Genomic DNA, 113,809 nt, shown 5'->3' with positions numbered 1-113,809 from the left:
GCGTACAGGCCCGGCAGCAGGCGGCCATCATCGTTGCCGAACACCGCGCGCACGCGGATGGTGCCGCTGCGCGTATCGAGCCGGTTGTCGACCGACTGGATCTTGCCCTGGTGCGGATGGCCGTCTTCGTTGGCCAGGCCAAGGTAGACCGGCAGGTCGGCCTGCCCGCCGCCGGCGCCCGGAGCGGTGTAGCGCAGGTAGCTCTGCTCGTCGATCTCGAAGCTCGCGTAGATCGGCGACACCGACACCACCGTAGTCAGCGGCGGCGTCGCCGCGCCCGGCGCCACCAGGTTGCCGACCGTGATCTCGGCGCGCGATACGCGGCCAGACACCGGCGCGGTAATGCGGGTGTAGGCCAGGTTCAGGCGGGCGGTTTCCAGCTGCGCCTGGGCGGCACGCACGTTGGCACTGGTTTCGCGCGCGGCATGGATGCGCTCGTCGAACTCGCGCCGCGAGATCGCGTTGTCGTCCAGCAGCCGCTGGGCGCGTTCGCCCTCGCTCTTGGCGTGGGCCGCGCGCACCTGCGCGGCGGCCAGCGCGGCTTCGGCGCGGGCCACCTCCGCGGCATACGGCCGCGGGTCGATGGTGAAGAGCGGATCGCCCTTCTTCACCAGCGCGCCTTCGCGGAAGTGCACCGCGTCGATGGTGCCGCCGACGCGCGGGCGGATTTCCACCCGGTCCACCGCTTCCAGGCGGCCGGAGAACTCATCCCACTCGGTGATGGTCTGCCCCACCACCGCGGCCACCTCGATGGCCGGCGCCGGCGGCGGCGTGTTGGCGTGGGCTTCGCCGCTGTGCCAAGGGCGCAGGATCGAACCGGCCACGCCGGCACCGAGCACCACGACGATGGCGAGGGCTATCAGGGTACGTCGCTTCTGCTGCTGCATTTCTCAAACTCCTGGATCGGGTTTTCTTCAACCGGAAAAGCAAATGGCCGAACGCCGCCTGCCGGTCCGCGCGGGCGGATCGGAACCATGGTCAAACTGATGGTCGGACTTGGGACCGCGCGTACATCAAAGGCGCGCGTTGCGGTCCGGGCTCTGGCCGAAACAGAGCCGGCTGGCGGTTGTCTGGAGCGGCTCAGCCGGCGGGCTTGGCTCCAGGCCCGCTGGCGTTGTCGCCAGCGTGGCGTTCAGTCAGGGATGAGGTGGCGTCGGCCGCGGCCAGACATCGCCGCAGGAACCGCGCACCTTCGTCGACCCATGCCTGACAGCTGTCATGGGCCTCTTCCACGCCGTCGCCGCAGGCGCCGGGCATGATCATGGCTTGGGCCGGCACACCGGCCTTGCCCAGGCGCCCGGCGAAGGCTTCGCCTTCGGCACGCAGCGCGTCGTGTTCGGCCACCTGCACCAGCGTGGGCGGCAGCCCGGCCAGGCGCGAGGCCAGCGCCGGGGCGGCATACGGGTGCACCGTATCGGCCGGCGTCGGCAGGTAGTCGCGATAGTTGTCGGCCAGCCGGCGCAGGGTTTCCATCGGCACCGTGCCGCCGTCAAAACCCGCGCACGAGGCATGCTGCAGGCACGGGTCGGTCACCGGGCGGATCAGCCACTGCCCGCGCGGCTGCGCGGTGCCGCGGTCGCGCAGCATCTGCGCCAGCGCGATCGCCAGGTTGCCGCCGGCTTCCTCGCCCACCAGCGCGAAGCGGGTCTTGTCCACCTTCAGGCGCCGGGCATTGCGCAACACCCATTGCACCGTGCTGTGCGCGTCCTCGGGCGCCGCCGGGAACGGGTGGTCGGGCGCCAGCGAATACGCCGGCGTGACCACCACCGCGGGCACCGTCGTGGCCAGGTCCTGCACCAGGTGGCAGGCATGCTCCAGGCCGCCATCGACAAAGCCGCCGGCATGCAGGTACACCAGCCACGGCAGCAGCGCAGCGCTGTCGATGCCCGGCGCCGGGTAGCCCGGCGGATAGCACACCCGCACCAGGATCTCGCAGCCGTCGCTGGTCACCGTGTGCTCGGCCACGCGCGCCTGTCCCGGCCCGGCTGCCGCGGGGGCAGTGGCGGCGCTGGCGGCTGCGTAGCGTTGGCCTGGCTTCTGTGACATGGCGTCGGCGCACGGCATGGACAATGCGCTTGAGTGTTGCGATGCAACGGATTATGGTGATTGACGAGGATGGGATAAAGCAAGAGATCGCCAATGCACTGTTCCGGGATTGGAATAATCGCAAAGCGGCCTGTCATGCGTCTGTAAAAGGAAATCCCCACGCGAAATCCCCACGCATGACAAGGTCTTGGATTTTGTGATTCACTCCCGCTCTCGGCACGCGCGGCGGCTGGCCAGGCCGTTGCGCGTCCGGCCCCGCGGGCGGACCCCCGCGGCGCCGGATGCCTGACTGAACCCATGCCGGCATCGCGCCCAGCCAGCGCGCATCCAGTGCCAGCAGCCGGCAGACTCCCCCTCACAACAACAAGACAGGCCGCGTGCGCCACGAGCGCGTGCGGCGCGCCGTTCGGATCAATCGTCGGAACCTCATCATGGACCGTCTCGTATCAATGCAGGCATTCACCCGGGTCGTCGATGTCGGCAGCTTTGCGCGTGCCGCCGAGTCGATGGACCTGCCCAAGGCCACGCTGACCCGCCTGATCCAGAACCTGGAAACCCACCTCGGCGTCAAGCTGCTGCACCGGACCACGCGCCGCATCAGCGTGACCAACGACGGCGCCGCGTACTACGAGCGTTGCGTGCGCATCCTGGCCGATGTCGAGGAGGCCGAGCAATCGCTGACGCGGCAGAACAATTCGCCGCGCGGCACGCTGTCGGTCGACACCACCGCCGGGCTGGCGCAACTGGTGCTGGTGCCGCACCTGCACGAGTTCTTCCAGGCGTATCCGGACCTGAAGCTGGAACTGACCATCAACGGCAAGCCGATCGACCTGCTGCAGGAAGGCGTCGACGTGGTGCTGCGCGTGGGCGTACCGCTGGACGAAGCCATGGTGGCCCGCCGCATCGGCCACGTGCAGCTGGCGTTCTACGCCTCGCCGATCTACCTGAACCGCAGCGGCACCCCGCGCGACCTGGCCGAGCTGGCGCAGCACAAGGCGGTCAATTTCCTGTCCAACCGCACCGGCCGTGAAATGCCCTGGCCGCTGGCGCGCGGCATGGAGCGCAGCGAGGTGCTGCTGCCTTCCGCCATTTCCACCAACGATGCCGATGTCTACCTTGGCTGCGCGCTGGAGGGCCACGGCATCGCCCGCATCTCGCGCGCCATGGCCGAGCCCTATGTGGCCAGCGGCAGGCTGGTGGAAATCCTGACCGACTGGCAGACCGACGAGCTGCCGATCTCGGCGATGTATCCGCAGAACCGGCACCTGTCGGCCAAGGTGCGGGTGTTCGTGAACTGGGCCGCGGAGCTGTTCTCGCGCCATCCGCACTTTGGTGCGGCACGGCAGCCGCTGGCCGTGGCCGCCTGAGCCGTCCGCGCCGTATGTAGGACAAAACCTGAAATCGGTCCAGCGGGCGCCGACCTATACTGTTTCTTCCGAAATCACGACAAGAAGAGGATACCGATGAAACAAGTGCTTACCCCATTGGCGGCGTGCATCGCCGCAACCATTGCACTGGCCGGATGCGCCGGCTCCGGCATGCCTTCGTCGTCGGCGGCCAAGCCGTCCGCTACCGGTGCCGCCAGCGGTGCCCGGGCGTCGGCCACGCTGCAGCCCAAGAGCGGTTCCAACACCGCGGGCACCGTCACCTTCCAGCAGCAGCCCGGCGGCGTGATGATGACCGCCGCAATCACCGGGCTGCCGCCCAATTCGGTCCACGGCTTCCACGTCCACGAGAAAGGCGACTGTTCCGCGCCTGACGCGATGAGCGCGGGCGGCCATTTCAACCCGGCCGGCAAGCCCCACGGGCAGATGACCATGCCGGACCACCATGCCGGCGACATGAACAACGTCACCGCCGATGCCAGCGGCAACGTGCGCGTCAGCATGCTGCTGCCATCGCTGTCGGTGGGCACCGGCGCCAACAGCGTGATCGGCCGCGCGGTGGTGGTGCACAAGGATCCGGACGACTACAAGACGCAGCCCACGGGCAATGCCGGCGGGCGCATTGCGTGCGGGGTGGTGGCGGCTTCGTAAAACGTCGCGCCCGAAGTATTCCTGCGATCCCGCTGGGGTGCTCCCTCTCCCGCAGGCGGGAGAGGGTCGGGGTGAGGGCCAAGCGTGTCAACGAAGTCAGCGCGTCGGCATAGCCACGGCCTGCCCTCACCCCCGGCCCCTCTCCCGCAGGCGGGAGAGGGGAGCAAACAATCGGCATGGGTGTTCTTGCCGGCCTCTCAATACCCCTTGAAATTCGCATTCACCCGCTGCCGCAGGTAATCCCCTGCGCTGATCGGCGGATACTTGCCGCCCGGCCCTTCGATCATCGCGCCGCGGTTGGCCTGGCAGAAGAATGCCAGGCTGTAGCGCGGTCCCATGTATTCGCCCGGCGCGGGATTGCGTACGCGATGGAAGTTCGACGGCAGCCGGTCGTCGCTCCAGCGCATCAGCATGTCGCCGATATTGCAGGTGATGACGTCTTCGTCGGGTTCGATCGGGGTCCACGCCTGCGCCGCCATCTCCCGGCCCGGGCAGACCTGCAGGCCGCCCTGGCCAGCGCGCTGGAACAGCAGCGTCAGGCAGTCAAAATCCGTATGCGCGCCGGCGCGCCACAGGCCCAGCCCGGCGCGCAGCTCGGGCGGGATCGCGTAGTAGTGCAGCAGCCGCAGCGTGCTCTGGTAGTCCGGCGCGCGCGGGTCGTGCGCTTGCGTGAAGAAGTCGCTGGCAAAACCCAGCTTGTCGGCGAAGCATGACAGCACCTTCATCCCGACCTCCCAGCATTGCGCCTCGAACGCAAGCATGGTGTCGCGGAAGCCTTCCAGTTCATCGTCGCCCGGCCACAGGCCGTCCATATGCGGGCGCGTGATCTGGTAGGACTCTTTCTGGTCCGGCGTGCCGGTCGACGGGCGCACCTGCGCGCGGCTTTCCCAGCCGGCGTTGTTGGCCTTCTGCAGCGGGTAGCCCGCCTTGACCGCCTCGGGCAGCGCAAAGAAGCGCTCGGCCATGGCGAACGCGTTGCGCACGCTGGCGAGGTCGATGCCGTGGTTGGAAAGCTGGAAGAAGCCGACGTCGACCGACGCCTGCCACAGTGCTTCGGCAATCTGCGGCTTGCGCCGCGCGTAGTCGGACAGGTCGATGCGGCGGATTTCGCGCTGGCGGGTTTCGGAGCCGAACGCGCCCATGCGCGATTCGCGGTGGAGTTCGGCCAGGCCGCAGGCGTTGTCTGGCTGGGTCATGGTATTCCTCGTGGCAAGCGGGTCAGGGACTTGCCCCGCGCCGGCACAGGCATGGCCGCCAACGACAATATGCGCCGGGACAGCGCGCTGCTTGAGGTCGACGGTGCCAGCCTGCGCGACGGCGCGGGGCACGGACTTCAAGAGCAATTCCCGGCCAGCCCGCATGCGCATCGATCTGGCACGCGGCTGGTGAACGCTTCTACTCTTGCCGCGGCTTATGCAGCTTTCGGGCCAGCGTCGTGACGCCCCCACACGCGGGTTTTGCCCCGCCACGGCCCGCGCGGTGCGCCGCCATGGCGCACGCCGGGCCACAGCCTGGTGCATCGCTTATGCCCGCTGGCCTGCCCGAATCGCGACGACCGCGGCGCGGCATGGCAACATGGCGGCATCGCCGAACACAACAGGGCCCCGCAGCGGGGGCCGCCCGGACCCCCGATGCCATTGCCGACAGACGCCGCATTCGTTCCCCACCGCCGCCTGCGCGCCAGTTCGCTGATGCTGTGCTGCGCCGCCCTGCTGGGCGGCTGCGCGCTGCCGCCGCTGGATCCCCGCCCCGAGTCCTTTGCCCTGACCCCGGCCGAAGCCCGGGCCACGCCGCTGGGCCAGGCGCTGGCCGGCGAACTGGCGCGGCATCCGGGGCTGAGCGGCATCCACCCGCTCGAAAACGCCTACGCCGCCTTTGCCGCGCGCGTGCAGCTGGCCCGCACCGCGCAGCGCACGCTGGACGTGCAGTACTACATCTGGCGCGATGACCTGACCGGCACGCTGCTGCTAGAGGCCCTGCATGAAGCCGCCGACCGCGGCGTGCGCGTGCGCCTGCTGCTCGATGACAACGGCATTGCCGGCATGGACGAACTGCTGGCCGCAATGGACGCGCACCCGCAGGTCGAGGTGCGGATCTTCAACCCGTTCGTGATCCGCCACCCCAAGGCGCTCAATTTCCTGACGGATTTCCGGCGCCTGAACCGGCGCATGCACAACAAGTCTTTCACCGCCGACGGCGTGGCCACCATCATCGGGGGGCGCAACGTTGGCGACGAATACTTCGGCGCCACCGACGGCGTGCTCTTTGCCGACCTCGACGTGATTGCGGTCGGCCCCGCGGCCGGCGACGTGGCGCAGGACTTCGACCGCTACTGGTCCAGCGCCTCGGCCTACCCGGTCGACCGGCTGCTGCCGCCGGTCAGCGTGGAACGGCTGCAGGCGCTGGTGGGCCATGCCCGCGCGGTCGAGCGCAACCCGGCCGCGGCAGCCTACCTGGCCGCGGTGCGCGAACTGCCCGACGTGCAGCGCATGCTCGACGGCACGCTGCAATTCCAGTGGGCCACCACGCGCATGGTCAGCGACAACCCCGGCAAGGCGCTGGGCGAGGCCTCGCGCAGCACGCTGGTGGCGCACCAGCTGCGCGAAATCCTGGGCGAGCCGCAACGCGAGCTCGACCTGGTCTCGCCCTACTTCGTGCCCTCGACCGGCGGCACCGCCTATTTCTCCGACATGGCAAAACGCGGCGTCGCGGTACGCGTGCTGACCAATGCGCTGGAAGCGACCGACGTGGCCGCCGTGCACTCGGGCTATGCCAAGCGGCGCAAGGCCTTGCTCGAGGCCGGCGTGGACCTGTACGAACTGCGCCGCGCGGCCGCGCCGCGCAAGAAGGAAGAGCGCGCCGGCCCGTTCGGCAGTTCGGGCTCCAGCCTGCACGCCAAGACCTTCGCGGTCGACGGCAACCGGGTCTTCGTGGGTTCGTTCAATTTCGATCCGCGTTCGGCCATGCTCAACACCGAACTCGGCTTCATCATCGACAGTCCCGCACTGGCGGGCCGGATCGAGTCCACCTTCGCCAGCGTGGTGCCGCGCGCGGCCTACCAGGTCAAGCTGGACGAGACCGGCCAGCTGTACTGGCTGGAACGCCGCGGCGATGAAATCATCCGCCACGACACCGAGCCCAACACCAGCTGGTGGCGTCGGCTCGGCATCTGGTTCCTGTCGATCCTGCCGATCGAGTCGATGCTGTAACGGCCGCTCGGGTCTGCCGGCTCAGATCTGGTCTAGCAGGCTGCGCACCACGTCGGCCAGCCGGCCGGCGCGCTGGCGTCCCCTGGCGTCGAGCGCCATGCCGCTTCCGCCGGCCAGCGCCTTCAGCCCGAACAGCGCATCGCCGACGTCGCGCCAGGCCGGGAAATCGGCATGGATCTTCTCCAGCGCGGCGGCTCCCGCCGCCACTTGCGCGGCCGCGGGGGCGTTGCCGGCCGCCAGATCTTCCAGCGCCATGGCGGCGTCGACCAGGCCTTTGCGATTCATCTGCTGTCTCCCCTGAATCTCTTTTGTCATGGCCGCCAACCGGGGCGGCCCAGACACTGTAGCAGGCCCGCCGGGGCCTTTGACGCAGGCTGGGGAAAGCCCGGATGCTGCCGCTCAGTTGCGGCCGATATCCTGCAGGATCCGCGTCATCAGGTACAGGCGCGGCACGATCGAATCCAGCTCGATGTACTCGTCGCGCGCGTGATAGCCGAAGCCCGCCAGGCCGAAGCTCTCCACCACCGCCGGCTTGCCCGAGCGGGCGGCATAGCTGGCGTCGGTGGCACCGCCGGTGCCTTCGGCCAGCGCCAGCGTGCGGCCGTCCAGTTCGGCATAGATCTCCTGCGCGCGCCTGGCCAGCGCGCGGCCGCGCGCGTCGGCCACGAACGGCGGGCGGCCCTCTTCCATCGTCACCGTGGTGTGGGTGTCGGGCACCAGCTGGCTGGACTTGACCTTGTCCTGCAGCGCCACCTTCAGCTTCTCGGCGGCGCCGGCTGCGGTGGTGCGCACGTCCCCGTAGGCTACGGCGCTCTCCGGGATCTGGTTGCGCACCGTGCCGGCCTGGGCCTGGGTCCAGTTCAGCTGCGAGCCGGGAACCAGGCTGGCCGCATCGCGCGTCTGCTGCAGCTGGTGGGCCAGTTCGAGCAGCGCATTGCGGCCGCGCTCGGGCGCGGCGCCGGCGTGCGAGGCGCGGCCCTTGACCTGCATGGTGGCGGTGGCGGTGCCGGAGGCGCCCAGCAGCAGCGCCTCGGCCTTGACCACGTCCTTGGCCGCAGTGGGCTCGCACGACAGCACCACGTCATGCTGCGCGGCCAGCGTGGCGATGGTTTCGGCCGAACCCACCGAGCCGACCTCCTCGTCCGGGTTGAACAGCACCGTGATCTGCGCGTAGTCGCGCCAGCCCTGCTGCTTCAGGATCTCCAGCGAATGCAGGATCACGGCGATGCCGCCCTTGTCGTCGGCGATGCCGGGGCCATAGAGCCGGTTCCCTTCCTCGCGGATCGGCTGCGTCGCCAGCGTGTTGTCGGGGTACACCGTGTCCAGGTGGGCAATCAGCATGACGCGGCGCTTGCCGGTGCCGGTGAAGGTGGCCTTGACCAGGCTGCCGGGGCCCTTGGTCACGGGCAGGCGCTCGACCTTGGCGCCCAGCGCCTGCAGCCGCTTCTCGGTATAGCTGGCCATCTGCGCCAGCCCCGTGGCATTGGCGCTGCCGGACTCGATCGACACCATCTCCTTGAGCGACTGCACCACCCTGGGCTGGGCCGCCTGCGCGGCGGACAGCAGCGCGGCATCGGGCTGCGCGGCACTGGCCAGGGTGCCTGCCCCGGCAAGCGTCAGGGCGGCGGCAACGGCAACGTGGCGAACGGACAACGGCATGGAATCTCCTCGGTATGGTCTTGTTGGCGGTGCCGCGGGGCATGGCCATGCGCCGCGGCACAACGGCACGATGCTAGCCCTTGCCATCCACTATGGGGAGGTTCAATATCGCCAATCCGGATGCCGATCCCGCCACGGCGCCCCGCGGCCCCGCCCTCTCCAACGATTCGAACAGCCTCAAGGCATGCCAGCCCCCGCCGCCGCCATCGCGCCCTCGTCGCAAAACGTCCCGCTGCACGTGCGCCTGCTGTGGCTGCCGCAGGCCATGCCCGGCAGCCTGTTCACCACGCTCGACGTGCTGCGCACCGTGGCCGGCGTGGCCAGCCTGCAGCGCCCGGGCGCCGCGCCGACGCTGAGCTGGCAACTGTGCCGCGCCAACGGCCGCACGCTGGCCACCGAGCTGCCAGGGCTGGCGTCGTCGACGCGGCGCGTGCGGGCGCCGGGCAGCCGCACGCTGCTGGTCATCCCCGCGCTGCTGGCCAGCAATGCGCCGCAGCTGGGCGAGCTGGCGCTGCGCGATGCCGCGGCGCTGCGCCTGGTGGAGCGCCATGCGCGCGCCGGCGGCTGGATCGCCGCGTGTGCGTCGGGGATGGTGCTGCCGCTGCAGCTGGGCCTGCTGGATGGCGCCAGCGTGGGAGCGCCGTGGATGTTCCAGAGCTGGATGATGCGCGAGTACCCGCGCTGCGACCTGGGCAGCGACGCGGCCATGAGCGTGCACGGGCAAGTGTTTTCGTGCGTGGCGCCCGCGCTGCAGGTGGAATTCATGCTGCGCGTGCTGGGCCACCTGCACGATCCCGACCTGGCGCAGGCGGCCTCGCAACTGATGCTGTTCCAGCCCGAGCGCCAGCGCAGCGTGCCGGCGCTGGTGTCGCAGCGCTGGCTCGGCCGCACCGCCGACAGCCCGGTCTACCGCGCCATCCAATGGCTGCGCGAGCATGTATCGGAGCCCTACCGGCTGGCCGCGGTGGCGCAGGCGGCGGCGGTCAGCGAACGCACGCTGCTGCGGCATTTCCGCCAGGTCACCGGCATGACGCCGCTGGACTACCTGCACACGCTGCGCGTGGAGCGCGCCCGCATGCTGCTGGAAGTGACGCTGCACGGCACCCATGCCATCGCCGAGGCCTGCGGCTACAGCGACGCCGCCGCGTTCCGCCGGCTGTTCCAGCGCAGCGCGGGCATGTCGATGTCGGACTACCGCGCCCGCTTTGCCTTGCGGGCGCGGCGGCGCTACTGGCGCATGGAAGACACCGTCGCGCAGCGCGGCGCGCACCGGTAGCGCCCGCGTGCCGGCGCTCAGGCGCGCAGCGAGATGTGGTTGACCACGTCCTCCACGCCCTGCACGTACCACGCATCGCGCTCGGCCTGGCGGCGCGTGCGCTCGTTGTTGACGCACCCCTCCAGCGTCACCACGCGGTCCTGGGTCCGCGCGCTGATCTGTCCCGCATCGACGAAGGGGTCGGTCTCCAGCACCAGCATCAGCGCCTCGGTGATTTCATCGTCGCGGTCGATCTCGGCGGGTGCCACGACCAGTTCATTGACCACGCAGCGGCAACCGCCCGACCACCACGCCAGCACCCCGGCCAGGCGCATGTGCGACAGGCTGATCACCTGCCCCCACAGCGTCACCACGCCGTCCTGCACCGCGACTTCGATCCACCCGTTGCGTTCGTTCACCGGCTCGCGCATGGCCTCCGGCTTGCCCTTGACGCGTGCGCAAATCTTGCAATTGCGGAACTCGACGGCATTGAGCAGCCGCTCGCACACCGCGTCGCGCAGTTCGCCGTCGCCCACCGGGGCGCCGCCGTTGGCCACGCGCAGGTGGTCGATCACGCTGGTGACGCCGTCCACGCGCCGCAGCGTCGCCGCGGCCCGGGTCTTGTCGACGATATCGGCCACTTCGCCTTCGAGGATCAGCGCCCCGTCCGAGAGCCGCAACTGGATGGTGGGATGGAGGACATGGCCCTGATAGGGCACATGGGCCAGGGCTGCGCGCGCCTGCGTCAGCACCGCTTCGCTACTCTGCATGTTGTTCGCCTCGCCGGTTGGTCTGGAGATGGAGGAAGCGCGCCCCTGCCTGCAGGCGCGCGGGAGCGGCGCCGCGGCCTCCTTCACCCCCGGGACCCCGGCAACCGCTTCCTCATTATAGGAAGCGGTCCGCCACCGGCCCGGCCGCTACCCGCCGGCACCAGCCGGCGGCAGGGCTCAGGCGCCGGCCGCCTGCCGTGCGCGCGCCACTTCCTGGTTGCGCAGGATAAAGCGCTGGACCTTGCCGCTGGGGGTCTTGGGCAGCTCGGCGACGAACTCGATCTCGCGCGGATAGGCGTGGGCGGCCAGGCGCTGGCGCACGTGCAGGCGCAGCGTCTCGGCCAGCTCGGGCGAGCCCTGGTAGTGCGGGTCCAGCACCACGAAGGCCTTGATCAGTTCGGTGCGCTCGGGATCCGGCTTGCCGATCACCGCGGCCTCGACCACCGCCGGGTGCTCGATCAGCGCGCTTTCCACGTCGAACGGTCCCACCCGGTAGCCGGAAGTCGTGATGACGTCGTCGGCGCGGCCGATAAAGCTGATGCTGCCGTCGTCGTTGAGCTCGGCGGAATCGCCGGTCAGGTAGTAGTCGCCGGCAAAGGCGCTGGTGGGCGTGCCGTGGTAGCCGCCGAACCAGCACATCGGCGAGCGCTTCAGGTCCAGCGCCAGCGTGCCCGGCTGGCCGGGCGGCAGTTCGCGCAGCGCCTCGTCGACCACCACCACGCGGTGCCCCGGGCTGGCAAAGCCCGCCGCGCCCAGGCGCACCGGATGGGCCAGGGCGTGGTGGTTGCACAGCACCATGCCCAGTTCGGTCTGGCCATAGTGGTCGTGGATGGTCACGCCCAGCTCGCTGGCGAACCAGCGGATCACTTCCGGGTTGAGCGGCTCGCCGGCGCTGCTGACCACGCGCAGCTGCCCGCGCAGCGGGCCGGACACGGCTTCGCCCGCCGCGATCAGCAGCCGGTAGGCCGTGGGCGAGCCGGCCAGGTTGGTGATGCCGTACTTGCGGATCACGCGGCAGGTGCTGTCCACATTGAACGGGCCATCGTAGAACGTGGTGGCATGGCCCAGCGACAGCGGGCCGGTGACGGCGTAGTACAGGCCGTAGGCCCAGCCCGGATCGGCCAGGTTCCAGAACGCGTCGTCGTCGCGCAGGTCGATCGCGTCGCGCATATAGCCCGCAAACGCCGCAATGGCCTTCAGCGGCACCAGCAGCGGCTTGGCCGGGCCGGTGGTGCCGGAGGTGAACATCATCAGGAAGGGATCGTCGCCGCGCCGCATCACCGGCGCGAACGATGCCGGCCGGCGTGCCAGCTCGGCCCAGAAGCTGAAGTCGCCCGCGTTCAGCGCGTGCTGCTCCGCGCTGCCCTGGGGGCCGGTCACGGTGACGATGGCGGGACAGCCGGCCACCTCGTCCAGCTTGGGCCGGTTGGCGGTATCGGTCACCACCACCTTCGCGCCCGACGCATTGAGGCGGTGCTCGATAGCCTTGGGCCCAAAGGCGGTGAACAGCGGCTGGTACGCCGCGCCGGCGCGCCACGTGCCGAGGATCGTCACCAGCAGTTCCGCGTTGCGCGGCAGCAGGCCCGCGACACGGTCGCCCGGCTGCACGCCCTGCGCCTGCAGGAAGCCGGCGAACTGCGCCGACAGCGCCTGCAGCTCGGCGAAGGTCCAGCTGCGCGCATCGCCGTTGCGCCCTTCCCAGTTCAGCGCAATCCGGCCGGGCTGCGCGTGCCGGTCGCAGCATTCGACGCAGGCGTTCAGTGCCGCCAGGCTGCCGTGCAGTTGCCGGGCCACGGCGTCGTCATAGGAAAATCCGTCGAAAGCTTGGGCGTAGTCGCGCATGGTGTCTCCTGAATCCGGCTGGTGCCTTGTAGTCGGTGGCCGGTGCGCGGTGCCGCGCCCGGCTGCCGCAAGAGTGTGCGCCACGGCGACGCCATCGGGCAATAACCGAATCCGCCAGCGCGGCTGACGGTTTTTGCCATCCCTGGCCCGCATCGGCCGGGCGCCGGGAGCGGCCTTGACGCGGCGCCGCCCGCCCCACACGATACGGGCATCACCCCAGGGAGACAGCGCATGTGTACCAACTACGCCCCGGTCCAGCGCCGCATCCTGCGTGAAATCTTCGGCGTGGAGCCGCCACCGGGCGTGTACAAGGCCGAGACCTACCCCGACTATGCAGCCCCGATCGTGCGCGCCGATGACGACGGTACCCGCAGCGCCGGCCTGGCCTCGTTCGGCATGGTGCCGCGCGCGCGCATTGCACCGGGCGCACGGCGCTACGACACCACCAATGCCCGCAGCGAAACGGTGGGCGAGCGCCCCGCCTTCGCGCGCTACTGGCGCCAGGGCCAGCTCTGCCTGATACCGGCCACGGCGTTCTACGAGTTTGCGTACCCCGACAATGAGGCGGACCTTGCGGGGCCAGGCGGCGCGCCGGGCAAGCCGGTGCGCTGGCGCGTCTGGCTGCCCGGCGAGCCGGCCTTCGGCATTGCCGGGCTGTGGCGCGGCTGGCCGGACCAGGCGCTGTCCTTCACCATGCTGACCGTCAACTCGGCGCAGCATCCGGTGCTGCAGCGCTTCCACAAGCCTGGCGACGAAAAGCGCGCCGTGGTGGTCGTGCCGCGCACGCAGTGGGACGACTGGCTCACGTGCCGGGATCCCGAGCTTGCGCGCACCTTCCTCAGGCTGCTGCCGCCAGACGCCATGCAGGCGGAGCCGGCACCCAAAGTGCAGGGAGCGCCGATTCCCGACGCGGACTAGCGCGGGGCTACGGCAGCTGCATGGTCCGAACCGTGGCGGCCCTTGCCATGGCGATTTTCCCGACTACACTCATTGCTGGACGCCGACGGGCGTCTCTATTCTTATCGGGCCCCTGACCACCCCGGCCGGGGGCCCGTTTCTGCGCGCGCCGGTCGCGGATCAGAAGCGATAGGTGACACTGCCCACCACTGTGCGGCGCGCGCCGAAGTAGCAGTCGCCGCGCGCGAGGCAGGTGGTCAGGAACTGCTTGTCGAACAGGTTGTTGGCATTCAGCGCGACCCGCAGCGGACCATGGTCATAGGCGATCATCGCGTCGTACAGCGTCACGCCGCCCACCCGGTTCTGGTCGGTGCCGTCATAGCTGGGTCCGACATAGCGCAGCCCGCCGCCCGCGACGAAGCCCGGCATCCCGAACAGCTTGAAGCGATAGTTGGCCCACAGCGATGCCATGTTCGACGGCGTGCTCGCCAGCTTCTTGCCGACCTCGGCCGCGCTGCCGTCGATCACGCGCGCATCCAGGTAGGTGTAGGTCGCGATCAGGTCCAGCCGGTTGGTCAGCGAAGCCAGTGCCTCCACCTCGATGCCGCGCGTGCGCGCCTCGCCCACCTGCACCGAATCCGGAATGCCGTTGACCACGCCCGCGGTCTTGCGGTTCTTCTCGCGCATGTCGAACGCCGCGATGGTCAGCGTGGCGTTCTTGCCCGGCGGCTGGTACTTGATACCGGCCTCCCACTGCGAACCGCGCAGCGGCTTGAAGGCCTGGTTGGCCTTGTTGAACCCGGCCAGCCCCTGGAACGACTCGGAGTAGCTGACGTACGGGTTCAGGCCGATGTCCGAGCGGTACATCAGGCCGGCGCGCTTGGTCAGCTCGCTGTCGTCGCGGCTGGCCGAAGGCGTGTTGTCCTGCGCGGCGCGCGACCAGTCATAGCGCAGCCCCAGCATCAGCAGCCACTTGTTCCAGGCCAGCTGGTCCTGCACGTACAGGCCGGTCTGCGCCTGCGTGGCGGGGCTCAGCGCGCGCGTGCCCGGCGCAGTGAAATTGCCGTAGACCGGGTTGAACACATCGAGCGGCGCGGCGGAACCACCTACCCCGGTGTTTCCGGTGATTTCGGCGTGCTGGTAATCAACGCCCGTCAGCAGCGTGTGCTGGACCGGGCCGGTGCGGAAGTTGGTCTGCGCCTGCGTGTCCACCGCAAAGGAATTCAGCGTCGGCTGGTTCACGTAGACGGTGCGGTTCAGCAGCGTGTTGCTGCCGGGTACCCAGCCACGATTGGCATCGTTGAATCGCGCGTAAATGCTGCGGTAATCCACCGAACTGTGCGAGTAACGCAGGTTCTGCCGCACCGTCACGGTGTCGTTGAACTTGTGCTGGAACTCGTAGCCGACCGACTGCTGCTCCGCGGTATAGCGGTCGAAGCCGGGTTCGCTGATGAACAGGTGGTCGGGAATCTGCCCGCCCGGGTTCGGATACAGCGTGCCACGCCACGGGAAGAAGCCGACCGAGGTCCCGCTGACATCGCGCTGGAAGTTGGCCAGCAGCGTCAGCGAAGTGTCCTGGCTCGGCCGCCATGTCAGCGAGGGCGCCAGCAGGTAGCGGTTGTCCTGCACGTAGTCCACCTGCGTGTCGCTGTCGCGCGCCAGCGCCACCAGGCGGTACAGCCACTTGCCGTCCGCATCGAGCGGCCCGGTCAGGTCGGCCTGCACCTGCTTGCGGTTGTAGTTGCCGAACTGCACGCCGATCTCGCGCGCCGCTTCCGGCTGCGGGCGCTTGCTGACCAGGTTCAGGATGCCGCCGACCGCGCCCTGCCCGAACAGCATCGACGAAGGCCCGCGCAGCACGTCGATGCGCTCCAGCGCGTACACGTCGGGGCGCACGTTGTTGTAGAAGCCGACCTGGTTCAGCAGGCCATCGCGATACTGCGTGAAATCCGTGCCACGGAACTTGCCCCAGTCACCGCGCGCGTCATTGCCGAAGGGACCGGCGTAGACCCCGGCGCTATAGCCGATGGCCTGCTGCACGGTCTGCGCGCCCTGCGCCTCCATGCGGTCGCGCGTGATGACGGTGATCGACTGGGGCGTCTCCATCACCGGCGTGTCGGTCTTGGTGGCGGTGGCGCTGCGTTTCGCCACAAAGCCATGGACCGGGCCGGTTGCGGTTTCATCGTCGCTGGTCGCGCGGACCGTGACCGCAGGCAGCTCTGCCGCGGCCGCGGCCGTCGGCGTGGCAGGCGCCGCGGCCTCGCCGGACTGCGCAAACACGCCGCCGGCTTGCAGGCTCAGCACAAGGGTGGTCAGGGAAAGGCCGCGCGGGGTAACCAGCGCGGAGCGGGCAAAGCGTGGCTTCGCCCGCAAGGTCGGGTGCAGAGGCATCACTCAGGGATCGGAGGTGGCGATGCCGGAAGCGGCATCACAAGTGGAAAATTCTGATTACGAATAGGAATGATTCGTGATTACATCAGAATTGTAGCGTGAATGTGTTAGAAGCGATACATAGCGAGCAGATTTCGGAAGATTGTCGTCCGCGGGCGGATCGATTCCCGCTGCATAGCGGTTCAGCCGTATTTTTATGCTGTAGCATTTAAATAGTGCATCGACATCTCGTGCCGCTATGAACAGGAAACCTGACCTCATCCGCCCCACCCCCGCAGAGGACACCGCTATCGCGCGCGGCATTGCAGAAGACAGCGATGCGGTATCGTTGCCGACCGGGCAGATCAAGGAGATGCGGCCTGCGCGCGAGGTACTCGGCAAGGACAAAGCCGACGCCCTGACCAAACGCCGTGGCAGGCCGGCCAAACCGGTCAGTGAGCGCAAGGTCAATCAGACGCTACGCATTGACCCCGACGTCCTGGCGGCCTACAAGGCAACCGGCAGCGGCTGGCAAACGCTGATGAATGAGGCGCTGCGCGACTATGCGGCTTCGCGCCGGATGCTGCCCAGGCGCTAGGCCGGACATTCCGTCATGGGCCCTGCAGGCGGCCAAGCAACCGCCTGCCCGCGTCGATCACCGCGCGATCTGGCTGCATCTGGTAGCGCACGATCATGCCCTCGATGCACAGCATCGCTTCCGCCGCCACCGCCTGGGGCGCGCTCAGGCCCAGGCGAGCCGCGATCCCGGCAATGAAGGCCTCCAGTTCGACCTTGTGGGCCACGGCCTGCTGTGTCGCCTCGTCGTCGCCGCCCGCCTCGGCCACCACGTTGATGAAGGCGCAGCCGCGGAAGTCGCGGATGAACCAGTCGGCCAGCGTGTCGGCGATCACGTCGAGGTGAGGCCGCTCGGCCAGGCGGGCTTCCACGTCCTGGCGGAACCACGCCATCCACTCGTCATGCCGGCGCGCCAGGAACGCCGCGATCAGCGCGTTCTTGGAGGGGAAATGACGGTAGAGCGACATCTTGGCCACGCCGGATTCGGCAATGATCCGGTCGATGCCGGTGGCGCGATAGCCCTCCTGGTAGAACAGGCGGGCAGCGGTGTCGAGGATGCGGTCGCGGGCGGAAGGCGTGGCCATTGTGTGCAAGCGTGGGTGGCAAGAACGGCCGGGGCGGCGCGGCGCGCTGCCCCGGCCTGTGTCTCGATACTATGACAGACAGACCTGTCTAGCAATCGCCGCGACTTCAGCCTTCGAGCCTGGCGGCCGCATCGCGCAGCGCGGTGCGCAGGCCTTCTTCCACCACCGGGTGGTAGAACGGCATCGTCAGCATCTGCGCGATGGTCAGCCCCTGCTGGTACGACCATGCCAGCAGGTGAGCGATATGCTCGGCCCGCGGGCCGGTCCATTCGGCGCCCAGGAAGCGGCCCGTGGCCTTGTCGGCATAGACATGCATCAGCCCCCGGTTCTTCAGCATGACGCGGCTGCGGCCCTGGTCTTCGAAGCTGACCGCGCCGGTCACGAAGGTGTCTTCCCCGCGCGCCGCCAGGTCTGCGTAGCGCTGGCCGACCATCGCGATCTGCGGGTCGGTGAACACCACCGCGATCGGCGCGCGGCGCGCCAGCGGCCTGACCTGCGGATAGCTGGCGGCGTTCTCGCCGGCGGCCTTGCCTTCGTCGGCGGCCTCGTGCAGCAGCGGCAGGATGTTGTTGGCATCGCCGGCGATAAAGACCGGCGCGTTGCCGCACTGCAGCGTCCGCGCGTCGAACAGCGGCACGCCGCGCGCATCCAGCGCCAGGCCGGTGTTCTCCAGGCCCAGGCCGCGCACATTGGGCGCGCGCCCGGTGGCGGCCAGCGCGTAGTCGAAGCGCTCGGTCACGCTGCGGCCTTCGCGGTCGAGGTAGGTCACCACCACCTGGTCGCCATCGCGGCCCATGTCGGTCACCTTGGCGTCGGGATCGAGATAGAACTCCTGGTTGAAGTTGCGGGCCGCGTCGGCGCGAATCACCGGGTCGGTCAGCGGCCCGAGCGAGCCGCTGACGCCGAACACGCGCACCCGCACGCCCAGCCGCGACAGCGCCTGGCCCAGCTCCAGCCCGATCACGCCGGGCCCGAACACCACCACGCTGCCGGGCAGGTCCTGCCACGCGAACACATCGTCATTGACGATCAGGCGGTCGCCGAACACGCGGAACGGCGCGGGAAGCACCGGCGCAGACCCGGTGGCGATGACCACGCGGCTGGCGCGCACGGTGGTGTGCCCGTCCACGTCCAGCGTGGTGGTGTCGATAAAGCGGGCATGGCCGCGAATGCGGTCGGCCGGCGCGATGTTCTCGACGCCGCGCACCACGAAGCCGACGAAGCGGTCGCGCTCGCTGCGCACGCGCGCCATCACCTCGCGGCCGTCGATGCGGATCTGGCCGTCGACATGGACGCCGAACGGCGCGGTGTGGCGCGCCTCATGCGCGGCCTCGGCGGCGGCGATCAGCAGCTTGGACGGCATGCAGCCCACGCGGGCACAGGTGGTGCCGTAGGGGCCGCCCTCGATGATCACGGCGCGCTTGCCCGCCGCAATCGCGGCGCGGTAGGCGGCAAGGCCGGCGGTGCCCGCGCCGATCACGGCGACGTCGGTCTGGATGGTGGTCATGGCGGTGGTTCCTTTGTGTTCTAAGCGTCAGGCTGGGGCAATCAGCGGGCTGGATGGCGCTGCCCGGCGCGGTTCGGGCAAGGCGGCGCCATCGGGTCCGGCGACTGCCGGCCCCGTGGGTTGGGGCAACAATGGGAAGCGGCTGAACGGAAGCCGCTGAGGGCGGCTTAGCTGGCCAGGTACTGCTGCAGCGCTTCGGCGCCGCCGATCAGCTTGCCGTTGATAAAGACCTGCGGTGCGGTCATCTCGCCCGACACGGCGCCCAGCACCTTGCCGCGGACCTTGTTGTCGAGCGGCACGTCGATGTAGTCGAAGCCGTTGTCGTCCAGCAGCTGCTTGGCCTTGGCGCAGAACGAGCAGCCGACCTTGGAGAACACCACCACCTGGTCAGGCTTGCGCGCGCCGGGGGCGATGTAGGCCAGCATGGTGTCGGCGTCGGACACCTTGAACGGGTCGCCCGGCTCTTCCGGCTCGATGAACATCTTCTGCACCACGCCGTCCCTGACCAGCATCGCATAGCGCCAGCTGCGCTTGCCGAAGCCCAGGTCGGCCTTGTCCACCAGCATGCCCATGCCTTCGGTGAATTCGCCGTTGCCATCGGGGATCATGGTGATGTTTGCGGATTCCTGGTCCTTGGCCCACTCGTTCATCACGAAGGTGTCGTTCACCGACACGCACAGGATGTCGTCAACGCCGTGCCGGGCGAACACCGGCGCCAGCTCGTTGTAGCGCGGCAGGTGGGTCGAGGAACAGGTCGGCGTGAACGCGCCCGGCAGCGAGAACACCACCACGGTCTTGCCGTCGAACAGCTCGCCGGTGGTGACGGTCTTCCACTCGTTGTCTTCACGGACACGGAAAGCGACATTGGGGACGCGTTGGCCTTCGCGGGATTGCAGCATCAGTTCACTCCTGGTTCTGGATCGGGTTGGTTTCGGCTGCGGGTTGCAGCGAAGGCCCCATTCTGTCGACCGGGAAGTGATTTGTACAATTCATCGTCTCAACGACGTTGATTGCCAAAGACTATGATTGCCGCATAGACCACGCTATGGGCCCGGACGTCGTCCCGCCCGCGCGGACGAAAAAGCATTTTTTTTCGGGAAAACCCGGCAGAGTGCCCTATCATGCGGCATCCCCATCGGACTCCCTTCCTCTGCAATGACCCGACCTTGCCGCCTGCCGTACCGCTATCGGTGGGCACCCCTGCTGGCGCTAGCGCTCGCGCTGGCCCTTCCCGGGCACGCCCAGACGCTGAAGAAACCGGCGCTGGAAGCCCTGACCGGCAACAGCCCGGCCGTGGCCAGGGCGGCCCAGTCCGACTTGCCGGCGTTCATGGCGGCGGCGGCCAGGGCCGAGCCGCTGGTCGCGCCGGCGGTGGCGGCGTGGCAGTCCAAAGCGCCGCTGTCAGGCGACAACCTGGTCAATGTCGCCCGGCTGCTCGGGGTTTACAACCGGCTGCGCAACGAGACCGCCGCCATCGACGTGCTCGGCAAGATGGTGGCGTTGCGCACCGTGCGCGACGAAAAGATCGCGCAGCACGAGAACCCCGCCATCATCGAGTTCGGCAAGATGATCGAAGGCATGGCGCGCGAATTCGGGCTGGCCTATCGCAATGTCGACAACCGGGTCTTCGAAGTGACGCTGCCCGGCGGCGGCAAGGACACCTTCGGCATCCTGACCCATGCCGACGTGGTGCCGGCCGTGGCCGAGGAATGGGTGCTGGACGACGGCACCAGGCTCGACCCGTTCCGGATCACGCGCATCGGCGACCTGCTGTACGGGCGCGGCACCATCGACGACAAGGGCTCGATCGCCGCGGTCCTGTACGCGATGAAGACCGTCAAGGAAAGCGGCGTGCCGCTCGAGCGCAGCATCCGGCTGATGATCGAAACCACCGAGGAAACCGGCGGCGACGGCATGAAGTACTACCGCCAGCACACCACGCTGCCCGAGTACAACGTGGTGCTCGACAGCAAGTATCCGGCCGTGGTGGCCGAGAAAGGCTCGGGCACGCTGACGGTCTCGTTCGGCATCAAGGCGGCCGACGACAAGCGCGCACCCAGCCAGGCCAACGGCAAGGGCCCGGCCATTGTCGCGATGCGCGGCGCGGCCTCGGCCAACGCCATCCCCGAGACCGCCACGGCGCGCATCGCCGGCGGCGACCCCGCGGCAGTGGCTGCCGCGCTTGAACAGGCGCGCGCGGAATTCCTGCGCCGCTACGCGCCGCGCGGCAAGTTCTCGATCGACGTGAAGCGCGCCGGCAACGACGTCGAAGTCAAGGTGACCGGTGCCTCGGCGCACGGCTCGCGACCGGAAGAAGGCGTGAACCCGCTGCCGCGGCTGGCGCTGTTCCTGCAGGCCAGCGGCGTGCGCTTTGCCGAGAACCACTACCTGAACGCGGTGCGCTACCTCAACGACCTGTACGGCCTGGACTACCTGGGCAACCGCATGGACGTGGCCTACCGCGACCCGTTCATGGGCCCGCTGACCATGTCCCCCACGCTGGTGCGCGAGCGCGGCGAATACGTCGATGTGGTCACCAACGTGCGCATGCCGCGCGGGCGCACGCCGGACGAACTGGGCGGCAAGATCACCAAGCGCATTTTCGGCTGGGCCGCCACCCATGGGCCGGTCGAGATCAAGTACGACCAGGGCAACTGGATGGCGCGCGATCCGAAAGGCGCGTGGCTGTCGACGCTGCTGAACATCTTCGGCGATACCACCGGGCTGGAAGCCAAGCCGGTCGCCACCGCCGGCAGCACCACCGCCAAGCTGATGCCCAACGCCATCAACTTCGGGCCGGCCATGCCGGGCAAGAAGTACACCGCGCACAACGCGCGCGAGTACAAGGAAGTGGCCGACCTCAACCTCGACATGCAGATGTTCACCGAGATGCTGGTGCGGATCGGGAACCTGGACAAGATGCAGTAAGCAGGATCCTCCAAACCCCGATGGTTTTCTCCCCTCTCTCGCGCGCGGGAGAGGGGCCGGGGGAGAGGGCAGGCCCTGGCACACCGACAAGTTTTACTTCACCGTCCGTCCCCGCATCACAACCCCAACTCACTCAACCCCGGATGCCCGTCCGGACGCCGGCCCAGCGGCCAGTGGAACTTGCGCTCCTCCGCCCGGATCGGCGCATCGTTGATGCAGGCAAAGCGCTTGCGCATCAGCCCCGCGTCATCGAACTCCCAGTTCTCGTTGCCGTACGACCGGTACCAGTTGCCGGAATCGTCGTGCCATTCATAGGCAAAGCGCACCGCGATGCGGTTGGCTTCGTGCACCCATAGCTCCTTGATCAGCCGGTAGTCCAGTTCCTTCTGCCACTTGCGCTGCAGGAACGCGACGATATCGGCGCGGCCGTTGACGAACTCGGCGCGGTTGCGCCATGCGCTGTCGACGGTATAGGCCAGCGCCACGCGCGCCGGGTCGCGGCTGTTCCAGCCGTCCTCGGCGGCGCGGACCTTGGCGATGGCGGTTTCGCGGGTAAACGGGGGCAGCGGCGGACGGGTTTCAACGGTTGCGGACATACGGGCTCCTTTGCGGGACAGGCGTTCAAGCCGGGAAGAGAAATGATACAGGTCTGTCTCATTATTAGTAGACAGATCTGTCTTGTCAAGGCGCGCCTCGCAACGAACGGCGGCAGAATTCAAAAGCAAGACCCGGAGTGTGGCGCGCACGCGCTCGCCCTAAAGTTGGCACCATGCAAGCACAAGACAGGAGATTTGCAGTGGGCACCAGCCAGATTCAGCAGCCGGAGATAGCCGTCGCAGGACCGCGCCGGCCGGTTCCGCGGGCAAGTGTCGCGGCCGTGCAGCGCCGGCATGACGCGGACGTGGCCACCCGGGTCGATGGCATCGACTGGGCTGCCGTCGCGCGCGATCTTGACGACTACGGCTGTGCGGCGATTCCCGGCCTGTTGTCGACCGAAGAATGCGACGCGCTCGCGGCCGGCTATGGCAACGACGCGCTGTACCGCTCTCGCATCGAGATGCGCCGGCACGGCTTCGGCCAGGGCGAATACAAGTACTTCCGCTATCCCCTGCCCGGCCTGGTCGCCGCACTGCGCACGGCGCTCTACCCGCACGTGGTGCCGGTGGCCAACCGCTGGAACGCCGCCATGGGCAGCGACATCCGTTATCCTGCCGCGCACCAGGACTTCATCGCGCGCTGCCACCACGCCGGCCAGTTGCGGCCAACGCCCCTGCTGCTGCGCTACGGCCCGGGCGACTACAACTGCCTGCACCAGGACCTGTACGGCGAGCATGTGTTCCCGCTGCAGGTCGCGATCCTGCTCTGCGAACCCGGCCGCGACTTCACCGGCGGCGAGTTCGTGCTGACCGAGCAGCGCCCGCGCATGCAGTCGCGCGCCGAGGTGGTGGCGCTGCGCCAGGGCGATGCCGTGGTGTTCGCGGTCAGCCAGCGGCCGGTGCAGGGCAGCCGCGGCAGCTATCGCGTCAACCTGCGCCATGGCGTGAGCCGGCTGCATGCCGGACAGCGCTACACGCTCGGCATCATCTTTCACGACGCTACGTGAGGCCCGCCATGACCCGCTCCATCCGCCATTCCCTACAACCGGCCCAGGCCGGCCCCGTCGAACAGGACCCGCGCTGGGCACGCGTGCTGGCGCGCGACCCCGGCGCCGACCGCGACTTCGTCTATGCGGTCAGGACCACCGGCGTCTATTGCCTGCCGAGCAGCCCGTCGCGCCTGCCGCATCCGGCCAATGTCGAGTTCTTCGATAGTGCCGCGGCGGCCGAAGCCGCCGGCTACCGGCCCAGCCGCCGCGCGGCACCGCCCGCGCTGGCGGCACGGCACGCGGCCATGGTGGCCGAGGCCTGCCGCCGCATCGAGGCCGCCGACACCGTGCCCACGCTGCCGGAACTGGCCAGCGCCGCGGGCGTCAGCCCCTACCACTTCCACCGCCTGTTCAAGACCGCCACCGGCCTGACCCCGCGCGCCTACGCCGCCGCGCATCGCGCGCGGAAACTGCGCGAGCAGCTGGGCAGCAGCGAATCCGTGACCGAGGCCATCTACGATGCCGGCTTCGGCTCCAACAGCCGCTTCTACGAGACCTCCGACGCCGTGCTCGGCATGACCCCTTCGCGCTACCGCGCCGGCGGCGCCGACATGGATATCCGCTTTGCCATCGGCCAATGCTCGCTGGGCGCGATCCTGGTGGCGCAGAGCGCGCGCGGCGTCTGCGCGATCCTGCTGGGCGACGATCCGCAAGCGCTGCTGCAAGACCTGCAGGACCGCTTCCCGCGCGCCAACCTGATCGGCGGCGACGCGCAGTTCGAGCAACTGGTCGCGCAGGTGGTGGGGCTGATCGAAGCGCCTGCGATCGGCCTGGCGCTGCCGCTGGACGTGCGTGGCACCGCGTTCCAGCAGCGCGTCTGGCAGGCCTTGCGCGAGATCCCCGCCGGCAGCACCGCCAGCTACGCCGAGATTGCGGCCCGCATCGGCGCGCCGCGCGCGGTGCGCGCGGTGGCGCAGGCCTGCGCGGCCAACCACCTGGCCGTGGCGATTCCCTGCCATCGCGTGGTGCGCAGCGACGGCGACCTGTCGGGCTACCGCTGGGGCGTGGCGCGCAAGCGCGAGCTGCTGGAGCGCGAGGCGCAGGGCTGAGCCGCCCTGCCGCTCAATGACTGGCAGTAGCCTGGACCCGTGCCAGGTAGTCGTGGATCTGCGCCACCACCGCCGCGCCTTCGCCAACCGCGGCCGCCACGCGCTTGGTCGATCCCGCGCGCACGTCGCCGATCGCAAACACGCCCGGCACGCTGGTCTGCAGCGGATACGGCACCGCCGACGCGCAGCCCAGCGCGCCGCCGCCGGTGCGCACGAAGCCCTTGCCATCGACCTCGACATGGCAGGTGCGCAGCCACGCCGCATTGGGATCGGCGCCGATGAACAGGAACAGGTGCCGCACTGCCATGGTGACCGGCACGGGATGCTCCGCGCGGCAATCGTAATGCACCGCGCTGAGCCAACCGTCCCCGTCCAGCGCGCTGATCTGGGCATGGGTATGCAGCGTGATATTCGGCAGCGCGGCGATGCGGTCGATCAGGTAGCGCGACATGGTGGCCGCCAGGCCGGGGCCGCGCACCAGCATATGCACGTGCGCCGCGTGCGAGGCCAGGAACACCGCCGCCTGCCCGGCCGAATTGCCGCCGCCCACCAGCATCGCCGGCTCGTTCCTGCACAGCTTGGCCTCCACCGGCGAGGCCCAGTAATACACGCCGCGGCCTTCAAAATGCTCGAGCTCGGCGATGCCGGGCCGGCGGTACTGCGCGCCGGTGGCGATCACCACGGTGTGGGTCGGCACCAGGCGGCCGTCGGCCAGTTCCAGCCGGATCGGATCGGCGCCGCAATGCAGTGCCTTGACCTCCAGCGGAATGGCGATATGCGCGCCGAACTTGAGCGCCTGCACGAACGCGCGCCCCGCCAGCGCCTGTCCGGAGATGCCGGTCGGAAAGCCTAGGTAGTTCTCGATGCGCGCGCTCGCGCCCGCCTGCCCGCCCGGCGAGCGGCAATCGATCACCGCCACCGACAGGCCCTCGGACGCGGCATAGACCGCCGTCGCCAGCCCGGCCGGCCCGGCCCCGACCACCACCACGTCATAGACGTGGTCCGGATCGAACTCCGGCAGCAGCCCCAGGCACGACGCCAGCTGGCCTTCGTCCGGGGCGCGCAGCACGCGGCCGTCGGCGCAGATCACCAGCGGAAAGTCGCTGGCGGGGGCGTTGGCGTAGTCGAGCAGCAAGGAGCAATCGCGGTCGGCGTCGATATCGATGACGGTATGCGGGTGGCCGTTGCGGCGCAGGAAGGCCTGCAGCGCCAGCAGCTGCGGCTCGGTGCCGTGGCCCACCAGCACCGGGCCGCTGCCGAACTCGATCAGCCCGACGCGGCGCAGGATCAGCGCGCGCATGATGCGCTCGCCCAGTTCGGCCTCGGCCACCAGCAGCGCGCGCAGCCGGTCCGGCAGGATCACGTAGCCGTCGGTGTCGGTGACGGCGATGCCGTCGACCAGCGCGGGCCGCCCGGACAGGGTGCCGACCTCGGCCAGGAAGTGCCCCGGCCCCTGCTCGGTGATCTGGTGTTCGCGTCCCAGGCCGTCGCGCCGCATCACGCGCACGCGGCCGCTGGTGACCAGGTACATGCCGCGCCCGGTCTCGCCGATGGCAAACAGCTTCTCGCCGGCGCGCCAGCTCTGCGGGGTGCCGAAGCGCCGCACGCGCGCCATCTCGTCGGCGCTCAGCTGCGGGAACATCTGGTGCCAGCGTGATTCGAGCGTGGAGTACGGGGCCTCCAGCCCGCCACCGGCGTCCGCATTCGGGTCCACATCGGCTGCCACTGCCTCCGCCTGCAAGTTCGCCATGCTGCCTCCCTGATCCCGTCACTACCCGCCGGACGGACCGCATCCCGGCTGCCGCGGCGCGGCCTATCGATAGTAGACGGCGCGACACGGAATGCGAGGCCGGCGGCGCCGGCAGTTGCGCATTGCGCCGGCTTGGGATTGAATGGTCGCCTCGGCGCTCCGGCAAGCCTTTGCCCACCGCCGCCACAGTCAGAAATCACAAGCCTTGATGCCATCCACCCCTGAATCCGATCCGAACCAGCCCGGCGACCGTCCCGCACGCCCGGCATTGCGCCCGCTCACGCCAGTCGAGGGCCGCGTGCTCGGCGTGCTGGTCGAGAAGCAGCACACCGTACCCGATACCTATCCGCTGTCGCTCAACGCGCTGGCTTCCGGCTGCAACCAGAAGACCGCGCGCGCGCCGGTGATGAACGTCAGCGAGGCCGAGATCCTGGAGGCCATCGACGGCCTCAAGGGCCTGAGCCTGGTCTTTGAAGGCAGCAGCAGCCGCGTGCCGCGCTTCGAGCACAACATGCAGCGGGCGCTGGGCGTGCCCAGCCAGTCGGTCGCCCTGCTGGCGATGCTGCTGCTGCGCGGCCCGCAGACCGCCGCCGAACTGCGCCTGAATACCGCGCGCCTGCATGGTTTTGCCGACATTTCCTCGGTCGAGGCCTTCCTGGACGAACTGGCCAGCCAGACGCCGCCGCGCGTGGTGCGGCTGCCGCGCGCCCCGGGCGCGCGCGAAAACCGCTGGATGCACCTGCTGAGCGGCGAAGCCAGCGCCGCCGTGGCCGCCGCGGCCGCCGAGGACACCGGGCGCGCCGCCGAGGGCGGCAGCGCACCGTCGGCCGAACTGGAACAGCTGCGCGCCGAGCAGCAGGCCCTGACCGATAAGGTGGCCAGGCTGCAAGGGCTGGTCGAACACATGGCCGCGCAGCTCGGCATCTCCGCGGACGAGTTTCTCGGCTGAACCGCCACGCCCCGGCCTTCCCTGCTCAATCCCAACTCCTCTGCTGGCCAGAAGTGGTGGGCGGGGTCAATTCATGGCGGTTAATTGCGCAATTAACCCAAGACCTGGTCGCCGTGGCGCTAGATCGCGAGATACGACGCCACCCGAGCCGCGTGATCAGGATCCGGCACCGCGTCGGCGGACGCCGATCGCAAATGGCCGCAGAACCGCAGCAAGGCGGCTTCCATCGCACGAAGCTCCGCGGTCACCGGGCGATCCGCCGCCTGCTTGCGCGCCAGTGCGGCAGCCAGGTTGCGGCGGATCAGGGCCACCTGGGCATCGGCAAAATCCAGGCAACGCTCGCGGCTACGCGCGCTGGCTCCCGCCAGCACCGCCAGCGCGGGCACCAATGCCATCGTGCGGGTGCCCGTCAACCGCAAGGCCGCGATGCCGCCCGCAGCCGCCAGCAGTTCAGGCAGCAGCCAGCGGAACACCTGGTCGCCCCACACTGACTTTTCCTGCGCCTCGTCGTCGCGGCGGCGCTCCAAGGCGTCGGCATAAGCCGGATCGGCCACGCGCCCGCCCCGTGCCAGTTCGCGAAAGCCGTCGCGCGGACCGGCGGCGATGCAGTCGGCGCCGATATAGCCAGGGCCCGCGCGCCGCTGTGCCAGCAGCACCGGCTGCAGCGCATCGGGGGTCCAGGCGTCTAGCGGAACCATCGCGCAGGTGGACGGACGGCTGGCGTGAATCGCGCAGCCGTTGTCGTCCGCCAATGCAGGGCAGCGCTTCAGCGATGGGTAGTCCAGGCCCTGCACGGCCAGCATCAGGTAGTCGCCGCCGGGCAGCGCATGGCCCAGCCTGCCGGCAAGGCCAGCGGCGTCAGCAGCGTGCGCCGAGTCAGCGGGCCGCATGCGCCGCAGCCCGATGGCCCCGACAAAACGATGCTGGTGCCGAAACAGTTCGGCCAGCGTGAGTTGCGGCGGCGAATTGCAGCACTTGCCGCAGGCGCTGCAGTGGAATGACACCACTGCGCCGGTGTCGTCGCTCACCACGGCCGCCGCACCGAGTCGTTGAAGCGGGCCAGGATAAAGGCCTTGACCGGGCCGGATTGCAGGCTGCGCACGGTGGCCGCCACCCACGCTGCCTCGCGGTCCGGTGCGCGCACCGCCAGCACGCTGGCAAACGGCACGCGTGCGTCTTCCATGCCGATGGCGTCGCGCGCGGGCGCCAGGCCCGCCGCCGCGGCCGCGTCGAACGGCAGTGCCACCAGCGCGTGGTCGGCAAGCGCCGATGCCAGCCGTGGCTGCGCAAGCAGCCGGAACTTCAGCCGGCGCGGATTGGCGCGGATGTCCGGCAGCCCTGGCTGCAGGCCGGCTGCCGTATCCAGGCGGACCAGCCCGTACTGATGCATCAGCAGCAAGGCGCGCCCCAGCTCCTGCGCATCGGCGGGCAACGCCACCGTGGCACCCACGGGCAACGCTGCCAGCCGTGCCGCGGTGCGCGAATAGAGACCGGTGGGATAGGTCACGGTATGGGCGACAGGAACCAGCGCCCCGCCCGGGCCCCGCACCCGGGCCAGCGCCGGCGCGTGCTGCGCGATGCTGGCATCGACGCGCCCCGCTGCCAGCGCGGCGCCGGCCCGCGCGCCATCGGCAAAACGCACCGGCTCGATGCGCACGCCGTTCTGCAGTGCGGTGGCGTGCGCCGCGGCCAGCAGTTCGGCATCGGCATCGCGCGCCACACCGATTCGCACGACCAATTCCGCCCGGGCATGCTCGCTGGTGACCAGGACCAGCAGCGCAAGGCCCGTCGTCAATACTTGCCGCCGGTCAACCATCGCGCAGCACCGTCCGAAAGCCGATATGCGACGTGGGCAGGTCGCTTTCCGCCGGCTCGCGCGCCGACGCGCGGTAGCGCACGCAGAAGTCCGGCGCGCACAGGAACGAGCCGCCCTTGATGACCGCGCTGCGCGCGCCCCGGTGCCGGCCCGCGACCGCCGCGGTATCGCCATTGGCATGCGACTGCCGCGGGCCGGTGTACGGGTCCGCGGTCCATTCCCACGCGTTGGCGATCATGTCGAACAGCGCAAGACCATTGGGCGGATAGCAGCCCACCGGCGCCAGTCCGGCAAAGCCATCGCGCGACGTGTTGAGCACCGGAAACACGCCTTGCCAGTAGTTGGCCGTGGGCGTGCCCGCGGCCGTCTGCGGCGCGGTTTCCAGTGCGGCATCGCTGCGTCCGGCCTTGGCCGCAAACTCCCATTCGTCCTCGGTCGGCAGTTCGCGCCCCAGCCAGCGCGCGTAGGCCAGCGCATCGGCCTGGGTCACCAGCGTGACCGGCTGGCCGGCGCGCGCCTGCCAGCCGTCGCCGCCCGCTTCCGCCCCGGCCGCCGCGCGCCCTTGCGGATGGCGCCAGTCGGCGCCGCGCACCATCGACCACCATGCATACGGACGCGCGCGCAGTTCGGCATCGGTGGGCACGTGGAACACCACGGCGGCGCCCTGGCGCTCGGCATCGGTGACATAGCCGGTGGCCTGGACGAAGGCGGCAAACTGCGCCACGGTGACCTCGGTCTGGTCGATCCAGAACGAGCGCACGCGGACCTTGCCGGCCGGGCGCTCGTCCGGATAGCCATGCAAGGTGCCCGGCACGAATTCGCCGCCCGCGACGCGCACCATGCCAGCCGTGGGCGACTGGCGCCACCCTTGCGGCAGCCCGGCATACGCCGCGCACTGCTGCGGCGTGCCAAGGCGCGCGCCGGCGACCGGGCCATCAGCCAGGCCACCGGCCGGCATGGCCCGCGTCATCGCCAGGCCGCCACCGAAGGCCAGGACAGCGGCCATGGCCAGCGCCGGCATGCGCCAGGAACTTGCCTTGTGCTTCATCACTGCCCCGATCAGTAGATCATGCCCGGCACCTTGGGCAGCACCGCCCCCACTCTGGCCGCATAGTCATTCCACCTGGCCTTCAGGTCCGCCAGCACGTCGGGCCGCTGCGCCGCCAGGTCGTTGGTCTCGCCACGATCGGCGCGGATGTCGTACAGCGTCCATTCGCCATGCGCGGGCCCGAACGGGGGCTCGATCCACACCGCTTTCCAGTTGTCGCTGTAGACATAGGTGCGGCCGTACAGCTCTTCGGCAAAGGTCGTGCGCCCGGTGGCTTCGGTCCTGCCCTGCAGCGTCGGCAGCAACGACACGCCGCTGATCGGATAGACATTGCGGCCGTCGTACACCACCTTGCCCGCGTTCCGGTTCACGCCCTTGCTGTCGTACAGCGGTGCGGCAGGTGTCGATGGCGCGCTGATGCCGGCCAGCTCCAGGAAGGTCGGCGCCAGGTCCACCACGTGCGTGAACGCCGACAGCTTCGCCTGCGGCGCCGCGGATGCCGCGCCCGGCAGCTTGACGATGGTCGGCACCGAATGGCCGCCCTCGGACAGGAACGACTTCCACAGCTTGAACGGCGTGGCGCTGACCTCGGCCCAGCGCTGGCCGTAGTCCAGGTTGGCGCGGCCCTTGTAGTCGGGCGTGCCGAGCGTGGGGAACACCGCGGGGTCGGCATTGCGCAAGTTGTAGGACTGGTCGTAGTTGCCGCCGAACTCGTAGTAGCTGGCCTCCGGCCCGTTGTCGGACTGGAACACGATCAGCGTGTTGTCGTATTCGCCGATGTCCTTCAGGTGCTGCACCACGCGGCCGATGTTGTCGTCCAGGTTCTCGACCATGGCGGCGTAGATTTCCATGAAGCGGGCCTGGGCCTTTTTCTCGTCGGCGCTCAGGCTGTCCCACTTGTTGTTGGCGTTCATCACGCGCGTATCCACCCCACCCTGCGCCGCGCTGCGCGTGGCCGATATATAGCTGGCCTGCGCCGTGCCCCAGTTGGCCGTGGCGGGCGTGACCGCCAGGGTCTCGTCGCGGCCGGGGTTGGGCGTGAAGTCGGCCGGGATCAGGCCCAGTGCCTTCTGTCGCGCCAGCCGTGCGGCGCGGATGGGCTCGTAGCCAGCATCGTAGACGCCCTTGTAGCGGTCGAGGTAGGCCGCCGGCGCCTGCAGCGGCGAGTGCGGGGCCTGATAGGTCAGGTAGGCGAAGAACGGCTTGCCGTCGGCGTTCTTGCCCGTGCTGGAATCGATGTAGCGCAGGATCGTGCTGGTATAGAAGTCGGTCGAATAGAAGTTGGTGGTGTCGGGCGTGACGTAGTGCTCGTCCTCGACGTAGGCGGTCGGTCCGTTGCGGCCGAAGTGGTCGCCGCCGCCGCCCAGCAGCGCATAGCTCTTCTCGAAGCCCCATGAGATAGGGGTCTGGCCGGGTGCCGTGGTACCGACCGCCGTGCCCTGGTTGCCGGCGTTCGGCAGGCCGCTGCCCAGGTGCCACTTGCCGGCCATGTAGGTGTGATAGCCGCCGTCCTTGAGCAGTTGCGCGATCGACAGGGCGCGGTCGTTCAGGTAGCCCTCGTAGCCGGGAATGGGTTTGCCGTTCTCGTCGAGGTAGTTGGCATCGGTATTGGCCATGGTGCCCTGGCCGACCAGATGATGGTCGGTGCCCGAGATGATCATCGCGCGGGTCACCGCGCACACCGCCGCGGTGTGATGGTTGGGCAGCAGCCGGCCATCGCGCACCAGCTGGTCCAGGTTGGGGGTGCGGATCTCGCTGCCGAACGCGCCCAGGTCGGAATAGCCCAGGTCATCGGCCATGATGAACAGGATGTTGGGGCGCCGTGCCGCCTGTGGAGGGGTGTCCGGCTGCGCGGTCGACGTCCCGCCGGCACCGGCCGGCGGGTTGTCGTCGCTGCCGCAGCCGGCGGCCAGCGCCAGCACGCCCAGGCACAGGGCTGCCAGCTGGCGCCGCCGGGGCGCGCGGCGCGGGGTTGGGAGGGACGCTGCTCTGGTTGTTGTCATACGCCGGTCTCGCTTCAATGGCTCGGGAAAAGCGTCATGCTAAGAATGCGTCACGCGTCATAGAACGAATGGTTTTGCATATGCTTGTGCGAGGCGCATCCAAGGGCACCATGCCGCAGCCGCTGCACGCCGGCGCGGACGTCGCCTATGCTTTGCACAGGACCGCCGACAAGACTGGGAGAACGCCGCAGCCATGGACAAGACAGCCTTTGTATTCGCCGGCGGCGGAAGCCTGGGGGCGATCCAGGTGGGCATGCTGCGTGAACTGGCGGCCTGGGGCGTGATGCCGGATATCGTGATCGGCGCGTCGGCCGGGGCCATCAACGGCGCCTACTTTGCCTGCAACCCCGGCGTTGCCGGCGCGCAGCGACTCGAGGGGCTATGGCGCGGCATCCGCCGCACCGACATCCTGCCGTGGAGCTGGCGCAGTGTCTGGAATATGTTCGGCGGCGGCCGCGGACATCTGGTGGAAGCGACCGGCTTGCGCAGCCTGCTCGCGCGGCATTTCGGGCCGCGCAACCTGGAAGCCGCCGAACTGCCGCTGCACGTGGTGGCAACCGATATGCAGAGCGGGGACGAAGTGGTGCTGTCCAGCGGCCTCATCGTCGACGCGGTGCTGGCCAGCGCCGCCATCCCGGGCGTCTTTCCGCCGGTGCAGTTCGCGGGCCGCACGCTGATCGACGGCGGCGTGGCCAACAACACGCCGGTGTCCACCGCGGTCGGACTGGGCGCCACGCGCGTGATCGTGCTGCCGGCGGGCTTTACCTGCGCCGAGCGCCGCCCGCCACGCGGTGCGCTGGAGCATGCGTTCAACGCGCTGTCACTGCTGGTGGCGCGCCAGCTGGTGCATGACCTGCAGCACTTCGCCAGCCAGGCGCAGATCAGCGTGGTGCCGCCGCTGTGCCCGCTCGACATCTCGCCCTACGACTATTCCCGCTGCGGCGAGCTGATCGACCGCGCCGCGGCCACCACGGCCGAATGGCTGCGCGGCAAAGGCCTGGACACGCCAGGCATCCCCGGTGCCCTCGCACCGCATTCGCATGACGAAACGGCGCCGAGCTGCAGTACCGACATACCGGCGGCGGCGCCCCACTGAAGCACCTGCGCGCCGCCGGGGGCACCCCGGCGCGATTGCTACAATCCGGCCCATGCCCAGCCAAGCCGAACGCAGCGCCAGTACCCGCCAGTCCCTGATCGACGCCGCCGCTACCCTGCTCATCGAGCAAGGCTACGCCGCCTTTTCCGAAGCGCGCGTGTGCGAGCTGGCGGGCACCAGCCGCGGCTCGCTGCGCCACCATTTCCCGGAAGGCCGCTACGACCTGCTGCCGGCCATGCTGGACTTCCTGCTGCAGCGCGAAGCGGCGCGCCTGGCCGCGCTGGGGCCGCTGGGCCCGTCACTGCGGCTGCACCTGATGCTGCATGTGCTGGCAAACCGGCCGCAGCGGCATGCCTCGCTGGCGATCCTGGAGGTGTGGATGGCAACGCGCGGCGACATTCGCCTCGCCCGCGCCGTGCATGCATCGCTGGCGGCGGTGCCGCAGGCGTTGTTCGGCCAGCCGCCGGACGCGCCGCCGCAGCCGGAATGGCTGGCGCTGCGTTGCTTCCTGCATGGCGCGACCTTGCACAGCTTCGCGCCGGACTACGACGCGCAGCAGCTGTCCGAGGCCGTGCGCTGGCTGATCGCGCTGCTGCCGCGGCCCGACGGCCTGGACGCGGTGCTGGCCCGCATGCAGGCCTGGCCGCGCTAGTCCACATCATCAAGGCAGCCGCGCCAGCAAGCGCTCGTGCAGGGCAGGCGGCAATGCGAGCCGGCCCTTGCGCCCCGGCGCAGCCGGGTCGAACACCACGGCCTGCCCGTCCCAGCTGAGCCGCACCGGCCCGGCACTGGTGAAGGTGCGATGCGCCAGCACCCGGTCACGTTCGGCGCCGTAGATCCGCAGCAATATCCGCTCGCCGCCCAGGTGACAGTATTCGGCGGCATACCGCGCGGCGGCATCGACCGCGGCAACGCGGCGGCAGTTGTGCGCGCCGGCGCGCTCGGTGACGCCGTGGCCGTAGACGATGGCGGTCCAGATGGCGCCGACCGCCAGCACGCGCCCGCCGCTGACCAGCAGCATGCGCCGGGCGCGCGCGGCGCGCCCCTGCGGGGACGCCATGACATAGGCGACCGCACGGAACGCGGCCACCCCCAGCAGCAACAGCGCCACCGCGGCCAGGTGGAAATAGAACGCCGAATCCGGCATCGACGCCATGATCTGGGCCATCCCTGCCCTCCTTCCCCCATCGATGACCGAAGCCGCTGCCAGGATAGACCTGGCAGCGTCCGGCATTCATCAGTCCCGCATTAAATAAATCGACGCGATTTATTCCTGATAATTCATAATGCGCGCCTTATTTCTGCCATGGCACCAGAATAATCAAGCGCCGCACTGACGCCAATTCGGTGTATTCCCGCTGTGTCTATTTTCCGGCGGATTTGTCGGCGGTATTTGCAGCGGGCAGACTGGCAAGCAGGCTCAGCAGCCGTGCCGCCGTTGGCGCCACGATCTGCGCCAGTGCCGCGGCGGTGGCGGCATCGCCATCGCGGGCGGCATGCTCGAGCCGCTGCGCCATCAGCCGCAGCGCATGGCAACCGACGTAGTGGGCGGAGGCCTTGAGCCGGTGGGCGACGCCGCGCACCGTCTCCAGGCTGGCCCCGGCCTGGCGCAGTTGCGCCAGGTCATCGCGGGTCGAGCTCACCAGGGCCTGCAACAGTTCGCTGGCAAACGCCGGATTGCCGAAGGTCTGCGCGGCGATGGCCCGGGCGATGCCGGCGGCCTCGCGCGCGGACAGCGCCACGTAGTGCCGGGCGGCCAGCATGGCCAGCAGCGCCGCTTCGGTGACCGGTGCGCGCAAGGTGGCCACGGCGGCCTCCGTGCGGGTCAGCGCTGGTGCCGCGCCGGGCGGCAGCACCACGGCGCAGACCGCGCCGCGGGCGCGCCATGCCTGCATCAGGGGGGAAGGTATCGCGGCGGCGGCACTCGCCATCACCAGGTCGGCATCGGCGGCCATCTCAGGCACCGTCGCGCTCACGCCCGTCTGCACTGCAAAGCCGAGGTCGCGCAGGATTCGCGCGGCATCCGTTACCCAATCGGAGTCGCTGGCGGGTGCCAGCAACCAGGCCGTTGGGCGTGTCTGCGCTTCGGCGGCCTTCACGCTATCCGACCGCAATATGATGGCGCCGCGCGAAATCGATGACATCGACAATCGATTTTGCGCCGAGTTTCTCCATTACCCGGGTCTTGTGCGTGCTGACGGTCTTGTTCGAAATAAACAGGACCTGGCCGATTTCCTTGTTCGTCATGCCCCGGGCGAGCATCTGCATCACCACCAGTTCCTTGTCCGACAGCGAGGCGAGGCGTTCGGCTTCATCTGCCAGCCCGGATTTGCCGTGATCGATCTCCGGCATCACCGTGTAGCCCGCCAGCACGGACTCTGTGCACCGCACGATCTCGGACAGTTCCTCGGTCTTGCTGACAAAGCCGTGCGCGCCGGCATGGCGAGCACGGGGCGCGAAGGCGTTCTGGTCCTGGCCCGAGATGACCAGGATGCGCACCGCGGGATGGCTGGCCTTGAGGCGCGGAATCACGTCCAGCCCGTTGATCTTGGGAATATCCAGATCCAGGATGACCACGTCGGGCATGTATTGCCGCACGATCTCGATGGCGGCCTGGCCATTGTCTGCCTCGAGCACATGGGTAACGCCCAGCACCTGGGAAAAATGCGTCTTGAGTACGGCACGCACGGGCGGGTGGTCATCGACGATCAGGATGGTGGTCAAGCTTGTACTCCGTTGCAAACATCGCGTTTCCGCGCGACCGCGGCACATCATTGTGCTAAGCAATTGCGCGTTACGAAACCAGAAATTTCCGAGGGGCGGATGGTTTATTCCGAAACGCCGCGCTTGCCGATGCGGTCGCGCCGTTCATGTGATGCGCGGCAAACCCGCCGGAATTGCCGCGCGAATGGCATGTTTGGAATGGTGCGGCAAGGCGGGACCAGATTGTGTTCGATATGTGACGCCACAGGCGGCGGGTCGCCTGCGATTTCGAAATTTCCCTAGCAATTTCAGATTCGTCCTAATGAGCTGGCGGGTCCGCGCCCCTAGAGTGAAGACACTCTACTGACCTCGCCGACCCGCTTGCCGTTCCGTCCGCCCGCTTCCGCTCCCGCTTCACCATCCGCCACCACGCACCCGCTTCGTGCCGCTGTCGATTCCCCGCGACCCGCCGGGCGCCCGGCACGGGTCAGCCGGGCCGCGCGGGCGCGGCGGCGTGCGTGTGCCATGGCCCTGGCCATCGGCCTGTTGCCCGGCCTGTTGCCCGGCCTGTTGCCCGGCCTTTTGCCCGGCGCGCTGACCGCTGCGCTGGCGGCATCCGCGCCAGCGTCCGCCCGGGTGCCGGCGCCGGATTCGCATGCGCAGCTGCTGGGCTGGTCCACCGCCGTGCTGTGCGCGGTCACGCCTTTCCTGCTGGCCTGGATCATCGCGCTGTACCGCGAGGTACGCCGGCGCCGGGCGGCGGAAACCGCCCTCAAAGACTGCGTCGCCATCCAGACCGCGCTGCTCGACGGCATTCCGCAGCCGGTCTACCTGCGCGATGCCTCGCTGCGGCTGGTCGCCTGCAACCGCGGCTATGAGGAACTGCTGGGTGCCGAACGCGGCGCCCTGCTCGGGCAGCCGCTGGACGCCGTGCTGGCGGCACACCCGCTTGCCACGGACATGGCGGAACTCTTGCGCGACTACCGCCAGGTCATCGAAGGCGGCGCGCCGCTGCGCACCGACCGGTGCCTGCGGCTGGGCGACCGCACCCTGCACGTGCTGAACTGGCTGACCCCGCTGCGCGGTGCCGACGGCACCGTCAAGGGCCTGGCCGGCGGCTGCGTCGACCTGACCGAGCGCCACGAGATGCTGGCCGAACTGGCCCAGGCCAAGACCGAGGCCGAAGCCGCCAACCGCGCCAAGTCTGCCTTCCTGGCATCGGTCAGCCATGAGATCCGCACGCCGATGAATGCCATCACCGGCATGCTCGAACTGACGCTGGCGCACAGCGAGCTGCCGGCCGAGCAACGGCTGCAGCTGGTCACCGCGCACAAATCCGCACTGGGACTGCTGGCGCTGATCGACGACCTCCTCGACCTGTCCAAACTCGAGGCGGGCAAGTTCCGCATCCACCCGGCACCGGCGTCGCTGCCAGGCCTGGTCGACGATACCCTGCTGATCTTCGGCCCCGTCGCGGCGCAAAAGGGCCTGCCCCTGACCAGCGGCGTCAGCGCTGCGCTGGCGCCGCTGCATCAGGTCGACGCGCTGCGCTTCCGGCAGATCCTGGCCAACCTGGTGTCCAATGCGGTGCGCTTTACCGACAGCGGCACGATCCACGTGCGGCTGGACGCGCAGGCGCCCGGCGACGGCGTGCAGCAGGTCATGCTGACCGTCTCCGACACCGGCATCGGCATTCCCCTCGCGGCCCAGGCCCGCTTGTTCCAGCCGTTCGAGCAGGTGCACGGGTGCGCGCGCACCCACGCTGGCGGCACCGGGCTCGGGCTGGCCATCTGCCGGCGCCTGGCCACTGCCATGGGGGGCCGCATCACGCTGACCAGCCAGCCTGGCCAGGGCACGCGGGTGGTGGTGTCGCTGCCGCTGGCGATCGCCAGCACAGCGGCCGGCATGGCGGCCACCATAGCGGCCACCACAGCGCCCGGCACGGCGCAGCCGGCCGAACCGGCGCCACCGTCGCCCATGGCGGGTTGCCCGCGGCGCGAGGCCAGCATCCTGGTGATCGACGACCACGCGCCCAACCGCCTGCTGCTGCATCGCCAGCTGGAACACCTGGGCCACCGCGTCAGCACCGCCTGCGATGGCCGCGAAGCCCTGGCCGCGCTGGACCGTGCCAGCTTCGACGTGATCGTTTGCGACTGCGCCATGCCGGTGATGGACGGCCTCGCCTTCACGCGCGCGGTGCGGGCGCGCCACGATGCGCATCGGTATGTGCCCATCGTCGGCTGCACCGCCAGCGCCGTGGCCGGCGACCACGCCGCGGCGCTGGCCGCAGGCATGGACGCGGTGCTGGTCAAGCCGGTGGGCCTGCAGGCGCTGGATGCCGCGGTGTCGCAGGCCTGCGCCGGCCGCCCGGGCCCGCCGCCGGCGGCGGCCCCGCAACCGCCCGGCCAGGCGGGCTGGCAAGGCATGGCCGGGCCCGTCGGCAACGCCGGCAACGCCGGCAACGACGGTTCCCGCTGCCAGGCCGGCCCCGGCGCGCGGGCATCGTGGTGCGCGGTCTGCCGCGCGATGAATGTGCAGTGCGACCGCATTGACCCGCCCGAGGACTGACCTGTCGGCTTCAGGGCTCCATCGGCACCGCACTGGTGCACTTGATCTCGTCCAGGCACACGCTGGACTTCACGCCGCTGACACCGGGAATGCGCATCAGCGTATCGAGCAGGAAGTCGGACAGCGATTTCAGGTCGCGGGCAACCACCTTCAGCACGTAGTCGATATCGCCGGTCACCGAGAAGCACTCCTGGATCTGTGCCAGTTCCGCCACCAGCCGCTTGAAGTTGGACAGGTCGCGGATATGCCCGCGCTCCATCGTCACATGGATAAACGCGACCACGCCGAAGCCCAGCGCCGCGGCGTCCAGCCGCGCCTCGTAGCGCTTGACCAGCCCGGCCTCTTCCAGCCGGCGGTGGCGCCGCAGGGTCTGCGCCGGCGACAGCGCGATGGCCTCGGCCAGTTCCAGGTTGGATGCCCGCCCGTTTTCCTGCAGCACCCCGAGCAGGCGGCGATCGGTGCGGTCCAGGTCGATTGATTGCACTTCGGTTTCCTCGTTTCAGTGATTCAAGCAATCAAATTTCATAATCTAGGGTTTCCCTGCCTGTTTTACGAAATCCAATTTTGCCGGCCCGAATATACACTGCATCCCAGGCAAGCGCACCGCAAACCCGTTCCATGATGGGTCCGATGCCGAGCCGGCTGGCCCCGGCGCGACTGCGCAAGCAAGTGCTCAAGCCACAATATTATTTCCTGCCCCTACGTTCTTACCGAGAAAGCCATGGCCGACCTGTTTGACAACCCGATGCAGCTGATGGGCTTCGAATTCGTGGAATTCGCCTCGCCCACCCCCAACCTGCTTGAGCCGCTGTTCGAGCAGATGGGCTTCACGCTGGTGGCAAAGCACCGTTCCAAGGACGTGGTGCTGTACCGCCAGGGCGAAGTGAACTTCATCGTCAACCGCGAGCCGCACAGCCACGCCGCCTACTTTGCCGCCGAGCACGGCCCCAGCGCCTGCGGCATGGCTTTCCGCGTCAAGGATTCGCACAAGGCCTATGCCCGTGCGCTGGAACTGGGCGCGCAGCCGGTCGAGATCCCGACCGGCCCGATGGAGCTGCGCCTGCCGGCGATCAAGGGCATCGGCGGCGCGCCGCTGTACCTGATCGACCGCTTCGAGGAAGGCAAGTCGATCTATGACATCGACTTCGAGTTCATCGAAGGCGTCGACCGCCACCCGGTCGGCCACGGCCTCAAGCTGATCGACCACCTGACCCACAACGTCTACCGTGGCCGCATGGCGTATTGGGCCAATTTCTACGAAAAGTTGTTCAACTTCCGCGAAATCCGCTACTTCGACATCCAGGGCGAGTACACCGGCCTGGCCTCGAAGGCCATGACCGCGCCCGATGGTAAAATCCGCATTCCGCTGAACGAGGAATCGTCCAAGGGCGCCGGCCAGATCGAAGAGTTCCTGATGGCCTTCAACGGCGAGGGCATCCAGCACATCGCCTTCCTGACCGACAACCTGATCGAGGTCATCGACCGCCTGCAACTGGCCGGCGTGCCGCTGATGACCGCACCGAACGACTACTACTACGAGGCGCTCGACACCCGCCTGCCCGGCCACGGCCAGCCCGTCGAGCAACTGAAGTCGCGCGGCATCCTGCTGGACGGCACCACCGAAGGCGGCAAGCCCCGCCTGCTGCTGCAGATCTTCTCCAAGACCGCGCTCGGCCCGGTCTTCTTCGAGTTCATCCAGCGCCAGGGCGACGAAGGCTTCGGCGAAGGCAACTTCAAGGCACTGTTCGAGTCGCTGGAACGCGACCAGATCGAACGCGGCACGCTCAAGGTCGAGGCCTGACCGGCTTCGGCCTTCCCTGACCGGCCGCCTTCGACGGCGCGCCGGCTCCGGAAACGCGCACACCGCGGCGCGGCAGTCACCCTGCCGCGCGGGCGGTGGACGACCCCCAGGCCCAAGCGTCCGACTCCGACAAAAGCCAGAGACGCGGGCCCGCATTCCATGAGAATGGGTAGAGGAAACACTGCATGCATTCCAGCAACAACGACGGCACGCTCAAGCGCGGGCTGAAGAACCGGCATATCCAGCTGATCGCCCTCGGTGGCGCCATCGGCACCGGACTTTTCCTGGGCATCGCCCAGACCATCAAGATGGCGGGGCCCTCGGTCCTGCTGGGCTATGCGATCGCCGGCATCGTGGCGTTCTTCATCATGCGCCAGCTCGGCGAGATGGTGGTCGACGAGCCCGTCGCCGGCTCGTTCAGCTATTTTGCCGACAAGTACTGCGGCCACTTCGCCGGCTTCCTGTCGGGGTGGAACTACTGGGTGCTGTATATCCTGGTGAGCATGGCCGAGCTGTCGGCGGTCGGCATCTACGTGCAGTACTGGTGGCCGGAGATTCCCACCTGGGTCTCGGCGCTGGCGTTCTTCGTCATCATCAACGCGATCAACCTGGCCAGCGTGAAGTCCTTCGGCGAGATGGAATTCTGGTTCTCGATCATCAAGGTCGCGGCGATCATCGGCATGATCGGCTTCGGCGGCTACCTGCTGATGTCCGGCAATGCCGGGCCGCAGGCTAGCGTGGCCAACCTGTGGCAGCACGGCGGCTTCTTCCCCAACGGCATGGGCGGCCTGGTGATGGCCATGGCGGTGATCATGTTCTCGTTCGGCGGGCTGGAGCTGGTGGGCATCACCGCGGCCGAGGCGGATTCGCCCGAGAAGACCATCCCCAAGGCGACCAACCAGGTGATCTACCGCATCCTGATCTTCTACGTGGGCGCGCTGGCGGTGCTGCTGTCGCTGTACCCGTGGGAGAACGTGGTCACCGGCGGCAGCCCGTTCGTGCTGATCTTCCACGCGCTGAACAGCAACTGGGTCGCCAACGTGCTGAACGTGGTGGTGCTGACCGCGGCGCTGTCGGTCTACAACAGCGGCGTGTACTGCAACAGCCGCATGCTGTACGGCCTGGCCAAACAAGGCAACGCGCCCAGGGCGCTGCTCAAGGTCAACCAGCGCGGCATCCCGCTGACCGCACTGGCGTTCTCGGCGGTGGCCACCGCGGCGTGCGTGGTGATCAACTACTTCATGCCGGGCAAGGCCTTCGAGCTGCTGATGGGGCTGGTGGTGTCGGCGCTGATCATCAACTGGGCCATGATCAGCCTGATCCACCTGAAATTCCGTGCCGACAAGCGCCGCGCCGGCCAGGCCACGGCGTTCCAGAGCTGGGGCTATCCGCTGACCAACTACCTGTGCCTGGTGTTCCTGGCCGGCATCCTGGTGGTGATGTACCTGACCGAAGGCCTGCGCCTCTCGGTGTACCTGATCCCGGTGTGGCTGGCGGTACTCGGCGTGAGCTACCTGGTGCGCCAGAAGAAGGCCGGCGCCGCGCTGCAGGCCGGCGTGGCCGCGCAGCAGCTGCGCTGACCCGGCCGGGCGGCGCCCGCCAGGCTGCGGGCGCCGCCGGTTAAAATCCACGCTGATTCCACGCTGCCCGGCCCCTGCGCCGCGACAGCTGCCCCCCGACCCAACTCCATCGCATCCCATGTTCGCACACATCGAGGCCTTTCCCGGCGATCCGATCCTCTCGCTCAACGAGGACTTCCAGCGCGACCCGCGCACCGACAAGGTCAACCTCAGCATCGGCATCTACTTTGACGACGAAGGCCGCCTGCCGGTGATGCAGGCCGTGGCGCAGGCCGAGGCCGCGCTGCTGGCCGACATGGGCCCGCGCCCCTACCTGCCGATGTCGGGCCTGGTGGCCTACCGCAACGCGGTGCAGGCACTGGTGTTCGGCGAGGATTCGCCGGCGCGCGCCGCCGGCCGCATCGCCACGCTGCAGACGCTGGGCGGCTCGGGCGCGCTGCGCGTGGGCGCCGATTTCCTCAAGCGCTACTATCCGCAGGCGCAGGTGTGGATCAGCGACCCCAGCTGGGAAAACCACCGCGTGGTGTTCGAGCGCGCCGGCTTCACCGTCAATACCTACCCGTACTATGACGACGCCACCGGCGGCCTGAAATTCGACGCCATGATCGACGCGCTGCGCGCCATCCCGGCCGGCAGCATCGTGCTGCTGCATGCCTGCTGCCACAACCCGACCGGCGTGGACCTGAACCAGGACCAGTGGCGCCAGCTGATCGCGCTGCTCAAGGCCAACCAGCTGCTGCCGTTCGTCGACATGGCCTACCAGGGCTTTGGCGCCGGCCTGGAAGACGACGCCTTCGCCATCCGCGAACTGGTCGCGCAGGAGGTGCCGTGCCTGGTGGCCAACTCGTTCTCGAAGAACTTCTCACTGTACGGCGAGCGCTGCGGCGGCCTGAGCGTGTTCTGCAACACCGCGGCCGAGGCGTCCAACGTGCTGGGCCAGTTGACCGGCGCGGTGCGCGCCAACTACAGCAACCCGCCCACGCACGGCGCGCGCGTGGTGGCGAAAGTGCTGACCACGCCCGAGCTGCGCCAGCTGTGGGAACAGGAACTGGCCCAGATGTGCGGCCGCATCGCGCGCATGCGCGAGGCCATCCACCACCACCTGCGCGACCATGTCAGCGGCGAGGCGCTGTCGCGCTACCTGACCCAGCGCGGCATGTTCACCTACACCGGCCTCAGCGCCGATCAGGCCGAGCGCCTGCGCGAACAGCACGGCGTGTACCTGCTGCGCTCGGGCCGCATGTGCGTGGCCGGGCTGAACGAGCGCAATGTCGGCATCGTGGCCAAGGCCATCGGCAGCGTGCTGAAGAGCTGAACCTGGTCCCACACCGCCTCATCGCGGCGCCTTCGGGCGCCGTTTTTATTGGCTGCGCCACATTGCGGCCAGCGTAATTTCTACACGCACCGCGTGGCGTTTTTGACGCTTGCCGCGCCGCGTTGCCGCGCCACGCGCGGCGCCAGGGCCCGGGGCGCTGCCCGGCACTGAACTTGCAGCCTTCCGGTATTCCCGGCACCGCCCGCTGGCGCGCCGGGACCCAGACCGAAGGCTCGCCCATGTCCGAAGACAACGTTCCGGCCCATTGCAACACCACCGCCCCGCCCGGCGCCGCCGCGCGTGCGGTGACGCTCCACGTCAACGGCAACTCATGCACGCTGCAACTGGAACCGCGCTGCACGCTGCTCGACGCGCTGCGCGAAGTGCTGCAGCTGACCGGCGCCAAGAAAGGCTGCGACCGCGGCCAGTGCGGCGCCTGCACCGTGCTGGTCGACGGCCGCCGCATCAACGCCTGCCTGACGCTCGCGGTGATGCAGGAAGGCCGTGAGATCACCACCATCGAAGGCCTGGCCAGCGGCGACGCGCTGCACCCCATGCAGCAGGCCTTCGTCACCCACGATGCGCTGCAATGCGGCTTCTGCACCCCGGGCCAGATCTGCTCGGCGGTGGGCATGCTGGCCGAGGCGCAGGCCGGCCATGCCAGCGCGGTGCGGCCGCTGGACGCTGCCGCGCTGCCCCTCACCGACGATGAAATCCGCGAGCGCATGAGCGGCAACCTGTGCCGCTGCGGCGCCTATCCCAATATCGTTGCCGCGGTGCGCGAGGCTTGCGGCGCGGGCGGCGGCAGCTAAGGCTGGCCATGAATCCTTTCGCTTATGAACGGCCGGATTCGGTCGACGAGGCCGTGCGCCTGGGGAGCCAGCCGGGCGCGCGCTATGTGGCCGGCGGCACCAACCTGCTGGACCTGGTCAAGGCCGGCGTGGAAACGCCGCGGCTGCTGGTCGACGTCAGCCGGCTGCCGCTGGCGCAGGTCGCGGCGCTGCCCGATGGCGGCCTGCGCCTGGGCGCGATGGTCAGCAACACCGATGCGGCCAACCACGCGCTGGTGCGCGAGCGCTATCCGCTGCTGGCGCAGGCGCTGCTGTCGGGCGCCTCGGGGCAACTGCGCAATATGGCGACGGTGGGCGGCAACCTGCTGCAGCGCACCCGCTGCCATTACTTCTACGACCTGGGCTTCCCGGCCTGCAACAAGCGCAAGCCCGGCTCGGGCTGCGGCGCGCGCGACGGCATCAACCGCATCCACGCCATCCTGGGCGCGAGCGAGCATTGCATCGCCGTGCATCCGTCCGACATGTGCGTGGCGCTGGCCGCGCTCGAGGCCGTGATCGTTGTGCGCGCCGGCACCGGCGAGCGCCGCATCCCGATCGCCGACTTCCACCGCCTGCCCGGCAACACCCCGCAATGCGACACCATGCTCGCGCCCGGCGAGCTGATCGTCGCCATCGACCTGCCGCCTTCGCCTTATGCCGCGCACGCGCACTACCTGAAGGTGCGTGACCGCTCCAGCTTTGCCTTCGCGCTGGTCTCGGTCGCGGCGGCGCTAGACCTCGACGGCAACAACGTGCGCAGCGCCCGGCTGGCACTGGGCGGCGTGGCGCACAAGCCGTGGCGCGTGCCCGCCGCGGAACGGGTCCTGGCGGGCCGCCCGCTGAGCGCGCACAGCGCGGCGGACGCGGCGCGGCTGCTGCTCGACGGCGCGCAGCCGCATGCGCACAACGCGTTCAAGATCGGCCTGGCGCAGCGTGCCGTCGCACTCGCGCTGCAAGTGGCCAGCCGCGCGCAAGGAGCCCAGACATGAGCGTCACCGGCAGCCCGCTCGACCGCGTCGACGGCATCCCCAAGGTCACCGGCCGCGCCCGCTACACCGCCGACCACACGCTGCCGGGGCTGGTCCATGCGGTGATGGTGACCAGCACCATCGCCCGCGGCGAGATCGTCGCCATCGATGCCGACGCGTGCCAGCGCATGCCGGGCGTGCGGCTGGTGCTGACGCCGTTCAACGCCCCGCACCTGCCCAGGGGCGGCAAGGCAGCTGCCGACATCCCCACCGCCGGCCACGCCATGAGCCTGCTGCAGGACGCCGCGGTCCGCTACAACAACCAGCCCATCGCCGTGGTGGTGGCCGATACGCTGGAACAAGCGCGCGACGCCGCCCGCTGCCTGCCGGTGCAATACCGCCCGGCTGATGCCGTGCTGGACTTTGCGCAGGCCCGCGCGCATGCGCGCAAGCCGGACGAAGACGGCTCGGCCGACAGCCGCCGCGGCGACCCCGACGCCGGCCTGCGCGGCGCCGCCGCCGTGATCGACGCGGTCTACACCACGCCGATGGAAAACCACAACCCGATGGAGCCGCATGCCACCATCGCCGCCTGGGACGGCGACCAGCTCACGCTGTACGACTCGACGCAATACGTCACCGGCGTGCGCAAGGCCGCCGCGGCTGCATTCGGCCTGCCCGCGGACAAGGTGCGCGTGATCTGCCCTTACGTGGGCGGCGGCTTTGGCTGCAAGGGCTCGATGTGGTCGCACGTGGTGCTGGCCGCGATGGCGGCGCGGCAGGTCAGCCGGCCCGTCAAGCTGGTGGTGGAACGGACCCAGATGTTCGGCCCGGTGGGCGCGCGGCCGCTGACCGAGCAGCACATGATCGCGGCAGCGGCCACGGATGGGGCGCTGCGCGCCCTGCGCCATGACGTGACCGCAGGCACGGCCGCGATCGAGGAATGGCTGGAATCCGCCGCGCTGATCACGCGCCGGCTTTACGCCTGCGCCAACGTGCAGACCAGCCACCGGCTGGTGGAACTGGACATCGGCACGCCCACGTTCATGCGCGCGCCTGGCGAAGCGCCCGGCAGCTTCGCGCTGGAATGCTCGCTCGACGAACTGGCGCAACGGCTGGGCGTCGACCCGGTGGCGCTGCGCCTGCGCAACCACGCCGACACCGATCCGGACAAGCAGTTGCCGTTCTCGAGCAAGTCGCTGCGCGAATGCTATCGCGACGCCGCCGAGCGCTTCGGCTGGGCGCAGCGCAATCCCGCCCCGCGCTCGATGCACGCCGACGGCAAGCTGGTGGGCCTGGGCATGGCCACCGCCACCTACCCCACCTACCGCTCGCCGGCCAGCGCGATGGTGCGCCTGCTGCCGGACGGCACGGCGCTGGTACGGACCGGCTCGCAAGACCTCGGCACCGGCACCTACACGGTGATGACGCAGGTCGCCGCCGATGCGCTGGGCCTGCCGCCGGCGCGCGTGCGCCTGGAACTGGGCGACACCGCCTTCCCCGAGGCCCCGGTGTCGGGCGGCTCGCAGTCGGTGGCCAGCGTCGCGCCCGCCGTGCAGCAGGCGGCCGAAGCCGCACGATTGCGCCTGATCCGCCAGGCCGTGGCCGACAGCGCCTCGCCGCTCGCCGGCGCGCCGGTGGAAGACGTGGAGATTGTCGATGGCTGGCTGCAACGCCGCTCGGATCCGGCGCAGCGCGAGCCCATGTCCGCGCCGATCACACGCGCAGGCGGCCGCGCGATCGAAGCGCGCGCCAGCACCCGGCCCGGCAAGGAGCGCCAGGCGTACGCCATGCACGCCTTCGGCGCCGTCTTTGCCGAAGTCCGCGTCGACCCCGTGCTGGGCGAGGTCCGCGTCCACCGCGTCGTTGCCAGCTACGGCGCCGGCCGGCTGCTGAACCGCAAGACCGCGCACAGCCAGCTGATGGGCGGCATTGTCTGGGGCATCGGCATGGCGCTGCACGAGAAGACCGAGCTGGACCTGGCCACCGGGCGAGTCGCCAACGCCAACCTGGCCGAGTACCACGTGCCGGTCAATGCCGACATCGGCACCATCGACGTCAACGTGGTGGACGAGGACGATCCGCATATCAACGCGCTCGGCACCAAGGGCATCGGCGAGATCGGCATCGTCGGCGTGGCCGCGGCCATTGCCAATGCCGTGTACCACGCCACCGGCCGGCGCGTGCGCGACCTGCCGATCACGCTGGACAAGCTGCTCGACTGAACGCCGTCCCGGCACCGGGCGAGACCCCACAGGCATCCACGCGGGCCGCGCCAGTTGCGCCGGCCGCGATCCGGTGGAAAGATGTCGCCCACGGGCTCCCGCGCCCGCAACCTGACTGCCCGCCGTGCGGGCATGGAGGCTGCCGTGACCGAGCGAATTCCACCGCGTCCGTACTCGTGCATCGCGCTGCTGCTGGCCGCCGGCGCGGCGCTGGCGCCGGGCCTGACCAGCGCCCAGACGCCGGCACCGCTGGCCGAATGGCAGTTCTCCGCCGGCATTCCGCTGCAGAAGCTGTTCGTCGACGACATCCCCGACTGGCAGGTCCGCCTTGGCGCCGCGGCGATGCTGCGGCCGCGCTACGACGGCTCGTCCGAGTACATCGTGGTCGGCGGCCCCAGCATCGATATCCGCTACCGCGACCTGGCCTTCGCGTCGATCGGCGAAGGGCTCGGCGTGAACGTGCTGCGCGGCAAGAACTGGCGCGCGGGCATCGCGCTGACCTACAACCTGGGCCGGCGCGGGCAAAACGACTCGCCGCACCTGGACGGCATGGGCAATATCAACCCGGCGCCGGAAGGCAAGCTGTTCGCCGAATACGCGGTCTCGAAGGCATTGCCGCTGGTGCTGCGCATCGATGCGCGCCGCAGCCTGGGCGGCAGCGACGGCTGGATCGGCGACATCGGCGCCTACATGCCGCTGCCCGGCAGCTCCGAACGATTCTTCTGGTTCGCCGGCCCCACCGTCACGCTGGCCGACTCGCGCTACATGAACGCCTGGTACGGCGTCAGCGCCGCGCAGGCGCGCGCCGGCCGGCCGCAGTACCACGCGCGCGGCGGGATCAAGTCATACGGCTTCGGCGTGACCTCGGTGTGGTACTTCGCCAAACACTGGTTTGCCAGCTCGGACGTGGCCGTGTCGCAACTGGCGGGCGATGCGGCCGACAGCCCCATCACGCGCAAGCGGACCAACGCGGTGTTCGACCTGTCGGTCAACTACGAATTCTGACGAGCGTCGCGGCCTGGCTGGTTCGGCTATCGCACATTGGATGGCCTGCCCCCGCCATTCAGCCGCCCCTGGCGCGGCTGCGTGTCCACTGCGTCCCGCATAATTGGCCAGCCGGAGTTCCGGCCGCAGCCCCCGCCAGGGGATTGCCAAGCATGCCAAAGAAGGAGACGTAGTTGAAGTCCAGCATCAAGCATCGCGTCGCGCGCAGCGCGCGTTCCATCGCCATCGCCGCCGCCGGCGTGGCCGCCCTCCACACCGCCCCCACTGCCCTCGCCGCCGACTGGCCGGCCAAGCCGATCAAGGTGATCGTGCCCTACACCCCGGGCGGCTCCACCGACACGGTGTCGCGGGTCGTCTTCGAGCAGGTCTCGCAACGGCTGGGCCAGCCCATCATCATCGAGAACAAGCCCGGTGCCAACAGCACGCTGGGCGTCGGCGTCGCCGCGCGCTCGGCGCCGGACGGCTACACCTTTGTCTCGGTGCTGGCCGCCTACAGCGCCAACATGTCGCTGTATTCCAAGCTCAGCTACAAGCCCGCCGACCTGGTGCCGGTGGCCGAAATGGCCGAGCTGCCGCTGTTCCTGTTCGCCAGCAAGAAGCTGCCGGTCAAGACCGTAGCCGAGCTGGTCGACTACGGCAAGAAGCATCCCGACACGCTGACCTTCGGCTCCAGCGGCGTCGGCAGCTCCGCCCACCTGACCGGCGAACGCCTGGCGATGGAGTCGAAGCTCAAGCTGACCCACGTGCCCTACAACGGCAGCGCGCCGATCCTGCCCGCGCTGGTGTCCGGCGAGGTCTCGGTGGCGTTCGACCCGCTGCTGGTGCCAATGCCGCACGTCAAGTCCGGCAAGATCAACGTGCTGGCCGTCGCTTCCGCCAAGCGCTGGCCGGGCGAGCCCAATATCCCGACCATGGAAGAAGCCGGCTTCCCCGGCTTCGTCATGAGTTCATGGACCGGCCTGCTGGCACCGGCAGGCACGCCGCAGCCGATCGTCGCGCGCATGGCGAAGGAAATCGCCGCGGCCACGCGCAGCCCGGAAGTCACGAAGAAGCTGACCGACCTGGGCTTTGTGCCGGTGGGCGGCACGCCTGAAGAATTCCGCAAGCTGATCGAGCGCGATACGAAGCGGTACGCGGAGATCGTGAAGGCCGGGAAGATTACGCTGGACTAAGACAGCGGGCTTGCGGCAAGCGTGGCAGGTGCCTGGCGGCGGCAAGCGCCACCGCGGCAGCCGCCACGCTGCGCCGCGCTTACCAGCGGTGCTGGTACATCGCCGTCAGCGTGATGCCCGGCGCCGGCAGCCGGCTGGTGTTGTTGCTGTTGCGCAGCAGCTGGCTGTACAGCGGGTAGTAGTTGCGGTTGAACAGGTTCTCGATGCCGACCGTGATCGTGTCCTTGCGCGTCAGCTCATAGCGGCTGATCAGGTCCACCGTGGTATAGCTGCTGACGTCGCGCCGCCCGAAGCTGTTCTGCCCGTTGAGCCGGTAATCGCGGCTGGCGTAGTAGCTCAGCTGCACGCGGTTGCTCCACTGGCTCACCGGCCGGAACTGCAGGTAGGCCGTGAGCTTGAGCGGCGGGATGCGGTACCCGGTCATGTCCTGGAAGCCGGCGCTGGCCTGCGGCCGTTCGCGCCCGTTGATCCAGGTGATGGTGCCGCCCGCGCCCCAGCGCTCGTCATCGGAGCGGTAGTCGGCCGCCGCTTCCACGCCGGCGATGCGCTCTTCGGTACGGGTCAGGATCAGGCCGTTGTTGAAGCTCTGCACGTCGCCCAGCTTGGACGTGGTGTAGAACAGCGCCACGCTCGCCAGCGTATTGCCCAGCGCACCGCGCCAGCCCACTTCATAGTTGTTGGTCTTGACCGGGTCCAGGCTGGACGAATTGATGTCGAAGCCCGCGCGCGCGTTGCGGACCTGCAGGCCGATATCCGGCAACTGGAAGCCCTGGCTGAACGAGGCATAGAACTCCTGGCCCTTGACCGGCGCATAGGCCGCGCCCAGGTTGAACAGCCAGGCGCCATAGTTGACCGTGCCGCCCTTGACCGTGGCCGGGTTGCTCGCGCGCGATTGCGACAGCGGCACGAAATCATCGAAGCTGGCGCTGGCGCGCTCATAACGCAGGCCGCCCTCGGCCGACCACTGCTCGCTGAACTTGTGCTGCAGCTGGCCGAAGATGCCGCCACTGCGCGTGGTCAGCGGCGGCATGTAGGTGGCCGTGCCGATGCGGTTGAAGACCAGCCCGCCGCTGCTGTCGTAGGCGCGCGGGTCGAACAGGTCCAGCGGCATGTCGCTGCGCTCCTGGTTGTAGTCGGCGCCCCACAGCAGCTTGGTGGCCTTGGCGTTGCCCAGCGGCGTGCTGATGGTCAGGCGGCCGCCGAACACGTCGCTGTTCTGGCTGATCTGGTCGACATTGCCGCCGCGCGTGGCCACGGCGCGCGCATCGAACGGCGGGAACCGCGTGAAGTAATCGCGGTAATAGAACTGGCTCGATACCGTGCTGCCGAACAGGTCCTGGTGCTGGTAGTCCAGGTTGACCACGGTATTGCGCAGCTCGTTCTGGTTCTCCAGCTGCAGGCCGCGAATCGCGCGCGCGGCGGTGGAGCCGGCCGGCGCACGCGCGACCGACGGATCGGACGCATAGTCGGTGTTCTGCTTCGCCTGGTAGCGGCTGACGCTCAACTGCAGCCGCTGCTGGCCGTCGATGCGCCAGCCCAGCTTGCCGCTCAGGTTGTAGACGTTGGAATCGAACAGATCGCCCTGGCTGGGCTCCGGCGCAATGCGGTGGCCTTCGGCATCGTAAGGGCTGCCGATGCGCTGCGCGCCCAGGTGGAAGGCATAGTCGATCGGCCCCTGGCTGTCGGAAAAATGCTGCTGCACATTGGCGCTCAGCCCTTCCCTGCTCAGCCGCGTCAGCGGCGTGCCCAGCGTGACCGTGGTGTCCGCGCTGGGCGGCCCGCCGGCCTGGCGCGTGGTGATCGAGATAATGCCGCCGCTGGCCCCCGCCCCGTACAGCGCGCTGCTGCCGCGCAGCACCTCGATGCGCTCGATATTGCTCGGGTCGATGGTGGCCAGGTTGCGCGCCGAGTCGCGGTTGGTGTTCAGCGGGATGCCATCGACCAGCACCAGCGCGCTGCGCCCGCGCAGCGTCTGGCCGAAATCCGTCACCGTACGGCTGGAATCGGCCATGCCCGGGATGACCTTGCTGAGCATGGTGGCAAGGTTGGTCGAACCCGTGCGAAGCTCGTCCAGCTCCTCGCGTTCGATCACCGTGACCTGCCGCATCGGGTTGACCAGGTCGCTCTTGATCCGGTCGACACGCACCTCCACGGCATTCAGGCTGCCCGCTTCCACCGACGCGGCCGGGGCCTGAGCCTGGGACTGGGCCTGTGCGAAGGAGACCAGCGGCATGGTGCCCGCGATGGCACAGATCAGCAGGGACAGCGGGCGGGGACGAAGGGCGAAACGGATAGGGGTGGCCGGAAGGGATTGCATGGTGGCAGCAGGCGCGCGCAGAGGGTTTTAATGATTTGTAACAAAACCGGGAATGATAATGATTCCTGATTGTGTTAGCAAGCGCTGGTGCTGCGCACGTTATGTCATGGGCCGCATACAGTCTGCAGCGGGAAGGCCGGTCCAATTGCTTTGGACCAACAAGCGTGTTCTCACGCCTTCGAGGAGAAACACAGCCAAGACTTCGTGTGACCTAGCGATTCAACCCGTTGACGGCGTATCGGGCAATCTCCGCAGCGATAGCTTCGCGATCCTTCCTGGTCTCGCTTTTCCTGGGTTGATACCAGCGTGACGTCCAGTTCAATGCGCCAAGCAGCGCTTTGACCACGATCCGGACGTCCATTTCGCGGAACTCCCCATTGGCCACACCCTCCTCCAGGACCTGAAGGTACAGGCGTTCGTTACCATCGCGCAGCGCAGTAATGCGCTTGATCTCAGCGCGCTCTTCTTCCGTGGTGCGCCCGCCCAATTGCAACTCCAGGCCCTGGGCGGCAACCCGAAGATAATCCAGATGCTCCATCATCAGGAGCGAATGAGCGAATGCCATGGACTCGAGACGCTGGCGGGCCGGGGCCTCCGAACTGGCAGCCGGCTCGATGGCTGCCCTGGTCAGCTCCATGGCGCGACGCTGGACCGCAAAAAACAATATCGTTTTGCTGCGGAAATGGTAATAGATGATCCCCTTGGTCGCGCCATAGCTATCGCTGATGTCGTCAAGCGAGGTGGCGGCAAAGCCAAGCTTCATGAAGACCGACGCGGCGGCATCAAGAATGGCGAGTTGCTTCTCATCGCCTTCTGGCGTTCCGATCTGACGTTTGCGCCCCATAAGAAATGCTCTGTTGGTTTTTGATTCACGGCGGCGCCCGCTTGTCCAACGAACAACGGCAGACGACGTCTATCAAGGGATGCAAAGATATCAGATTCACTTCGGCGACGCCGCTCCCTGCAGCGCCGCGTAGCCTCGATTACAGCTTGGGAATATTGAAACGCTTCACCAGCTTCGACTCTCTATCAATCTCGGCTTTCTGAAAAGCGCGAAGCTGTTCAGCCGTGCCAGTGAACGCACTGAAGTTGTTTTGCTCGAGGTATTGAGCTGTCTCCGCATCCTTGAATACCGTCAGAAGCGTACTTTCGAGCCGGGACACAACGGCCTTGGGCGTACCCTTGGGTGCAAAGATGCCCCACCATGCCACCTGGAAATACTCCTTGTATCCAAGCTCCTGGAGCGTCGGGGTTTCCGGTTCGCTTTTCATGCGGCGATCAGAGGTTAGCGCAAGCATGCGCAGCTTGCCGCCCTTGACCAGAGGAAGTCCGGCACTGTACTCGGCGATGGCAAAGTCCACCTGCTTGCCGGCCAGATCGGTCAAGGTAGGGCTGCTTCCCTTGTAGGAGATCGCGTTGGCCTTGGCCCCCACCAAAGACATCAACCATTCGGTCGCAATGTTGTAAGTCGCACTGCCACTGCCATAGTTGAGTTTGCCAGGCACCTTCTTTGCCTCTGCAAACAGGTCTTCCGCCGTCTTGAAGGGGGAGTCCGCCGGCACATAGACGCCCATGGGCGAATACGCGAGACGCGCCACAGGTTCAAGGTCGGTAAGCGGGTTATATGGCAGCTTTTCGTAGAGGGCGACATTAGTGGTCACCGGTCCGTTTGCGGCCCAAAGCAATGTGTAGCCGTCCGCCGGCGCATTGACGACTGTTTGCGCCGCGATGATTGCGTTGCCTCCCGGCTTGTTCTCGATCACGACTGGCTTGCCAAGTGCGGTTTCCATGCGCCTTGCCGCATAGCGAGCTACCGTATCCGTTCCGGATCCAGGGGGATAGGGCACTACCAGCTTGATTGGCCGATCAGGGTAGCCGCCCTGGGCAAAGGCGGCTTGAGGCATCAGCGAGATGCCGGCCAATGCCATCATTGCCATGTACTGTTTCATCTTTGTCTCCTCTTCGGGTTGTGTCAGGTCATGCTCGGAAAGCTGTTTGCGGATGCAAGGCGACTCTGCCAATCACCTTGCGCTCCGTAATCGCCCCGAGTGCGTCTTTGAAATGCGCAAGCGGGTAAGTCGCATAGGTCTCGGGACGGAGCTTTCCCGCGGCAGCCCAGCCCAACATTTCATCGAATGCGCCGCGGACACGGTCCTGCATGGAGGCCGGCGGTGCTTGCTTGCCCCAACCCATGTAGTAGCCCCAATAGATTCCGATGACAGAGACGTTCTTGACCAGCACCAGATTGGCGGGAATCTGCGGAATCGTCCCGCCGGCAAAGCCCATCGGAATGATTCGTCCGTCCGGAGCGATGCATCGCAGCGATTCGGTGAAGGTGTCACCGCCCACCGGATCGAAGATGACATCGGCACCGCGTTGAGATGTTTCGCGGAGAACAACATCGCGGAAGTTCTCGGTGCGGTAATTGACCGTGACGTCTGCGCCGTGACGCCGGGCCGCCTCGAGTTTGCCGGCGTCGCCTGCTGTAGCGATGACGCGCGCGCCGAGCCTCTTTCCGACCTCGACCGCAGCCAAACCACTGCCCCCCGCAGCGCCATGCACCAGCAGTGTTTCCCCTGCCGCAACGTTTGCACGCCATTTGAGCGCACCGTACGCCGTCGCGTAGATAGTCGGAAACTGCACTGCCGCGTCAAAGCCGACTGCATCCGGCAGGGCAAACACCGTGGCCTCCGGGGCCACGACTTGCTCGGCAAAACCCCCGATACGGACGCCCGCTACCACCCGGTCGCCTGGCTTAAAGAGCGAGGTCTCGTCTCCGCATTCCAACACGATGCCGGCGATCTCGGTCCCTGGCGTGAACGGAGGATCCCAGCGGTTTTGATGCTTGCCCTCCAGTACGAGCAGGTTGGCAAAGCTCACGCCGGCCGAATGGACCTGAATTCGGATTCCGTCCGATCGCATGCCCGGCGGATCGACTTCGGTCAACTCGGTATGGTCGAGGCCAAGCCGGTGGCAGACGACTGCTTTCATGCTGCGGCTCCGTGGCGGCCCATCCCCGTGGCGAAGCGGATTGCGCCCGCTTTGGCTTCGATGCGCTTGGCACGCTCGGCCAGTTCGGCCTCGATAGTGAGCGCGTCGCTCATGGCCTCGCCGTCTTGCCGGTACACGGATTCGCGATCTGAGTTCATGGCAATCTGGGGGAAAGCGGCAATCGTCGCGGCCAGGGCCTCGGCGGTTGCCCGTGCGGTCCCATCGGGTACCACACGCGTTGCCAGGCCCATCTGCAAGGCTTCCTCGGCGGACACCATGCGGGCGGTCAGCAGCATGTCCAGCGCCCGGCTGGTACCAATCAACCTCGGTAGCCTGACCGTTGTACCGTCGCTCATGGGCACCCCCCATCGACGTGACAGCACCGCAAAGGAGGCCGACTCCTCGGCAACGCGGATGTCGCACCAGAGCGCCAGGCCTAACCCTCCAGCGCATGCGTGGCCTGCAACTGCCGCGATAACCGGTTTGCGTGCCGGCCTGGACAGCGGGCCGCCCGATCCGGCCCAAGCATCGTATTCCGCTCCGCCCGCCAGTTCCTTCAGATCCGCGCCAGCGCAGAACGCGCCTCCCGCTCCGCAGAGCACGGCGACGCTTGCTTCATCATCGTTTTCGAAGGCACGAATCGCTGCACCGAGGGCTGCGGTCGCCTCACGGTCGAGCGCGTTGCGCACTTCCGGGCGGTTGATGACAATGGTTGTTACCGCACCGTTCTTTTCAGTCAGGATCTTTTCTTTCATAACTGCGACACCAATAGCGTTAGACCAGAAGGAATCACTTCGAAAACTCGTCGCGGATAGCCGTGGTGTGTTGCCCCAGACCGGGGACATCTCCAAGCGTGCGCGACTGTCCGCGAAAAATGGCGGGCGGCGCCACCAGGTTGGCTTCCCCATGCGCCGTCGGGACAGTGACGCGCCGCAGCTGGGGATGGGTCGACAGCTGCGTAACGTCATTGACAGAAGCGAAAGCGATGCGCGACGCCTTCAGCGCCTCAACGACTTCCAGTTTCGTCATCGTCGCGAGAATCGCGACGATTTCCTGATCCAGCTCCGCGCGGTGTTCCACGCGTGCAAGATTGGTGGAAAATTCGGGCCTTTCAAGCAGATCCGGGCGTTTGAGCACGTCCTGAGCAAACCTGCTCCACTCACCGTCGTTCTGAACCCCGACCAGCACGGTTTCTTCATCGCCGACGGCGGCGCCGACCGGAAAGGCCCCATAGGGAGCGATGGTGGGATGGGATAAACCTACGCGGGGCCAGATCATGCCTGCGTACTCGTAGTGCAGAAGCGGCACGGTCATCCAGTCGCTCATTGCGTCAAAAAGCGAGACATGGATGGCGCTTCCGATTCCCGTGCGCTCGCGTTGCAGCAATGCCTCCAGAATGGCCGCATGAGCGTACATGCCGGTTGCAACATCGCAGGCGGAAACGCCAATTCTGCCGGGAGCCTCGGGGGTGCCAGTAACGGATGCGATGCCGCTTTCTGCCTGCACGAGCAGGTCATAGGCGCGCATTCCGGCATACGGGCCCTCTTCGCCATAGCCCGTAATGTCGCAAGTAATCAGACGCGGATGACGGGCGCGCATCTCTTCCCAGCCGAAGCCGGCACGCTTTGCCGCCCCCGGGCCAAGATTCTGGATGAGCACGTCCGCCCGACCAATGATGCGCTGCAACAGCTCGGCATCTCCGGGCTTGGCGAAGTCAAGAACAATCGATTCCTTGCCCCGGTTCAGCCATACGAAATACGTGCTGTCGCCGTTCACCGCCGAATCGTAACCACGGGCAAAGTCGCCGCCGGCGCGCTCGATCTTGATCACACGGGCGCCAGCATCAGCCAGGCGCGATGAGGCGTAGGGAGCGGCGGCGGCTTGCTCAACAGCCACTACCAGTATCCCTTCCAAAGGAAGTGCCATGGTGTCTCCATATAAGAATTCGTCGCCGCGCGGAGCTTCGGATTGCGCCACACACAGCGCGCTTGAAAATAATGCTACGCAGTAGTATGTTTTTGGTCAAGCCCGAATCGCGGTCGTGCGGTCGGTCGCAAACAGCGGATGCCCCGTAGTGCTGCCAAGCCACTTTCGTCACATGAAGCCCTCACACCAGACCCTAGATCATCTCAATCTTCCATTCTTCGACGCCAGGCATCGGGATGCGGCAGAACAAGTCGTTTCATGGACGCAGAGCGCCTTCGCCTCCTGTCCTGCACCCAAGACCAATGCCGACATCGACCAGCATTGCCGATCGTTGGTGAGCAGTCTCGGAGAAGCAGGCATCCTCGAACTCTGCGTGCCTCGCCGGGACGAGTCGGGCACTGCAAGCATCGATTCGCGCTCGCTCTGCCTCGCCCGCGAACTCCTCGCCCAGGCAAGCCCGCTCGCGGACTTCAGTTTTGCCATGCAGGGCCTTGGGTCTGGCGCAATTTCGCTGGCCGGGTCAGCCAGGCAGAAGTCGGCCTATCTGGATGACGTGGCGAGAGGCAACCGCATTGCCGCGTTTGCGCTGTCGGAGCCGAACGCAGGCTCGGATGTGGGCGGCATGTGCTGCGAGGCGGCTTCCCGCCAAGGGGGCTATGTCCTCAACGGCGAAAAGATGTGGATCTCCAATGGCGGCATTGCGGACTTCTATGTCGTGTTCGCACGCGAACCAGGCACTGCGAGATCGGCGGGAATCTCTGCTTTTATTGTCGACGCAGACACGCCAGGCCTGGAGATCGTTGAACGAATCGATGTCATTTCACCACACCCCCTGGCACGACTGCGCTTCAATGAGTGCTATGTCGACGCCGGCATGCGCCTGGGAAGCGAGGGCGAAGGCTTCAAGCTCGCCATGCGCACGCTCGAGATTTTCCGTACCTCGGTGGCCGCCGCGGCACTGGGATTCGCAAGGAAAGCCCTCCGGCTGGGCATTGAACGCGCACTATCTCGCGCAATGTTTGGTACGGTACTTGGTGACATGCAACTGACCCAGGCAACGCTTGCTGATATGGCCACCGCGGTAGAGTCGTCGGCGCTCCTGGTCTACCGTGCCGCCTGGATGCGGGATCAGGGGACGCCGACCGCTCGCGAGGCAGCCATGGCGAAACTGGTCTCGACCGAATCCGCTCAACGTGTAGTGGACTCCGCCGTGCAGCTTTGGGGGGGCGCAGGTGTCAGGGCAGGCGAAGAGGTCGAAGCGCTCTATCGCGACGTGCGTGCGCTAAGGATCTACGAAGGGGCAAGCGAGGTGCAGCGCCTCATTATCGGTAGTGGCATCATCAAAGCCCACAGGGGCTGACTGCACACGCATACAGAACGATAAAGGAGACCAACACATGGCAGGGGCACTCGAGGGAATTCGCGTCATCGATATCAGTACGTTCGTGCTGGGGCCAGTGGCTACCCAGATGCTCGGCGATATGGGGGCGGACGTTGTCAAGGTGGAGGCGCCGGAAGGAGATCCGACGCGCGGCATTGGCCAGATGCGCTCCCCCGGAATGGGGTCATTCTTCCTGAACCTGAATCGGAACAAGCGCAGTGTGGTGCTCGACCTGAAGCAGCCGAGCGGCAGGGCAACGCTTCGCTCACTGATTGCCGGCGCCGACGTGGTCGTCCATAACATGCGGAGCGGCGCCGCCGAGCGGATCGGCATCGATTACGTGAATCTTTCATCGCTGAACCCGCGTTTGGTTCACGCTACGGCGCAGGGCTTTGGCAAAGGCGGTCGCTATTTTGACCGACCCGCATACGACGACGTCATTCAAGGCTTGGGCGGGGTGACGGGGCTAAACCGGCGCATGAGTGGCCAGAGCGGTTACACCCCGATGCTGCTCGCCGACAAGCTATGTGGCGTCTACTTGTACTCCGCCATCATGACCGCTTTGTTGCATCGCGAACGAACAGGAACGGGGCAAGAGGTCCAGCTTCCGATGTTCGAGACAATGGTCGGGTTCAATCTGCTCGAGCACATGGCCGATCATGTATTCGTTCCGGCCCCTGGACAGACCGCTGCGTCCATCGGATATGGACGGGTATTCAGCGAAGTTCATCGGCCGCTCATGACCCGCGACCGGCCACTTTGCATCATCGCCAATACCGACGCGCAGTGGCACCGACTGTTCGAGCTTATCGGACGAAGTGACCTGCGCACCGATGAGCGCTTCGCGACCATCGGGAAACGCATGAAGAACGTCGCGCAGCTGTACGAATTTGTCGAAAGCGCACTCAAGGCTAAAACGCGAGATGCATGGCTGGACGACTTCGCCGCAGCAGATATTCCTGCCGGCCCCGCGAACGAGTTGGAGGACGTTCGAACGGACATGCACCTGGCAGACACCGGCTATTTCCAAGTGTTCAAGCACGAGTCCGAAGGACAGCTCTTGATGCCACGGAATGCCATGCATCTGTCGTCGACGCCATCGTCGATTCACCGCGGGCCACCTTTGCTCGGCCAGCACACAGAGGAGATCCTCGGTGCGCTGACATCGTCCAAGCCCGCGACCGGATGCCAATCTTGACTGCGCCCGATATTCGCAGGCTCGTCGACCTTGACATTCCAGAGCGCCGGCAGGAATACGGAACGAAGGACTGCATTCTGTACGCGCTTGGACTTGGCCTGGGCAATCAAGAGACCGATGCCGATCTCGGCCATATATACGAACGCGATTTGGTGCCGGTACCGACACAATTGGCGGTGCTAGCGGCCTCCTCCGACTGGATGCGTGACCCCCGTGCCAGTATTCACTGGGAACAACTTGTTGCGATCTCGCATGACATGGTCCTATCCAGGCCTCTCGGCCCCTCCGGAATAGTTCGCGCGCGAACGACAGTCGACGCCGTCTACGACAGAGGTCCGGGACGTGGCGCGGTTATTCATTGGCGCCGGGTCGTGCTGGACGAAGAGAGTGGCGAGGAAGTCGGAACCATCAGGGCACAGGCACTTGCACGAGCAGATGGCGGCTTCGGCGGCGAGAAGCCCGTGCGCAGATGCCATCCGGGATTTCCTCGGCGAGCGGCCGACTATGTAACCGAATGGAAGACTGATCTGAATCAGGCGCTTCTTTACAGGCTGTCTGGGGACCTCAACCCCCTCCACGCCGATCCTGATGTGGCGCGTGAAGTTGGCTTCGAACGGCCAATTCTCCACGGGCTTTGCAATCTTGGCATCGCGGCACTGGCGACAGGACGGAGCTGGCCAGGAGGGCTGCCCGTTCTTCGCAGTATCGGCGCACGGTACGCTGACGTCTTGTATCCCGGCGACACCCTGAAGACGGAGGTCTGGCATGAGAGCGACGTAGCACTGTTCCGCTGCACCTCCCTCCGGACCAGGAACATTGTCATTGACGATGGGATTGCGACGTTCTTCGACCGGGAGAAGTCCGCGAGGGAGTGTTAGGTATGGAACGGCCGGAAACAGGAGCGATACGAACTGAAGACCGACACGGCATCCTCTTGCTTGCCATCGAGAATCCACCGGTCAATGCCTTGAGCAACCACGTAAGAAAAGCCCTGTTCGACCGCATCGCCGAGGCACAGGCAAACGATGACGTCCTCGCAATCGTCATTTATGGCCACCTGGACCGATTCTCCGGTGGCGCCGACATACGTGAGTTCAATGGAACCCGTCGCCGGCCATTTACCAGCGAAGTTGCCGCGTTGATCGAGGATGGTTCCAAACCCGTCGTGGCTGCGGTGGCCGGCTTCGCGCTTGGGGGAGGACTGGAGCTTGCTATGGGGGCTCATATGCGAATCGCCGCTGGTTCTGCACGTTTTGGCCTTCCCGAAGTCAGACTCGGGCTGCTACCTGGCGGCGGGCGTACGCAACGGCTGCCCAGACTGGTAGGGCTTGAACATGCGTTCGACCTGATCCTGTCTGGCCGCGCGATCGGAGCAGAGGAAGCACGCACCCTTGGGCTAATAGACGAAATTGTCGCGGACGATCAACTCCTGGATGAAGCATTGACCCGGGCGAAAGAGCTGGCGCGTGGCAAACTCCCGCTGCGGCGGACCGGCGCCATCCGCGCCCGGGCTACCGAAAACACCGCAAATGCGCTCAAGCTGGCACGCCTGCGACTCGTTGATGGCAGTCGGGTTTTGCCGGCTCACGAGCACATACTCGAACTGGTTTTGGCATCCACCAAGCTACCGCTGCGCGAGGGGATTGAAGCTGAGCACGAGGCTTTCCAGCGCTGCGTGCAAACACCGGAGCACAAGGAGCTTGCGGCACTGTTCTTCGCGACGCGCGCTGCTGCGCGTGCGAAGGGACGCAATATTGCGCCAGACTAGTCGCTCGGTAACCGCTCCTCCGATGGCGCACGCAACTACCCACCAAGCTTTCGATAGTCACCCAAACGCCATACCACCGCGCGTTCCGTTATCGCCATGGTAGAGTGGTTCATCATCTTTATCGCGTAGCCCGATTTCGCCCCCATGGAACATGGCCCCGTCGATTCAGCAGAGCCCAAACAGGACATGGAAAAGCCCGCCGGTACGCAAATCATGAGCGCCCAGACCCCGCCCATCGTTCCATCGCAAACGGCCCTGGTAGTCATGCACTACCAGACCGACATCCTGGCCCTCTTCCCCTCTGTCGCCCCCACCCTGCTTTCCAACACCCGCAGGTTGTGCGACGCGGCGCGTGCCAGCGGCGTCAGCGTCTATTTCGCCAAGATCCATTTCAGCCCGGGCTATCCCGAAGTCAGCCCATTGAACCGGAATGGGCAGGGAATCAAGCAATTGGGCCTGTTCGTCAACGACCAGATCTCTCCCGAACTTGGCCGGCAGGACAGCGAGCCGCTGATCATCGCGCATCGCGCCAGCGTGTTCTTTGGTACCGACCTGCAGGTGCGGCTGTCCGCGCAGGGCATCGATACCCTGCTGATGGTCGGTATTGCCTCGACCGGCGTGGTGCTGTCATCGGTGGCGTATGCGAGCGATGCGGACTTTCGCCTGTTCACGGTCAAGGATTGCTGCTACGACCCCGACCAGGTCGTGCACGACCATCTGTTTTCGACCGCGTTCGATTCGCGCACGACGGTGCTGTCGCTCGCGGATGCCTTGTCACTACTTGCGTGACCGTTGCCGGAATTTCGGCAGCCGGCGGCACAACGCTGGTACAAGAACGCTTCAGGAGCCCCCATGTTCGACCACGTCAAATTCGGCGTCAGCGACTATGCAGCAAGCAAGGCGTTCTTTCTCGAGGCACTGGCTCCGCTCGGTGTGGCAGTGGTGTCGGAGGGCCCGCCGGCGTACGGTGTCGAACTCAGCGCGAAGGGCAAGGCGTCGCTATGCCTGTTCCAGACCGAGGAAAAGCCGGCGCACCTGCACCTGGCGTTTGTCGCCGAGAGCCGGCAGCAGGTCGATGCTTTCTATCGCGCAGCGCTAGCCGCCGGAGCCAGGGACAATGGTGCGCCCGGACTGCGGCCGCACTATCACGCGGACTACTATACGGCATTCGTGATTGGTCCTGACGGGCACAATATCGAGGTGGTTTGTCACGCGGCTGGCGCGTGATCCTTGCGGCGCAGGCGCGCGCCGGGCAATGGAGGACGCTAAGCTAGAATCCGACATCTCTTTGCGCCCCACTTCTCCCGACGATGAATCTCGGACCGCCTGACGTCCTGAGCCGCATCCTTTCCGCATGCAAGGCCGAACGCGCCGTGACGGCAAGCTTCCGCCTGCACGCACCGTGGGCATTGCATTCGGCCGGCACCGAGGGCGCGCTGATCCGCATGTGTACCGGGGCCGGCTACTGGATCTGCACCGATGGCGGCACGCCGGTAGAGATTGGCCCGCGCGATATCGTCATGCTGCCGCGCGGCACGCCGCATACGGTGTCGTCGACCCGAGATCCCGGTGATGGCGTGGTGCCCTTCGCCGATCTGCTGAAGGCGCATATGACCGGCCGCCACGGCGATCATCCGATCGAACTGACCTATTGCGCGGACGGCAGCAGCGCGGACGCGCCGCCCACGCAGCTGTTTTCGCTTCACCTGTGGATGCCCGCGCTTGACGTGGGCGCGATCCCGGCGGAATTGCCGCCGCTGATCGTGCTGCGCGCCGGCGAGCGTCCGCTGGCGCACACGCTGGCAAACACGATGGAACTGCTAGTGCAGGACTCGCTGTCGCAGCGTCCGGGCTGGCAGTTGTCGGCGGCACGCATGGGCGACCTGCTGCTCGTGCATATCCTGGGCGAGCATCTGCGCAAACCCGTCGACCGGCGCCAGCATATGCCGAACGTCCTCGACGATCCTGGCATAGCGCGCGCGGTTGCGGCCATGCACGAGGCGCCGCAACGCGACTGGAGCATCGCCCAGCTCGCCGCCGTGGCCTACCTGTCGCGCACGGTGTTCGCCGAGCGCTTTGGCGCGCTGCTGGGCGTGCCGCCGATGCAATATCTGCGTGCGTTTCGCATGAACCTGGCCGCAGAGCGGCTGCGCCAGCCGCGCGCGCGGGTTGCCGAGGTTGCCGAAGCGGCGGGCTATGCATCCGAGAAGGCATTCTCGCGCGCCTTCCAACGCTGGATTGGCGTATCGCCCACGCAATATCAGCGCGACGCATCGGCACCCTGACGCCTGCCGATCCGGACGGCCGGTGCCCAAATCCGGCGTTCCGGAGGTTGAGCAGGCATGGCCGCTGCCCAATAATCCTGCGCAATCGCCTTCGCAGGCGGGCAAGGAGACATGGGCATGAAGCAGGTAGAACACGCGCTGATCGTGGGCGGCGGCATTGCCGGCTGCGCGGCGGCCATTGCGCTGGCGCAGGCAGGTGTGCGGGTGACGATGCTGGAAAAGCAGCAGCAATGGCGATTCCAGAGTTCGGGCATCTTCATCTATAGCAACGGACTTGCCGCGCTCGGCAGCCTCGGGGTGCTGCCGGAGATCATGTCGAGCGGTTTCGCCATTGCCGATGGCCGCAATATCTACCTGGACGAGCGCGGCGAACCGATCACCGATACGTTCTATCCGTCCCGTCATCCGGAGATTGCGCCGATCGTCGGTATTCGCCGGGCCGAAATGCATCGGATCCTCGCCAGCCGGCTCAATGCCCTGCGTGTCGATATCCGCCTGGGTACCACTGCCGTGCGCATCGACCAGGAAACGCCAGGCCACGTCACCGTTGCCCTCTCCGATGGCACCTCCGACCATTACGACCTTGTGGTGGGGGCCGACGGCATTCGCTCGGACATCCGTCGGCTGGTCGCGGGCCCGCTGGAACCGGTCTATACCGGACTCGGCGTCTGGCGCAGCGTGCACAGGCGACCGGAGGACCTCACCGCAAAGATCATGATGATGGGTACCGGCAAGCGGCTGGGCATCATGCCGATCAGCGATGACCAGCTGTACTTGTTCGGCACGCTGCCCGAGCCCGCCGGGCAGTGGTATGCGCGGAGCGATTGGCCGGCGCTGATGCAAGCCCGTTTTGCGGAGTTCGGTGGCCCCGCGCGTCAGTTCCTGGATGCGCTGTCTGCCGATGCCGAAGTACTCTACACCGCCGTGGAAGAGGTCGCGGCCCCGCTGCCCTGGCACCGTGGCCGTGTGATCATGATCGGCGACGCCGCGCACGCCTCCACCCCCTTCATGGGACAAGGCGGCGCGATGGCACTCGAAGATGCGGTGCTGCTGGCGCAAATGCTGTCGCGCGACGCCGGCGTCGAAGCCACGCTGCAAGCCTTCGGCGAGGCCCGCTATTCCCTATGCAAATTCGTGCAGGACACCTCGCGCAAGGTCGGCGAGGCCGGGGCGCAGGAAGACGCGGCCATCCTGGCGTCGCGCAACGAAACGATGCGGCGCACCGCGCAGCGGCAAGTGGACGATTTCTACGCGCGCATGGATACGCTGCGCAACCAGTTGCCGCCGGAGCTGCGCGCCTGACAGAGGATCAAGGCAGCCGCATTGGCATCGTTCATCCCGGCCAGGCAAGGCGGCTTGCGGGGGAAAGTTCACCTGGCCAACGGTTCTATCGACCAAACGCCGCAAACCTCTCCGCCAGAAACTCCACGAACAGCCGGATCCGCGACGAAAGCTGATGCCGCTGCTGATAGACCGCATAGATATTCGCCTCCGGCGTCGCATACTGCGGCAGCACCTGCACCAGCCTGCCGCTGCGCAGATAACGGTCGACATCCCATTCGGCGCGCAGCACGATGCCGTGTCCCTCCAGCGCCCAGTTCACCGCGATCTCGCCATCATTGGTGGTCAGGTTGCCGCGCACGTGGACAGACTCGGTGCGCGGCTTGGCGCCCTTGACCGCCGTGAGTCGCCAGACGCCGTAGGCATCGCTGCCCTGGCGGATGCCAATGCAGTTGTGACGCGGCAGGTCCGCCGGCACCTGGGGTGTCCCGTGCTTGCGCAGGTAACCCGGCGACGCGACCAGCAAGCGGCGATTCGGCGCCAGCTTGCGCGCCACGATGCGGGCGTCGGGCGGCTCGCCGAAGCGCACGCAAACGTCGAACGCATCTTCCGTCAGCGGCGGCGGGTCGGCTGACAACTGCAGTTGCACATCCACCTCGGGGTACATCCGGCTGTAGTCGGAGATGACCGGCGCCACATGCATGCGGCCGAAACCGAGCGTGGCATTGACGCGCAGCAGGCCGCTGGGCCGGCCCCTGGCGCTGGTCAGCAATTGCTCCAGGTCGTCCAGTTCGCCCAGGATGCGACGCGCATGCTCGAGCAACACCTCGCCTTCGGGGGTCAGGCTCATGCGCCGCGTGGTGCGGATCACCAGCGGCATGCCGATGCGCGCCTCCATTTGCCCCAGCCGCTTGCTGACTGCCGCCGTGGTGATACCGAGGTCGCGTGCCGCCGCGCTGAGGCTGCCCGCCGTAGCCAGCGCGGCGAAGAAGCCCAGCTCGGCCGGCTGGATTGCACTATGGGCTGCCATGTCACCTTAAACCTGAAGTTAAGAATGGTTTAACTTTAGCCCCGATCCAAAACCTCGTCCACCCACCAGAATTCGTCCAACGCTCTCGGCAACGATGCCGTGCACCCAACGGATTTTCCACACCAGACAGGAGACGAATGATGAAGACGTACAGGATCGCAACCATCCCCGGAGACGGCATCGGCAAGGAAGTCGTACCCGCCGGACGCGAGGTCATGGAAGCGCTGGCCGCCCATGGCGCCGGCTTTCGCTTCGAGTTCGAGAACTTCGACTGGGGCGGCGATTACTACCGGAAGCACGGCGTGATGATGCCGGCCGACGGTCTCGATGCGCTGCGTGACAAGGACGCGATCCTGTTCGGCTCCGCCGGCGACAACCAGATTCCCGACCACATCACGCTGTGGGGGCTGCGCCTGAAGATCTGCCAGGGCTTCGACCAGTACGCCAACGTGCGTCCGACGCGCATCCTGCCCGGTATCGATGGCCCGCTCAAGCGCTGTGCGCCGGAAGACCTGAACTGGGTGATCGTGCGCGAGAACTCGGAAGGCGAATACTCCGGCGTTGGCGGCCGCGTGCACCAGGGGCATCCGATCGAGGCAGCCACCGATGTGTCGATGATGACGCGGGTCGGGGTGGAGCGCATCCTGCGCTTCGCGTTCAGGCTGGCCCAGTCGCGTCCGCGCAAGCTGCTGACGGTGATCACCAAATCCAACGCGCAGCGCCATGCCATGGTCATGTGGGATGAAGTCGCGGTGCAGGTGGCGAAGGACTTTCCCGATGTCACGTGGGACAAGGAACTCGTCGACGCCGCCACCGCGCGCATGGTGAACCGTCCCAAGTCGCTCGACACCATCGTCGCCACCAACCTGCACGCCGATATCCTGAGCGACCTGGCCGCCGCGCTCGCCGGCAGCCTGGGCATTGCGCCCACCGGCAACATCGACCCGGAGCGCCGCTATCCGTCGATGTTCGAGCCGATCCACGGTTCCGCCTTCGACATCATGGGCAAGGGCCTGGCCAACCCGGTCGGCACGTTCTGGTCGGTGGTCATGCTGCTCGAACACCTGGGCGAGGACGCCGCCGCGCAACGCGTGATGGCGGCAATCGAAGCCGTGACCGCCAATCCGGCGCTGCATACCGGCGACCTGGGCGGCAAGGCGAAGACGGTCGACGTGACCAAGGCCGTCTGCGACTTCCTGGCGGCAAGCAGCCAGCCCAAGGCCGCGTAAGGCCGCGTAAGGCCGCGTAACCGCGTAAGGCGGCAGACGGCCCTTCAGCCCCCGCCCTTCCCTGCCGCACCTTTGCGCCCCGGTCCCGACCGGGCCGGCGGCCGGCGCGCGCGCCGCCGATGCGCACGCCGGACTGACGCACTGAGGTCGATGACGATGAACATCCAGACACACGAAGCCCCGGCACTGCTGCGCCGCATGTTCGACGCCGCCGTCGCCGCCGCGCAGCCATCGCTGACCATCGCCCGCCACCTGCCCGAACGCCCGAAGGGCCGCACCATCGTGATCGGTGCCGGAAAGGCATCGGCTGCCATGGCGCAGGCGTTCGAAGCCGCCTGGCCGTGGGCGCTGGAAGGCCTTGTCGTCACGCGTTACGGCTATGCCGTGCCGTGCGAGCGCATCGAGGTGGTGGAGGCCGCGCATCCGGTGCCCGATACCGCCGGGCACGACGCCGCGCGCCGCATGCTTGAACGGGTGTCCGGCCTGAGCGAAGACGACCTGGTGGTGAATCTGGTCTCCGGCGGCGGGTCTTCGCTGCTGCCATTGCCGCTGGCGGGCATTTCGCTCGAGGACAAGCAGGCCATCAATCGCGCGTTGCTCAAGTCCGGCGCGACGATCGCGGAGATGAACTGCGTCCGGCGCCACCTGTCGGCAATCAAGGGCGGGCGCCTGGCCGCGGCATGCCATCCCGCCCGGGTCTGCAACCTGCTGCTGTCCGATGTGCCGGGCGATGACCCGATCGACATCGCGTCGGGCCCCACGGTGCCGGACCCCACCACCCGCCGGGATGCGCTCGACATCGCCCGCCGCTACGGCCTGGAGCTGCCCCCGCATGTCATGCGCGTGCTCGAAGCCGACGTGGCCGAAACCATCAAGCCCGGCGATGCGCGGCTGCCGCGCATCGACACCACCCTGATCGCCACGCCCCGCATGGCGCTGGAAGCGGCTGCCGGCGTCGCGCGGCAGGCGGGATTCCGCGTGCACCTGCTGGGCGATGCCATCGAAGGCGAGGCGCGCGACGTCGGGCTCGTGTTCGGCGCGCTGGCCCTCGAATCGGCCAACCACCAGTTGTTCCCCGGCCCTTGCGTGCTGCTGTCCGGCGGCGAAACCACCGTCACCGTGCGGGGCAAGGGACGTGGCGGCCGCAATGTGGAGTTCCTGCTCGCACTGGCGCTGGCACTGCGCGGCGACGCGCGCATTCATGCGCTGGCGGGCGACACCGACGGTGTCGACGGCCAGGAGGAAATTGCCGGCGCCATCGTCACCCCCGATACCTTGCAACGCGCCTGGGCGCTGGGGCTGCGCCCGCAGGATGCCCTGGCGGACAACGACGGGCACGGCTTTTTCGAAGCGCTGGGCGATGCCGTCATCACCGGCCCCACGCTGACCAACGTCAACGATTTCCGCGCGATTCTGATCGCCCCCTGATGGAGTATCACCATGAGACGCCTTCGCAATGCGAAGATCGTGGCCACGCTGGGGCCCGCCAGCACCACGCCCGAGATCATCGCGGCGCTGTTCGACGCAGGCGCGGATGTGTTCCGCCTGAACTTCAGCCACGGCAGCCACGACGACCAGCGGCAGCGGCTTGACACGATCCGGGCCGTCGAGCAGGAACGCGGCCGCCCTATCGGCGTGCTGCTTGACCTGCAAGGCCCCAAGCTGCGCATCGGCACGTTTGCCGAGGGGCCGGTCCAGCTTGCGGCAGAGGCGTCGTTCCGGCTGGACCTGGACAAGGATGTTCCCGGTTCCGCTGCCCGCGTCAGCCTGCCCCATCCGGAAATCTTCGCGGCGTTGCGCGAAGGGTCCGAGCTGCTGCTCGACGACGGCAAGATCCGCCTGCGCGTGGACCGTTGCGGCAGCGACTTCGCCGAGACCACGGTCGTCAATGGCGGCGCACTGTCCGATCGCAAGGGCGTGAACGTGCCTGGCGTGGTGCTGCCGCTCTCGGCGATGACCGACAAGGACCGCCGCGACCTCGAGTTTGGCCTGGCGCTCGGCGTGGACTGGATTGCGCTGTCGTTCGTGCAGCGCCCCGAAGACATCCGGGAGATCAAGGCCATCGTGCAGGACCGTGCCGGCATCGTCGCCAAGCTGGAAAAGCCTGCCGCCATCCAGAGCCTGGATGCCATCGTGGCCGAAGCCGACGCGGTGATGGTCGCACGTGGCGATCTCGGCGTGGAAATGCCCGCCGAGCAAGTGCCGTCGCTGCAGAAGCAGATCGTGCGCGCCTGCCGCAAGGCGGGCAAGCCGGTGATCGTGGCCACGCAGATGCTGGAATCGATGATCGCCGCACCGGTGCCCACGCGCGCCGAAGCCTCCGACGTGGCCACGGCCATCTATGACGGCGCCGATGCCGTCATGCTCTCCGCCGAGTCGGCCTCGGGCCGATACCCCGTTGAGGCCGTCAAGATGATGAACGGCATCATCATGCGCACCGAGTCCGATCCGCTCTATCACGAGGCGATCCAGGCTTCGCACACGCCGCCGCGCGCCGAGGCGGCCGACGCGATCGGCTACGCGGTGCGCCATGTGGCGGGACTGCTCAGGGTGCCGGCGACGGTTGCCTACACCAGCTCGGGCTATTCCGCGCTGCGCATGGCGCGCGAGCGCCCCGAGGTGCCGATCCTGGGCATGACGCCGCGCATGGCCACGGCGCGCCGGCTGGCGCTTGCCTGGGGCGTCCACGCCGTGCTGTGCCATGAAGTCGTCGACGTGCTGGAAATGACCGAGCTGGCGAGCCGGACCGTGGTCCGGGAACGCTTTGGCGAGCGCGGCCAGTCGATCGTGATTTCCGCCGGGCTGCCCTTCACGGTAGCCGGCACGACCAATCTGCTGCGCATCGCGCAGGTCCAGTGAGCGACGCAATATGTCAGTGATCCAGGAAGTGCGCGGCTACGAGGTCCTCGACTCCCGCGGCAATCCCACCGTGGCCGCACGGGTGCTGCTGGCCGATGGCAGCGAAGGCTTTGCCGCGGCACCCTCCGGCGCCTCCACCGGGTCGCGCGAGGCCATCGAGTTGCGCGACGGCGACCCACGACGCTATGGCGGCAAGGGCGTGCGCAAGGCGGTCGGCCATATCAACGTCGACATCGCCCGCACGCTGGCCGGCATGCGCGTCTCGGAGCAGGCGGAAATCGATCAGTGCCTGATCCGGCTGGACGGCACCGACGACAAGTCGCGCCTTGGCGCGAACGCGCTGCTGGCGGTCTCGCTGGCGTCGGCGCGGGCCGCCGCGGCGTCGGCAGGTGTGCCGCTCTACCGCTCGATTGGCGAAGGCAACCGGCAGATGCGCCTGCCCATGCCGATGATGAATATCGTCAACGGTGGCGCGCATGCCGACAACAGCGTGGACATGCAGGAATTCATGATCCTGCCCGTGGGCGCACCGTCGTTCTCGGAAGCCGTGCGCTGGGGCGCGGAAGTCTTTCATGCGCTCAGGGCGCTGCTGAAGCAGCGCGGATTTTCCACGGCCGTGGGCGACGAGGGTGGCTTTGCGCCAGACCTGAAGTCGAACGAACAGGCGCTGGAAATCATCATGCAGGCCATCGACGCTGCCGGTTTCCAGGCAGCCCGCGATATCGCGCTCGGGCTCGACGTCGCCAGCTCGGAGTTCTATCGGGACGGCCGCTATGTGCTGCACGCAGAGCACCGCAGCTACGACAGCGACGGCCTGGTCGAGCTGCTGGCCGGCTGGGTGTCGCAATACCCGATCGTCACCATCGAAGACGGCATGGCCGAAGGCGACTGGCACGGCTGGAAGCTGCTGACCGAGCGCCTGGGCGACCGCATACAGCTGGTAGGCGACGACCTGTTCGTCACCAACACCGCCATCCTGCAGCAAGGCATCGACCGCGGCGTGGCCAATGCCATCCTGATCAAGCCGAACCAGATCGGCACGCTGAGCGAAACCCTGGCCGCCATCGAGATGGCGCGGCAGGCAAGCTATGCATCGGTGATCTCGCACCGCTCCGGCGAAACCGAAGACACGACCATCGCCGACCTGAGCGTCTGCACCGCCGCCGCGCAGATCAAGACCGGCTCGCTGTCGCGCTCCGACCGCGTTGCCAAGTACAACCGGCTGCTCTGCATCGAGGCGGAACTCGGCTGCGCAGCCACCTTTGCAGGCCGCTCGGCGTTCCCGGTACCGGTATAGCCGCCTTCACCCACTTCCACCACGACAAACAGAGGAGACAACCATGCGCACTCTCAACCAGATTTTCCGCCGCATCGGCGGCCTGTCGATCTGCGCCATCAGCCTTTGCGGCGCGTCCGCGGCGATGGCGCAGGACTGGCCGGCCAAGCCCATCAGCCTGGTGGTGCCATTCCCGTCGGGCGGCACCACCGACGTACTGGCGCGCGCGCTCGGCGACCAGTTGTCGAAGGCGCTGGGCCAACCGGTGATCGTCGAAAACCGGCCCGGCGCCGGTGCCACCGTGGGTGCCGACTATGTCGTGAAGGCGAAGCCCGATGGCTATACGCTGCTGATCGGCGCCGTCCACCACACCATCGCCACATCGGTCTACAAGAAGCTGCCCTACAGCTTCCAGAAGGATCTGGCCCCGGTCTCCACGCTGGCGATGGTGCCCAACGTGCTCGTCATCAACAGTGCGAAGACGCCGGCGAAGAACGTCGCGGAACTGGTTGCGCTGGCAAAGAAGGCGTCGCCGGAACTGTCGTACGGTTCGAACGGCAACGGCACCGCGCAACACCTGATCGGCACCCAGTTCCAGGCGACCACCGGCGTCAAGCTGCTGCATGTTCCGTACAAGGGAAGCGGTCCGCTGACCACCGACCTGCTGGGCGGCCAGGTGTCCATGTCCTTCGACACCCTGACCACGGTGCTGCCTCATATCAAGGGCGGCAAGCTCAAGGCGCTGGCCGTGACCACGGCGAAACGCTCCAGCGCGTTGCCCGACGTACCGACGATGGAGGAGTCCGGACTCAAGGGCTTCGACATCGGCACGTGGTTCGGTGTGCTCGCGCCCGCCGCCACGCCCAAGCCGGTGGTCACCCGCCTGAATGCCGAGATCGTCAGGATCGTGAATTCACCCGACTTCCGGCAGCGCATGCTGGCCGCCGGCGCGGAGTCCATGGCCAGCACGCCGGAGGCATTTGCCAGGCGCATCAATGAAGAGACGAGCAAGTTCGCGGTCCTGGTCAAGGAGGGCAACGTCACCATCGAGTAACGCGGGCGCAAGCAATGACGTGTGGCGCAAGCCCGGGGCCGGCGTAAAGCCGGCACCTTCTTACCTGAGCTGCTGGATCCGGATCATGTTGCCCGCCGGATCGCGCACTGCAAAATCACGCACGCCGTAAGGCTGGTCGGTCGGCTCCTGGGCGATCTCGGCGTCGCGGTCCTGCAGGCGCTGGAAGACGGCGTCGAGGTCTTTCGCGCCAAGCAGCAGCATGGCGAAGGTGCCCTTGGCCATCATCGCGGCGATGGTGCGCTTCTCTTCGTCCGTGACGCCCGGTGTCGCGTTGGGCGGGTACAGCACGATCGAGGTGTCGGGCTTGTTCTTCGGGCCGACGGTGATCCAGCGGTGCTCGCCGAAGGCGACGTCCTTGCGGATTTCGAAGTCGAGGGCGTCCCGATAGAACGCCAGCGAGGCCTCCGGATCGGAATGCGGAAGGAAGGTCGAATGAATGGTGAGGTCCATGATCAGTCTCCGTGCTGGTAGGGATGCGTTGGCCGCCGCCGGGGTGGCGTTGGTCCGGAAGTCATGGAATCAGTCTATTCGGGCAACGTTTCCGGCGCTTCTCGATTCCTGATCGGTCGCGTGACCTGCCTGGCGATACAGGACGGGATGCCCTCGGCCTCGCGCGCGCAATCCCGCCGGTAAATGCTGGGCGAGACGCCCACCAGCTCGGTGAACCGGGAACTGAATGATCCCAGCGACGAGCACCCGACCTCGAAGCAGACCTCGGTCACAGTCAGGTCGCCGCGGCGCAGCAGCGCCATGGCGCGCTCGATGCGCCGGGTCATCAGGTAGGCGTAGACCGACTCGCCATAGGCCAGCCGAAACTGCCGGCTGAGGTGGCCCGCCGACATATGGACGCCCCGCGCGAGCGCCTCGACATCCAGCGGCTGGGCATAGTCGCGGTCGATGCGATCGCGGACCCGGCGCAGGCGGGCCAGGTCACGCAGCACGGTGTCGGGGGGCGCGGCAGGCATCGGCGTATGCTGCCATGCCCGGCGGGCGGGCTCAAGCCCGGCCGCCGGCCACCGCTGCCTCATTGCTGCGGAATACCGGTGTCCTTGACCACCCGCGCCCAGCGCTCGCGCTCGCTCTTGATAAAGCTGCCGAAATGGTCGGGGCTATCGCCGCCCGGGACGCCGCCCAAATCCGCCAGCCTTGCCTTGATCTCCGGCTCGCCCAGGATGCCGGCGACGGTCTTCTGCAGCCGGTCGATCACCTCCGGCGGCGTGCCGGCCGGCGCGACCAGGCCAAACCATGCCGTCACCTGGAAGTCGTTCACGCCGGCTTCCTTCATGGTGGGCACCTCGGGCAGCTCGGGCACGCGGCTGGCGCTGGTCACGGCCAGCGCGCGCAGCTTGCCCGAGCGGATATGCGGCAGCGAACTGGGCAGGTTGTCCACCATCATGGTGACCTGTCCCGCCACCAGGTCGGCCACGGCGGGTGCCGCACCCTTGTAGGGAACGTGGATAAGGTCAGTGCCGGTGCGCTTGCGGAACAGCTCGCCGCAAAGGTGGACCGACTGGCCCGTGCCCGAGGAAGCAAAGGAATACTTGCCGGGCTGCGCCCTGGCCAGCGCGACCAGTTCGGCCACGCTACGGGCCGGCACGTTGGCATTGACCACCAGGACATTGGGCACCGACACCACCATGGTGATCGGCGCGAAGTCCTCGGCGCGGTAAGGCAGTTGCCGGTACAGGCTGTAGTTGATGGCATTGGGCCCGATATTGCCCATCATCAGGGTATAGCCGTCGGCGGCAGACTGCCTGAGCGCCTGCGCGCCGATGATGCCGCCTCCGCCGGCACGGTTTTCCACCACCACCGGCTGGCCCAGCAACTCGCCCATGCGCTTGCCGACCAGGCGCGATGCAATATCGGTGGTACCGCCCGCGGCCGCCGGCACGATCAGCCGGATCGGCTTGTCGGGATATGCCGCCAGCGCTGCGCCCGGCGCCGCCGCGATGGCAACACCAAGCGCCAGCCACAGCCCATTGAAACCCTGCTTCATCGTCGTCTCCTGTTATGGTCGCGCCACGTTTCTGTGATGGGGTTCTGGTGCGGCGTCGAGAGACGATAGATCGCCCGTGCGGGCGGCGTGAATTCACGTTTCGAGAAAGAAGGGTTCGGCCTGCCGGAAGCCGCGCGCATTCTTTGGCGCGCGCTCGGCGCACCTTCGTGCCTGCCGTGAAAAGTCCGGCCTTTGCATCAACTTTTCCCACGTCTTTAACGCAGGTTCCGGCATCAACACGGCGGTTTCCGCGGCTGGCCGGCCCTGCGCCAACTCAAGTTCCGCACGAACCTGCCGATATCGGCCTTGAGCCGGCAGATTCCGTGGATGGATGGTCCATCGCCGGCAAACCAGGAGAAGCACAACCGTGACGATGATCGAACCGATTGCAGCCAGTGCAGCGGCTGCCGTGTCGATGGACGCGCCCGCGGCAGGCCCGGCGGCCTCCGCCGAAGAAAGCGCCGCCGCGCCGGGGATTCGCCCCCGGCCGGCGGCCAGCACCGAGATCCATATCTCGGCACCCGGCCAGGCGCTGGCTGGCGGCAAGCAGGCCCCGGCGGTGCGCGACAACAGCGATGTCGACGACAGCGGCCTGCCCGATCAGGCCAAGGATGCGATCAAGCGCCTGCGCGAGCTGCGCGCGCAGCTGGAGCGCAAGCTGCAGGAGCTGGAGGCGGCCAAGAATGCCAACACCGGCACGCCGGATCAGAAACGCGTCCGCATTGCGGTGCTGCAACAGGAAATCGCCAGCCTGGGCGCCGCCATCACCACCACCACCGCGACGCTGAACCAGGCCATCCGCGACCTCTCGTCAGAGCAGCAGATGCTGGCGGGCAGCCTGGCGATGCACTAGCGCGCCAGGCGGCTGCGTTCAGTCGCGATACGCCCACAGGTCGGCCACGCGGCCGCCATCGTCCGCGATCAGGCGGAACGCGGCCGGCTGGTAGTCGGCATCGACGGCCAGCACGCCGGTAGCGCTGGCGGGCAGCGTGCCGCAGGCCGACGCGGACAGCTTCAGGCTCAGCGTATTGGGCATGGCCTGCGCCGCAAGCGATCCCGATAACTGGCACGCCGAAGCGCCGGGCGCGATCTTGCCCTCCGCCGTGACCGTGAAGCTGGCGCTGGCGCCCGAGGGCAGCACCGTGGTGTAGGCGCCGGCCACGCTGGCAAGTTCGACGCTCGCGGCAGGCACGGCAGCGTGGCTCAGCAGCTTGACGCTGGCCGCCGCGTCCGCGCCCGGTGCGGCAACCCAGCTGCCGCCCCGGTCGCGGCGATAGATGGCGGTGGCCTTGTCTTCGGCATCGGCCAGCGCCAGGTAGCGGCTGCCGTCCGTGCCGGCGTAGTACTTGCCGACGGTCGGGTTGTCGGCATCGCCCACGCTGACGACGTAGGCGCCGGGATCCAGGTCGGTGACCGACAGGGTCGCGGTGGCGGGCGGTGCGCTGTTGTCAGGCGCGTCGTTGCCGCCGCAGGCGGCGAGCCCCAGCACGGCTGCAAGGGGGAACAGGGAAATCAGGCGTTTCATCGCGACCTGCCTCACTGACCGAACAGTTCACCCAGGCGCAGGCGCAGCCATTGCTGGCCGGCGGGGCGCTGGTCGAAGCCGATCTGCATGGCGGTGACGGCCGTCCTGGTCTTGTAGACGACGGACTCGTCCTCGGCCTGCGCGGCGGTCGGCGTGCCGCTGCCGGCGCCGATGCCCAGTCCGTACGGCGCCGTGCCGCTGAACTTGAGCGCATAGGCGTCGAAGGTGCCATGCCGCGAGAACGCGAACGGCGTGGCCGCAGTCGGCGCGTTCGGGAAGTTGACGTTCAGTGCAAGCCCCGCCGGCAGCAGCGCGCCGCCATTGGTCTTCGCCTGCAGCGTGCTCACCAGCTTGATGGTCAGCTGCGCCACCACGCCTGAAACAGGGCTGGCCAGCCCGGCATTGTCGACCGAATCCGTGCCCGCGCTCAGCGCGATCGACGGGATGCCGCGCGAGGCGGCGAACTGCGCATTGCTGACAGTGCCGGAACTGTTCACGATGCGGCCGACGTTCTGCCCTTCGTTGGGCCCGGACAGCACCAGGTCCGGCGCCTTGCCCCAGCGTGCCGGCGCCAGCACGTCCAGACCATACATCGTCGCCATCACCGGCGTGCCGTGTGCGTAGTGGTAGTCGCCGTTGGTGTAGCCGGGCTTGGTGAAGGGCCCCACCGCCGGCTCGCCCGTCTTCGCCGCGCCGTTGTGGCAACCGCCTTCGGCCTCGACCTGGGTCTTGTCATTGTCCGGCACGATGACCGTGGTGCTGTACATCACGATGCCGGCGCCGCGGCCGCTCTGGCCGGTGCAGGGCACGCTGACGATGACGTTGTGGCCGGCGCCCTTGAGCGCGTCGTACAGCGCCTTCAGGTTGCTGGTCAGGCCGTCGTCGTTGGTCAGCAGGATATTCAGGGCGAAGGCAGGACTCGCCGTGGCGGCCAGCAAGGCCGCGGCGATCAGGCGGGATTTCATGTCGGTGTAGGTCGAGGCGGTTCAGGAATGCGGGCGTGGCGTGCCCGCGCGGCAGGCAAGTTACTGCGGGCAGCCCGGTGAGGCTGGCCGGGGACGCCCGCGCCGCCAGCGCCGCTGTAGGTGGCGCGGGCCGGGCGCAGCGCCCTGGGTTGTCCGGTGGTGGACGGACGCTACCTTAACCGCGCTTGATGACAGTTGCGTGAACAACAAGGGGCGCCATGCGTCATGCCTCGAGCGTTGAGGCGATGGGGACCGCTGAGTGGTGCGGAGATGGGGGCGACGCGCAAGGCAGGTATGGCGCCGCGGCGCGCCAGGCTACGACCCCACCTTCAACTGGCCGCCGCGGCCCAGCCCGCCTTTGACTTCCTGGGCCTTGTAGTTGCGCAGCGAGACCACCATGTTGTTGTAAGCGTCCATGAATGCCGCCACGGTGGCCTTGCCTTCAGGTGTGCGTGAGAAACCGGCGAGCCCGCCGGCCGCGCCGCCGCCCAGGGCGCCGAAGGCGGCACCGATATTGGTTGCCGTGGAGTTGCCTTCCGAAATGGACAGCTGCACGCCGGACCGGATGTCGAACATGGTCAGGGTTACGACCGATGCCTTGCTTTGCATGGCGCCGCCGACGAGTGCGCCGACCGCGCCGAACAGACCACCCACACCAGCGGCCAACTGGCCCGTGGAGTCGTTATCGATGATGATAGCTGGCTCCATGTAGTAGTCGGCCGCGACGCGCTGTCCCTTCTGCTGGCGCGAACCGGCCCGGAACTCGCCGGAATTGCGCTGCTTGTCGGTAATGTTCGAAAGCTTGCTTTCGGTGCGGTTGTTGCCGATCGAGGTGATCACGAAGCAGTTTGACTGCTGCACCGCCAGGCGGATCAGCGGCTCGATGGTAGTGACTTTGGTGGCTGCGCCGAAGCTTGCATACCATTCCTTGCCCCGGCCATCATCCACGGCCAACGTGCCCAGCGGCTTGTCGCAGCGCTCCAGCGCCGAATTGGCATTCACGCTGGTCGCCCCGCCCGCTGCGCCGGTGGCAGCCGTCGGTGCGGTGCCGGTGCTGATGATGCCGCCCCCGCTGGCGCAGCCAGCCAGGATCAGGGATGTGGCCAGGCCGGCCACGCGCAGAGAAGTCTTGTTCGGCATGAAAACGCGTTCCTGTTGACTGAAGTAATAAGAAAAATCGGGGATGACAGGGCCTAGCGGGGTTGCCAGCCGGCGCGGCCCCATACCCAGTAGTACGGATAGCTGCTGTACCAGGCCACCCAGGATTTGCGGTAGGCTTCGCGCACCTGGTACAGGCTCTGCTCGTCCATCTTGGCTGCTTGCGCTTGCGGCAGCAGATCCCGTGCCTCCTTGCTGCCTTTCGCTGCAGCGCGCGTCAGCCACGCCTCGGCTTCAGCAGGGTCCGAGCCCATTTCCTCAAAACCCATCAGGTAGATTCGCCCAAGCGCCAGCTGGGCCTGCATATGGCCGTTGTCGCCGGCCTTGCGCAACCATTGGAGGGCCTGATAGCTATTGCGCTCCACGCCATCGCCACGCAGCAGGCGCAAGCCGAGGTCGTAGGCCGCGTTCGGATCGCGCTCGGCCACCGCTGCCAGAGCCTGCATACGGTGATCGGCATCCGCGGGGGCAGCCTGCCCTGTGGCGACGCGGCGATCCTGGTCGGTACAGGTGTTGCCGTTGCACAGGCGTACTGTTGGCGACTGGGGGGACAGCTGGTCTGCTGGCGCCTGCGCGGCGCATGCTGCCAGGCCAGCAACCATCAAAAGCATCAGAAACTGAATATTTCGCATAAACGGAATGTCCTGATACATCTACATTTTCTGTAACCTACAACATTCTATTGTAACAAAATGTATGTAGTCTAGCCCCGCCGCACTAATGCCGCACTCCTGAAAAGATGCCTTGCCGGACGAAGGACGGAAAACGGCTTCCACGGCCCCAGGGGCAACCAGGCAAGCCGGTGTTAATGGAGGCCCCGGCTCCGCACCAGCAGCCGCCCCAGCATCAGGCTCAGATCCACCAACTCCTTGGCCACCAGGTGGCGCACGTCGCCCTGGCGCTGCCAGGTGCCGACCACGCGCAGCAGCGCCAGCAAGCGCCTCCCGGACCGTTTACTCTGTCATCGCCGAACCTCCATTGGCAGTTGCCGATCGCATCATAGGGATATCTCCATCGACTGCTTTCGATTAGCAACTGCACACACATTCGCAGGGTGATCTTGGGCAGCGTCTGTGTTCCCAGACATCAATGCGGCCAGCGTATTCGGCCAGGAGCCAGGGGTGGCGTACCGCCATGAAGGGCACGATGGCGGCAAGGTCCGAGGCTTCGATTGGCCGTACGCTACGGTAGCCGGCGATGTAGTGCAGCCACCGGCCCGGCCATCAAGGACGACCCCCGGGCCCGTTACTCCCCTTGGTGGGAGGGAAGTCGATCCTCTGGCATGGATACGCTGCGATGCATGATGGCTTGTCGACCGACGCATGACCTGAGTTTCCGGCCAGTACGGGATTCGCAGGAACTTGCTACATTGCTGACTGCTGGCGAAAACAGCCCAGGCAGCTGCCCCGCTCACCGCAAACCGACAGACCAAGGAGACATCGAATGCGCACCGCACTTCAACTTCGTTCGCAAATCAAGAGCAGCGGTGAACTCGAGCTGTCGCTAGAGAGCATCGACACGCCGCGGCCTGGTCAGGATGAAGTGCTCATCCGCATTGAAGCCTCTCCTCTCAACCCGTCCGATCTCGGCCTGCTGTTCGGTGCGGCCGACATGAGCACGGCCAAGGCCAGCGGCACGGCCGAGCGCCCCATGGTCACCGCGCGCGTTCCGGAAGGCGCGATGCGCAGCATGGCGGGCCGCCTGGATGTGTCCATGCCGGTTGGCAATGAGGGCGCGGGCGTGGTCGTCGATGCAGGCTCGTCCCCTGCGGCGCAAGCCTTGATGGGCAAGACCGTGGCTGCCATCGGCGGCGCGATGTACTCGCAGTACCGCTGCATTTCGGCGGACCAGTGCCTGGTCCTGCCCGAAGGCGCCACGCCAGCTGACGGCGCGTCGTCATTCGTCAACCCGCTCACCGCACTGGGCATGGTCGAGACCATGCGCCTCGAAGGACATAGCGCCCTGGTGCACACCGCCGCGGCCTCCAACCTGGGCCAGATGCTCAATCAGATCTGTCTCAAGGATGGCATCAAGCTGGTGAACATCGTGCGCAAGCAGGAGCAGGCGGACCTGCTCAAGGCACAAGGTGCGGTCCACGTCTGCAACTCCGCGTCGCCCATGTTCATGCAGGAGCTCACCGAGGCACTCGTCGCCACTGGCGCAACGATCGCGTTCGACGCCACGGGCGGCGGCAAGCTCGCCGGCCAGATCCTCACCTGCATGGAAGCGGCCTTGAACAAGACGGCCCGCGAATACAGCCGCTATGGCTCGACCACCCTCAAGCAGGTCTACCTCTACGGCGGCCTGGACACAAGCCCGACCGAGTTCAACCGCAACTTCGGCATGGCGTGGGGCATGGGCGGCTGGCTGCTGTTCCCGTTCCTGCAGAAGATCGGGCGCGAGCGGGCCAACGCGCTGAAGCAACGCGTGGTGGCGGAGCTGAAGACCACCTTTGCCAGCCACTACTCGAAAGAGATCTCGCTGGCCGAGGTGCTGGACCTGGACGTGATCGCCGTCTACAACAAGCGCGCGACGGGGGAGAAGTACCTGATCAACCCGAACAAGGGCCTGGCCAGGTAAATCACCCGGGGCGCCTTGCGCGCTTACCGTGTCAAGAACCAGACGCTGCGCCACAGCCAGCGGCGCGTCGCGGCCGGCAATGAGTGAGCGCTTTCCAGTTCCGCGGCGGTGTGGAACGCCAAGCGGGGAACGCCGTTGATGCTCCCGGTACCCAGCGTTGCGCTGGACTTGCCCCTGCGCGTGCTCGTGCGCGACGACTGCCAGGGCAGCACCCGGGCGAGCCCCCGTCACCCCAACCTTAGAGCAGGCGTCGACGGTACATGGCTTCAGCAACGTTCCGGACAACATTGCGATCGCGCCCTGGCCGGCATACCTGGCCAGTATGTCAAAATTCGTTTCTGAAATGATCTGATCCATTGCCGCTCCGGCGTGGGTGTTCGAAAATGGTTTGTCGCCAATCCAATGGCGAACAGGTTTAGCAGCCTGTACACCACACGACGGACAGCGCCGCGCAAGCGGCTCTGTCCGTCGCGCCATCGAACGTCCACACCTGCGGGCGGGCCTTGGCAGGGGAGCCTCAGGGCTCGCCGGTTTGCTGGTGCCGGTCTGCTAACCCTGCCCTGTGCTCGCCCACCCGATTAGCAGCGGACGACGGGCCTCCATCCCTTTAGTTCGGAGGTCACCATGCCAAGCAACACCCCGGCTCCCCAAGAGCCCACCCTTGCCCAAAAAGCTCAACTGGCCGAGAACGTGGCCAAAGTGGACCGCGCCCAGGCCCGCCCCCACGCCAAAGCCGCTCCGCCGCCACCCAGCAAAGCCGTCACCCTGGAGGAGCAAATCCTCGAGGCCACTGACGACATCCTGCGCGTCAGCGCCGGCCTTCAGTCCTTCCTGAGCTTGCTGGACCTGCAAAGCGACACCATCCCCCAAGGCATCGGCCTCCACGCCCTGCTTTTGCCGCTCAAGCAACAGCTGGACGAGAGCGCAGATCGCCTGCAGGCACTGGTCTGACCAGGGAGAGCCAGCTTACCCGCCCGACGGATGAGCAGCGCTGAAAAGCAAACGGCGCGAGCCAACTAGTCTCGCGCCGTTTGCATCTCCCTCATTGGCGCCGTGCGTCTCAATGAAAATCCCGGCTCCCCACCATCAACCGTCCCAGCATCGGGCTCAGGTCCACCAGTTCCTTGGCGACCAGGTGCTGAATGTCGCCCTGCCGCTGCCAGGTGCCCACCACGCCCAGCAAGGTTGCGCCCAGCACCTCCTTGCGCTGGCGCTCGACCAGGTCTGGCCACAGGATCAGGTTGATGCTGCCGGTTTCGTCCTCGATGGTGGCGAAGATGGTGCCGCTGGCGGTGGACGGGCGCTGGCGTACGGTGACGATGCCGCAGGCGCGCACGCGCCGGCCGTTGCCGCAGCGCGCGAGCTGGCTGGCGGTGGCGAAGCGCATCGCCGCCAGCCGTGGCCGCAGCAAGGCCAGCGGATGCGACTTGAGCGACAGCCCCAGGCTTGCATAGTCCGCCGCGACGTCTTCGCCGAGGCGCGGCGCGGGTAGCGCCAGCGCTGCCTCGGGGGGCGGGGCTTGATACAGCAGGTCGCGGTGGGCGGCATGGGCGGCCACCGCGCGGGCCTGCCAGCGGGCCTGGCGGCGATGGCCCGCAAGCGGCGCCAGTGCGTCGGAAGCGGCCAGCACGTCGATGTCATGCCGGTCCAGTGCGGCGCGCAGGACCAGGTCTTCGACGCTGTCGAACGGGCGCTGCGCGCAGGCGTCTTCGATCCGCAGCGCGGCCGCCTCGCGCATGCCCTTGACGCGGCTCAGGCCGAGGCGCACGCGGGGATGTGCATCGCCCGCGCCTGCGGCCGGCTCCAGCGTGCTCTCCCAGCGGCTTACGGTCACGTCCACCGGCAGCACCTCGACGCCGTGCCGGCACGCATCCTGCACCAGCTGCGACGGCGAATAGAACCCCATCGGCTGGCTGTTCAGCAGCGCGCACAGGAAGGCCGCCGGGTGATGGCGCTTGAGCCAGGAACTCACGTACACCAGCTTGGCGAAGCTGGCGGCATGACTTTCGGGGAAGCCGTACTCGCCAAACCCCTCGATCTGCTTGCAGATCGCCAGCGCGAAGGATTCCGGATAGCCGTTGCCGGTCAGCGCGCGCACCAGCGCGTCCTGGTGCTGGCGCAGGTCGCCGCGCCGCCGCCACGCCGCCATCGAGCGGCGCAGCTGGTCCGCCTGCCCGGGCGAGAAGCCCGCCGCGTCGATGGCCAGCTGCATCACCTGCTCCTGGAAGATCGGCACGCCCAGCGTGCGGCCCAGCACTTTCTCGATCACCTGGTTGAAGTAGACCGGCGGCTTGCGCGTGCGGCGGAAGGCCTCGCGCCGCTTCAGGTAGGGGTGGACCATGCCGCCCTGGATCGGGCCGGGCCGCACGATGGCGACTTCCACCACCAGGTCGTAGTACTCGCGCGGCTGCAGCCGCGGCAGCATCGACTGCTGCGCGCGCGACTCGATCTGGAACACGCCGATGGTGTCGGCCTTGCAGATCATGTCGTAGGTTGGCTTGTCTTCCTTCGGGATGTCTTCCATGCGCGCCGGCAGCCCCGCGCGCGCCGGATCGGGGCTGGGGTTGGGGATCATCTCCAGCGCGCGCCGGATCGCCGACAGCATGCCCAGCGCCAGCACGTCGACCTTGAGCAGGCCCAGCGACTCCAGGTCGTCCTTGTCCCACTGGATCACGCTGCGGTCGGCCATCGCCGCGTTCTCGATCGGCACCAGCCGCGACAGCTTGTGCCGCGCGATCACGAAGCCGCCCACGTGCTGCGACAGGTGGCGCGGAAAGCCGCGCAGCTGCGCGGTCAGGCTGGCCCACTGCTGCACCGCCGGCGATTCGGGATCGAGCCCGTAGCGGGCGATCTTGTCGACAAAGCCGGGGCCGCCGTCCCACCACGCCTGGCCCTTGACCACCTGCTCGACCACGCTGGCATCGATGCCCAGCGCACGGCCCACGTCGCGCAAGGCGCTGCGCGAACGGTAGGTGATCAGCGACGCCGCCAGCGCGGCGCGATGGCGGCCGTATTTGTCGTAGATGTACTGGATCACCTCCTCGCGCCGCTGGTGCTCGAAATCCACGTCGATATCGGGCGGCTCATCGCGCTCGCGTGACAGGAAGCGGCCGAACAGCAGGTTGGCCTGCTCGGGGCTGACCTCGGTCACATACAGGCAGAAGCACACCAGCGAATTGGCGGCCGAGCCGCGCCCCTGGCACAGGATGCCGCGCGAGCGCGCAAAGCGCACGATGTCGTGCACGGTGAGGAAGAACGGCTCGTAGTGCTTTTCCTCGATCAGCGCCAGCTCTTCGTCCAGCTGCTTGTCCCACTCCGGCTTCAGGCCGTTGGGAAAGCGCTCGCGCTTGCCCCGCTCGACTTCCTTGCGCAGGTAGGAGATCGGCGTCTCGCCGGGCGGCACCAGTTCCTCGGGATATTCGTAACGCAGCATGCCCAGCGAGAAATCGCAGGTCTGGGCAATCTTCAGCGTCTGCGCCAGCGCCTCGCGCGGGTACAGGCGCGACAGCACCTGGCGCATGCGCAGGTGCTGCTCGGCATTGGGCGCCAGCGCCATGCCGCATTCGGCCAGCGGCTGGCCCAGCCGGATCGCGGTGAGCACGTCTGACAGCGGCTTGCGCGAGCGCACGTGCATGGTGACCGCGCCGGCCGCGGCCAGCGGCACGCCGGTCTGGGCCGATACCGCTTCCAGGCGCGCGCGGTGCAAGGCATCGGCATGGCCCTGCAGTTGTTCCAGCGCGATCCAGGCGCGCTCGCCGAACACGGCGCGGCACCACTCGGCCTGCGCGAGCAACAGTTCGGGCTCGGCGCAATAGTCGGGCAACAGCAGCGCCACGCAGCCGGGCATGCCGCGCAGGTGGGCGACGTCCTCGGCCGGCGCGGAGAGATCTTCGGGATGCAGCCGGTAGCTGCCCTTCTGCGCGCGCCGCCGGCCCAGCGTGATCAGCTCGCTCAGGTTGCCGAAGCCCTCGCGATGCTGCGCGATCAGCACCAGCCGCAGCGGCATCTGCTGCGCGCCCTCGGCCGGGACCAGGCTGAAACGGCTGCCGATCAGCAGCGAGAACGCATCGGCGGCGCGGGCCAGCGCCTGCAGCCGCTGGTGGCGGCTGGCGTGGAAATCGGGATCGTCGTCGCCGGTGCCGAAGGCATCGGCGTCGTCCAGCAGCGGTTCATCGACACCTTCCTCGCCGCGTGCCGCGCTGCGCGCGACCGCGTCGTGCAGGCGCTTGCGCAGCGTCTCGATGGCATCGTGCGCGCGCGCGGTGCCGGCCACCGAGCATTCATCGGTCAGCGCCAGCCCGCGGTAGCCCAGGCCGAAGGCGCGCTCGATCAGCTCGCCCGGATGCGAGGCGCCGGTCAGGAAGGTGAAGTTGGAGATGCAGTGCAGCTCCACGTAGTCCGGCAGCGCCGGCAGCAAACCCGGCAACGAGGCAGACAGCGAGGGGGGCAAAGGCGGCGCGCTCATGCGAACAACCCATGCAGGAACCAGCGGTATTCGCCGCCATCGTCCTGCGCGGCATGGCCCGGACGCTCGCGGAAGATCCAGCAGCGCAGGCCGTCGGCGCGCTCGGCGATAAAGTAGTCGCGCGTGGCCAGCGCCCCGTCCCACCAGCCCGCCTCGATGCGCTCAGGGCGGCTCAGCAGCGCCAGCGGGCCGCCGTGGCAGGGCCGGTGGCGCTGCACCGGCAGCGGCAGCGGTTGCGGCAGCAGCCACAGCGGGCGCTCCGGCTGCGGGCCCGGCAGGCTGGCGGCCTTGTTGCCGCCGGGCTCGTCGACCGGGCACCAGCGGTTGGCGCGCTCGGGCCGGTGGTCGGCCAGCGGCCGCGGCTGCAGCACGTTGTCGCGGCCCAGCCGCGCCATCAGCGTATCGAGCAGGCGGCCCAGGTCTTCCGGCGTGCCGCCGGGCTCGGGGAACAGCGCCTCGCTTTGCGGCACGCACGCGGCCATGGCCTCGACGCGCAGCGCCAGGCCGGTCACCGGGGCGTGGAAGCTGAGCTTGTCGAGCTTTTCGCGCAGCAGCCGCGACAGGTGCGCGGGGTCGCGGCTGGGCTGGGCCAGGCCCAGTGGCACCGGGGTGCCTTCGGTGTCCACGCCGCGCCGGTAGCGCTCATGCTCCAGCACCAGCACGCAGCGCGTCACGCCGGCCTGCTGCACCGCCAGCCAGCCCGCCAGCGCCAGCAGCAGCCGCTGCGCGCCGGCCAGCACGCCTTCGGCGGATTCGATGCGGCCCGGCAGGTCCATGCGTTGCACGAACGCGGGCGGCGCCACAAACCAGGAAAAGCGCGCCGGCGCCTCGCCATAGGCCTGGTCCAGCCGCGCCAGCAGCGCCGGGCCCAGCCGGCGCGTCAGGCCCGCGCGCGGCAGGCGCCGCACCTCGCCCAGCGTGCGGCAGCCAATGCCGTCCAGCCAGGCCGGATCAGCCAGCGTATGCAGCGCCTCCACCGGCAACCGGTCCAGCAGCCGGTGCAGGCGCGCCATGCCCACGGCGCGGCGGGCGGGCCGCACCACGCCGCGCCGCGTGCGCCGCAGCGGCTGGCGCGCCAGCCACGCGGCGCCGTGCGCGGTCGGGCCGCAACCCACCTGGGCCACGGTGCCCAGCTGGCGCACGCAGGCACGCACCGCGCGGCACAGCGCGCGATGGCCGCCGAACAGGCGCAGGCTGGCGGTGACGTCGAGCATCACCGTGGCCGACTCCGGTTCCTCGTCGACGGTCACGCCCGGCGTGAAATGCAGCAGCGCCAGCGCCACCGACTCCATCAGCGCGGCTTCCGCGGCCGGGTCGCGCTCGAGCTGCACGATATCGGCCGACAGTGCCTGCACGCCGCCGCGGCGCATGCCATAGCGCACGCCGAGCTGCATCGCCGGGCCGTTGGCCAGCACCACCTGCTCGCGCGCCATCACCGCCACCGGCAGCGCATGGTGCAGGGTGGCGGTGGCGGCAGGCGGGCTCGCGGCGGGCGCCGGCTCAGGCCAGTTGGGCTGCAGCGCGTCCAGCGGCAGGCGCGGCAGGTGCACCGCGATCCAGTACGGCATCGGAAGAAAGCTGAGAAGACTGAGCCAGCGGCTCAGACGAGGCAGGCGCGCCTGCCGGGACCGGCCAGGCGGCCGCGCGCGTGGCCGCCGCCATGCCGTCCAGGCGCAGCAGCAGCGGCGTGTCGCGCACCGGCCCGCGGCGCTTGTGGAAGGTGATCGACAGCACGTTGCCGGGCAGCGGCGCCAGCAGCAGCCGCAGCACCGCGGGCGACGACTCGCGCAGCGCCGCGGCCGGGCGCAGCGCCCAGGCCACCGCGTCGCTGGCCTGCGCCAGCACCTGCAGCCGCCGCAGCGCCTCGGGACGCGCCGCAGGCAGCCACACCAGCACGCCGCCGAAGGCCTGGCTGCGCAGCACCTGTTCGGCCGCCCACAGCATGTCGGCCTGCTGCGCGGCCCTGGCCGATCCGGCCGGGGGGCGCACCCAGTAGCACTGCCGCGCCGGCAGCCCGGCCGCGGCCAGCCCCATCGCGTTGGGCAGGTAAGGCGGCGCCACCAGCGCGATGCGCCGCCCCGCCCCGGCCAGCGTGCGCAGCGCCGGCAGCAGCAGGCGCATTTCTCCCGCACCGCCCTGCGTGGTCAGCAGTTCGGTCAGGCCGCCGGCCGGCCAGCCGCCGCCGGGCAGTTCCGCCGACAGCGCGTCATACCCGGTCGGGCACACCGCGGCCCCGCCGGCGCGGCCCAGCTGGCCGGCGCGCCACAACCCGGGATAGCGCTGCTCGAGCGCCGACAGCGCCTGCTGGCGCTCGGCCGGGGCAAGCCCGGCAGGCTCGGGGGCAGCCGGCGCAGGGAAAAGCAGACCCTCCGCCGCCCTTGGCGGGGCTGCGTGCAATGGCGCAGTCATGTGGAGTCAAGGTCGCTCGCCAGCAGTGGCGAGGATTTAGGATATTTACGATAACTGTATATTTATACAGTATCCGTGACAAGGCAAGAGGTAACGGAGGGGGGTGGCTGCAGAGGCACAAGGTCATGTTTCGGCGGCGTGCGGGCGCACCTTTGCACGTCTGCCTTTGGTCACAGAAGCTGTTCTGCACTATCATTTCACGGAATGATTCCGTATGAAAAAAGCTTCTATCGAATGATACGCATGAGGTCGACCAAGGCTTGTATCATTCTAAAGAATGATTTCTTACATCAACTAATGCCATGTCATTAATTTCCCAATGCCGCGCGTTGCGCGAAGCCCGGGGCAAGAGCCTCGGCGACCTCGGGCGGATCCTCGGCATGGCGGCGCAAAACCTGTCGGCCATCCTGCTCGGCAAGAAAGACAGCCGCGCTTCCACCCTCGAAGCACTGGCCGCGGCGCTGGACGCGCAATGGGTGCTGGTACCCAACGAGCGGCTTGCCGAAGTCCGCCAGGTGCTGGAGGGCAAGGGCAGCGGCCCCGACCGCGGCGCCCGCGCCGCGCTCGATATCTTCCTGGATCAGCAATGAGCTACGCCCTGCATCCCCGCTTCCTGGAGGTTCGGCTATATGACCGGCTGTGCGGCTACCTGTGCGAGGCCGGCGGCAATGTCCGCTTCGTGCCCGCCGATGAATTCCGCGGCGACCCCGACCGCCCCACGCTGAGCCTGTCGATCACCGTGCCGACCGAAGCCGGCCGCCGGGCCACCGCCGAGGTGCTGGACAACCCCTTCCATCCCGCGGTCTACAGCACCGGCCATGAACTGCCGCCCTACTTCGCCGGCCTGCTGCCCGAGGGCGAACTGCGCAAGCGGCTGGAGGCCACGCGCAGCCACCCGGAAGACAAGGACGATTTCGGCATCCTGGCCTCGGCCGGCAACGACCTGCCCGGGGCTGTCGTGGTCCGGCCGGCGGATATCGGCGCCTTGCCCGCCTACGCGCGCGCCTATGGCGTGACCGGCGGCGCCGACAACCTGGAAATCGCCGTGGTCGAGGGCGCCACGCAAGGCGCCGCGTCGGTGTCCGGCGTGCAGAACAAGCTGGCCCTGTCGACGGTGCAGGACGGCAAGCGCTACACGCTGCCGAGCCACGGCAAGCTGTCGGACATCATCGCCAAGCTGCCGGCCCGCAACGACGACTCGCAGGTGTTCAACGAATCGGTGTCGATGCAGCTCGCGGCCGCCGCCGGCGTGCATGTCGCCGCCACCCGGGTCTTGCCGATATCGACCATCGCGGTCGACGGGCTGGCCGAGGCCCTGGGCGAGCACCTGCACTACCTTGCGGTCGACCGCTTCGACCGCACCCCGGCCGGGCGCGTGCATGCCGAGGACGGCTGCCAGATGCTGGGCCGGATGCCGGCCCGCAAGTACGCCAGCATCGACGGCTACGTGCAGCTGGTGGCCACGCTGTACCGCCTGAGCCCGGGCGGGGTCGAGCATGTGCGGCAGTTCTTCCTGCGCCAGGCGGTCAATACGCTGATCGGCAACAGCGACGCGCACCTGAAGAATTTCTCGGTGACCTACCCCAATGGCTTGCTGCCGGTGCTGTCGCCGGCGTATGACATCGTCTGCGTGGCGGCGCTGCCCGGCTTCGCCTCGTACGGCCAGAACGTCGCCATCGACCGCCTGCAGCGCGAGGAAACCCTGGCCACGTACGAGGCGATCGCCGCAAAAGCCGGCGTGCCGCGCCGCATCGCCACCGCCGCGGTCAAGGAAGCGGTGGCGCTGGCGCATGCCCGCTGGCCGCGCCTGCTGGACGAGCTCGACGCACCGCGGGCCATTCGCGAGGTCGTCACCGAACGGCTGGCGACGCTGCCGCTGGCGCGCGCGGGGCGCCCGGCCCGGTGACCGGCCCGTGCCGGCAGCGCCGTCGTCAACACCGCCAGCATCGCCATCGCGGATAATGCGCCATCCCCTCATCGCCCTCACCCCATCGACCTCGCCCCATGTCCGCCAGCAGCCCCAGCCCCCGACGCATCGACTGGACCACCCTGTTCCTGCTGACCTTTCCGCCGCTGAGCTGGGCCGGCAATGCCATCGTGGGCCGGCTTGCCGCCGGCACGGTGCCGCCGGTCACGCTGAACTGGGCGCGCTGGGTGCTGGCCGGCATGGTGCTGGCCCCGTTTGCGTGGCGCGGCGTGGTCGAGCACCGTGCGGTGCTGCGCCGGCACGCGGGCGTGATCACCGCCATGGGCATCCTGTCGATCGCCAGCTATAACGCGCTGCAGTACCTGGCGCTGACCACCTCGACGCCGATCAACGTGACGCTGATCGGCGCGTCCACGCCGCTTTTCCTGATCGTGATCGGCGCGCTGTGCTTTGGCGAACGCGTCAGGCCCTGGCATGTCGCCGGCGCGCTGCTGTGCATGGTCGGCGTGACCTTCGTGCTGGTGCGCGGCGAACTGGCGCGGCTGGCGCAGCTGGACCTCGTGCCCGGCGACCTGTTCATGCTGGCAGCCACCATCGCATGGAGCGCCTATACCTGGCTGCTGCGCAAGCAGCGTCCCGCGCTGCCGCTGCCCGTGCTGCTGTTCGCGCAGATCGTCACCGGCGTGCTGGCCAGCGCGCCGGTAACGGCATGGGAGCTGCTGACGCTGGAACAGCCGCTGCAATGGAGCGGCAAGGTCGCGGGCATCCTGCTCTATGTGGCGACCATCCCGTCGCTGCTGGCCTACTTTGCCTGGGACCGCGCCATCGCGCGCGCGGGCGCGCAACTGCCGGTGTTCTTCATCACGCTGACGCCGGTCTTCGCCGCGCTGCTGTCCACGGTGCTGCTGGGCGACTGGCCGCGCTGGTACCACGGCGTCGGCCTGGCCGCGATCGCGGCGGGGATCTGGCTGGCGCAGCGGCGCTGACGGCCGCCGCCTCCGTTCAACGGGCCATGACCTTGTCCGGCGTCATCGGCGTGCTGCGCAGCCGCTTGCCGGTGGCGTGATAGATCGCATTGCTGATCGCCGCGGCCACCCCCACCAGACCGATTTCGCCCACGCCCTTGGCGCCGAGGCTGCTGACCACGCGGTCGTCCTCGTCGACGAAGATCACGTCCAGCTCATGGATATCGGCATGCGAGGCGATGTGGTACTCGGCAATATTGCGGTTCATGAAGCGGCCCAGCGCATGGTCGCTGTGCGTCTCCTCATGCAGCGCCTGGCCGATGCCCCACACCATGCCGCCGAGGATCTGGCTGCGCGCGGTCCTGGGGTTGATGATGCGGCCCGCCGCCACCGCGCTGACCACGCGCGTCACGCGCACGGTGCCCAGCGCCTCGTCCACGCGGACCTCGCAGAACACCGCCGAGTGCGCGGCGCGCGTGTACTGCTTCTGCCTGAACAGATTGGGCAATTGCAGGAACGAGGCTTCGATCTGCTCGCGTCGGGCCGCCTCCAGGATGCCGGTCAGCGGCAACGACACGCCCGGGCTGGCACGCAGGCTGACGCTGCCCTGCTCGAACACCAGGTCCTCGTAGCGCGCACGCTCGAAGCCGGAACCCTGCATGCGCCGCGCCATGTGCCACAGCATCCGGCGCAGCTTGTCGCAGACGCCGTCGACCGCCGTGCCCACCGTGGCCACATGCGACGAGCCACCCTCTACCGGCGCCACCGGCAGGTCCGAATCGCCCAGCACGAACGTCAGCTGCTCCAGCGGCAGGCCCAGCGATGCGGCGGCGATCTGGCTCATCACCGTCAGCGTGCCGGTGCCGATGTCGGTGGCGGCACTGGCCACTTCGAGCCGGCCGTCGGCGCGGAACACCGCGCGGGCGCGGCTGAACATCTGCAGCGCATCCCAGGTGCCGCTGGCCATGCCCCAGCCGATCAGCTCGTGGCCATCGCGCATCGAACGCGGCTGCGGCGGCCGCGCGGCCCAGCCGAACCGTTGCGCGCCCTGCTCGTAGCATTCGCGCAGCGCCTTGCTCGAGAACGGCAGGCCGCTGGCGCCGTCGCGCTCGGCGTAGTTCCTGAGCCGCAGCGCCAGCGGGTCCATCCCCACCGCATAGGACAACTCATCCATCGCCACCTCGATCGCATGCACGCCGTGCGCGGCGCCCGGCGCGCGCATGTCGGCCGGCGTGGGCTGGTCGAGATCGACCAGCTGGTAGTCCTGCCGGCTGGTTTCGGACGCATAGAGCTGCGTGGACCAGTTGACCACCACCTCGACGTAATGCTCCATGCGCGAGGTCTCGGCCACGGCCTCGTGGATCAGGCTCACCAGCCTGCCGTCGGCCTCGGCGCCCAGCCGCACGCGCTGCCAGGTTTCGGGCCGGTGGCAGAAGGTGAACATCTGCGGCCGCGTCAGCACCACGCGGACCGAGCGCTCCAGCGCCAGCGACGCCATCACCGCCAGGATCAGCTGGTACTGCGGCCGCAGCCCTGAGCCGAAGGCGCCGCCCACGTATTCATTGCGCACCGTGACCTTGCGCTTGGGCAGCCCGAACACCCGCGACACCATCCAGCGCGAATTCTGCGAGCCCTGGGTCTTGTCGTAGATGGTCAGGTGGCCGTCGCCGCCGCGGATCACCGTGGTGGCATGCATCTCCATCGGGTTGTGGTGCTCCACGCCGCTGTAGAACTCTGCGTCGACCTGGCAAGGCGCGCGCGCGAAGGCAGCATCGGCGTCGCCGCGCGGCCTGGGCGGGCCGGAATAGCCTGCCTTGAAGCGCATCGGCTTGCCGGCGCGGCCCAGGTGGTCCAGCAGGCTGGTCTCGTGCTGCCACGCCTGGTACCGCACGCGCACCAGCATGGCGGCATGCCGCGCCGCCTCGAAGGTCTCGGCAACCACCAGCGCGACCGGCTGGCCGCTATACCAGATGCGCGCATCGTGCAGCGGCTTGAACGGCGACCCGGCAGGCGCCACCATGTCCTTGTAGAACAGGTCGAGCGAACGCACGCGCGGGCGGCGTTCATGGGTCAGCACGTCCAGCACGCCCGGCACGGCCAGCGCCGCGCTGCAATCGATCGACGCGATGCGTCCGCGCGCAATGGTGCTGTTCACCACAACCCCATGCGCGAGGTCGAAGGCCGGATGCTCGGCGGCATAGCGCGCCGTGCCGGTAACCTTGGCCACGCCATCGATGCGCGCGACCGGCGCGCCGATGCCGACCGGGCCCGTGCCGGGCCGTGCGTGCGGCGCGCATTGCGGGATCGGATCGTTCATGGCAATGCCTCCTCGCTGAACGCGTCTTCGCCGGTATTGCTCAGCACGCCGGCGACGGCCATTTCCAGCGCGCGCACGATCGCGCGCTCGGCCAGCGCAAGCTTGAAGCTGTTGCCGGGCAGGCTCTCGGGCACGGCCGGGCCGCCCCAGGCGCGCGCATCGCGCAGCAGGAAGCGAGCTACCGATGCAAAGTGCTCGGCGGTAGCGGGCCGGCCCTGCAGCTGCGCCTCGGCCTCGGGATCGCGCCACGGCTTGTGCGCCACGCCGCCCAGCGCCAGCCGCGCGGCGCGCACGGTGCCATCGTCGGCCAGGTCCAGCGCGGCCGCCACCGACACCAGCGCGAAGGCAAACGACGCGCGCTCGCGGAGCTTCAGGTAGCAGGCATGGCGCGCGAACTCGCCGGCGGGCGGCAGCACGATGTGGGTAATCAGTTCATCGGGGCGCAGCGTGGTGTCAATGTGCGGCCTGTCCTCCGGCAGCCGATGGAATTCATGAAACGGAATCTCGCGGCGCCCGCTGGCCGACGCCACGTGCACCACCGCGCCCAGCGCCGCCAGTGCCACGCACATGTCGGAGGGATGCGTGGCAATGCAATGCTCGCTCGCGCCCAGGATGGCATGCTGGCGCGCCAGCCCGGTCGCCGCCGGGCAGCCGGTGCCGGGCTCGCGCTTGTTGCAGGGCACGCCCGGATCGTAAAAGTAATAGCAGCGCGTGCGCTGCAGCAGGTTGCCGCCGTTGGTCGCCATATTGCGGATCTGCGCCGAGGCCCCGGCCAGGATCGCCGCGCGCAGCAGCGGATACTGCCCGCGCACCAGCGGGTGCTGCGCGGTATCGGCGTTGCTGGCCAGCGCACCCAGCTTCAGCCCGCCCTCCGCCGTCGCCTCTATCATCCGCAACGGCAGCTGCCTGACGTCGACCAGCGCGGCCGGATGCATCATGCCGCCCTTGACCAGGTCGATCAGGTTGGTGCCGGCGGCCAGGAAGTGCGGCGCGCGGTCTTCGCCAAGGCTTTGCACGCCCGCGGCCTGCTGCGCGGCGGCGATCGACTGCAGCGCGGCTTCCACCGTCATCGCGCGCTCATAGCGGAACGGGTTCATGACGGCTCCTGGTCGCTGTCCGGCAGCCGGGCGACTTCGGCAATCGCTTCGACGATCTGCGCATACGCTCCGCAGCGGCACAGGTTGCCGCTCATGCGCTCGCGGATCTCCTGCCGGCTCGCCGGCGGATGCTCGTTCAGCAGGCCCAGTGCCGAGCACAGCTGCCCCGGCGTGCAATAGCCGCACTGGAACGCGTCGTGGTCGATAAAGGCCTGCTGCAGCGGATGCAGCGCGCCGCTGTCGCGATCGGCCAGCCCTTCCACGGTGGTGATGTCCGCGCCGTCATAGGACACCGCCAGGCACAGGCAGGACTTCATGCGCCTGCCGCCAATCAGCACTGTGCACGCGCCGCACTGGCCGTGGTCGCAGCCCTTCTTGGTGCCGGTAAGCTGCAGCTGCTCGCGCAGCAGGTCGAGCAGGATCACCCACGGCGCCAGCGAAAGCTCATGGGTGATGCCGTTGATGTGCAGCGTCGTGGGGATCTGTTGCAGTGCGCCGGCCGCGTCGGAAGCCGGGGGAGCAAGCGGGTCTTCCTGGGCCATGGGGCGCCTCCGCTGGGTCACGTTCTGGGGGGAAGTGAACGGAGGCAGCAAGCGGCATGCCATCGGGGGCCAAAGCTCGGCGACGTCGCAACCTGCCAGCGCATGCGGGCAACTGGCAACACTTTGCACATATTGCCGCCCAGGCCTTGCACGAATTACCGCAGGCTTGCGCCGGCTACCACGATCGCGCCTCGACCGTCGCCAGCATGGAGGCGAGAATCTTGTCGCGCTCGCGTTCAAAGCCGTGGATCAACTGCTCGCGGTCCCGTTTGGAAATGGCCTGCAGCAGGGTATGCTCCAGATGTGCAGTCAGGTGCTCGCCCGGCCTTCTTACCTCCGAGGCCAGCGCGCGGTAGCGGTCGGTCAGCCTGATCAAACGAATCGCCTCGCGCCGCAGGATCTTGTCCGGCGACAGGTCGAAAAGCACCGCGTAGAAATTCTGGTACTCGTCGTCATGCGACTGTACACCGACCGCTCGTGCTCGCGCATGCTTGCGACCTTCGCCAGGATGCCGAAGCCCGTCGATACGTCCCGGCGCGGGGCTGTCAGGTCGCGGCGCTGGCCGCCGGTACCGGTCAGCGGCCCTGAAGCAACGGCTATTCCGCAGCTTCGCAGGTGAAGCTGGTCTCTGCATTGGGATTACCAGTTCCGTTGTACCTGGGGTACTGGGGATACTTGCATAGAGGGCGTTGCATGCCCATTCCAGGCTCTACGCTGCGGGTAGCGACGATCTTCCGGCTCGACGGCTTGGCGCCCTTCTCGATCCACTCGAACATCGGCGTCACGAGATCCACCATGTCGGGCCCGTTGCCACCGTTCGGTGTGGCCGCACAATGATCGTTGCCGGGAACGCTGACGTCCCCTGCTTGCGTGCTGGAATGCCGGCCACCGCTGAAACCGGTTTGGCCCACCGGCTCTGACCGCGGCCGCCCTGGCGCGAGCCGGCGAAATCGGGCGAAAGCGGCCTGCCCTGATCCGGTGGCATAATTGCCTCACCGTTATCGATGGGTTCGCACTTTCCCGGCGCGAGCAGGGCGACGAGTAGCCTGGCATGCAAGATCTTCTGAATCCCCAGCGTGTTCGCATCCGGCGCCGCGGCGCTGACAAGCATCCGCTTATCCTCAAGGCCGCACGCGACCTGGTTTCACAGTCGGGATTTCGCGAGGCACAAATGACGGCAATCGCTGATGCGGCAGGCATCGCGATTGGTACGCTTTACCGCTACTTCCCCTCGAAGACCGAGCTCATGGTCGAAGTCGTCAAGACGACGGCGCAACGGGAAGTCGACGTGGTTGCAGGCATCGCCATGGGCGAAGGGACCGCGTGCGAGCGGCTCGGTGCAGCCGCCTGGACCTTCGCCAGTCGTGCCTTGCGAGGTCGCCGGCTCGCGCACGCGCTGGTTGCCGAGCCGGTAGAGCCCGACGTCGAGGCTGCAAGGCTGACCTATCACCGTGCGCTGTCCAGGGTATTCAAGACCATCATCGAGCAGGGTGTCGCCGACGGCGAGTTTCCGGCACAGGATGCTGCGGCGTCGGCTGACTGCATCGTCGGCTGCCTGTTCGAAGGGCTCGTCGCCCCGCTGAGCTCCGAAACCCGGCCACATGCCGCGCCGTTGAGCCCGCAGGCGACAGCCATTATCACTTTCTGCCTTCGCGGTGTTTCCGGTCGCCCTTTGAGTTTCCCGACCTGAGATTGCGTCGTTCGCGGCTTAGCAGGCATTTGCAACACCTCGCGCCTTGCAAAGAGAATCGCGGTTTCACTTACGGAAGGCTGCGGACACACACCGCTTGAGTCTCCTGCGCCGCAATTCTCTCCCTCTTTCGCTATTCTTCAGTGTTTTCCCTGCCCAGTCGGTTCTTGACAGAGAAGGGGACGCGCCATAGCCTTAAGTGAAATCATGATTTCACTTAAGATCGGCTGCGTGAATGGCGCAGGAGCGCAGTACCGGCGGATGCGCCCGCGTCGCTGTTGTGAACGGTGCGTGCGGCCGCTCGCGCGCGTCGCCCACGCAAGAATGGAGCTGTCATGCAAACGCTGTCGAACCCGCATCGGGAACGGTCCATTACCCCCGAGTTTCTCCTGCACACCGGACCGGCCCGTTCCCCCTCGCTAGCATCCTTCGTCGAGAGCTCGACATGGTTTGCTGGCTTGACGGCCGAGGAACAAGCCAGAGTGCAGGCCGACATCTACGAGCGCCAATATCCCGCTGGCGGCGTCGCTTGCCATCGTGGGGATCCGGCCGATCACTGGCTGGCCGTCATCGCAGGCATGGTGAAGGTCGACACCGCCTCGGCCTGCGGACGGGCCATCACGTTCGCCGGCGTCCCGGCCGGATCATGGTTTGGTGAGGGGGCGGTCCTGAAGAGCGAGCCGCGCCCCTATTCAGTCGTTGCGATCAAGGAAAGCCGCGTGGCCTTTGTGCCCCGCGCGACTTTCCTTTGGCTCCTGGAACGCAATCCCGCCTTCAGCCGCTATGTCATCGACCAGCTCAATGCCCGGTGCGGCTACTATGTTGGCCTGGTCCACAACCTCCGCCTGCATGAAGCGGCGGCTCGCGTTGCCTTCTGCCTGGCCGAACTGTTTCACCGCCAACTCTACCCGTCCACCGAGCGGATCCTGAGCTTGTCGCAGGAAGAAGTCGGGCGTTTGTCCGGCCTCTCGCGCCAGAACACCAATCGGGCGCTTCGCGAGCTGGCCGATGCCGGCATGCTGGCGATGGAGTATGGCGCCATACGAATTCTCGATCTGGAAGCGCTGCGGCGGTTCGCCCACATCGGCGACTGAAAGTTCGCAGAAGGGCCTGCCGTGACGCGCACCGGGGAACGGTGCCGCGTCACCTTGCCATTCCATTCGTCAGCACAACTCCACAGCGACAGCGGTCGCCTCGCCGCCCCCGATGCAGAGGCTTGCAATACCTCGCTTACCGCCAGTTGTTCGAAGCGCACCAAGCAGCGTGACGAGAATTCGCGCGCCAGAAGCGCCGATAGGATGCCCCAGTGCGCATGCACCGCCGTGGATGTTCACCTGGTCCCGATCCAGCCTCAGATCCTGCACCGCCGCCATGGGAACCACCGCGAAGGCCTCATTGATTTCCCACAGGTCGACATCGGCGGTTGCCCACCCCGTGCGTTCCAGCAGCTTGCGGATGGCACCAACCGGCGCAGTCGTGAATGTGGCAGGCTCCTGGGCGTGGCTGGAATGGCCGACGATCTTCGCGATGGGGCGCAGGCCCATGCGCTCCGCGACGGACTGACGGGTAAGCACCATCGCCGCGGCACCGTCCGAAATCGAGCTGGAGGTTGCCGCCGTCACCGTGCCGTCTTTCCTGAACGCGGGCCTGAGCGACGAAATGCGGCTCAGGTCGGCTTTGAGCGGCTGCTCATCCTCCCGGACGGTCACCGTTCGCTTGCGGTCTGCGACCGTCAGCGGCACGGTCTCCCAGGCAAAGTGGCCCTGCTGAATGGCCGCCTGCGCGCGCACCGTCGAGAGAACCGCCCACTCGTCCTGCGCATCCCTGCTGAATCGATACGCGTCGGCGCAGTCTTCCGCAAACGTCCCCATCAACCGACCACGCGTCTCATCGCCATAATGATCTTCGATACCGTCGAAGAACATATGGTCGATCAGCCTGCCATGGCCAAGCCTGTATCCGGCGCGCGCTTTCGGCAACAGATACGGGGCGTTCGACATCGATTCCATGCCGCCTGCCACCAAGAGGCCGTTCGATTCCGCAACAAGCAGATCATGGGCGAGCATCACCGATTTCATGCCCGAGCCGCACACCTTGCTGATGGTCGTACAGGGCACGCCCAGCGGCAAGCCGGCGATGATGGACGCCTGCCGCGCCGGGGCTTGCCCAAGTCCGGCAGGAAGGACACATCCCATCAGTAGTTCATCGACTGCTGCGGGATTGATGTCCGCCCGTGTCACGGCGGCCTGGATCGCCGCGCCACCCAGCTCCGGCGCCGTCATCGATGCCAGTTCTCCCTGGAAACCACCGATCGGGGTGCGGGCCGCGGAAAGGATCACTACCGGATCGTCTGTTCTGGTCATTACCTGCTCCCTGTTCTATTGATGAGTGGACGGCTGCACATCGAGCGAGGCAAGCGAGCCGCCTTGCTTCGTCTGCACGGAGGCGCTGCGGCGGTGGTCGACCATCACAACGGCAATCGTTCCAATTACCCCGGCAATTCCGATCGCAACGAAGTTCTGCTCGAGCGGCAGCTTCATCGCTACCAGCATCCCGATCAGAACCGGTGCCACGATGGCGCCAAGACGTCCGATCCCCGAGGCGAAGCCAACGCCGGTCGATCGAATGGACCCGGGATAGAACTCGCCAGCGTATGCGTAAGCGAGCAGTTGGGTGCCCAGCGTCGATGCGCCGACGACGAACACCAGCAGGAAAAGCAGCTCCGTGGCCTTCGTGTATCCCATCAGGGTGAGCGACACTGCCCCGGTCGCGTAGAAGGCCACCAGGACATGCTTGATATTGAACTTGTCGCCAAGCCAGCCACCGAAAATCGCGCCGCATACCGCGCCGATATTGAACACCAACACAAAGTTCAGCGCAGATCCCAGGCTGTAGCCGGACATCGCCATCAGCTTGGTCAGCCAGGAGCTGAGCGAATAGACCATGAACAGGCCAGTGAAGAACACAATCCAGAGCATGACGGTGCTCCACGCGCGGCCGTTGGCGAACAATGCCTTGACCGGAGCCGTGGACGCCATCGCTTCAAGCGGTACGACCAGACGATCGTCATCGGCGATGCGCAGTTCCGGTGCAATCTTCATCACAACCTTGCGGAGTGCTTCCTGCCGGTTCTTCTTCGCGAGGAAGGCCATCGATTCCGGCATCGTCCACAGAATGAACGGAATGAAGAACAACGGCAGGCCCGCTACAAAGAATGTAGCCTGCCATCCGTATGCGCCGATGAGGTGTTTGCCGGTCAGCGCAACCAGAATGCCTCCGATGGAATAGCCGGCGAATACGATGGTTACCAGCCTCGCCCGCATCTTGCCGGGGGCAAATTCGCCCATCTGGGCCGTGACAACCGGCAGGACGCCGCCGATGCCCAGCCCGGCGAGAAAGCGCGTGGCGCTGAAGGTCAGCGGATCGCTGGTCAGCCCGGCAGCGGCGGTGAAGACGCTGAAGAGGCCCACGCAGATACAGATCGAAAGCTTGCGGCCTATCTTGTCGGCAAGCGTTCCCAGATAGATCGCGCCCAGCATCATGCCGAACAGGGCCGAACTGGCCATGAAACCGGCCTTGGTGGCGTCCACTCCCATTTCCTTCATGATCGAAGGAAGTGCCGCGCCGACGACCGCGAGGTCGTAGCCATCGAGCACAAGAATCAGCACGCACCAGAACAGAATGATCCCGTGAAACCCGGAGAACCGGGCGGTCTCCGCAAGCTTTTGCACATCAATATCTTTTTTCATCGTCTCCTCCAGTCTTGATGGATCTGATCGAGTTGCCTAACCTTGGGTCATGCGCGTTCAAGGCCGTGGAAACAGGTGAAGCTCGACGCCGGCTCTCGCTCGGACACGAGCGCGTTCTCCGGCCGGCTTTCGTCGGCATAGCCAAGGCTCATCCCGACCAGGAACTTCTCACTGGGCGCCAACGAGAGTTGCTGCTCGATGATCGTGTGGTATTTCATGAACGCCGCCTGCGGACACGTGCTCAGACCGTATCCGCGTGCCATGACCATGATGTTCTGAATGAACATTCCGTAGTCGAGCAGGCTGCCCTCGCTCATCACGCGATCCACGGTAAAGAGCAGTCCGACCGGCGCATCGAAGAACAGGTAGTTGCGGCCGTGCTGCTGCTGCATCCCCGGCTTGTTGCCTTTCTCGATGCCAAGCAACCCGTAGAGCTGCCACCCCAATGAACGGCGACGATCCACGTATGGGGAGACCCACCGCTCCGGGTAGTAGTCCCACTCATCGGAGTGATTTGTGGAAAGATCAGGATCATCATCGACCCGCTTGATCGCCGCGCAAAGACGCTCCTTTGCCTGCCCGGCAACGACGTGGACCTTCCACGGCTGGATGTTCACGCCGGTTGCGGCGTAGCGAGCCACGTCAAGGATCGATTCAATCGTTTCCACGGAGACCGCGGTCGGCAGGAAGGCGCGCGCGCTGCGGCGCGTGACGATGGCCCATTCCACGGCCTGGCGAATCACTGCCAACTCGCCGGGCGGCGACGCTAGTCTGTTTGCTACCACTTTCGCTTCCCCTTCTGACCCGCTCACATGAGCCTGTGGGAAGAAGCGTAGTGCCGGCATGGAATGCCCACTGTCATGTAGCCGACAATCGCAGCAGATGGGATTGCGTCGACTACGGCATTGTCATGTGCAAGACACTGTTTCCTGGTCGTGAGCAGTAAGGTCACGCTGCATATCAATCGCTGGCGAAGCACTCGCCAAGCTAGGAACGCGAACAGGAGACCATGTTATGGACGCGAACAACCTCTACCAGGTCGGATTGGCGCGCAGCCCCGCGAACCACGTGCCGCTCACCCCGCTTCACTTTCTTGACCGGTGCGCCGAGCAGTATCCGGACCGCATCGCCATCATCCATGGCCCGGTTCGCCAATCCTGGAAGGTGACGAGGGAGCGTTGCAGGCAACTGGCCAGCGCGCTCGCCAGGCGCGGCATCGGCCGCGGCGACACGGTGTCGATCCTGGCACCCAACACGCCCGCAATGGTCGAAGCCCATTACGGCATTCCGCTCAGCGGTGCCGTGCTCAATGCGATCAACTGCCGCCTGGATGCCGATGGGCTTCGGTTCATCCTCAGGCATGGCGAATGCAAGGTGTTGTTCGTCGACCGTGAGTTCTCCGCACTGGCTGCCGCGGCCCTGCAAGGCCTGCCGAACGCGCCCCTGGTGATCGACATTGCCGATGCCCTGGCGCCAGCAGGGGGACCCATCGGCGCAATGGAGTATGAGCAATTCCTGCGTGAGGGCGACAAAGACTTCCCGGGCGTATGGCCCGAAGACGAATGGGACGCGATCGCGCTGAACTACACCTCGGGCACGACATCGGACCCCAAGGGCGTGGTCCCGAGTCATCGCGGCGCGTACCTGATGAGCATGCTGCAGCTGACAGACTGGGGCATGCCGCGCGCGCCGAAGTACTTGTGGACGCTGCCTATGTTCCATGCGAACGGCTGGTGCTTTGCCTGGGCGATCACTGCCGCCGCCGGCACGCATGTTTGCCTGCGCAAGGTGACGGCGGCCAGCATTTTCAGTGCCATCGAGACCCACGGGGTGGACCATTTCTGCGCGGCGCCTATCGTGCTCGCGTCGCTTGCCACCGCGACCCAGGAGGAACGCCGGCCCTTCTCGCACCCGGTGCGCATCCGCACCGCCGGGTCTCCGCCCCCTGCAAGCGTGCTTGCGGCAGTGATCGAACAGGGCTTTGACGTCGAGCATGTGTATGGCATTACCGAAGCCTCGGGAACGCCGGTGAGTTCCTACACAAATCCCGCATGGGACGAGTTATCCCGCGATGAAAAGTCCCGCTTGATGGCGCGCCAGGGCAACCGCGCCGCCAGCCTCGAAGGGCTCCGCGTGGCCGACCCGGACACGATGGAATCGGTTCCCTGGGACGGCAGGACACAGGGCGAACTGCTCTTGCGCGGCAACATCGTGATGAAGGGTTACCTGAAAAACCCCGAGGCCACCGAAAGAGCTTTCGCCGGCGGATGGTTCCACACCGGTGACCTCGCAGTCGTGCATCCAGACGGGTACGTCCAGATCACCGATCGAGCAAAGGACGTCATTATTTCAGGCGGAGAGAATATTTCTTCGATCGAGGTCGAGGATGTCCTCCACCAGCATCCCGCGGTGCTGATTGCCGCGGTCGTGGCGCAGCCGCATCCCAAATGGGGCGAGTCTCCGTGCGCGTTCATCGAACTCAAGAACGGTGTGACAGCGCCGACGGAAGCCGAAGTGATTGCGTTCTGCCGCAGCCGGCTGGCCCACTACAAGTGCCCGACAAGGGTCGTGTATGGAACGCTACCCAAGACGGGAACCGGGAAAATCCAGAAATTTCGCCTGCGCGAACTTGCGCGCAGCCGGGAAGCCATTACGGAACTGGCTGGGAACTGAGCCATCCAGGTGTTCCTTGCTCTAAACGTAGAGAGCCATGATTGAATGCGCTCTCCCAAGGGCATGCCGGCGGCATGCATCGAGCAGCGGTCCCGTCGCCGGCGCCCTCGGCAGGAAGGGACAGTAACACGGTGCCTTCCTGCCGGTCAGCACCGTTGGCAAAGCCAACCCTCAGGCCGCATCCCGCCGCACCGCCCCCCGATACTGCGCCAGCAACCCCTCCCGCCGCACCGCCGCGGCCGCCATGCTGGCCTCCTTCACATGCCCATAGCCGCGGATATCGTCAGGCAGCACGGCCAGCGCCAGCGCGGTGTCGAAATTGTCCGCGCTCAGTGAGGCAGCGAACTCTTCGACCATGGCCAGGTAGTCGCTGACCAGCGCGCGCTCGGCGCGCCGTTCCGCGGTCTTGCCGAACACGTCGAGCGCGGTGCCGCGCAAACCCTTCAGGCGCGCCAGCAGGCGGAACGCTGTCATGGTGCGCGGGCCGAAGCGGCGCTTGAGCAGTTGGCCCTTGTCATCGGTCTTGGCCAGCAGCGGCGGCGCCAGCCAGAAACTTAGCTGGTAGTCGCGGCCGGGCTCGCCTTCGAACTGCGCGCGCAGCTTGTCGAGGAAAGCAGGATCGGTGTAGAGGCGCGCCACCTCGTACTCGTCCTTGTAGGCCATCAGCTTGGCCAGGTTGCGGGCCACGGCTTCGGTCAGCGGCAGCTTGCGGTCGATGCCCAGTTGCTGCTCCGCCGCGCGGATGCGCGCGACGGCGTCGCGATAGCGCGCCGCGTAGGCGGCGTTCTGGTAGTCGGCCAGCATCGCCTCGCGCTTGCGGATCAGGGTGTCGAGGGTCTGCGGCATCGATACCACCTGCGCGGTGTTGGCCGCGGGGGCATCCGGCAACAGCGCCTTGACCGCGGCCTCGCCGTGGTGGGCGAGGTAGCGGCCCCATTCGAAGGCGAGGCGGTTCTTTTCTACCGATACGCCGTTGAGTTCGATCGCGCGCAGCAGGCTTTCATGCTGCAGCGGGATCCAGCCCTTCTGCCAGGCAAAGCCCAGCAGCAGCGGGTTGGAGTAGATCGCGTCGGCCAGCAGGGCCACGGCCCAGGCGCTGGCGTCGAGGAAGGCGCAGGCATCTCCCACGCTGGCGCGCAGGTCCTGCTCGGCGTTGGCGCCGGGGAACTTCCACCTGGGGTTCTTGATGAATTCCGCGGTGGGCGTGTTGGCGCTGTTGACCACGGCGGCGGTCAGGCCGTGCCGGACCTTGGACAGTACTTCGGCCGACGCCGAGACGATGGCGTCGCCGCCGATCACCAGCCGCGCCTCGCCGGTGGCGATGCGGGTCGCATGCAGGTCGGCCGGTGCCGGCGCGATCTGCACGTGGCTGATCACCGCCCCGCCCTTCTGCGCCAGGCCGGCCATGTCCAGCACGGTCACGCCCTTGCGCTCCAGGTGCGAGGCCATGCCCAGCAGGCCGCCGATAGTGACCACGCCGGTGCCGCCGACGCCGGTAACCAGCACCCCGTACGGCCGCTCCAGCGCCGGCAGTTTCGGCAGCGGCAGCGCCGCGAAATCGGCGCCGGCACCTTTGCCCGCCGCCGCCGCAGGCTTGCGCACCTGCGCGCCCTCGGCCGTGACAAAGCTCGGGCAGAAGCCGTTGACGCAGGAAAAGTCCTTGTTGCACGACGACTGGTTGATCCGGCGCTTGGTGCCGAGTTCGGTCTCCAGCGGCTCGACCGACAGGCAGTTGGACTTGGCCGAGCAATCGCCGCAGCCTTCGCAGACCGCGTCGTTGATAAAGGCGCGTTTGGCCGGGTCCGGATACGTGCCGCGCTTGCGGCGGCGGCGCTTCTCGGTGGCGCAGGTCTGGTCGTAGATCAGGATGGTGACGCCTTCGGTATCGCGCAGCTGCAGCTGCACGGCATCGAGCTGGTCGCGATGGAACACCGCCACGCCGGACGGCAGCATGGCGCCATCGCCATACTTCCCGGGCTCGTCGGTGACGACGACCAGCTTCTTCGCGCCCTCGGCCAGCACCTGGTGGGCGATCTGCGGCACCGTCAGCACGCCGTCGACGGGCTGGCCGCCGGTCATCGCCACCGCGTCGTTGAACAGGATCTTGTAGGTGATATTGGCCCTGGCCGCGATCGACGCACGGATCGCCAGCAGCCCGGAGTGGAAATACGTGCCGTCGCCCAGGTTGGCGAACACGTGCTTGTCGTCGGTGAAGTGCATCTGCCCGGTCCACGCCACGCCCTCGCCGCCCATCTGGCTGAAGGTCTCGGTATTGCGGTCCATCCACAAGGTCATGTAGTGGCAGCCGATGCCGGCCAGCGCACGCGAGCCTTCCGGCACGCGCGTGGACGTGTTGTGCGGGCAGCCCGAGCAGAACCACGGCTTGCGCTCCGCCGCGATGCGCGGCTGCGCCGCTTCGCGTTCCTTGGCCTCGATCAGCGCCACGCGCGCGGCAATGCGCGCGCGCACCGCCTCCGGCAGGTCGAAGCGCTCCAGCCGCCGCGCGATGGCCTTGGCGATCAGCGCCGGCGACAGCTCGTAGTGCGCCGGCAGCAGCCAGTCGCCGCGCGGCACCGACCACTCGCCGCCGTCGTTGCCGCGCTGGTCGAACTTGCCGAAGACCTTGGGCCGCACGTCCTCGCGCCAGTTGTACAGCTCTTCCTTGAGCGCGTACTCGAGGATCTGGCGCTTCTCTTCGACCACCAGGATCTCTTCCAGGCCGGTGGCGAACTCGCGTGCGCCGTGCGCCTCCAGCGGCCACACGCAGCCCACCTTGTAGACGCGGATGCCAATGCGGGCGCAGGTGTCGTCGTCCAGGCCCAGGTCAACCAGCGCCTGGCGCACGTCCAGGTACGCCTTGCCGGCGGTCATGATGCCGAAGCGCGCGTCGGGCGAATCGAGAACGACCCGGTTCAGGCGGTTGGCGCGCACATAGGCCAGCGCCGCATACCACTTGTGGTCGAGCAGCCGCGCTTCCTGCTCCAGCGGCGAATCGGGCCAGCGGATATTGAGGCCACCCGCGGGCATGGCAAAGTCCTGCGGCAGCGCGATCTGCACGCGCTGCGGATCGATCTCGACCGAGGCGGTCGACTCGACCACGTCAGTGACGCACTTCATCGCCACCCACAGGCCGGAATAGCGGCTCATGGCCCAGCCGTGCAGCCCGTAGTCCAGGTACTCCTGCACGTTGGCGGGATACAGCACCGGAATGCCGGCCGCCTGCAGCACGTGCTCGGACTGGTGCGCCACGGTGGAAGACTTGGCGGCATGGTCGTCGCCGGCCAGCAGCAGCACGCCGCCGTGGCGCGACGAGCCGGCCGAGTTGGCGTGCTTGAGCACGTCGATGGAGCGGTCGACGCCCGGCCCCTTGCCATACCACATCGAGAACACGCCATCGCGCTTCGCGCCGGGGAACAGGTTGACCTGCTGGCTGCCCCATACCGCGGTGGCGGCCAGGTCTTCGTTGACGCCCGGCTGGAACACCACGTCGCTGGCCGCCAGGTGCTGCTTTGCCTTCCACAGCGCCTGGTCGACGCCGCCCAGCGGCGAGCCGCGGTAGCCCGAGATAAAGCCGGCGGTATTGAGCCCGGCGGCGCGGTCGCGCGCCTTCTGCAGCATCGGCAGGCGCACCAGCGCCTGCACGCCGCTCAGGTAGACGCGGCCCTGCTCCAGGGTGTACTTGTCGTCCAGGCTGGCGCTGGCCAGGGCTTCGAGCAGGGCGGGGTTCAGCGGGGCATTCACGATGTCAGTCTCCGTGCTTTGTTCTGGTGTCCGGAGCAGTGTAGAAACCGGCGCTGTCATCGTAAAATCAAGAATTCCAACACCTGATATCTGCAAAACGGATACCTCGGAGACCACCATGTTCAAGGCCCGCGAAGGCTCGGAAAGACTGGCCAAGGAAGTCACGTTGCGGCAGTTCCGCTACTTTGTCGCGGCGGCTGAGACGGGACAGTTCTCGATGGCGGCGACCGCCGAGCACGTGTCGCAGTCCGCCGTGACCAATGCCGTGCTGGCGCTGGAACAGCGCCTGGGCGTGCGCCTGTTCGAGCGCCGCCCGCATGGCGTGACGCTGACGGCCGAAGGCCACCTGTTCTTCCAGCACGCGCGCCAGATCCTGGATTCGGTCGAGGACGCGCTGCGCGAGCCGCGCTTCCAGGTGCACGGCCTGCAGGGCAGCGTGCGGCTGGCGGCGTCCTATACCGTGCTGGGCTACTTCCTGCCGGGATTGCTGGCGCGCTTTCGCACCAACTATCCGGATATCGAACTGGATTTGCTCGACATGGACCGCCCGGACATCGAGCGGGCGGTGCTGGCGGGCGAGATCGAGCTGGGCATCGCGCTGCTGTCGAACCTGGAGAAGCCGCAGCGCTTCCAGCGCCATACGCTGATGCGGTCGCGGCGCCAGCTATGGACCTCGGCGAGCCACCCGCTGCTGGCGGTGGAGCGGCCTTCGCTGCGCGATATCGCGGCGTATCCGTATCTGCTGATCACCGTCGACGAGGCCGAGGAATCGACCCTGCGCTACTGGCGCAGCCACCGGCTCGCGCCCAACATCGCCTTCCGCACCGGCTCGATGGAAGCGCTGCGCGGGCTGGTGGCGCATGGCTTCGGCGTCACCGTGCTGTCCGACATGGTGTATCGGCCGTGGTCGCTGGAAGGCAAGCAGATCGAAGCCCGGCCGATTGCCAATGCGGTGCCGGACATGGAGGTGGGCATGCTGTGGCAGCCCGGCCGCAAGCTGGGCAAGCCGGCCGATGCGTTGCGCGAATTCCTGATCCATGCCTGCGGCAGCTGAGGCGTGGGACCCGCGGCGACTCAGTTCAGCGTCGCCCCAGCCTGTTTGACGATGCGCGCATGCTTGTCCAGCTCGCTGCGCAAGAACGGCACCGCTGCCTCGGCGCCGGTGGCGGTCACCACCAGGCCTTGCGCCGCCAGCTGCTCCTGAACCTCGCGTTCGCGCAGCGTGGCCTGGATCTTCGCCTGCAGGTCCTGCACACCCGGCTTCGGCATGCCGGCGGGGCCGACGATCGCCAGCCAGGCGTCGAAGCTGTAGCGCGGCACCCCGGATTCGGCCAGCGTGGGCACATCCGGCAGTGCCGGCACCCGCTGCGCGGTCGACACGGCAATCGCGCGCAGCTTGCCCGCCTTGATCAGCGGCAGCACCGCCTGCACCGTCAGGAAGCCCATCTGCACCTGGCCGCCGACCAGGTCGGTGGTGTAGTTGCCGGCGCCCTTGTACGGCACGTGGCGGATATCCACTTTTGCCTCGCTGGCAAGCAGCTGGCCGGCCAGGTGCAGCACCGTGCCGTTGCCCGACGAGCCGTAGTTCAGCTCGCCCGGCTTCGACTTCAGCAATGCGAGCAGCTCCCGGGAGTTGTGCGCGCTGACCGCGGGGTTCACCACCAGCACCAGCGGCAGCGTGCCGATCACGGTGATCGGCGTGATGTCCTGCAACGCGTCATACGGCAGGTTCTTGTAGATAAACGGGTTGATGACGTGGTTCGACGAGATCAGGCCCAGCGTCGACCCGTCTTTCGGCGCCCGGACGATCTGCTGGGTACCCGGCACGCCGCCGGCGCCGGCGATATTCTCGACCACCACCGGCTGGCCGAGCTGCTTGCCCAGCGGCTGGCCGAGCGCGCGCGCCACGGCGTCGGCCTGCGAGCCCGGCTGGGTCGGCACGATCAGCCTGAGCGGCTTGCCATCCTGCGCATGGACTGGAACGGCCTGGCCCCCAAGCACTGCCAGCGTGGTCAGGGCCGCAAGCGCCTTGCACGCCTGTCGAAACAGCGAGGTCTGCATGTCTTGTCTCCGTGGGTCGAATCGCACCGTGGACGGTGGCTTTGGCACGGAGTGTAGGGTTGCAGCGCCGCGGCGGCCGAGTGCTAATCCGCTGGAGCGGGTATCTCAGCCCGGCATAGCTCCCGCTCCGGCCCGCGGCTGCAGCGCCGCGATCAGCGCGGCAATCGCCCGCAGCCGCGGCTGCTTGAACGGGGCATAGATGCGCAGCTGGCGCTCGCGCCACGGCTCATCCAGCGGCACGCGCACAAAGCGCCGCGTTCCGGCGTAGGCGGCGCCGGCGCTGGCAGGCAGCACGGCGATGCCCAGCCCCGCCTCCACCATGCGGCAGGCGGCCTCGAAGCTCGACACCGCCACGCCCTGGTTGAACGGCAGGCGCAGGTTGGCCGCCTGCTCGCGCAGGTCCTGGTCCAGCGCACCGCCCGGCTGCACCACCACCAGCGGATGCTCCAGCACCTCGGCATAACGCATGCGCTTGCGCCGGGCCAGCGCATGCGAGGACGGCACCACCACATTGAGCGGATCGCTGGCAAAGTCCCAGGATTCCAGGCCGCCCGGCGTCTTCGCCGCAACCCCGATGCCGACGTCGGCCCGGTCATCGAGGCAGGCACGCAGCGTTTCCGCGGTGGAGCGCTCGTGCAACGCGATCTCGACCAGCGGATGCGCCGCCTTGAAGGCATGCAGCCGCTCGGGCAGGAAGCCGATGATGGCCGACGGGCTGGCCGACACCCGCACCACCCCCGCGACCCGGTCGCCCAGGTCCTGCACCTCGCGCGCAAAGCTGGCGATATCCTGGTTCAGCTTGCGGCCCAGCTCCAGCGCGCGGGCGCCGGCATCGGTCAGCACCACGCCCGCGGGCGATCGCACGAACAGCACCACCCCCAGGCTGCGCTCCAGTTCGGCGATGCGCCGGCTCAGCGCCGACTGGGCGATATGCTCGGTTTGCGCCGCGCGCTTGATCGAACCCTCGCGGGCGGCGGCCAGGAACAGCTGGATATTGACGGGGTCGATGCGATGCATGGGTGTCATTGAGGTCATTGCGCGCCCGGGTGGGGCAGGCCGGAATGTCGCCCGATACTAACCTTGCCGTGCGCGCCGCGCATCGCCCATGGGTTAACCCTGATATGTCTGGCGCAGATAGCCGCGATGCCGCATCAGCGCTTCGCGCGCGCGCGCCACGGGCGGTAGAGTTGCGCCGACATGCCATCGGAGACCTGCATGAGCGCCATCGGGGCCACCGCCCGCATCCTGTACCTTGCCGACTCCGCGCCGGTCATGGCGGCACAGCTGCAGGGGCAGCCCATGACCCTGGCCGGGGCCGGCGCGCTGCGCGACGACGTTTCCACCGACGAGATCACGCCGGTGCCGATCCTGACGCACTATGACGACGCGCTCGGCCGCTATCCCTATACCGGCTACAAGGTGGACGGCTCCTGCCCGGTCACCGCCAACGCGGTCCGCGACGGCGGCTTCGCCGTCACCGTTGCCGGCAACCGCTACGGCAAGGGCTCGTCGCGCGAGCACAGCCCGGCGGCGGAGAAGCTGGCCGGCATCCGCCTCGTCATCGCCCGCAGCTTCGAGCGCATCTACCGCCAGAACGCCGACAATATCGGCCTGTTCACCTCGACCGACTTCAGCCTGGTCGCCCGGCTGGAGCAAGGCGAGCCCATCGACGCGGACACGCTGGTGGCCGGGCGCGATGCGCTCGCCGCATCGATCCTGCGCCACGGCGGGCTGCTCAGGTTCGGGCAGACCCACCTGCGCGACGTCGAACCCACGGCCCCGTCCCTGCCCGCCGGGCCGCAGACGCTGTTCGAGAAAATCGTCCAGCGGCATTTGCTGGCAACGCCGGTCACGCCGGCCCGCCCGGTGCCCGGCGACGGCATTTTCGTGCGCGCCGACTGGCGCTTTATCCACGAGTACTACACCGGCATGTGCGCCCACATGCTGCACGCGGCGTTCGGCAAGCCGCTGCAACTCAAAGACGCGGACCGCATCGTGGTGTTCGAGGACCACACCTCCTATGTCGGCGAAAGCCCGGCCCATGTGCGCGGCGGGCTGGTCGACAACGTCGCCCGCATGTGCGCGGCGCAACGGGACTTCGTGCGCGACTACCGGCTGCGCTGCCATCGCACGCTGACCGAGGCCGAGTCGCGCCGCGCCCCGGCCAGCCATGCGGCGGGGATCTCGCACGCGATGATGGCCGAACGCTATGCGCTGCCGGGCCAGGTGGTGGTGGGCACCGACTCGCACACCCCGCACAGCGGCGCGCTGGGATGCGTGGCGTTCGGCGTCGGCACCACCGACATGGCCAATGCCTTCGTGACCGGCGCCGTGCGCATGACCCTGCCGCAATGCATCCTGGTGCGGCTGGACGGCGCGCTGGCGCCGGGCGTCACGGCCAAGGACGTGGTGCTGCACCTGCTGGCCCGGGCCGACATCAAGGCCGGCGCCGGCGTCGGCAAGGTATTCGAGTTCACGGGGCCGGTGGTCAGCGCAATGTCGATCGACGAGCGCGCCACGCTGACCAATATGTGCGCCGAGCTGGGCGGCTTCACCGGCATCGTCGCGCCCGACGCGCAGACCGTGCGCTTTCTCAGCGAGCGGCGCGGGCTCGACTTCGAGATCGAGCCCTGGATGCGCAGCGATGACGGCGCCGCCTTCGCCGCCACGCTTACGATCGACTGCGGCACGCTCAGCCCCATGGTGGCCCGCCCCGGCGACCCGGGCAACGGCGTGCCGCTGGCGGCGCTGGGGCAGCGCGTGCCGGTGGACATTGCCTACGGCGGCTCCTGCACCGCCGGCAAGCGCGAGGACTTCGACGGCTATCACGAGGTCCTGCACTGGGCCGCGCAGCGCGGCCTGCGCCTTGCGCCACACGTGACGCTCTACCTGCAGTTCGGCACCACCGACGTGCGCGACTATTGCCTCCGCCGCGGCTACATGGAAACCTTCGAGGCCATCGGCGCGCGCATCCTGCAACCCTCCTGCGGCGCCTGCGCCAACTGCGGCCCGGGGTCGTCGGAGCGGCCGGAACAGGTGACGGTCAGCTCGATCAACCGCAACTTCACGGGGCGCTCCGGGCCCGGGCAGGTCTGGCTGGCCAGCCCGCCCACCGTCGCCGCCAGCGCCATCTGCGGTGAACTGGCGTCATTCGAGGACTTGCGGCGGCGCCATGCCGACGGGGCGGCGTAGCGCCCGCCAAACCCCGCGGGCGCGGCTTCAGGCTTCGCTTCGTTTCATCGCCGCGCCGTGCTCGGCCAGGGCATCCGCCGCGCTGCGGGTGCGCCCGTTCAGCAGCAGGTTCAGGCTGAAGGCTGTCACGGCGCCGAGCAGGATGCCGCTATGCGTGATCGGGCTCAGCCATGCCGGGAACTGCCCGAAGAACGTCGGCGCGGCCAACGGGATCATCGCCACGCAACAACTGATCGCCACGATCAGCAGGTTGTCCTTGTTGCTGGTGAAATCCACTTCGCTCAGCATCCGGACCCCGGACGCAATCACCATCCCGAACATGACGATGCCCGCGCCGCCCAGCACATAAGGGGGGATGGTTGCGACAGCGTGCGCCAGCTTCGGCAGCACCCCCAGGATGATCATGATGACCCCGCCGGCTGCGCAGACGTAGCGGCTCCTGACGCCGGTCATGCTGATCAGGCCGATGTTCTGCGTGAACGACGTATAGGGGAAGGTATTGAAGATGCCGCCAAACACCGCGCCCGCGCCGTCCGCCATCAGCGCCCGCGTCATGGTCCGCTTGTCGACGGGTCGTTCGACAATATCGCCAATGGCGATGAACATGCCGGTCGATTCGACCAGGATCACCAGCATGACGATGCACATGCTGATCACCGCCCCGAGATGGAACGAGGGCAGCCCGAACTGGAAGGGCTGGACCAGGCCGAACATCGGCGCAGCATCGATGTCGCCGAACGACACCTTGCCGAGCAACAGGCAAAGCCCGTAGCCGAACGCGATGCCGATCAGGACCGAGATGTTCCTGACAATACCGCGGCCCCACTTGTGCAGGGCCACGATCACCAGCAGCACGGACAGGGCGATGGCCAGGTTTGCCGGGTTGCCGAAATCCGGAGAGCCGATGCCGCCCCCTGCCCACCGTATGCCGATCGGTGCAATCGAGATGCCGAGCAGGAGAATGATGGAGCCGCTCACCACTGGCGGGAAGTAAGGCAGCAGCCTGGTGACCAGCGGCGCGATCGCCATGCCGAACAAGCCCCCCGCGATGATGCCGCCGTAGATGCCGGTCAGCCCGATATCCGGTGCCGCGGCCATGGCAAGCATCGGCCCGACCGAGACAAAGGACACCCCCATCATCACCGGCAGCCGCGCCCCGAGTTTCCAGACACCCAGGCATTGCACCAGCGTCGCGACCCCGCCTGCGAACAGGTCGGCGTTGATCAGAATGGCAATCTGGTCCTGCGGCAGCTTCAGCGCCGCCCCGACAATCAACGGCACGGCCACGGCACCTGCGTACAGCACCAGCACGTGTTGAAGCGCCAGGGAGAATAGCCGGCCAGGCGGCATCCTCTCGTCTACAGCATGAATCGGGGGCATCTTGGTCTCCTGCAGCCTTCTGTGAGGCTCGCTCTGGTTTCATTAAAGGTGGCGCCGCTTGCGCAAGTCCGGCGCGCCGGCTGCAAGCCGCGGCCTGCGTCACGATCAGGCCTGGAAGAATTCCTCCAGGTGCGCCCCCACCACGTGGGGCGCCTCCAGGGGTAGCAGATGGCCCGCACCGGCCACTTCATGGAAGCGGCTGGTGCCGGCCAGCCCTGCCATGCGCTCCATGACCTCCCGGCGGACGAAGCTGTCTGCACCATGGAGCAACAGCAGCGGCATTTCCAGCGATGCCAGCTGTGCCCAGACATCGTCGTTGCGGAATGGCCAGCGCCGAAGAAAGAAGCGGTCATGCTTGCGCACCCAGGTCCCATTCTCCCCGGGGCGTACCGAGCCGGCCGCGAAAAGTTGAAGCAGTGCTTCCGGTGCACCAGGATTGGCAGCGCGCTCAAAGGCACAGACCGCCTGCAGATCCGGAAAACTCTCCGGCCGCTGCGGTACTGCATCGACCGGCTGCTCGAAAGACGCCTCCACGTCCAGGATCGCCAGCTTGCGGATTCTGTGCGGATGCCTGGCAGCGTAGCGGATGCCGATCAACGCGCCCCATGAAAGGCCAGCCAGGTCGCATCGGTCGATGGCCAGCGCATCCAGCAGCCCTTCGAGGTCGCGCAGGTGGTCATCCGTGGCATAGGCAGCGTCTCGCGACCATTGGCTGTCGCCATGGCCGCGCAGCTCCGGGACGATCACCTGCCGGCCGTGGCAAAGCTGTTGCGCCACGTCGTGCCACAGCCAGCCGGTGCCGGTCACGCCGTGCAGGCAAAGCAGCGGCACCGCATCGTTGCGCTCACGGCCAAAGCGAAGCGTATGCAGGGCGATGCCATCCAGCTCGACCATGGCATGTTGCAGCGCTGCGGATGCCATCATGGCGCATTCCCCGCGGCCGCGATTTCAGCCAGCCACCGGCGGTACTCGATCGTGACGGCATCCGCGCCGCGCACCGGTATCTCGCGCTCGGCGCCGGGCGCATTGGATACATGGAACCAGAGCGGACGCTGCGACTCGATGATGGGCTTGTCCTGCGCCAGCACTTCCGCCTCGAAGTCCATGAAGAACTGGTCGTAGACTGGCTCGACGCCGAAATCCCGCGCCTGCCACCAGAAGCTGCGCGTGGTGAACTCGTCCACCGGGCAGGCCGCCATGAACAGCACATAGCGCTTGCCGTTCGGGAAGGTGCGCTTCAGGTGCACCGTGGCCGGCATCGTTACATGATATGCATTGGTCGGCTCGATCCACTCCTCGGTGAGCCCCAGCAACTGTTTCTTCAGTCCCACGCCGGGCTCCTTGACGCCGCTGCGGTCGAAGCGCAGCACCCCGCCCTCGCGCCAGACCTTTACCGGCTCGACGCGGGGATTCGCCCGGCTGCCGATGGTGCCGTCGTGGACATAGGCGAAATGGCAGAAGTCGACGAAGTTCTCCAGCCTGCGCGGCGCACTGGTGCGCCAGTCATAGGCAGCGCCTTGCAGCACTCGGAACGCGGGATCGTTGAGCTCCGGAAACAG

The 113,809-nt window shown here is 67.6% G+C and carries 99 protein-coding genes and 1 pseudogene (2 of these 100 running past the window's edge); 47 read left to right on the top strand and 53 right to left on the bottom strand.

Annotated features, from left to right (window positions below; all coding sequences use genetic code 11):
• Both CBM2594_RS19525 and CBM2594_RS19520 read right to left on the bottom strand, forming a co-directional pair.
• Positions 1–887 carry the 5' portion of an efflux RND transporter periplasmic adaptor subunit gene (locus CBM2594_RS19525; RefSeq protein ID WP_116358457.1) on the bottom strand. 355 nt of this gene lie to the left of the window's left edge, so only the first 887 of its 1,242 coding nucleotides appear in the window; its start codon is at positions 885–887; its stop codon lies off the left edge, out of view.
• A 193-nt stretch (positions 888–1,080) separates the two neighbouring features.
• Entirely contained in the window at positions 1,081–2,046 is a 966-nt protein-coding gene (locus CBM2594_RS19520; RefSeq protein WP_116359690.1) for an alpha/beta hydrolase fold domain-containing protein, read from the bottom strand.
• A gap of 431 nt (positions 2,047–2,477) precedes the next feature.
• Here CBM2594_RS19520 and CBM2594_RS19515 point away from each other — a divergent pair, with 431 nt between their 5' ends.
• Positions 2,478–3,413 (top strand): LysR family transcriptional regulator, encoded by a 936-nt coding sequence (locus CBM2594_RS19515; RefSeq protein WP_116358456.1) that lies wholly within the window; start codon positions 2,478–2,480, stop codon positions 3,411–3,413.
• Between the two features lie 96 nt (positions 3,414–3,509).
• Positions 3,510–4,082, top strand: a complete 573-nt coding sequence (locus CBM2594_RS19510; protein ID WP_116358455.1) for a superoxide dismutase family protein — start codon at positions 3,510–3,512, stop codon at positions 4,080–4,082.
• Positions 4,083–4,279: 197 nt separating this feature from the next.
• On the opposite strand, the gene CBM2594_RS19505 is transcribed toward CBM2594_RS19510, so the two are convergent.
• The gene (locus tag CBM2594_RS19505; RefSeq protein ID WP_116358454.1) at positions 4,280–5,278 is read right to left on the bottom strand and encodes an isopenicillin N synthase family dioxygenase; all 999 of its coding nucleotides are present in this window, start codon (positions 5,276–5,278) and stop codon (positions 4,280–4,282) included.
• Positions 5,279–5,329: 51 nt separating this feature from the next.
• On the opposite strand from CBM2594_RS19505, the gene CBM2594_RS19500 reads away from it, so the two are divergent.
• Entirely contained in the window at positions 5,330–5,521 is a 192-nt protein-coding gene (locus CBM2594_RS19500) for a hypothetical protein (protein WP_147310432.1), read from the top strand.
• Positions 5,522–5,713: 192 nt separating this feature from the next.
• Positions 5,714–7,291, top strand: coding sequence for a phospholipase D family protein (locus CBM2594_RS19495; protein ID WP_116358453.1), 1,578 nt, complete (start codon positions 5,714–5,716; stop codon positions 7,289–7,291).
• A 21-nt stretch (positions 7,292–7,312) separates the two neighbouring features.
• Here the strand turns inward: CBM2594_RS19495 and CBM2594_RS19490 are convergent, their stop codons facing one another.
• Both CBM2594_RS19490 and CBM2594_RS19485 read right to left on the bottom strand, forming a co-directional pair.
• Positions 7,313–7,576, bottom strand: a complete 264-nt coding sequence (locus tag CBM2594_RS19490; protein WP_116358452.1) for a hypothetical protein — start codon at positions 7,574–7,576, stop codon at positions 7,313–7,315.
• Positions 7,577–7,690: 114 nt separating this feature from the next.
• Complete coding sequence (locus tag CBM2594_RS19485) at positions 7,691–8,950, bottom strand: M20/M25/M40 family metallo-hydrolase (protein WP_116358451.1); 1,260 nt, start codon at positions 8,948–8,950, stop codon at positions 7,691–7,693.
• A gap of 184 nt (positions 8,951–9,134) precedes the next feature.
• On the opposite strand from CBM2594_RS19485, the gene CBM2594_RS19480 reads away from it, so the two are divergent.
• A complete protein-coding gene (locus CBM2594_RS19480; RefSeq protein ID WP_116358450.1) occupies positions 9,135–10,226 on the top strand; it encodes a GlxA family transcriptional regulator in 1,092 nt (363 codons plus the stop codon).
• A 17-nt stretch (positions 10,227–10,243) separates the two neighbouring features.
• On the opposite strand, the gene CBM2594_RS19475 is transcribed toward CBM2594_RS19480, so the two are convergent.
• Together CBM2594_RS19475 and CBM2594_RS19470 are read right to left on the bottom strand one after the other, a co-directional pair.
• Entirely contained in the window at positions 10,244–10,975 is a 732-nt protein-coding gene (locus CBM2594_RS19475; RefSeq protein WP_116358449.1) for a BON domain-containing protein, read from the bottom strand.
• A gap of 177 nt (positions 10,976–11,152) precedes the next feature.
• On the bottom strand, positions 11,153–12,817 hold the full coding sequence (locus tag CBM2594_RS19470) for an AMP-binding protein (protein WP_116358448.1): 1,665 nt from the start codon (positions 12,815–12,817) through the stop codon (positions 11,153–11,155).
• A gap of 231 nt (positions 12,818–13,048) precedes the next feature.
• Between CBM2594_RS19470 and CBM2594_RS19465 the strand changes: the two genes are divergently transcribed.
• Positions 13,049–13,735 (top strand): SOS response-associated peptidase, encoded by a 687-nt coding sequence (locus CBM2594_RS19465; RefSeq protein WP_116358447.1) that lies wholly within the window; start codon positions 13,049–13,051, stop codon positions 13,733–13,735.
• A gap of 159 nt (positions 13,736–13,894) precedes the next feature.
• Here CBM2594_RS19465 and CBM2594_RS19460 read toward each other — a convergent pair whose 3' ends face one another.
• Positions 13,895–16,105, bottom strand: coding sequence for a TonB-dependent siderophore receptor (locus tag CBM2594_RS19460; RefSeq protein ID WP_116358446.1), 2,211 nt, complete (start codon positions 16,103–16,105; stop codon positions 13,895–13,897).
• Between the two features lie 238 nt (positions 16,106–16,343).
• Between CBM2594_RS19460 and CBM2594_RS19455 the strand changes: the two genes are divergently transcribed.
• Positions 16,344–16,682 carry a BrnA antitoxin family protein gene (locus tag CBM2594_RS19455; RefSeq protein ID WP_116358445.1) on the top strand — a complete coding sequence of 113 codons (339 nt, stop codon included), beginning with the start codon at positions 16,344–16,346 and terminating at the stop codon, positions 16,680–16,682.
• A gap of 13 nt (positions 16,683–16,695) precedes the next feature.
• Here CBM2594_RS19455 and CBM2594_RS19450 read toward each other — a convergent pair whose 3' ends face one another.
• From CBM2594_RS19450 to CBM2594_RS19440, 3 genes are all read right to left on the bottom strand, one after another.
• Entirely contained in the window at positions 16,696–17,244 is a 549-nt protein-coding gene (locus tag CBM2594_RS19450) for a TetR/AcrR family transcriptional regulator (RefSeq protein WP_116358444.1), read from the bottom strand.
• Between the two features lie 106 nt (positions 17,245–17,350).
• Positions 17,351–18,751 carry a dihydrolipoyl dehydrogenase gene (locus tag CBM2594_RS19445; protein WP_116358443.1) on the bottom strand — a complete coding sequence of 467 codons (1,401 nt, stop codon included), beginning with the start codon at positions 18,749–18,751 and terminating at the stop codon, positions 17,351–17,353.
• Positions 18,752–18,918: 167 nt separating this feature from the next.
• A complete protein-coding gene (locus tag CBM2594_RS19440) occupies positions 18,919–19,650 on the bottom strand; it encodes a glutathione peroxidase (RefSeq protein WP_116358442.1) in 732 nt (243 codons plus the stop codon).
• A gap of 256 nt (positions 19,651–19,906) precedes the next feature.
• On the opposite strand from CBM2594_RS19440, the gene CBM2594_RS19435 reads away from it, so the two are divergent.
• A complete protein-coding gene (locus CBM2594_RS19435) occupies positions 19,907–21,679 on the top strand; it encodes a dipeptidase (protein ID WP_116358441.1) in 1,773 nt (590 codons plus the stop codon).
• 116 nt (positions 21,680–21,795) lie between these two features.
• Here CBM2594_RS19435 and CBM2594_RS19430 read toward each other — a convergent pair whose 3' ends face one another.
• A complete protein-coding gene (locus CBM2594_RS19430) occupies positions 21,796–22,275 on the bottom strand; it encodes a nuclear transport factor 2 family protein (protein WP_116358440.1) in 480 nt (159 codons plus the stop codon).
• A 200-nt stretch (positions 22,276–22,475) separates the two neighbouring features.
• On the opposite strand from CBM2594_RS19430, the gene CBM2594_RS19425 reads away from it, so the two are divergent.
• Both CBM2594_RS19425 and ada read left to right on the top strand, forming a co-directional pair.
• The gene (locus tag CBM2594_RS19425) at positions 22,476–23,282 is read left to right on the top strand and encodes a 2OG-Fe(II) oxygenase (protein WP_116358439.1); all 807 of its coding nucleotides are present in this window, start codon (positions 22,476–22,478) and stop codon (positions 23,280–23,282) included.
• Between the two features lie 8 nt (positions 23,283–23,290).
• On the top strand, positions 23,291–24,373 hold the full coding sequence (gene ada / locus CBM2594_RS19420) for a bifunctional DNA-binding transcriptional regulator/O6-methylguanine-DNA methyltransferase Ada (RefSeq protein WP_116358438.1): 1,083 nt from the start codon (positions 23,291–23,293) through the stop codon (positions 24,371–24,373).
• A gap of 13 nt (positions 24,374–24,386) precedes the next feature.
• On the opposite strand, the gene CBM2594_RS19415 is transcribed toward ada, so the two are convergent.
• Entirely contained in the window at positions 24,387–26,123 is a 1,737-nt protein-coding gene (locus CBM2594_RS19415) for an FAD-dependent oxidoreductase (RefSeq protein WP_116358437.1), read from the bottom strand.
• Positions 26,124–26,331: 208 nt separating this feature from the next.
• On the opposite strand from CBM2594_RS19415, the gene CBM2594_RS19410 reads away from it, so the two are divergent.
• Positions 26,332–27,072 carry a YceH family protein gene (locus CBM2594_RS19410; RefSeq protein WP_116358436.1) on the top strand — a complete coding sequence of 247 codons (741 nt, stop codon included), beginning with the start codon at positions 26,332–26,334 and terminating at the stop codon, positions 27,070–27,072.
• 119 nt (positions 27,073–27,191) lie between these two features.
• On the opposite strand, the gene CBM2594_RS19405 is transcribed toward CBM2594_RS19410, so the two are convergent.
• From CBM2594_RS19405 to CBM2594_RS19390, 4 genes are all read right to left on the bottom strand, one after another.
• The gene (locus CBM2594_RS19405) at positions 27,192–28,100 is read right to left on the bottom strand and encodes a YkgJ family cysteine cluster protein (protein ID WP_232346680.1); all 909 of its coding nucleotides are present in this window, start codon (positions 28,098–28,100) and stop codon (positions 27,192–27,194) included.
• Positions 28,097–28,804 carry a MetQ/NlpA family ABC transporter substrate-binding protein gene (locus CBM2594_RS19400; protein WP_232346679.1) on the bottom strand — a complete coding sequence of 236 codons (708 nt, stop codon included), beginning with the start codon at positions 28,802–28,804 and terminating at the stop codon, positions 28,097–28,099. Before CBM2594_RS19400 ends, CBM2594_RS19405 begins: the two co-directional genes overlap by 4 nt.
• 76 nt (positions 28,805–28,880) lie before the next feature.
• Positions 28,881–29,936 carry a formylglycine-generating enzyme family protein gene (locus CBM2594_RS19395; protein WP_116358434.1) on the bottom strand — a complete coding sequence of 352 codons (1,056 nt, stop codon included), beginning with the start codon at positions 29,934–29,936 and terminating at the stop codon, positions 28,881–28,883.
• Between the two features lie 11 nt (positions 29,937–29,947).
• Positions 29,948–31,939: an arylsulfatase gene (locus tag CBM2594_RS19390; RefSeq protein ID WP_116358433.1), complete on the bottom strand. Its 1,992-nt coding sequence runs from the start codon at positions 31,937–31,939 to the stop codon at positions 29,948–29,950.
• Between the two features lie 193 nt (positions 31,940–32,132).
• Between CBM2594_RS19390 and CBM2594_RS19385 the strand changes: the two genes are divergently transcribed.
• Together CBM2594_RS19385 and CBM2594_RS19380 are read left to right on the top strand one after the other, a co-directional pair.
• On the top strand, positions 32,133–33,035 hold the full coding sequence (locus tag CBM2594_RS19385) for a patatin-like phospholipase family protein (protein WP_116358432.1): 903 nt from the start codon (positions 32,133–32,135) through the stop codon (positions 33,033–33,035).
• 52 nt (positions 33,036–33,087) lie between these two features.
• Positions 33,088–33,687 carry a TetR/AcrR family transcriptional regulator gene (locus CBM2594_RS19380; protein WP_116358431.1) on the top strand — a complete coding sequence of 200 codons (600 nt, stop codon included), beginning with the start codon at positions 33,088–33,090 and terminating at the stop codon, positions 33,685–33,687.
• Positions 33,688–33,696: 9 nt separating this feature from the next.
• Here CBM2594_RS19380 and CBM2594_RS19375 read toward each other — a convergent pair whose 3' ends face one another.
• From CBM2594_RS19375 to CBM2594_RS19365, 3 genes are all read right to left on the bottom strand, one after another.
• The gene (locus CBM2594_RS19375; RefSeq protein ID WP_116358430.1) at positions 33,697–34,203 is read right to left on the bottom strand and encodes a hypothetical protein; all 507 of its coding nucleotides are present in this window, start codon (positions 34,201–34,203) and stop codon (positions 33,697–33,699) included.
• Between the two features lie 196 nt (positions 34,204–34,399).
• The gene (locus CBM2594_RS19370) at positions 34,400–35,011 is read right to left on the bottom strand and encodes an Hpt domain-containing protein (RefSeq protein WP_232346678.1); all 612 of its coding nucleotides are present in this window, start codon (positions 35,009–35,011) and stop codon (positions 34,400–34,402) included.
• A 124-nt stretch (positions 35,012–35,135) separates the two neighbouring features.
• On the bottom strand, positions 35,136–35,759 hold the full coding sequence (locus CBM2594_RS19365) for a response regulator transcription factor (RefSeq protein ID WP_116358428.1): 624 nt from the start codon (positions 35,757–35,759) through the stop codon (positions 35,136–35,138).
• A 504-nt stretch (positions 35,760–36,263) separates the two neighbouring features.
• Here CBM2594_RS19365 and CBM2594_RS19360 point away from each other — a divergent pair.
• A complete protein-coding gene (locus CBM2594_RS19360) occupies positions 36,264–38,306 on the top strand; it encodes a PAS domain-containing sensor histidine kinase (RefSeq protein WP_232346677.1) in 2,043 nt (680 codons plus the stop codon).
• A 10-nt stretch (positions 38,307–38,316) separates the two neighbouring features.
• Here the strand turns inward: CBM2594_RS19360 and CBM2594_RS19355 are convergent, their stop codons facing one another.
• Positions 38,317–38,790, bottom strand: coding sequence for an Lrp/AsnC family transcriptional regulator (locus tag CBM2594_RS19355; RefSeq protein WP_116358427.1), 474 nt, complete (start codon positions 38,788–38,790; stop codon positions 38,317–38,319).
• A gap of 237 nt (positions 38,791–39,027) precedes the next feature.
• On the opposite strand from CBM2594_RS19355, the gene hppD reads away from it, so the two are divergent.
• The 8 genes from hppD (at position 39,028) to CBM2594_RS19315 (ending at position 49,202) form a co-directional block, all read left to right on the top strand.
• Positions 39,028–40,107 carry a 4-hydroxyphenylpyruvate dioxygenase gene (gene hppD / locus CBM2594_RS19350; RefSeq protein ID WP_092312761.1) on the top strand — a complete coding sequence of 360 codons (1,080 nt, stop codon included), beginning with the start codon at positions 39,028–39,030 and terminating at the stop codon, positions 40,105–40,107.
• A 185-nt stretch (positions 40,108–40,292) separates the two neighbouring features.
• Positions 40,293–41,687, top strand: a complete 1,395-nt coding sequence (locus CBM2594_RS19345) for an amino acid permease (protein ID WP_116358426.1) — start codon at positions 40,293–40,295, stop codon at positions 41,685–41,687.
• Between the two features lie 118 nt (positions 41,688–41,805).
• Positions 41,806–43,002, top strand: a complete 1,197-nt coding sequence (locus tag CBM2594_RS19340; RefSeq protein WP_116358425.1) for an amino acid aminotransferase — start codon at positions 41,806–41,808, stop codon at positions 43,000–43,002.
• Positions 43,003–43,169: 167 nt separating this feature from the next.
• Positions 43,170–43,814 (top strand): 2Fe-2S iron-sulfur cluster-binding protein, encoded by a 645-nt coding sequence (locus CBM2594_RS19335; protein ID WP_373457613.1) that lies wholly within the window; start codon positions 43,170–43,172, stop codon positions 43,812–43,814.
• A gap of 8 nt (positions 43,815–43,822) precedes the next feature.
• Positions 43,823–44,821: an FAD binding domain-containing protein gene (locus CBM2594_RS19330; RefSeq protein ID WP_116358424.1), complete on the top strand. Its 999-nt coding sequence runs from the start codon at positions 43,823–43,825 to the stop codon at positions 44,819–44,821.
• Positions 44,818–47,025, top strand: a complete 2,208-nt coding sequence (locus CBM2594_RS19325; protein ID WP_116358423.1) for a xanthine dehydrogenase family protein molybdopterin-binding subunit — start codon at positions 44,818–44,820, stop codon at positions 47,023–47,025. Before CBM2594_RS19330 ends, CBM2594_RS19325 begins: the two co-directional genes overlap by 4 nt.
• A gap of 132 nt (positions 47,026–47,157) precedes the next feature.
• Positions 47,158–48,030 carry a MipA/OmpV family protein gene (locus tag CBM2594_RS19320; protein ID WP_116359686.1) on the top strand — a complete coding sequence of 291 codons (873 nt, stop codon included), beginning with the start codon at positions 47,158–47,160 and terminating at the stop codon, positions 48,028–48,030.
• 173 nt (positions 48,031–48,203) lie between these two features.
• Positions 48,204–49,202 carry a Bug family tripartite tricarboxylate transporter substrate binding protein gene (locus tag CBM2594_RS19315; RefSeq protein WP_116358422.1) on the top strand — a complete coding sequence of 333 codons (999 nt, stop codon included), beginning with the start codon at positions 48,204–48,206 and terminating at the stop codon, positions 49,200–49,202.
• A 79-nt stretch (positions 49,203–49,281) separates the two neighbouring features.
• On the opposite strand, the gene CBM2594_RS19310 is transcribed toward CBM2594_RS19315, so the two are convergent.
• From CBM2594_RS19310 to CBM2594_RS19285, 6 genes are all read right to left on the bottom strand, one after another.
• Positions 49,282–51,519 (bottom strand): TonB-dependent receptor, encoded by a 2,238-nt coding sequence (locus tag CBM2594_RS19310; protein WP_116358421.1) that lies wholly within the window; start codon positions 51,517–51,519, stop codon positions 49,282–49,284.
• A gap of 211 nt (positions 51,520–51,730) precedes the next feature.
• A complete protein-coding gene (locus CBM2594_RS19305) occupies positions 51,731–52,363 on the bottom strand; it encodes a TetR/AcrR family transcriptional regulator (protein WP_116358420.1) in 633 nt (210 codons plus the stop codon).
• A gap of 139 nt (positions 52,364–52,502) precedes the next feature.
• A complete protein-coding gene (locus CBM2594_RS19300; protein WP_116358419.1) occupies positions 52,503–53,468 on the bottom strand; it encodes a Bug family tripartite tricarboxylate transporter substrate binding protein in 966 nt (321 codons plus the stop codon).
• A 28-nt stretch (positions 53,469–53,496) separates the two neighbouring features.
• On the bottom strand, positions 53,497–54,510 hold the full coding sequence (locus CBM2594_RS19295) for an NADPH:quinone oxidoreductase family protein (protein ID WP_116358418.1): 1,014 nt from the start codon (positions 54,508–54,510) through the stop codon (positions 53,497–53,499).
• On the bottom strand, positions 54,507–55,265 hold the full coding sequence (locus CBM2594_RS19290) for a crotonase/enoyl-CoA hydratase family protein (protein ID WP_116358417.1): 759 nt from the start codon (positions 55,263–55,265) through the stop codon (positions 54,507–54,509). Before CBM2594_RS19290 ends, CBM2594_RS19295 begins: the two co-directional genes overlap by 4 nt.
• Before the next feature lie 34 nt (positions 55,266–55,299).
• On the bottom strand, positions 55,300–56,436 hold the full coding sequence (locus tag CBM2594_RS19285; protein ID WP_116358416.1) for a CaiB/BaiF CoA transferase family protein: 1,137 nt from the start codon (positions 56,434–56,436) through the stop codon (positions 55,300–55,302).
• A gap of 172 nt (positions 56,437–56,608) precedes the next feature.
• Between CBM2594_RS19285 and CBM2594_RS19280 the strand changes: the two genes are divergently transcribed.
• From CBM2594_RS19280 to CBM2594_RS19245, 8 genes are all read left to right on the top strand, one after another.
• Positions 56,609–57,796, top strand: coding sequence for an acyl-CoA dehydrogenase family protein (locus CBM2594_RS19280; RefSeq protein WP_116358415.1), 1,188 nt, complete (start codon positions 56,609–56,611; stop codon positions 57,794–57,796).
• 37 nt (positions 57,797–57,833) lie between these two features.
• Positions 57,834–59,015 (top strand): CaiB/BaiF CoA transferase family protein, encoded by a 1,182-nt coding sequence (locus tag CBM2594_RS19275; RefSeq protein ID WP_116358414.1) that lies wholly within the window; start codon positions 57,834–57,836, stop codon positions 59,013–59,015.
• Positions 59,012–59,893, top strand: coding sequence for a MaoC/PaaZ C-terminal domain-containing protein (locus CBM2594_RS19270; RefSeq protein ID WP_198048174.1), 882 nt, complete (start codon positions 59,012–59,014; stop codon positions 59,891–59,893). The genes CBM2594_RS19275 and CBM2594_RS19270 overlap by 4 nt, the downstream gene beginning before the upstream one ends.
• Before the next feature lie 2 nt (positions 59,894–59,895).
• Positions 59,896–60,783: an enoyl-CoA hydratase/isomerase family protein gene (locus CBM2594_RS19265; protein ID WP_116358412.1), complete on the top strand. Its 888-nt coding sequence runs from the start codon at positions 59,896–59,898 to the stop codon at positions 60,781–60,783.
• Between the two features lie 186 nt (positions 60,784–60,969).
• Positions 60,970–61,572, top strand: a complete 603-nt coding sequence (locus tag CBM2594_RS19260) for an isochorismatase family protein (protein ID WP_116358411.1) — start codon at positions 60,970–60,972, stop codon at positions 61,570–61,572.
• 63 nt (positions 61,573–61,635) lie between these two features.
• Entirely contained in the window at positions 61,636–62,010 is a 375-nt protein-coding gene (locus CBM2594_RS19255) for a VOC family protein (protein ID WP_116358410.1), read from the top strand.
• An 83-nt stretch (positions 62,011–62,093) separates the two neighbouring features.
• Positions 62,094–63,068 carry an AraC family transcriptional regulator gene (locus tag CBM2594_RS27040; protein ID WP_116358409.1) on the top strand — a complete coding sequence of 325 codons (975 nt, stop codon included), beginning with the start codon at positions 62,094–62,096 and terminating at the stop codon, positions 63,066–63,068.
• Between the two features lie 117 nt (positions 63,069–63,185).
• The gene (locus tag CBM2594_RS19245) at positions 63,186–64,370 is read left to right on the top strand and encodes an FAD-dependent oxidoreductase (protein WP_116359685.1); all 1,185 of its coding nucleotides are present in this window, start codon (positions 63,186–63,188) and stop codon (positions 64,368–64,370) included.
• Between the two features lie 85 nt (positions 64,371–64,455).
• On the opposite strand, the gene CBM2594_RS19240 is transcribed toward CBM2594_RS19245, so the two are convergent.
• The gene (locus CBM2594_RS19240; protein WP_116358408.1) at positions 64,456–65,379 is read right to left on the bottom strand and encodes a LysR family transcriptional regulator; all 924 of its coding nucleotides are present in this window, start codon (positions 65,377–65,379) and stop codon (positions 64,456–64,458) included.
• Positions 65,380–65,519: 140 nt separating this feature from the next.
• Here CBM2594_RS19240 and CBM2594_RS19235 point away from each other — a divergent pair, with 140 nt between their 5' ends.
• From CBM2594_RS19235 to CBM2594_RS19215, 5 genes are all read left to right on the top strand, one after another.
• Complete coding sequence (locus tag CBM2594_RS19235; protein ID WP_116358407.1) at positions 65,520–66,608, top strand: tartrate dehydrogenase; 1,089 nt, start codon at positions 65,520–65,522, stop codon at positions 66,606–66,608.
• A 156-nt stretch (positions 66,609–66,764) separates the two neighbouring features.
• Complete coding sequence (locus tag CBM2594_RS19230; RefSeq protein WP_232346675.1) at positions 66,765–68,036, top strand: glycerate kinase type-2 family protein; 1,272 nt, start codon at positions 66,765–66,767, stop codon at positions 68,034–68,036.
• Between the two features lie 12 nt (positions 68,037–68,048).
• Positions 68,049–69,467: a pyruvate kinase gene (gene pyk, locus CBM2594_RS19225; RefSeq protein ID WP_116358406.1), complete on the top strand. Its 1,419-nt coding sequence runs from the start codon at positions 68,049–68,051 to the stop codon at positions 69,465–69,467.
• 10 nt (positions 69,468–69,477) lie between these two features.
• Complete coding sequence (eno, locus tag CBM2594_RS19220; protein ID WP_116358405.1) at positions 69,478–70,764, top strand: phosphopyruvate hydratase; 1,287 nt, start codon at positions 69,478–69,480, stop codon at positions 70,762–70,764.
• 43 nt (positions 70,765–70,807) lie between these two features.
• Positions 70,808–71,797, top strand: coding sequence for a Bug family tripartite tricarboxylate transporter substrate binding protein (locus CBM2594_RS19215; RefSeq protein ID WP_116358404.1), 990 nt, complete (start codon positions 70,808–70,810; stop codon positions 71,795–71,797).
• A gap of 60 nt (positions 71,798–71,857) precedes the next feature.
• Here CBM2594_RS19215 and CBM2594_RS19210 read toward each other — a convergent pair whose 3' ends face one another.
• The 3 genes from CBM2594_RS19210 to CBM2594_RS19200 all read right to left on the bottom strand — a co-directional run bounded on the left by CBM2594_RS19210 (position 71,858) and on the right by CBM2594_RS19200 (position 73,814).
• Positions 71,858–72,268: a VOC family protein gene (locus tag CBM2594_RS19210; RefSeq protein ID WP_116358403.1), complete on the bottom strand. Its 411-nt coding sequence runs from the start codon at positions 72,266–72,268 to the stop codon at positions 71,858–71,860.
• A 74-nt stretch (positions 72,269–72,342) separates the two neighbouring features.
• Positions 72,343–72,783 (bottom strand): helix-turn-helix domain-containing protein, encoded by a 441-nt coding sequence (locus CBM2594_RS19205; protein WP_116358402.1) that lies wholly within the window; start codon positions 72,781–72,783, stop codon positions 72,343–72,345.
• Between the two features lie 59 nt (positions 72,784–72,842).
• Positions 72,843–73,814, bottom strand: a complete 972-nt coding sequence (locus tag CBM2594_RS19200; RefSeq protein ID WP_116358401.1) for a Bug family tripartite tricarboxylate transporter substrate binding protein — start codon at positions 73,812–73,814, stop codon at positions 72,843–72,845.
• A gap of 373 nt (positions 73,815–74,187) precedes the next feature.
• Between CBM2594_RS19200 and CBM2594_RS19195 the strand changes: the two genes are divergently transcribed.
• Positions 74,188–74,667, top strand: coding sequence for a hypothetical protein (locus tag CBM2594_RS19195; protein ID WP_116358400.1), 480 nt, complete (start codon positions 74,188–74,190; stop codon positions 74,665–74,667).
• An 18-nt stretch (positions 74,668–74,685) separates the two neighbouring features.
• On the opposite strand, the gene CBM2594_RS19190 is transcribed toward CBM2594_RS19195, so the two are convergent.
• The 5 genes and pseudogenes from CBM2594_RS19190 to CBM2594_RS27035 form a co-directional block, all read right to left on the bottom strand.
• Complete coding sequence (locus tag CBM2594_RS19190; RefSeq protein ID WP_116358399.1) at positions 74,686–75,339, bottom strand: hypothetical protein; 654 nt, start codon at positions 75,337–75,339, stop codon at positions 74,686–74,688.
• Between the two features lie 11 nt (positions 75,340–75,350).
• Positions 75,351–76,304, bottom strand: a complete 954-nt coding sequence (locus CBM2594_RS19185; protein ID WP_116358398.1) for a 5'/3'-nucleotidase SurE — start codon at positions 76,302–76,304, stop codon at positions 75,351–75,353.
• A gap of 315 nt (positions 76,305–76,619) precedes the next feature.
• Positions 76,620–77,444 carry a hypothetical protein gene (locus CBM2594_RS19180; protein ID WP_116358397.1) on the bottom strand — a complete coding sequence of 275 codons (825 nt, stop codon included), beginning with the start codon at positions 77,442–77,444 and terminating at the stop codon, positions 76,620–76,622.
• Positions 77,445–77,497: 53 nt separating this feature from the next.
• Entirely contained in the window at positions 77,498–78,094 is a 597-nt protein-coding gene (locus CBM2594_RS19175) for a tetratricopeptide repeat protein (protein WP_116359683.1), read from the bottom strand.
• A gap of 173 nt (positions 78,095–78,267) precedes the next feature.
• Positions 78,268–78,390 (bottom strand): annotated as a pseudogene (locus tag CBM2594_RS27035) (error-prone DNA polymerase); the annotation flags it as partial.
• A gap of 515 nt (positions 78,391–78,905) precedes the next feature.
• Here CBM2594_RS27035 and CBM2594_RS19170 point away from each other — a divergent pair.
• The 3 genes from CBM2594_RS19170 to CBM2594_RS19165 all read left to right on the top strand — a co-directional run bounded on the left by CBM2594_RS19170 (position 78,906) and on the right by CBM2594_RS19165 (position 80,993).
• Complete coding sequence (locus CBM2594_RS19170) at positions 78,906–80,042, top strand: zinc-binding dehydrogenase (protein WP_116358396.1); 1,137 nt, start codon at positions 78,906–78,908, stop codon at positions 80,040–80,042.
• A 138-nt stretch (positions 80,043–80,180) separates the two neighbouring features.
• Positions 80,181–80,384, top strand: a complete 204-nt coding sequence (locus tag CBM2594_RS27145; RefSeq protein ID WP_373457598.1) for a hypothetical protein — start codon at positions 80,181–80,183, stop codon at positions 80,382–80,384.
• A 282-nt stretch (positions 80,385–80,666) separates the two neighbouring features.
• Positions 80,667–80,993 carry a DUF1484 family protein gene (locus CBM2594_RS19165; protein ID WP_116358395.1) on the top strand — a complete coding sequence of 109 codons (327 nt, stop codon included), beginning with the start codon at positions 80,667–80,669 and terminating at the stop codon, positions 80,991–80,993.
• Between the two features lie 109 nt (positions 80,994–81,102).
• On the opposite strand, the gene CBM2594_RS19160 is transcribed toward CBM2594_RS19165, so the two are convergent.
• From CBM2594_RS19160 to imuA, 3 genes are read right to left on the bottom strand one after another with little or no spacing between them, the layout of a single operon-like run.
• The gene (locus tag CBM2594_RS19160; protein WP_116358394.1) at positions 81,103–84,507 is read right to left on the bottom strand and encodes an error-prone DNA polymerase; all 3,405 of its coding nucleotides are present in this window, start codon (positions 84,505–84,507) and stop codon (positions 81,103–81,105) included.
• On the bottom strand, positions 84,504–86,075 hold the full coding sequence (locus tag CBM2594_RS19155) for a Y-family DNA polymerase (protein WP_116358393.1): 1,572 nt from the start codon (positions 86,073–86,075) through the stop codon (positions 84,504–84,506). Before CBM2594_RS19155 ends, CBM2594_RS19160 begins: the two co-directional genes overlap by 4 nt.
• The gene (imuA, locus tag CBM2594_RS19150; RefSeq protein ID WP_116358392.1) at positions 86,008–86,916 is read right to left on the bottom strand and encodes a translesion DNA synthesis-associated protein ImuA; all 909 of its coding nucleotides are present in this window, start codon (positions 86,914–86,916) and stop codon (positions 86,008–86,010) included. Before imuA ends, CBM2594_RS19155 begins: the two co-directional genes overlap by 68 nt.
• Before the next feature lie 302 nt (positions 86,917–87,218).
• Between imuA and CBM2594_RS19145 the strand changes: the two genes are divergently transcribed.
• The 3 genes from CBM2594_RS19145 (at position 87,219) to CBM2594_RS19135 (ending at position 89,829) form a co-directional block, all read left to right on the top strand.
• Positions 87,219–87,506 carry a helix-turn-helix domain-containing protein gene (locus CBM2594_RS19145; protein ID WP_174078039.1) on the top strand — a complete coding sequence of 96 codons (288 nt, stop codon included), beginning with the start codon at positions 87,219–87,221 and terminating at the stop codon, positions 87,504–87,506.
• Entirely contained in the window at positions 87,503–88,822 is a 1,320-nt protein-coding gene (locus CBM2594_RS19140; RefSeq protein ID WP_116358390.1) for a type II toxin-antitoxin system HipA family toxin, read from the top strand. The genes CBM2594_RS19145 and CBM2594_RS19140 overlap by 4 nt, the downstream gene beginning before the upstream one ends.
• Before the next feature lie 98 nt (positions 88,823–88,920).
• Complete coding sequence (locus tag CBM2594_RS19135) at positions 88,921–89,829, top strand: DMT family transporter (RefSeq protein WP_116358389.1); 909 nt, start codon at positions 88,921–88,923, stop codon at positions 89,827–89,829.
• A 16-nt stretch (positions 89,830–89,845) separates the two neighbouring features.
• On the opposite strand, the gene CBM2594_RS19130 is transcribed toward CBM2594_RS19135, so the two are convergent.
• The 5 genes from CBM2594_RS19130 to CBM2594_RS27030 all read right to left on the bottom strand — a co-directional run bounded on the left by CBM2594_RS19130 (position 89,846) and on the right by CBM2594_RS27030 (position 94,675).
• Entirely contained in the window at positions 89,846–92,125 is a 2,280-nt protein-coding gene (locus tag CBM2594_RS19130) for a xanthine dehydrogenase family protein molybdopterin-binding subunit (RefSeq protein ID WP_116358388.1), read from the bottom strand.
• Complete coding sequence (locus CBM2594_RS19125) at positions 92,122–93,222, bottom strand: FAD binding domain-containing protein (RefSeq protein ID WP_116358387.1); 1,101 nt, start codon at positions 93,220–93,222, stop codon at positions 92,122–92,124. The genes CBM2594_RS19130 and CBM2594_RS19125 overlap by 4 nt, the downstream gene beginning before the upstream one ends.
• Positions 93,219–93,764, bottom strand: a complete 546-nt coding sequence (locus CBM2594_RS19120; RefSeq protein WP_116358386.1) for a (2Fe-2S)-binding protein — start codon at positions 93,762–93,764, stop codon at positions 93,219–93,221. Before CBM2594_RS19120 ends, CBM2594_RS19125 begins: the two co-directional genes overlap by 4 nt.
• Positions 93,765–93,939: 175 nt before the next feature.
• Positions 93,940–94,191 (bottom strand): hypothetical protein, encoded by a 252-nt coding sequence (locus CBM2594_RS19115; RefSeq protein WP_232346674.1) that lies wholly within the window; start codon positions 94,189–94,191, stop codon positions 93,940–93,942.
• A gap of 169 nt (positions 94,192–94,360) precedes the next feature.
• A complete protein-coding gene (locus CBM2594_RS27030; protein WP_290367799.1) occupies positions 94,361–94,675 on the bottom strand; it encodes a tannase/feruloyl esterase family alpha/beta hydrolase in 315 nt (104 codons plus the stop codon).
• Between the two features lie 140 nt (positions 94,676–94,815).
• Here CBM2594_RS27030 and CBM2594_RS19105 point away from each other — a divergent pair, with 140 nt between their 5' ends.
• Positions 94,816–95,454 carry a TetR family transcriptional regulator gene (locus tag CBM2594_RS19105; RefSeq protein ID WP_116358385.1) on the top strand — a complete coding sequence of 213 codons (639 nt, stop codon included), beginning with the start codon at positions 94,816–94,818 and terminating at the stop codon, positions 95,452–95,454.
• A 335-nt stretch (positions 95,455–95,789) separates the two neighbouring features.
• Positions 95,790–96,548 (top strand): Crp/Fnr family transcriptional regulator, encoded by a 759-nt coding sequence (locus CBM2594_RS19100; RefSeq protein WP_116358384.1) that lies wholly within the window; start codon positions 95,790–95,792, stop codon positions 96,546–96,548.
• Positions 96,549–96,617: 69 nt separating this feature from the next.
• On the opposite strand, the gene CBM2594_RS19095 is transcribed toward CBM2594_RS19100, so the two are convergent.
• From CBM2594_RS19095 to CBM2594_RS19085, 3 genes are read right to left on the bottom strand one after another with little or no spacing between them, the layout of a single operon-like run.
• Positions 96,618–97,817: an acetyl-CoA C-acyltransferase gene (locus CBM2594_RS19095; protein ID WP_116358383.1), complete on the bottom strand. Its 1,200-nt coding sequence runs from the start codon at positions 97,815–97,817 to the stop codon at positions 96,618–96,620.
• 15 nt (positions 97,818–97,832) lie between these two features.
• On the bottom strand, positions 97,833–99,203 hold the full coding sequence (locus CBM2594_RS19090; RefSeq protein WP_116358382.1) for an MFS transporter: 1,371 nt from the start codon (positions 99,201–99,203) through the stop codon (positions 97,833–97,835).
• Between the two features lie 47 nt (positions 99,204–99,250).
• The gene (locus CBM2594_RS19085; RefSeq protein WP_232346673.1) at positions 99,251–99,946 is read right to left on the bottom strand and encodes a nitroreductase; all 696 of its coding nucleotides are present in this window, start codon (positions 99,944–99,946) and stop codon (positions 99,251–99,253) included.
• Positions 99,947–100,217: 271 nt separating this feature from the next.
• Between CBM2594_RS19085 and CBM2594_RS19080 the strand changes: the two genes are divergently transcribed.
• Positions 100,218–101,876 (top strand): acyl-CoA synthetase, encoded by a 1,659-nt coding sequence (locus CBM2594_RS19080; RefSeq protein WP_116358380.1) that lies wholly within the window; start codon positions 100,218–100,220, stop codon positions 101,874–101,876.
• Positions 101,877–102,047: 171 nt separating this feature from the next.
• On the opposite strand, the gene CBM2594_RS19075 is transcribed toward CBM2594_RS19080, so the two are convergent.
• Complete coding sequence (locus CBM2594_RS19075; protein ID WP_116358379.1) at positions 102,048–105,617, bottom strand: indolepyruvate ferredoxin oxidoreductase family protein; 3,570 nt, start codon at positions 105,615–105,617, stop codon at positions 102,048–102,050.
• A gap of 118 nt (positions 105,618–105,735) precedes the next feature.
• Here CBM2594_RS19075 and CBM2594_RS19070 point away from each other — a divergent pair, with 118 nt between their 5' ends.
• A complete protein-coding gene (locus tag CBM2594_RS19070) occupies positions 105,736–106,671 on the top strand; it encodes a LysR substrate-binding domain-containing protein (protein ID WP_116358378.1) in 936 nt (311 codons plus the stop codon).
• A gap of 20 nt (positions 106,672–106,691) precedes the next feature.
• Here CBM2594_RS19070 and CBM2594_RS19065 read toward each other — a convergent pair whose 3' ends face one another.
• Positions 106,692–107,678: a Bug family tripartite tricarboxylate transporter substrate binding protein gene (locus CBM2594_RS19065; protein WP_116358377.1), complete on the bottom strand. Its 987-nt coding sequence runs from the start codon at positions 107,676–107,678 to the stop codon at positions 106,692–106,694.
• Between the two features lie 105 nt (positions 107,679–107,783).
• Complete coding sequence (locus CBM2594_RS19060) at positions 107,784–108,695, bottom strand: LysR family transcriptional regulator (protein ID WP_116358376.1); 912 nt, start codon at positions 108,693–108,695, stop codon at positions 107,784–107,786.
• Between the two features lie 198 nt (positions 108,696–108,893).
• Between CBM2594_RS19060 and CBM2594_RS19055 the strand changes: the two genes are divergently transcribed.
• Positions 108,894–110,870, top strand: a complete 1,977-nt coding sequence (locus CBM2594_RS19055; protein ID WP_116358375.1) for an aconitase family protein — start codon at positions 108,894–108,896, stop codon at positions 110,868–110,870.
• A gap of 27 nt (positions 110,871–110,897) precedes the next feature.
• On the opposite strand, the gene CBM2594_RS19050 is transcribed toward CBM2594_RS19055, so the two are convergent.
• The 3 genes from CBM2594_RS19050 to CBM2594_RS19040 form a co-directional block, all read right to left on the bottom strand.
• Positions 110,898–112,250 carry a nucleobase:cation symporter-2 family protein gene (locus tag CBM2594_RS19050; protein WP_116358374.1) on the bottom strand — a complete coding sequence of 451 codons (1,353 nt, stop codon included), beginning with the start codon at positions 112,248–112,250 and terminating at the stop codon, positions 110,898–110,900.
• A 105-nt stretch (positions 112,251–112,355) separates the two neighbouring features.
• Positions 112,356–113,174, bottom strand: coding sequence for an alpha/beta fold hydrolase (locus tag CBM2594_RS19045; RefSeq protein ID WP_116358373.1), 819 nt, complete (start codon positions 113,172–113,174; stop codon positions 112,356–112,358).
• A protein-coding gene (locus CBM2594_RS19040; RefSeq protein ID WP_116358372.1) for an aromatic ring-hydroxylating oxygenase subunit alpha crosses the window boundary here: on the bottom strand, positions 113,171–113,809 show its 3' portion. Its footprint extends 429 nt past the window's final position; only the last 639 of its 1,068 coding nucleotides appear in the window; its start codon lies off the right edge, out of view; its stop codon occupies positions 113,171–113,173. The genes CBM2594_RS19045 and CBM2594_RS19040 overlap by 4 nt, the downstream gene beginning before the upstream one ends.

It is taken from the genome of Cupriavidus taiwanensis (genome assembly GCF_900249755.1).
Taxonomy (GTDB): domain Bacteria; phylum Pseudomonadota; class Gammaproteobacteria; order Burkholderiales; family Burkholderiaceae; genus Cupriavidus; species Cupriavidus taiwanensis_D.
This window is presented reverse-complemented; position numbering and strand designations above follow the sequence as displayed.

Coding starts and splice junctions, on each gene's coding strand:
- CBM2594_RS19520 (WP_116359690.1), bottom strand. CDS start 2,046: ATGTCACAGAAGCCAGGCCAACGCTACGCAGCCGCCAGCGCCGCCACT.
- CBM2594_RS19515 (WP_116358456.1), top strand. CDS start 2,478: ATGGACCGTCTCGTATCAATGCAGGCATTCACCCGGGTCGTCGATGTC.
- CBM2594_RS19510 (WP_116358455.1), top strand. CDS start 3,510: ATGAAACAAGTGCTTACCCCATTGGCGGCGTGCATCGCCGCAACCATT.
- CBM2594_RS19505 (WP_116358454.1), bottom strand. CDS start 5,278: ATGACCCAGCCAGACAACGCCTGCGGCCTGGCCGAACTCCACCGCGAA.
- CBM2594_RS19500 (WP_147310432.1), top strand. CDS start 5,330: ATGGCCGCCAACGACAATATGCGCCGGGACAGCGCGCTGCTTGAGGTC.
- CBM2594_RS19495 (WP_116358453.1), top strand. CDS start 5,714: ATGCCATTGCCGACAGACGCCGCATTCGTTCCCCACCGCCGCCTGCGC.
- CBM2594_RS19490 (WP_116358452.1), bottom strand. CDS start 7,576: ATGAATCGCAAAGGCCTGGTCGACGCCGCCATGGCGCTGGAAGATCTG.
- CBM2594_RS19485 (WP_116358451.1), bottom strand. CDS start 8,950: ATGCCGTTGTCCGTTCGCCACGTTGCCGTTGCCGCCGCCCTGACGCTT.
- CBM2594_RS19480 (WP_116358450.1), top strand. CDS start 9,135: ATGCCAGCCCCCGCCGCCGCCATCGCGCCCTCGTCGCAAAACGTCCCG.
- CBM2594_RS19475 (WP_116358449.1), bottom strand. CDS start 10,975: ATGCAGAGTAGCGAAGCGGTGCTGACGCAGGCGCGCGCAGCCCTGGCC.
- CBM2594_RS19470 (WP_116358448.1), bottom strand. CDS start 12,817: ATGCGCGACTACGCCCAAGCTTTCGACGGATTTTCCTATGACGACGCC.
- CBM2594_RS19465 (WP_116358447.1), top strand. CDS start 13,049: ATGTGTACCAACTACGCCCCGGTCCAGCGCCGCATCCTGCGTGAAATC.
- CBM2594_RS19460 (WP_116358446.1), bottom strand. CDS start 16,105: ATGCCTCTGCACCCGACCTTGCGGGCGAAGCCACGCTTTGCCCGCTCC.
- CBM2594_RS19455 (WP_116358445.1), top strand. CDS start 16,344: ATGAACAGGAAACCTGACCTCATCCGCCCCACCCCCGCAGAGGACACC.
- CBM2594_RS19450 (WP_116358444.1), bottom strand. CDS start 17,244: ATGGCCACGCCTTCCGCCCGCGACCGCATCCTCGACACCGCTGCCCGC.
- CBM2594_RS19445 (WP_116358443.1), bottom strand. CDS start 18,751: ATGACCACCATCCAGACCGACGTCGCCGTGATCGGCGCGGGCACCGCC.
- CBM2594_RS19440 (WP_116358442.1), bottom strand. CDS start 19,650: ATGCTGCAATCCCGCGAAGGCCAACGCGTCCCCAATGTCGCTTTCCGT.
- CBM2594_RS19435 (WP_116358441.1), top strand. CDS start 19,907: ATGACCCGACCTTGCCGCCTGCCGTACCGCTATCGGTGGGCACCCCTG.
- CBM2594_RS19430 (WP_116358440.1), bottom strand. CDS start 22,275: ATGTCCGCAACCGTTGAAACCCGTCCGCCGCTGCCCCCGTTTACCCGC.
- ada (WP_116358438.1), top strand. CDS start 23,291: ATGACCCGCTCCATCCGCCATTCCCTACAACCGGCCCAGGCCGGCCCC.
- CBM2594_RS19415 (WP_116358437.1), bottom strand. CDS start 26,123: ATGGCGAACTTGCAGGCGGAGGCAGTGGCAGCCGATGTGGACCCGAAT.
- CBM2594_RS19410 (WP_116358436.1), top strand. CDS start 26,332: ATGCCATCCACCCCTGAATCCGATCCGAACCAGCCCGGCGACCGTCCC.
- CBM2594_RS19395 (WP_116358434.1), bottom strand. CDS start 29,936: ATGAAGCACAAGGCAAGTTCCTGGCGCATGCCGGCGCTGGCCATGGCC.
- CBM2594_RS19390 (WP_116358433.1), bottom strand. CDS start 31,939: ATGACAACAACCAGAGCAGCGTCCCTCCCAACCCCGCGCCGCGCGCCC.
- CBM2594_RS19385 (WP_116358432.1), top strand. CDS start 32,133: ATGGACAAGACAGCCTTTGTATTCGCCGGCGGCGGAAGCCTGGGGGCG.
- CBM2594_RS19380 (WP_116358431.1), top strand. CDS start 33,088: ATGCCCAGCCAAGCCGAACGCAGCGCCAGTACCCGCCAGTCCCTGATC.
- CBM2594_RS19375 (WP_116358430.1), bottom strand. CDS start 34,203: ATGGCCCAGATCATGGCGTCGATGCCGGATTCGGCGTTCTATTTCCAC.
- CBM2594_RS19360 (WP_232346677.1), top strand. CDS start 36,264: ATGGCCCTGGCCATCGGCCTGTTGCCCGGCCTGTTGCCCGGCCTGTTG.
- hppD (WP_092312761.1), top strand. CDS start 39,028: ATGGCCGACCTGTTTGACAACCCGATGCAGCTGATGGGCTTCGAATTC.
- CBM2594_RS19345 (WP_116358426.1), top strand. CDS start 40,293: ATGCATTCCAGCAACAACGACGGCACGCTCAAGCGCGGGCTGAAGAAC.
- CBM2594_RS19340 (WP_116358425.1), top strand. CDS start 41,806: ATGTTCGCACACATCGAGGCCTTTCCCGGCGATCCGATCCTCTCGCTC.
- CBM2594_RS19330 (WP_116358424.1), top strand. CDS start 43,823: ATGAATCCTTTCGCTTATGAACGGCCGGATTCGGTCGACGAGGCCGTG.
- CBM2594_RS19325 (WP_116358423.1), top strand. CDS start 44,818: ATGAGCGTCACCGGCAGCCCGCTCGACCGCGTCGACGGCATCCCCAAG.
- CBM2594_RS19320 (WP_116359686.1), top strand. CDS start 47,158: ATGGAGGCTGCCGTGACCGAGCGAATTCCACCGCGTCCGTACTCGTGC.
- CBM2594_RS19310 (WP_116358421.1), bottom strand. CDS start 51,519: ATGCAATCCCTTCCGGCCACCCCTATCCGTTTCGCCCTTCGTCCCCGC.
- CBM2594_RS19305 (WP_116358420.1), bottom strand. CDS start 52,363: ATGGGGCGCAAACGTCAGATCGGAACGCCAGAAGGCGATGAGAAGCAA.
- CBM2594_RS19300 (WP_116358419.1), bottom strand. CDS start 53,468: ATGAAACAGTACATGGCAATGATGGCATTGGCCGGCATCTCGCTGATG.
- CBM2594_RS19295 (WP_116358418.1), bottom strand. CDS start 54,510: ATGAAAGCAGTCGTCTGCCACCGGCTTGGCCTCGACCATACCGAGTTG.
- CBM2594_RS19290 (WP_116358417.1), bottom strand. CDS start 55,265: ATGAAAGAAAAGATCCTGACTGAAAAGAACGGTGCGGTAACAACCATT.
- CBM2594_RS19285 (WP_116358416.1), bottom strand. CDS start 56,436: ATGGCACTTCCTTTGGAAGGGATACTGGTAGTGGCTGTTGAGCAAGCC.
- CBM2594_RS19280 (WP_116358415.1), top strand. CDS start 56,609: ATGAAGCCCTCACACCAGACCCTAGATCATCTCAATCTTCCATTCTTC.
- CBM2594_RS19275 (WP_116358414.1), top strand. CDS start 57,834: ATGGCAGGGGCACTCGAGGGAATTCGCGTCATCGATATCAGTACGTTC.
- CBM2594_RS19265 (WP_116358412.1), top strand. CDS start 59,896: ATGGAACGGCCGGAAACAGGAGCGATACGAACTGAAGACCGACACGGC.
- CBM2594_RS19260 (WP_116358411.1), top strand. CDS start 60,970: ATGGAAAAGCCCGCCGGTACGCAAATCATGAGCGCCCAGACCCCGCCC.
- CBM2594_RS19255 (WP_116358410.1), top strand. CDS start 61,636: ATGTTCGACCACGTCAAATTCGGCGTCAGCGACTATGCAGCAAGCAAG.
- CBM2594_RS27040 (WP_116358409.1), top strand. CDS start 62,094: ATGAATCTCGGACCGCCTGACGTCCTGAGCCGCATCCTTTCCGCATGC.
- CBM2594_RS19245 (WP_116359685.1), top strand. CDS start 63,186: ATGAAGCAGGTAGAACACGCGCTGATCGTGGGCGGCGGCATTGCCGGC.
- CBM2594_RS19240 (WP_116358408.1), bottom strand. CDS start 65,379: ATGGCAGCCCATAGTGCAATCCAGCCGGCCGAGCTGGGCTTCTTCGCC.
- CBM2594_RS19235 (WP_116358407.1), top strand. CDS start 65,520: ATGAAGACGTACAGGATCGCAACCATCCCCGGAGACGGCATCGGCAAG.
- CBM2594_RS19230 (WP_232346675.1), top strand. CDS start 66,765: ATGAACATCCAGACACACGAAGCCCCGGCACTGCTGCGCCGCATGTTC.
- pyk (WP_116358406.1), top strand. CDS start 68,049: ATGAGACGCCTTCGCAATGCGAAGATCGTGGCCACGCTGGGGCCCGCC.
- eno (WP_116358405.1), top strand. CDS start 69,478: ATGTCAGTGATCCAGGAAGTGCGCGGCTACGAGGTCCTCGACTCCCGC.
- CBM2594_RS19215 (WP_116358404.1), top strand. CDS start 70,808: ATGCGCACTCTCAACCAGATTTTCCGCCGCATCGGCGGCCTGTCGATC.
- CBM2594_RS19210 (WP_116358403.1), bottom strand. CDS start 72,268: ATGGACCTCACCATTCATTCGACCTTCCTTCCGCATTCCGATCCGGAG.
- CBM2594_RS19205 (WP_116358402.1), bottom strand. CDS start 72,783: ATGCCTGCCGCGCCCCCCGACACCGTGCTGCGTGACCTGGCCCGCCTG.
- CBM2594_RS19200 (WP_116358401.1), bottom strand. CDS start 73,814: ATGAAGCAGGGTTTCAATGGGCTGTGGCTGGCGCTTGGTGTTGCCATC.
- CBM2594_RS19195 (WP_116358400.1), top strand. CDS start 74,188: ATGATCGAACCGATTGCAGCCAGTGCAGCGGCTGCCGTGTCGATGGAC.
- CBM2594_RS19190 (WP_116358399.1), bottom strand. CDS start 75,339: ATGAAACGCCTGATTTCCCTGTTCCCCCTTGCAGCCGTGCTGGGGCTC.
- CBM2594_RS19185 (WP_116358398.1), bottom strand. CDS start 76,304: ATGAAATCCCGCCTGATCGCCGCGGCCTTGCTGGCCGCCACGGCGAGT.
- CBM2594_RS19180 (WP_116358397.1), bottom strand. CDS start 77,444: ATGCCGAACAAGACTTCTCTGCGCGTGGCCGGCCTGGCCACATCCCTG.
- CBM2594_RS19175 (WP_116359683.1), bottom strand. CDS start 78,094: ATGCGAAATATTCAGTTTCTGATGCTTTTGATGGTTGCTGGCCTGGCA.
- CBM2594_RS19170 (WP_116358396.1), top strand. CDS start 78,906: ATGCGCACCGCACTTCAACTTCGTTCGCAAATCAAGAGCAGCGGTGAA.
- CBM2594_RS27145 (WP_373457598.1), top strand. CDS start 80,181: ATGCTCCCGGTACCCAGCGTTGCGCTGGACTTGCCCCTGCGCGTGCTC.
- CBM2594_RS19165 (WP_116358395.1), top strand. CDS start 80,667: ATGCCAAGCAACACCCCGGCTCCCCAAGAGCCCACCCTTGCCCAAAAA.
- CBM2594_RS19160 (WP_116358394.1), bottom strand. CDS start 84,507: ATGAGCGCGCCGCCTTTGCCCCCCTCGCTGTCTGCCTCGTTGCCGGGT.
- CBM2594_RS19155 (WP_116358393.1), bottom strand. CDS start 86,075: ATGCCGTACTGGATCGCGGTGCACCTGCCGCGCCTGCCGCTGGACGCG.
- imuA (WP_116358392.1), bottom strand. CDS start 86,916: ATGACTGCGCCATTGCACGCAGCCCCGCCAAGGGCGGCGGAGGGTCTG.
- CBM2594_RS19145 (WP_174078039.1), top strand. CDS start 87,219: ATGTCATTAATTTCCCAATGCCGCGCGTTGCGCGAAGCCCGGGGCAAG.
- CBM2594_RS19140 (WP_116358390.1), top strand. CDS start 87,503: ATGAGCTACGCCCTGCATCCCCGCTTCCTGGAGGTTCGGCTATATGAC.
- CBM2594_RS19135 (WP_116358389.1), top strand. CDS start 88,921: ATGTCCGCCAGCAGCCCCAGCCCCCGACGCATCGACTGGACCACCCTG.
- CBM2594_RS19130 (WP_116358388.1), bottom strand. CDS start 92,125: ATGAACGATCCGATCCCGCAATGCGCGCCGCACGCACGGCCCGGCACG.
- CBM2594_RS19125 (WP_116358387.1), bottom strand. CDS start 93,222: ATGAACCCGTTCCGCTATGAGCGCGCGATGACGGTGGAAGCCGCGCTG.
- CBM2594_RS19120 (WP_116358386.1), bottom strand. CDS start 93,764: ATGGCCCAGGAAGACCCGCTTGCTCCCCCGGCTTCCGACGCGGCCGGC.
- CBM2594_RS19105 (WP_116358385.1), top strand. CDS start 94,816: ATGCAAGATCTTCTGAATCCCCAGCGTGTTCGCATCCGGCGCCGCGGC.
- CBM2594_RS19100 (WP_116358384.1), top strand. CDS start 95,790: ATGCAAACGCTGTCGAACCCGCATCGGGAACGGTCCATTACCCCCGAG.
- CBM2594_RS19095 (WP_116358383.1), bottom strand. CDS start 97,817: ATGACCAGAACAGACGATCCGGTAGTGATCCTTTCCGCGGCCCGCACC.
- CBM2594_RS19090 (WP_116358382.1), bottom strand. CDS start 99,203: ATGAAAAAAGATATTGATGTGCAAAAGCTTGCGGAGACCGCCCGGTTC.
- CBM2594_RS19080 (WP_116358380.1), top strand. CDS start 100,218: ATGGACGCGAACAACCTCTACCAGGTCGGATTGGCGCGCAGCCCCGCG.
- CBM2594_RS19070 (WP_116358378.1), top strand. CDS start 105,736: ATGTTCAAGGCCCGCGAAGGCTCGGAAAGACTGGCCAAGGAAGTCACG.
- CBM2594_RS19065 (WP_116358377.1), bottom strand. CDS start 107,678: ATGCAGACCTCGCTGTTTCGACAGGCGTGCAAGGCGCTTGCGGCCCTG.
- CBM2594_RS19060 (WP_116358376.1), bottom strand. CDS start 108,695: ATGCATCGCATCGACCCCGTCAATATCCAGCTGTTCCTGGCCGCCGCC.
- CBM2594_RS19055 (WP_116358375.1), top strand. CDS start 108,894: ATGAGCGCCATCGGGGCCACCGCCCGCATCCTGTACCTTGCCGACTCC.
- CBM2594_RS19050 (WP_116358374.1), bottom strand. CDS start 112,250: ATGCCCCCGATTCATGCTGTAGACGAGAGGATGCCGCCTGGCCGGCTA.
- CBM2594_RS19045 (WP_116358373.1), bottom strand. CDS start 113,174: ATGATGGCATCCGCAGCGCTGCAACATGCCATGGTCGAGCTGGATGGC.